This window comes from Proteus sp. fly-1008 (assembly GCF_040140305.1).
In the GTDB taxonomy this organism is placed as follows: Bacteria; Pseudomonadota; Gammaproteobacteria; order Enterobacterales; family Enterobacteriaceae; genus Proteus; species Proteus vulgaris_B.
This window is the reverse complement of record NZ_JBEEWH010000001.1, coordinates 329,227-444,569: the sequence shown is the minus strand read 5'-3', so window position 1 is coordinate 444,569 and position 115,343 is coordinate 329,227. Positions and strand designations below refer to the sequence as shown.

The 115,343-nt window shown below is 35.8% G+C and carries 102 protein-coding genes and 3 pseudogenes (1 of these 105 running past the window's edge); 65 read left to right on the top strand and 40 right to left on the bottom strand.

Annotated elements, in window-relative coordinates; all coding sequences use genetic code 11:
• Positions 1–84 precede the first annotated feature (84 nt).
• Positions 85–1,005 (bottom strand): acyl-CoA thioester hydrolase/BAAT C-terminal domain-containing protein, encoded by a 921-nt coding sequence (locus tag ABN256_RS02055; protein ID WP_197269147.1) that lies wholly within the window; start codon positions 1,003–1,005, stop codon positions 85–87.
• A gap of 191 nt (positions 1,006–1,196) precedes the next feature.
• Positions 1,197–2,111 (bottom strand): helix-turn-helix domain-containing protein, encoded by a 915-nt coding sequence (locus ABN256_RS02050; RefSeq protein ID WP_196554195.1) that lies wholly within the window; start codon positions 2,109–2,111, stop codon positions 1,197–1,199.
• A 90-nt stretch (positions 2,112–2,201) separates the two neighbouring features.
• On the opposite strand from ABN256_RS02050, the gene ABN256_RS02045 reads away from it, so the two are divergent.
• From ABN256_RS02045 to ABN256_RS02035, 3 genes are all read left to right on the top strand, one after another.
• The gene (locus tag ABN256_RS02045) at positions 2,202–2,822 is read left to right on the top strand and encodes a TetR family transcriptional regulator (RefSeq protein WP_115349815.1); all 621 of its coding nucleotides are present in this window, start codon (positions 2,202–2,204) and stop codon (positions 2,820–2,822) included.
• A gap of 65 nt (positions 2,823–2,887) precedes the next feature.
• Positions 2,888–3,376 carry an NUDIX hydrolase gene (locus tag ABN256_RS02040; RefSeq protein ID WP_115349814.1) on the top strand — a complete coding sequence of 163 codons (489 nt, stop codon included), beginning with the start codon at positions 2,888–2,890 and terminating at the stop codon, positions 3,374–3,376.
• A gap of 519 nt (positions 3,377–3,895) precedes the next feature.
• Entirely contained in the window at positions 3,896–5,494 is a 1,599-nt protein-coding gene (locus ABN256_RS02035; RefSeq protein WP_349439042.1) for a methyl-accepting chemotaxis protein, read from the top strand.
• A 93-nt stretch (positions 5,495–5,587) separates the two neighbouring features.
• Here ABN256_RS02035 and ABN256_RS02030 read toward each other — a convergent pair whose 3' ends face one another.
• Complete coding sequence (locus ABN256_RS02030) at positions 5,588–6,586, bottom strand: 2-hydroxyacid dehydrogenase (protein ID WP_196554197.1); 999 nt, start codon at positions 6,584–6,586, stop codon at positions 5,588–5,590.
• Positions 6,587–6,736: 150 nt separating this feature from the next.
• Between ABN256_RS02030 and ABN256_RS02025 the strand changes: the two genes are divergently transcribed.
• The 3 genes from ABN256_RS02025 to ABN256_RS02015 are packed head-to-tail and all read left to right on the top strand — an operon-like array spanning position 6,737 to position 9,919.
• The gene (locus ABN256_RS02025; protein ID WP_197269148.1) at positions 6,737–9,373 is read left to right on the top strand and encodes a YdbH family protein; all 2,637 of its coding nucleotides are present in this window, start codon (positions 6,737–6,739) and stop codon (positions 9,371–9,373) included.
• Entirely contained in the window at positions 9,370–9,576 is a 207-nt protein-coding gene (locus ABN256_RS02020) for a YnbE family lipoprotein (RefSeq protein ID WP_349439040.1), read from the top strand. Before ABN256_RS02025 ends, ABN256_RS02020 begins: the two co-directional genes overlap by 4 nt.
• Before the next feature lie 10 nt (positions 9,577–9,586).
• Positions 9,587–9,919: a YdbL family probable chaperone protein gene (locus ABN256_RS02015; protein ID WP_197269150.1), complete on the top strand. Its 333-nt coding sequence runs from the start codon at positions 9,587–9,589 to the stop codon at positions 9,917–9,919.
• 92 nt (positions 9,920–10,011) lie between these two features.
• Here ABN256_RS02015 and ABN256_RS02010 read toward each other — a convergent pair whose 3' ends face one another.
• The 5 genes from ABN256_RS02010 to ABN256_RS01990 form a co-directional block, all read right to left on the bottom strand.
• Complete coding sequence (locus ABN256_RS02010; protein ID WP_197269151.1) at positions 10,012–10,560, bottom strand: fimbrial protein; 549 nt, start codon at positions 10,558–10,560, stop codon at positions 10,012–10,014.
• Between the two features lie 22 nt (positions 10,561–10,582).
• Positions 10,583–12,952, bottom strand: coding sequence for a fimbria/pilus outer membrane usher protein (locus tag ABN256_RS02005; protein ID WP_349439038.1), 2,370 nt, complete (start codon positions 12,950–12,952; stop codon positions 10,583–10,585).
• Positions 12,942–13,643, bottom strand: coding sequence for a fimbrial biogenesis chaperone (locus tag ABN256_RS02000; RefSeq protein ID WP_196554203.1), 702 nt, complete (start codon positions 13,641–13,643; stop codon positions 12,942–12,944). Before ABN256_RS02000 ends, ABN256_RS02005 begins: the two co-directional genes overlap by 11 nt.
• Before the next feature lie 90 nt (positions 13,644–13,733).
• On the bottom strand, positions 13,734–14,282 hold the full coding sequence (locus ABN256_RS01995; protein WP_196554204.1) for a fimbrial protein: 549 nt from the start codon (positions 14,280–14,282) through the stop codon (positions 13,734–13,736).
• Between the two features lie 351 nt (positions 14,283–14,633).
• On the bottom strand, positions 14,634–15,257 hold the full coding sequence (locus ABN256_RS01990; protein WP_196552960.1) for an FMN-dependent NADH-azoreductase: 624 nt from the start codon (positions 15,255–15,257) through the stop codon (positions 14,634–14,636).
• Between the two features lie 251 nt (positions 15,258–15,508).
• Between ABN256_RS01990 and hrpA the strand changes: the two genes are divergently transcribed.
• A complete protein-coding gene (gene hrpA / locus ABN256_RS01985; protein ID WP_349439201.1) occupies positions 15,509–19,387 on the top strand; it encodes an ATP-dependent RNA helicase HrpA in 3,879 nt (1,292 codons plus the stop codon).
• A gap of 285 nt (positions 19,388–19,672) precedes the next feature.
• Here hrpA and ABN256_RS01980 read toward each other — a convergent pair whose 3' ends face one another.
• On the bottom strand, positions 19,673–21,067 hold the full coding sequence (locus ABN256_RS01980) for a basic amino acid/polyamine antiporter (protein ID WP_196552962.1): 1,395 nt from the start codon (positions 21,065–21,067) through the stop codon (positions 19,673–19,675).
• A 264-nt stretch (positions 21,068–21,331) separates the two neighbouring features.
• The gene (ydgH, locus tag ABN256_RS01975; RefSeq protein ID WP_196552963.1) at positions 21,332–22,285 is read right to left on the bottom strand and encodes a DUF1471 family protein YdgH; all 954 of its coding nucleotides are present in this window, start codon (positions 22,283–22,285) and stop codon (positions 21,332–21,334) included.
• 386 nt (positions 22,286–22,671) lie between these two features.
• Between ydgH and pntA the strand changes: the two genes are divergently transcribed.
• Complete coding sequence (gene pntA / locus ABN256_RS01970; RefSeq protein WP_349439036.1) at positions 22,672–24,201, top strand: Re/Si-specific NAD(P)(+) transhydrogenase subunit alpha; 1,530 nt, start codon at positions 22,672–22,674, stop codon at positions 24,199–24,201.
• Positions 24,202–24,212: 11 nt separating this feature from the next.
• Positions 24,213–25,601 carry a Re/Si-specific NAD(P)(+) transhydrogenase subunit beta gene (pntB, locus tag ABN256_RS01965; RefSeq protein ID WP_349439034.1) on the top strand — a complete coding sequence of 463 codons (1,389 nt, stop codon included), beginning with the start codon at positions 24,213–24,215 and terminating at the stop codon, positions 25,599–25,601.
• A gap of 71 nt (positions 25,602–25,672) precedes the next feature.
• On the opposite strand, the gene uspE is transcribed toward pntB, so the two are convergent.
• Positions 25,673–26,623, bottom strand: coding sequence for a universal stress protein UspE (uspE, locus tag ABN256_RS01960; RefSeq protein WP_109408129.1), 951 nt, complete (start codon positions 26,621–26,623; stop codon positions 25,673–25,675).
• 143 nt (positions 26,624–26,766) lie between these two features.
• Positions 26,767–27,525: a fumarate/nitrate reduction transcriptional regulator Fnr gene (fnr, locus tag ABN256_RS01955; RefSeq protein ID WP_072068170.1), complete on the bottom strand. Its 759-nt coding sequence runs from the start codon at positions 27,523–27,525 to the stop codon at positions 26,767–26,769.
• A gap of 572 nt (positions 27,526–28,097) precedes the next feature.
• Between fnr and ABN256_RS01950 the strand changes: the two genes are divergently transcribed.
• From ABN256_RS01950 to ABN256_RS01910, 9 genes are all read left to right on the top strand, one after another.
• A complete protein-coding gene (locus ABN256_RS01950) occupies positions 28,098–30,488 on the top strand; it encodes a DMSO/selenate family reductase complex A subunit (RefSeq protein ID WP_349439033.1) in 2,391 nt (796 codons plus the stop codon).
• Complete coding sequence (locus ABN256_RS01945) at positions 30,485–31,114, top strand: DMSO/selenate family reductase complex B subunit (protein ID WP_196552967.1); 630 nt, start codon at positions 30,485–30,487, stop codon at positions 31,112–31,114. The genes ABN256_RS01950 and ABN256_RS01945 overlap by 4 nt, the downstream gene beginning before the upstream one ends.
• Positions 31,111–31,983 (top strand): dimethyl sulfoxide reductase anchor subunit family protein, encoded by an 873-nt coding sequence (locus tag ABN256_RS01940; protein ID WP_196552968.1) that lies wholly within the window; start codon positions 31,111–31,113, stop codon positions 31,981–31,983. Before ABN256_RS01945 ends, ABN256_RS01940 begins: the two co-directional genes overlap by 4 nt.
• Positions 31,984–31,997: 14 nt before the next feature.
• Positions 31,998–32,882 carry a 4Fe-4S binding protein gene (locus ABN256_RS01935; RefSeq protein WP_340893042.1) on the top strand — a complete coding sequence of 295 codons (885 nt, stop codon included), beginning with the start codon at positions 31,998–32,000 and terminating at the stop codon, positions 32,880–32,882.
• Between the two features lie 131 nt (positions 32,883–33,013).
• Positions 33,014–34,051, top strand: coding sequence for an NAD(P)H-quinone oxidoreductase (locus tag ABN256_RS01930; protein WP_196552970.1), 1,038 nt, complete (start codon positions 33,014–33,016; stop codon positions 34,049–34,051).
• 499 nt (positions 34,052–34,550) lie between these two features.
• The gene (locus tag ABN256_RS01925; protein WP_340893041.1) at positions 34,551–36,386 is read left to right on the top strand and encodes a tyrosine decarboxylase; all 1,836 of its coding nucleotides are present in this window, start codon (positions 34,551–34,553) and stop codon (positions 36,384–36,386) included.
• Between the two features lie 460 nt (positions 36,387–36,846).
• Positions 36,847–37,746, top strand: a complete 900-nt coding sequence (locus ABN256_RS01920) for a PadR family transcriptional regulator (protein ID WP_349439031.1) — start codon at positions 36,847–36,849, stop codon at positions 37,744–37,746.
• Positions 37,739–37,894 (top strand): hypothetical protein, encoded by a 156-nt coding sequence (locus ABN256_RS01915; protein ID WP_164526352.1) that lies wholly within the window; start codon positions 37,739–37,741, stop codon positions 37,892–37,894. The genes ABN256_RS01920 and ABN256_RS01915 overlap by 8 nt, the downstream gene beginning before the upstream one ends.
• Positions 37,895–38,561: 667 nt before the next feature.
• Complete coding sequence (locus tag ABN256_RS01910) at positions 38,562–40,079, top strand: carbohydrate porin (protein WP_340893038.1); 1,518 nt, start codon at positions 38,562–38,564, stop codon at positions 40,077–40,079.
• 120 nt (positions 40,080–40,199) lie between these two features.
• Here ABN256_RS01910 and ABN256_RS01905 read toward each other — a convergent pair whose 3' ends face one another.
• Positions 40,200–40,985 carry an ATP-grasp domain-containing protein gene (locus ABN256_RS01905; RefSeq protein WP_196552974.1) on the bottom strand — a complete coding sequence of 262 codons (786 nt, stop codon included), beginning with the start codon at positions 40,983–40,985 and terminating at the stop codon, positions 40,200–40,202.
• A gap of 253 nt (positions 40,986–41,238) precedes the next feature.
• Here ABN256_RS01905 and ABN256_RS01900 point away from each other — a divergent pair, with 253 nt between their 5' ends.
• The 3 genes from ABN256_RS01900 (at position 41,239) to ahpF (ending at position 44,373) form a co-directional block, all read left to right on the top strand.
• Positions 41,239–41,889, top strand: a complete 651-nt coding sequence (locus ABN256_RS01900; protein WP_349439030.1) for a hypothetical protein — start codon at positions 41,239–41,241, stop codon at positions 41,887–41,889.
• A 284-nt stretch (positions 41,890–42,173) separates the two neighbouring features.
• Positions 42,174–42,737, top strand: a complete 564-nt coding sequence (ahpC, locus tag ABN256_RS01895) for an alkyl hydroperoxide reductase subunit C (RefSeq protein ID WP_006536680.1) — start codon at positions 42,174–42,176, stop codon at positions 42,735–42,737.
• A gap of 70 nt (positions 42,738–42,807) precedes the next feature.
• Entirely contained in the window at positions 42,808–44,373 is a 1,566-nt protein-coding gene (gene ahpF / locus ABN256_RS01890) for an alkyl hydroperoxide reductase subunit F (protein ID WP_349439028.1), read from the top strand.
• A 131-nt stretch (positions 44,374–44,504) separates the two neighbouring features.
• Here ahpF and ABN256_RS01885 read toward each other — a convergent pair whose 3' ends face one another.
• Both ABN256_RS01885 and ABN256_RS01880 read right to left on the bottom strand, forming a co-directional pair.
• Positions 44,505–45,494, bottom strand: a complete 990-nt coding sequence (locus ABN256_RS01885) for a phage integrase (protein WP_109849561.1) — start codon at positions 45,492–45,494, stop codon at positions 44,505–44,507.
• A 66-nt stretch (positions 45,495–45,560) separates the two neighbouring features.
• Positions 45,561–45,860 carry a helix-turn-helix transcriptional regulator gene (locus tag ABN256_RS01880; protein ID WP_349439200.1) on the bottom strand — a complete coding sequence of 100 codons (300 nt, stop codon included), beginning with the start codon at positions 45,858–45,860 and terminating at the stop codon, positions 45,561–45,563.
• 101 nt (positions 45,861–45,961) lie between these two features.
• On the opposite strand from ABN256_RS01880, the gene ABN256_RS01875 reads away from it, so the two are divergent.
• From ABN256_RS01875 to ABN256_RS01865, 3 genes are read left to right on the top strand one after another with little or no spacing between them, the layout of a single operon-like run.
• Positions 45,962–46,222 carry a Cox family DNA-binding protein gene (locus tag ABN256_RS01875; RefSeq protein WP_349439026.1) on the top strand — a complete coding sequence of 87 codons (261 nt, stop codon included), beginning with the start codon at positions 45,962–45,964 and terminating at the stop codon, positions 46,220–46,222.
• A complete protein-coding gene (locus ABN256_RS01870; RefSeq protein WP_109849559.1) occupies positions 46,219–46,410 on the top strand; it encodes a hypothetical protein in 192 nt (63 codons plus the stop codon). The genes ABN256_RS01875 and ABN256_RS01870 overlap by 4 nt, the downstream gene beginning before the upstream one ends.
• Positions 46,400–46,708 carry a hypothetical protein gene (locus ABN256_RS01865; RefSeq protein WP_349439025.1) on the top strand — a complete coding sequence of 103 codons (309 nt, stop codon included), beginning with the start codon at positions 46,400–46,402 and terminating at the stop codon, positions 46,706–46,708. Before ABN256_RS01870 ends, ABN256_RS01865 begins: the two co-directional genes overlap by 11 nt.
• 4 nt (positions 46,709–46,712) lie before the next feature.
• Here ABN256_RS01865 and ABN256_RS01860 read toward each other — a convergent pair whose 3' ends face one another.
• The gene (locus tag ABN256_RS01860) at positions 46,713–47,162 is read right to left on the bottom strand and encodes a hypothetical protein (protein ID WP_349439023.1); all 450 of its coding nucleotides are present in this window, start codon (positions 47,160–47,162) and stop codon (positions 46,713–46,715) included.
• Positions 47,163–47,361: 199 nt separating this feature from the next.
• Between ABN256_RS01860 and ABN256_RS01855 the strand changes: the two genes are divergently transcribed.
• The 7 genes from ABN256_RS01855 to ABN256_RS01825 all read left to right on the top strand — a co-directional run bounded on the left by ABN256_RS01855 (position 47,362) and on the right by ABN256_RS01825 (position 53,590).
• Positions 47,362–47,583: a DUF2732 family protein gene (locus tag ABN256_RS01855; protein WP_110706638.1), complete on the top strand. Its 222-nt coding sequence runs from the start codon at positions 47,362–47,364 to the stop codon at positions 47,581–47,583.
• Positions 47,576–47,797, top strand: a complete 222-nt coding sequence (locus ABN256_RS01850; protein WP_349439022.1) for a TraR/DksA family transcriptional regulator — start codon at positions 47,576–47,578, stop codon at positions 47,795–47,797. Before ABN256_RS01855 ends, ABN256_RS01850 begins: the two co-directional genes overlap by 8 nt.
• Positions 47,798–47,873: 76 nt before the next feature.
• Positions 47,874–50,534: a toprim domain-containing protein gene (locus ABN256_RS01845; protein WP_349439021.1), complete on the top strand. Its 2,661-nt coding sequence runs from the start codon at positions 47,874–47,876 to the stop codon at positions 50,532–50,534.
• Between the two features lie 622 nt (positions 50,535–51,156).
• On the top strand, positions 51,157–51,621 hold the full coding sequence (locus ABN256_RS01840) for a GNAT family protein (RefSeq protein WP_349439020.1): 465 nt from the start codon (positions 51,157–51,159) through the stop codon (positions 51,619–51,621).
• A 22-nt stretch (positions 51,622–51,643) separates the two neighbouring features.
• A complete protein-coding gene (locus ABN256_RS01835) occupies positions 51,644–52,225 on the top strand; it encodes a hypothetical protein (protein ID WP_349439018.1) in 582 nt (193 codons plus the stop codon).
• Positions 52,203–52,577, top strand: coding sequence for an ASCH domain-containing protein (locus ABN256_RS01830; RefSeq protein WP_349439017.1), 375 nt, complete (start codon positions 52,203–52,205; stop codon positions 52,575–52,577). The genes ABN256_RS01835 and ABN256_RS01830 overlap by 23 nt, the downstream gene beginning before the upstream one ends.
• A gap of 611 nt (positions 52,578–53,188) precedes the next feature.
• On the top strand, positions 53,189–53,590 hold the full coding sequence (locus ABN256_RS01825) for an ASCH domain-containing protein (protein ID WP_349439015.1): 402 nt from the start codon (positions 53,189–53,191) through the stop codon (positions 53,588–53,590).
• A gap of 434 nt (positions 53,591–54,024) precedes the next feature.
• On the opposite strand, the pseudogene ABN256_RS01820 reads toward ABN256_RS01825, so the two are convergent.
• A pseudogene (locus ABN256_RS01820) lies at positions 54,025–54,303 on the bottom strand (phage portal protein); the annotation flags it as partial.
• Between the two features lie 35 nt (positions 54,304–54,338).
• On the opposite strand from ABN256_RS01820, the gene ABN256_RS01815 reads away from it, so the two are divergent.
• From ABN256_RS01815 to ABN256_RS01805, 3 genes are read left to right on the top strand one after another with little or no spacing between them, the layout of a single operon-like run.
• Positions 54,339–54,659, top strand: coding sequence for a phage tail protein (locus ABN256_RS01815; protein WP_502929683.1), 321 nt, complete (start codon positions 54,339–54,341; stop codon positions 54,657–54,659).
• A complete protein-coding gene (locus tag ABN256_RS01810; RefSeq protein WP_349439014.1) occupies positions 54,659–55,756 on the top strand; it encodes a phage late control D family protein in 1,098 nt (365 codons plus the stop codon). The genes ABN256_RS01815 and ABN256_RS01810 overlap by 1 nt, the downstream gene beginning before the upstream one ends.
• Positions 55,757–55,808: 52 nt before the next feature.
• A complete protein-coding gene (locus ABN256_RS01805; protein ID WP_349439012.1) occupies positions 55,809–56,027 on the top strand; it encodes an ogr/Delta-like zinc finger family protein in 219 nt (72 codons plus the stop codon).
• A 117-nt stretch (positions 56,028–56,144) separates the two neighbouring features.
• Here the strand turns inward: ABN256_RS01805 and ABN256_RS01800 are convergent, their stop codons facing one another.
• Complete coding sequence (locus tag ABN256_RS01800; protein WP_349439011.1) at positions 56,145–56,834, bottom strand: DarT1-associated NADAR antitoxin family protein; 690 nt, start codon at positions 56,832–56,834, stop codon at positions 56,145–56,147.
• Between the two features lie 8 nt (positions 56,835–56,842).
• The gene (locus tag ABN256_RS01795) at positions 56,843–57,463 is read right to left on the bottom strand and encodes a DarT ssDNA thymidine ADP-ribosyltransferase family protein (RefSeq protein ID WP_349439009.1); all 621 of its coding nucleotides are present in this window, start codon (positions 57,461–57,463) and stop codon (positions 56,843–56,845) included.
• A gap of 738 nt (positions 57,464–58,201) precedes the next feature.
• Here ABN256_RS01795 and ABN256_RS01790 point away from each other — a divergent pair.
• Both ABN256_RS01790 and ABN256_RS01785 read left to right on the top strand, forming a co-directional pair.
• Positions 58,202–59,713, top strand: a complete 1,512-nt coding sequence (locus tag ABN256_RS01790; RefSeq protein WP_349439007.1) for an ATP-dependent nuclease — start codon at positions 58,202–58,204, stop codon at positions 59,711–59,713.
• Positions 59,714–60,069: 356 nt separating this feature from the next.
• Positions 60,070–60,222: a hypothetical protein gene (locus tag ABN256_RS01785; RefSeq protein ID WP_349439005.1), complete on the top strand. Its 153-nt coding sequence runs from the start codon at positions 60,070–60,072 to the stop codon at positions 60,220–60,222.
• On the opposite strand, the pseudogene ABN256_RS01780 reads toward ABN256_RS01785, so the two are convergent.
• A pseudogene (locus tag ABN256_RS01780) lies at positions 60,172–60,371 on the bottom strand (phage portal protein); the annotation flags it as partial. The gene ABN256_RS01785 and the pseudogene ABN256_RS01780 sit on opposite strands and share 51 nt — an antisense overlap.
• Positions 60,372–60,380: 9 nt before the next feature.
• Here ABN256_RS01780 and ABN256_RS01775 point away from each other — a divergent pair.
• From ABN256_RS01775 to ABN256_RS01760, 4 genes and pseudogenes are all read left to right on the top strand, one after another.
• Positions 60,381–60,599, top strand: a pseudogene (locus ABN256_RS01775) (phage late control D family protein); the annotation flags it as partial.
• A 52-nt stretch (positions 60,600–60,651) separates the two neighbouring features.
• Positions 60,652–60,870, top strand: coding sequence for an ogr/Delta-like zinc finger family protein (locus tag ABN256_RS01770; protein ID WP_109849531.1), 219 nt, complete (start codon positions 60,652–60,654; stop codon positions 60,868–60,870).
• Between the two features lie 155 nt (positions 60,871–61,025).
• On the top strand, positions 61,026–61,508 hold the full coding sequence (locus ABN256_RS01765) for a hypothetical protein (protein ID WP_349439004.1): 483 nt from the start codon (positions 61,026–61,028) through the stop codon (positions 61,506–61,508).
• A gap of 339 nt (positions 61,509–61,847) precedes the next feature.
• On the top strand, positions 61,848–62,840 hold the full coding sequence (locus tag ABN256_RS01760) for an alpha/beta hydrolase family protein (protein WP_340896583.1): 993 nt from the start codon (positions 61,848–61,850) through the stop codon (positions 62,838–62,840).
• Between the two features lie 94 nt (positions 62,841–62,934).
• Here the strand turns inward: ABN256_RS01760 and catA are convergent, their stop codons facing one another.
• Complete coding sequence (gene catA / locus ABN256_RS01755) at positions 62,935–63,576, bottom strand: type A chloramphenicol O-acetyltransferase (RefSeq protein ID WP_349439199.1); 642 nt, start codon at positions 63,574–63,576, stop codon at positions 62,935–62,937.
• Positions 63,577–63,834: 258 nt separating this feature from the next.
• On the opposite strand from catA, the gene ABN256_RS01750 reads away from it, so the two are divergent.
• The gene (locus tag ABN256_RS01750) at positions 63,835–64,317 is read left to right on the top strand and encodes a hypothetical protein (protein WP_340896581.1); all 483 of its coding nucleotides are present in this window, start codon (positions 63,835–63,837) and stop codon (positions 64,315–64,317) included.
• 88 nt (positions 64,318–64,405) lie between these two features.
• Here ABN256_RS01750 and ABN256_RS01745 read toward each other — a convergent pair whose 3' ends face one another.
• The 3 genes from ABN256_RS01745 to ABN256_RS01735 are packed head-to-tail and all read right to left on the bottom strand — an operon-like array spanning position 64,406 to position 68,887.
• Positions 64,406–66,919, bottom strand: coding sequence for a PEP/pyruvate-binding domain-containing protein (locus ABN256_RS01745; protein ID WP_349439002.1), 2,514 nt, complete (start codon positions 66,917–66,919; stop codon positions 64,406–64,408).
• Positions 66,903–67,784, bottom strand: coding sequence for a phosphatase PAP2 family protein (locus ABN256_RS01740; protein WP_349439001.1), 882 nt, complete (start codon positions 67,782–67,784; stop codon positions 66,903–66,905). The genes ABN256_RS01745 and ABN256_RS01740 overlap by 17 nt, the downstream gene beginning before the upstream one ends.
• Positions 67,778–68,887 (bottom strand): lysophospholipid acyltransferase family protein, encoded by a 1,110-nt coding sequence (locus tag ABN256_RS01735; RefSeq protein WP_115349793.1) that lies wholly within the window; start codon positions 68,885–68,887, stop codon positions 67,778–67,780. The genes ABN256_RS01740 and ABN256_RS01735 overlap by 7 nt, the downstream gene beginning before the upstream one ends.
• 145 nt (positions 68,888–69,032) lie before the next feature.
• Here ABN256_RS01735 and ABN256_RS01730 point away from each other — a divergent pair, with 145 nt between their 5' ends.
• The 4 genes from ABN256_RS01730 (at position 69,033) to ABN256_RS01715 (ending at position 73,526) form a co-directional block, all read left to right on the top strand.
• Positions 69,033–69,524: a GNAT family N-acetyltransferase gene (locus ABN256_RS01730; RefSeq protein WP_196553474.1), complete on the top strand. Its 492-nt coding sequence runs from the start codon at positions 69,033–69,035 to the stop codon at positions 69,522–69,524.
• Positions 69,525–69,709: 185 nt separating this feature from the next.
• Positions 69,710–70,618, top strand: coding sequence for an AEC family transporter (locus tag ABN256_RS01725; protein ID WP_197269165.1), 909 nt, complete (start codon positions 69,710–69,712; stop codon positions 70,616–70,618).
• Positions 70,619–70,731: 113 nt separating this feature from the next.
• Positions 70,732–72,000: a hypothetical protein gene (locus ABN256_RS01720; RefSeq protein WP_197269166.1), complete on the top strand. Its 1,269-nt coding sequence runs from the start codon at positions 70,732–70,734 to the stop codon at positions 71,998–72,000.
• Between the two features lie 74 nt (positions 72,001–72,074).
• Positions 72,075–73,526 (top strand): AMP nucleosidase, encoded by a 1,452-nt coding sequence (locus tag ABN256_RS01715; RefSeq protein WP_197269167.1) that lies wholly within the window; start codon positions 72,075–72,077, stop codon positions 73,524–73,526.
• A gap of 93 nt (positions 73,527–73,619) precedes the next feature.
• On the opposite strand, the gene ABN256_RS01710 is transcribed toward ABN256_RS01715, so the two are convergent.
• Both ABN256_RS01710 and ABN256_RS01705 read right to left on the bottom strand, forming a co-directional pair.
• On the bottom strand, positions 73,620–74,612 hold the full coding sequence (locus tag ABN256_RS01710; protein ID WP_072068151.1) for a tyrosine-type recombinase/integrase: 993 nt from the start codon (positions 74,610–74,612) through the stop codon (positions 73,620–73,622).
• A 330-nt stretch (positions 74,613–74,942) separates the two neighbouring features.
• Entirely contained in the window at positions 74,943–75,977 is a 1,035-nt protein-coding gene (locus ABN256_RS01705; protein ID WP_349438999.1) for an isoaspartyl peptidase/L-asparaginase family protein, read from the bottom strand.
• 844 nt (positions 75,978–76,821) lie between these two features.
• On the opposite strand from ABN256_RS01705, the gene ABN256_RS01700 reads away from it, so the two are divergent.
• The 5 genes from ABN256_RS01700 to ABN256_RS01680 all read left to right on the top strand — a co-directional run bounded on the left by ABN256_RS01700 (position 76,822) and on the right by ABN256_RS01680 (position 84,229).
• On the top strand, positions 76,822–77,895 hold the full coding sequence (locus ABN256_RS01700) for an HlyD family secretion protein (protein ID WP_340896575.1): 1,074 nt from the start codon (positions 76,822–76,824) through the stop codon (positions 77,893–77,895).
• Positions 77,892–80,660 carry a ribosome-associated ATPase/putative transporter RbbA gene (rbbA, locus tag ABN256_RS01695; protein ID WP_349438997.1) on the top strand — a complete coding sequence of 923 codons (2,769 nt, stop codon included), beginning with the start codon at positions 77,892–77,894 and terminating at the stop codon, positions 80,658–80,660. The genes ABN256_RS01700 and rbbA overlap by 4 nt, the downstream gene beginning before the upstream one ends.
• Positions 80,661–81,788, top strand: a complete 1,128-nt coding sequence (locus tag ABN256_RS01690; protein ID WP_196552983.1) for an ABC transporter permease — start codon at positions 80,661–80,663, stop codon at positions 81,786–81,788.
• Between the two features lie 819 nt (positions 81,789–82,607).
• Positions 82,608–83,912 carry an insecticidal delta-endotoxin domain-containing protein gene (locus tag ABN256_RS01685; RefSeq protein ID WP_196552984.1) on the top strand — a complete coding sequence of 435 codons (1,305 nt, stop codon included), beginning with the start codon at positions 82,608–82,610 and terminating at the stop codon, positions 83,910–83,912.
• Positions 83,913–83,923: 11 nt separating this feature from the next.
• A complete protein-coding gene (locus tag ABN256_RS01680) occupies positions 83,924–84,229 on the top strand; it encodes a hypothetical protein (RefSeq protein ID WP_072068145.1) in 306 nt (101 codons plus the stop codon).
• 479 nt (positions 84,230–84,708) lie between these two features.
• Here ABN256_RS01680 and kdpE read toward each other — a convergent pair whose 3' ends face one another.
• The 6 genes from kdpE to ABN256_RS19175 are packed head-to-tail and all read right to left on the bottom strand — an operon-like array spanning position 84,709 to position 92,558.
• Entirely contained in the window at positions 84,709–85,392 is a 684-nt protein-coding gene (kdpE, locus tag ABN256_RS01675) for a two-component system response regulator KdpE (RefSeq protein ID WP_349438995.1), read from the bottom strand.
• The gene (kdpD, locus tag ABN256_RS01670; RefSeq protein ID WP_349438993.1) at positions 85,389–88,091 is read right to left on the bottom strand and encodes a two-component system sensor histidine kinase KdpD; all 2,703 of its coding nucleotides are present in this window, start codon (positions 88,089–88,091) and stop codon (positions 85,389–85,391) included. Before kdpD ends, kdpE begins: the two co-directional genes overlap by 4 nt.
• A 1-nt stretch (position 88,092) precedes the next feature.
• Positions 88,093–88,689, bottom strand: coding sequence for a potassium-transporting ATPase subunit KdpC (gene kdpC, locus ABN256_RS01665; RefSeq protein ID WP_340896570.1), 597 nt, complete (start codon positions 88,687–88,689; stop codon positions 88,093–88,095).
• Positions 88,690–88,699: 10 nt separating this feature from the next.
• Positions 88,700–90,757, bottom strand: a complete 2,058-nt coding sequence (gene kdpB, locus ABN256_RS01660) for a potassium-transporting ATPase subunit KdpB (RefSeq protein WP_349438990.1) — start codon at positions 90,755–90,757, stop codon at positions 88,700–88,702.
• A gap of 11 nt (positions 90,758–90,768) precedes the next feature.
• Positions 90,769–92,472 carry a potassium-transporting ATPase subunit KdpA gene (gene kdpA / locus ABN256_RS01655; RefSeq protein ID WP_349438987.1) on the bottom strand — a complete coding sequence of 568 codons (1,704 nt, stop codon included), beginning with the start codon at positions 92,470–92,472 and terminating at the stop codon, positions 90,769–90,771.
• 2 nt (positions 92,473–92,474) lie between these two features.
• Positions 92,475–92,558, bottom strand: coding sequence for a potassium-transporting ATPase subunit F (locus ABN256_RS19175; protein WP_115349781.1), 84 nt, complete (start codon positions 92,556–92,558; stop codon positions 92,475–92,477).
• A gap of 226 nt (positions 92,559–92,784) precedes the next feature.
• Here ABN256_RS19175 and ABN256_RS01650 point away from each other — a divergent pair, with 226 nt between their 5' ends.
• Complete coding sequence (locus ABN256_RS01650; RefSeq protein WP_115349780.1) at positions 92,785–93,471, top strand: ankyrin repeat domain-containing protein; 687 nt, start codon at positions 92,785–92,787, stop codon at positions 93,469–93,471.
• Positions 93,471–93,932 (top strand): nucleoside deaminase, encoded by a 462-nt coding sequence (locus ABN256_RS01645; protein WP_072068138.1) that lies wholly within the window; start codon positions 93,471–93,473, stop codon positions 93,930–93,932. The genes ABN256_RS01650 and ABN256_RS01645 overlap by 1 nt, the downstream gene beginning before the upstream one ends.
• Before the next feature lie 101 nt (positions 93,933–94,033).
• Here ABN256_RS01645 and dmsD read toward each other — a convergent pair whose 3' ends face one another.
• The 4 genes from dmsD to dmsA all read right to left on the bottom strand — a co-directional run bounded on the left by dmsD (position 94,034) and on the right by dmsA (position 98,745).
• On the bottom strand, positions 94,034–94,645 hold the full coding sequence (gene dmsD, locus ABN256_RS01640; RefSeq protein ID WP_340896566.1) for a Tat proofreading chaperone DmsD: 612 nt from the start codon (positions 94,643–94,645) through the stop codon (positions 94,034–94,036).
• Between the two features lie 173 nt (positions 94,646–94,818).
• On the bottom strand, positions 94,819–95,676 hold the full coding sequence (locus ABN256_RS01635; RefSeq protein ID WP_196552992.1) for a DmsC/YnfH family molybdoenzyme membrane anchor subunit: 858 nt from the start codon (positions 95,674–95,676) through the stop codon (positions 94,819–94,821).
• 1 nt (position 95,677) lies between these two features.
• Entirely contained in the window at positions 95,678–96,295 is a 618-nt protein-coding gene (locus tag ABN256_RS01630; protein ID WP_023582154.1) for a DMSO/selenate family reductase complex B subunit, read from the bottom strand.
• A gap of 11 nt (positions 96,296–96,306) precedes the next feature.
• A complete protein-coding gene (gene dmsA / locus ABN256_RS01625) occupies positions 96,307–98,745 on the bottom strand; it encodes a dimethylsulfoxide reductase subunit A (RefSeq protein WP_349438986.1) in 2,439 nt (812 codons plus the stop codon).
• Between the two features lie 676 nt (positions 98,746–99,421).
• On the opposite strand from dmsA, the gene ABN256_RS01620 reads away from it, so the two are divergent.
• The 13 genes from ABN256_RS01620 to ABN256_RS01560 all read left to right on the top strand — a co-directional run bounded on the left by ABN256_RS01620 (position 99,422) and on the right by ABN256_RS01560 (position 112,475).
• Entirely contained in the window at positions 99,422–100,792 is a 1,371-nt protein-coding gene (locus tag ABN256_RS01620; RefSeq protein ID WP_196552994.1) for a sucrose-specific PTS transporter subunit IIBC, read from the top strand.
• Positions 100,793–102,199, top strand: a complete 1,407-nt coding sequence (locus ABN256_RS01615; protein ID WP_349438985.1) for a sucrose-6-phosphate hydrolase — start codon at positions 100,793–100,795, stop codon at positions 102,197–102,199.
• A 44-nt stretch (positions 102,200–102,243) separates the two neighbouring features.
• Positions 102,244–103,254, top strand: coding sequence for a LacI family DNA-binding transcriptional regulator (locus tag ABN256_RS01610; RefSeq protein ID WP_196552996.1), 1,011 nt, complete (start codon positions 102,244–102,246; stop codon positions 103,252–103,254).
• 88 nt (positions 103,255–103,342) lie between these two features.
• Positions 103,343–104,194 (top strand): AraC family transcriptional regulator, encoded by an 852-nt coding sequence (locus ABN256_RS01605; RefSeq protein ID WP_072068132.1) that lies wholly within the window; start codon positions 103,343–103,345, stop codon positions 104,192–104,194.
• A gap of 98 nt (positions 104,195–104,292) precedes the next feature.
• Positions 104,293–105,006, top strand: coding sequence for an AzlC family ABC transporter permease (locus ABN256_RS01600; protein ID WP_072068131.1), 714 nt, complete (start codon positions 104,293–104,295; stop codon positions 105,004–105,006).
• Positions 105,003–105,317, top strand: coding sequence for an AzlD domain-containing protein (locus tag ABN256_RS01595; RefSeq protein ID WP_072068130.1), 315 nt, complete (start codon positions 105,003–105,005; stop codon positions 105,315–105,317). Before ABN256_RS01600 ends, ABN256_RS01595 begins: the two co-directional genes overlap by 4 nt.
• A gap of 314 nt (positions 105,318–105,631) precedes the next feature.
• A complete protein-coding gene (locus tag ABN256_RS01590) occupies positions 105,632–106,876 on the top strand; it encodes a PfkB family carbohydrate kinase (protein ID WP_196552998.1) in 1,245 nt (414 codons plus the stop codon).
• On the top strand, positions 106,876–107,820 hold the full coding sequence (locus tag ABN256_RS01585) for a tripartite tricarboxylate transporter substrate binding protein (RefSeq protein WP_349438984.1): 945 nt from the start codon (positions 106,876–106,878) through the stop codon (positions 107,818–107,820). Before ABN256_RS01590 ends, ABN256_RS01585 begins: the two co-directional genes overlap by 1 nt.
• Before the next feature lie 31 nt (positions 107,821–107,851).
• Positions 107,852–108,289, top strand: a complete 438-nt coding sequence (locus ABN256_RS01580; RefSeq protein ID WP_197269178.1) for a tripartite tricarboxylate transporter TctB family protein — start codon at positions 107,852–107,854, stop codon at positions 108,287–108,289.
• Between the two features lie 15 nt (positions 108,290–108,304).
• Entirely contained in the window at positions 108,305–109,795 is a 1,491-nt protein-coding gene (locus ABN256_RS01575; protein ID WP_196553000.1) for a tripartite tricarboxylate transporter permease, read from the top strand.
• 146 nt (positions 109,796–109,941) lie between these two features.
• Positions 109,942–110,937, top strand: a complete 996-nt coding sequence (locus ABN256_RS01570) for a dihydroxyacetone kinase subunit DhaK (protein ID WP_196553001.1) — start codon at positions 109,942–109,944, stop codon at positions 110,935–110,937.
• Between the two features lie 2 nt (positions 110,938–110,939).
• Positions 110,940–111,545: a dihydroxyacetone kinase subunit L gene (locus ABN256_RS01565; protein ID WP_340896547.1), complete on the top strand. Its 606-nt coding sequence runs from the start codon at positions 110,940–110,942 to the stop codon at positions 111,543–111,545.
• 18 nt (positions 111,546–111,563) lie between these two features.
• Complete coding sequence (locus tag ABN256_RS01560) at positions 111,564–112,475, top strand: dihydrodipicolinate synthase family protein (RefSeq protein WP_196553002.1); 912 nt, start codon at positions 111,564–111,566, stop codon at positions 112,473–112,475.
• Positions 112,476–112,599: 124 nt separating this feature from the next.
• Here ABN256_RS01560 and ABN256_RS01555 read toward each other — a convergent pair whose 3' ends face one another.
• The 4 genes from ABN256_RS01555 to ABN256_RS01540 form a co-directional block, all read right to left on the bottom strand.
• On the bottom strand, positions 112,600–113,568 hold the full coding sequence (locus tag ABN256_RS01555) for a threo-3-hydroxy-L-aspartate ammonia-lyase (RefSeq protein ID WP_115349769.1): 969 nt from the start codon (positions 113,566–113,568) through the stop codon (positions 112,600–112,602).
• A 4-nt stretch (positions 113,569–113,572) separates the two neighbouring features.
• Positions 113,573–113,962, bottom strand: coding sequence for a RidA family protein (locus ABN256_RS01550; RefSeq protein WP_196553003.1), 390 nt, complete (start codon positions 113,960–113,962; stop codon positions 113,573–113,575).
• Between the two features lie 80 nt (positions 113,963–114,042).
• Positions 114,043–114,807 carry a type III secrection system effector, WxxxE family gene (locus tag ABN256_RS01545; protein WP_196553004.1) on the bottom strand — a complete coding sequence of 255 codons (765 nt, stop codon included), beginning with the start codon at positions 114,805–114,807 and terminating at the stop codon, positions 114,043–114,045.
• A 139-nt stretch (positions 114,808–114,946) separates the two neighbouring features.
• Positions 114,947–115,343, bottom strand: partial view of an MFS transporter gene (locus ABN256_RS01540; protein ID WP_340896543.1) — the final stretch only. 1,019 nt of this gene lie beyond the right edge of the window; only the last 397 of its 1,416 coding nucleotides appear in the window; its start codon lies off the right edge, out of view — the gene reads right to left on this strand; its stop codon occupies positions 114,947–114,949.

The window sequence follows — 115,343 nt, the reverse complement described above, 5'->3', positions numbered from 1 at the left end:
GATCCTGCGTTAAATCAGTTATAAGTAATTCTATTACAGGTAAAGTATAGAAGAATAAGAATAAGGCTAATAAAAAAGATCAATTTATTTTACGATCCTCAAATACCACTGTTGGATATCATTGATTATTTCATCTGTTAAACGCTCACCTTGTTCATTATAAAATCCATGATCTAACTTATCGTACTTAATGAAATTTATATTAGGTTGATTAATACTCTGATTCAGTAGGTGGAAAGCCTCGACGTTCACATTAGTATCATTGAGCGTTTGGATAATAAGAACAGGAGTTTGAGTATTATTTTTAATAACATTAAGTAAATCAATTGCAAAAAACTGTTTCCACCATAAAGGACTATGTTCACCAATATTTTGGTCATCATCAATTTGGTTATTTTTTATTGCATCAGCAAATTGTTGAAAGCCTTTTACCGCATCTTCAACGTGTTCTTTTGGTGTGGTATAACGGATGTTATAAAGAACATCATCAAGAAAAAATCGTCCACCGCCATTTAAAGCGACAGCCGCGTTAATATCGTTACGTTTAGCTACCACTAAATGCACCATCGTCGCACCTTCACTTCCGCCGATTAAAACAATATTCGGATAATGAGGGGATAATTCATCTAAAACTGCATCATAATCTTGCATTCTTTGGTTGGGGTTATCATGAAGTGTATACTCTTTAGGGCAATCAGCCCGTTCTTCTCCGCTTTGAAAATAAGATAATTGAGCAGTAATACCATATTTTTCCACCATCAAAACATCGCTATTGGGTAACCATTGCCCAAATATTTCTTGAATAAATGCATTATTTTTGATGCTGTTACAATCAGAACCTTGCATTAATACAAGTAAAGTTTGATTGTTTTCCGCTCGTTTATCTAAATAATAGTTAATTTCACTGTCCTCTGTACGCAAAAGGGTATGGGTAGAGATTTCTGCATAACTGGTAAAAGAAGGTAACAAAAAAGCAGATAATAAAAAGAGAAGTGAAATATGCATGATATATAGATCCACTTGTGTAGAGAGAGCAGAAGGAAAAATAATATTTATTTTTTGAGGGACAACTCATTAATTTAGTCAATTATTTAGTAGAAACAAGAGTTGAAAAAGCCATTACATAGCTCATCACTATAAAATTAATATACTCTTAATAAGAATAGCCTGAACGAGTCAGGCTATTTGAGAATAAATCAGTGAATTGGCACGTAATAATCAATTTCTAAAGTACGGGGTATTTCCATTAAATCAACGTCAGTTTCTATACTGACATATCGTTCAATATCAGCGCCTAACCGGCGACATAAGCCTAATGCGGGTAATGTATAAAAATAAATCTTCATCGCAAATTGCTTATATTCTTCTAACGTTCCTTTAAATTGAAATCGAACATAACGCCCACCTTCAATCACTCTTTTTCTAAATCCACTGGTTTTTGTAAAGTGATCTAAACTATTTAAGCCAATCTCATAGTCAATTTGGATTTTATTTTTACGTAATGTATTGGGCTGATAAGAAATAAGCACTGTACTTTCTGTAAAGTTTTTATCTGTATAAAGTAAAAAATCATTCCAAAATTGATGACGAATATCTTCATGTAATTTACCAATATCTTCTATAGAGCAAAAATATTGATATTGCATGCCATAAACATAGCTATCTGGTAAATCCATAATTTTAGGAATGGGCAGATCAACAACATCAAAATTAATTGGCGGCTGAAAATTATTACCACAAAGATTATCCAGTTTACGGTATTCAGTCGGCGTAACGCCAAATGTAGCTTTAAAGCGGCGAGTAAAAGATTGTTGAGAATCAAACTGATAGCGTAATGCCACAGTAAGGATAGGTAATTTTGTCAACCGCAATTCTGTTGCCGCCTTGGTTAAACGCCGTCCACGAATATAGGAAGCCAGTGTTAAACCCGTTGCTTGTTTAAATACACGCTGCAAGTGCCATTTTGTATAGCCAGATTTAATCGCCACATCATCAAGTAGCAACGGTTTTTCCAGATTTACCTCAATCCAGAGAAGAAGTTCTTTGATAATTTCTATATTAAATGTGGATAAGGTATTCGAGGGGATAAGCCCATTGTACTGAGATGACATGATAATTTCCTGAAAATATTTTGTTCAGTTTACACGAAACTGATACCCATATATTATTACATACTTATGGTATGTTTTAAGGGTTTTATCATGAAAATAAAATCACGGCAACAAGAGAATTCAGAGCAAACACGCACGGCGTTACGTGAAGCGGCACAAGAACTATTTATAAATCAAAACTATTGTGATGTTTCCATTGATGAAATATCACGTCATGCAAGAGTGACGAAAGGGGCGTTTTATCATCATTTTAGTAATAAGAAAGCACTGTTAAAAGAGTGCTATCTTTTTCAAGTTGATAACGTTATGAAGCAACTGGTTAAAATTCCTACTTATGATGATAAATGGCAAGAACTTGAGGCCATTTTTAGTTTTTGTGTTGATCATATCTACCAACATAAAGACAAGCTTATTCCGCTACAAGAGATTATTTCAGTTTTGGGTTGGAAGGAATGGGATGAAATTGATGCACAAATTCTTATTCCTCGAATCAAATTCTGCGTAGAAACACTCTATTCTAAGCAAGAAATTTGCACTTACTCTCCTGATATTGTCGTTAATTTAATCTATGGTTTTCTCACTCATATTGCGATTAACTTAAAAAATGAAGCCACATTACAAGAAAATGCCTGCAAGGATTTTAAGAGGATTTTTTTTGATTTTTTGATGGGAATAAAACAAGCTTCAGCAAATGTGAAAAATAATCAATAGCACAAAAAATATAATGATTTGATGTACATTGGAACAAGATTATAAAACTTAAGGATACGCATGTTATGACAATAGATGTACCTAAAAGCCATTTCACTGCAACAGGTATTGTATTTAATGAACAAGGGCAGTTTCTTTTCCATTTACATCCTAAGATAGGATATTGGCTACCACCAGGAGGCCATATCGAAGAAAATGAAGAACCACAAAATGCTGCATTAAGAGAAATAGAAGAAGAAACGGGCTTATTGTGTGAATGCTTGTGTTACCAGCCGGAATTTAACCTTGGTTTAAATCTTGATTTAAATAATGGTGATGTTATTGAGCTTGTTAAACCCCTCGCTATTTTAAAAGAACCTATTCATGATAAAAAACAAGGATTTCATTATCACATTGATATGATTTATCTTTGTAAACCGCTAAAAAACAGTCAATTGACAAATAAATCTTTCCAATGGCTTTCTTTGGATGAACTAAAAAAAAGAGATGCACCATTGAATGTGATAAGACTTATTGAACTAACAGAAACGTTATTAATAAAAAAGATCATTTAAATTTCTTAATAAAGCGAAATGTAACTCAATAAAGAGACAAATAAGATGGTTTTAGGAAACTATCTTATTTTTATTGGAAATAAACTATTTTTAATATTGGGTTTAAATAAATAATGTAATTAAATAAATTAATGTTAATAGGTAGGAATACCTATAAAGAGACAGTGTAAGAATAAATAAAACAAAGTGCAAAAACTAAAAAATATTTAATAAATTATCTTTTTCTGAGTAAAATCAGCATCATTGCGGGATATTATAGAGTTAATTTATCTCTGGCTGGATAAAACAATCGTTTATTTAGTAAATGAAAAATGCTTTTCACTAGACTCTAAAGTTTTCTCTCATTATTACCGACATTATAAACAAAGGCAGATCTTATGTGCCTTTATATTCTAATGAATAAATTTTAGCCTTACTTTATTACACCAGGGAATATACTCTTTGTCAGAGAAAGGGTGCATTCTGATATCTTACAAATGTACAGGTAAAAAACTCTGTATATTTTGATGGAATATGACCATGTTTAAAAATATCAGTATAGAAAAGACCGTTAAGGTCATGCTGGCCATTTTATTTGCGTTGATTATGAGCATTATTTATTTTAGTTATGATGCTTCCACTCGATCTTATAATAATTTCGTTTCATCAAATAGCCTAAGTCAGCAAATGTTGCTAATGGGTAAAGCTCGATATCAAATGGCTGTGATCAGGGCAAATATTAATGGGTTAGATGGGCAATTAAGAGTTAATGAAAAACCATCTGCAAAATATTTTCATCAAACAGCCGAGTATATTGAAATTACCCGTGAAGAGATCCACCGTTGGGCAGATGCTGAAAAGCTAACGATGGAAGGGCGTGAAATAGCAGACGATATGACAAAACGTTTTGATGAACTGCTCGATATTTTTACGGGGGCGTTAGAGCGATTGCGCCGAGGTGAGCTGACAACACATTCTGCTAGCGTAAAAATGGATGAGCTAAACGATATCACCATGCAATATTATTCTGTAGCTAATGGTATCGAAAATAGCTATATCGATATTGCAAAAGTATCACAAGAACGCTTGATGATAGTATCGATTACAACTGGCGTTATCGTTATTCTATTATTTATCTTTATATTACGTTGGTTCTCTCATACCTTTATTGGCAATATCAAAATACTTATCGATATTTTTAGCAAGATGAGCCAAGGTGATTTAAGTATGCGAGTGGAAAATCATGGGAATAATGAATTTGGTCAATTGTTCAATGAAATGAATAAGATGAAAAATTCACTCAGCCATATGATCTCTTCCGTCAAAAATGCTGTTAACACCATTAGTGTGAGTGCAAGCGAAATTGCGACAGGAAACACGGATTTATCTTCTCGTACTGAAGAGCAAGCAAGTGCATTACAAGAAACGGTTGCAAGTATGGAGCAAATTAAAACAACGGTTGAAAAAAATGCGGATAACTCACGAGAAGCCAGTAAATTAGCTCTTACAGCGACAAGCTCTGCTCAAAATGGCGAGAGTGTTATGGATAGCGTGGTAGAAACCATGTCTTCAATCTCTGAAAGTGCGAAGAAAATAGCAGATATCAATGACATCATTAATAGTATTGCAAACCAAACCAATATTTTATCTTTAAACGCTGCCGTTGAAGCAGCTAGAGCCGGTGAGCAAGGTCGTGGATTTACCGTTGTTGCGTCAGAGGTGCGTAATTTAGCAAGCCGTAGTGCAGAAGCCGCTAAAGAAATTAATGAACTCATCACTCATTCTGTTAATAAAGTTCATGTAGGCTCTCAGCAAGTGGCTCAAGCGGGTCGTTCGATGTCAGAGATCGTGACGACAATTAATCAAGTAAATGATTTTATGCAACAGATTGCCCTTGCTTCTAATGAGCAAAGTATGGGGATCAATCAAATTGCGTTAGCAGTAAGTGAGATGGATACTGTAACGCAGCAAAATGCAGCATTAGTTGAAGAGTCAGCAGCAATTACAGCCAATATGGATGATGAAGCTCATCAATTAGCTAACTTGGTTTCACAATTTAAAGTCGATGAAGATAACGAAAAATTATCTCGCTTTGGTGTTACAAAATCAGCTGAGATTCTCGATGCCCAAGAGAAGTAAACGCGACATTTATCACTGATAAAAAAGCCCCCTTGGCAAAATTATGTCAAGCGGGCTTTTGCTTTTTTATTACTTTAATCTAAATGCTGAGTATTACGCTTTAATTTGGTTTATACAGGTATTGCCTGAAGCAACTTCTTTAATATTATGTAATGTTGTCTCACTAATACTGATCAGTGCTTCTTCAGTTAAGAATGCTTGATGCCCAGTAAATAACACATTATGACAAGAAGAAAGGCGACGGAAAATATCGTCTTGAATAACGTCATTGGATTTATCTTCAAAGAAAAGATCGCGTTCATTCTCATAAACATCCATACCCAAGGCACCAATTTTGCCTTGTTTTAAAGCATTAATCGCTGCAGCAGAGTCAATTAATGCACCACGGCTGGTGTTAATAATCATCACACCGTCTTTCATTTGTGCAAAAGCAGCTTCATTTAATAAATGATGGTTATCTGCGGTTAACGGGCAATGTAATGAAATCACATGAGAGTTTGCGTAAATTGTAGCTAAATCGACATATTCAGCACCCAAATCAAGTACGGCTTGATTTGGGTAAGGATCATAGGCCAGTAATTTCATACCAAAACCTTTTAATATGCGTAATGTTGCTAATCCAATTTTGCCAGTACCAATAATACCCGCAGTGCGGTTATGCATATTAAAACCGGTTAGACCTTCTAATGAGAAGTTTGCATCGCGAGTACGCTGATATGCTCTGTGTATACGGCGATTTAAGGAGAGCATCATACCAACAGCATGTTCTGCAATAGCCTCTGGTGAATAGGCTGGAACACGGACAACCGTGATACCCAATTCAGCAGCTGCTTCTAAGTCAACGTTATTAAAGCCCGCACAGCGTAAAGCAAGTATGCGAATATTAAGGCTAGCTAGTTCCTGCAAAACCGCGCGATTTGCATCGTCATTGACGAAAATACAAACAGCATCTGCGCCAACGGCATTTTTTGCGGTTTGTTCTGTCAAATTAAAATCGAAATATTCAATATCATAATGATATCCATTATGTTGATTGACCCATTCCATGTGCTTACGATCATAATGTTTAGTACTATAGGAAACGATTTTCATCCAGTCTTCTCTACTCTCGATTAAAATTTTTGTTCAGAGGCTGGAAAAACAAGAATTATCCTGCCCCAATATGAAAGAAATTAATACTATCATTATAAACAATTTAGCGAGGTAAGTGGATGATTCAGGTTTGTTTAAAAGGAATATGATGTGTTGTTAAGAAAAACAATCAAATGGACAGGGACGATACTGGTAGGTGTAGGCCTAATCGGCACTGCGTTGTGGGCGTCTATCCCTCGTTGGTTGCCTGTTATTGCTAAATCTTACCTACCTGAAGGTGTCTCACTTTCATTATCCCAGCCTCAATTACAGCGAGCAGGTATTTCTATTGAGAATATCGCATTAACGACAGCCAGTTGTACTTTAGCAAGTATTGACAACTTTGTTTTTTCTTATCGAAAAGAACAGATTGATAAACTGCAATTTAATAGCCAGCAGCTCACTATTGATGAACATTGTTTTTCAACGATGCCACCTAATAAACAGGAAGAAACGGCAACAGTGCCTGTTGAGATAAATTCATTATTAACATCGATACCGTACTTAGCCGTCAATATAGAAAATGTACTTTTAAAAGAAAATACTCGCTATCAAGGTGCGCTACAGCTAAAGACACAACAAGGTGGCCGATTAGTGACGTACCAAGGAGAAAATGCTCAACTTGGTATTTTTATTAGAGACAATAAATGGCTAGATATAAAGCAATTTAAAGTAAATTTACCTGATAACAATAATATTGAACTTGCTGCTGAAATAGCATTACCCCTTGATATTGCCTCATTACCTGAAAAAGGTATGATTGATGCGACTTTATTAACCTCCCATTATGCTTATCCCTTAGTTCTTATTCTTGAATGGGTGGGACAATCAGGCACTATTTCACTTGCGGAACAAGGGGGAGGCCATGCATTAGCTTTATTACCTTGGCATGTTACTCCCGAAAATATAAAGATTGAACAAGGTCGTTGGGAATGGTTTGGACTAGATCAACCATTACGTGGTGGCGTTAATATTAATATTGCCCAATGGCAAAAAGGCCTGTCTGATTTAAGATTAACTGCACGATTAAATGTAATGACAGAAGGTAATGCAGGAAAAGGAAATTTAGTCATTTCGATCCCTGAAACAGCCGTAAATTTGCTAGATGCACATATTCCTATTCAAATTACTGGTGTGGTTAATAAACAATTAATGCAAGCCAGTACGCAATTACCTGTTTATGTAACGGGAACATTAGCTGATCCTACTATTGAATTTCAATCTGGTTCATTACTTCGCTTTAAAGGCCCATTAACTGAAACGCTCACTATAAAAGATGCTCGCTTACCATTAGCAGGAACAACATTTTCATCAAAAGGTTTTAACGGACATTTAAATGCGATTGTTGTCGCACAAGACAGTATTTGGGGCGACTATCGTATTCATTTTCAAGGTAAAGCAATTGATTTTTTACCTGATAATGGAATGTGGCAATGGCGTTATTGGGGGGAAGGAAATTTATTGCCTTTAAAAGCTCGTTGGGATATTGCAGGTACAGGGTATTGGACTGATAAATTGGTCAGTTTTGAAAAACTTCATACAGGGTTTGATGTTTTAAAATACCAAAATACAACGATGACGGCACCTCGATTATCTTTAGAGAGCCCATTCCGTTGGGTAAGAGATGAGAAAAAACCAACATTTGGTGGAAAATTAAAATTAACCAGTCAACGTATAGACTTTCCCGCTGGTGGCTTTCTAGATAGAACCGATTTTATTGCCACAATCAGTGGTAAATCACCCTTCAATTTTAATATGAAAGGTGAATTAAGTGCCAAACCCAATATAGGACCAATTGCAATAAATACACGTTGGGATGGCGCAAGATTAAGAGGGCAAATGCGTTGGCCTTCACAACCTATTAATGTTTTTCAATCGCTCTTACCTGAAGACTTAGGGATCACTCTTGATAAAGGTGAACTCTATACCCAAGCAGACTTTTCTATTGCACCAGAACAAGGATTAATTGCCGGTGGTCATCTTGTTGTTAAGCAAGGGGGAATGTGGCTTAAAGATGGTATTTTAGAAGGTTTAGATTTTATTTTGCCTTGGCGTTTAAATGGCGACGAGTGGCAATTAGGTGTTAAACAGCCTGTCCAGCTACGTATAAAGCGTGTTAATAATCTTTTTGATATGACGGATATTACGGCTGATCTTCAAGGTTTTTACCCTGCAACAGAAAATAAACCGTTAGTTTTATCTAATGTGAATGTAGCCATGCTTGATGGAACCATTTCATTGGAAAAACTCAAAATTCCACAACATGATGCGGCGATTATTTCTCTTGATAACATTCAATTAAGTCATCTTTTTACTTTGTTAAAAGTGACGCAGTTTGCGGCATCAGGTAAAGTTAGTGGTGAATTTCCATTCTTTATTAATAATAATCAATGGATTATTAAAGATGGATGGCTTGCTAATTCATCTTACTTGACGTTAAGACTCGATAAAGATTTTGTTGATTCAATTGACGATAATAATATGTCAGCAGGCATTGCTATGGCATGGTTACGTTATTTAGAAATCAGCCGTTCTTGGACTCGCGTTAATTTAAGTAATTTAGGTGAGTTAATATTAGAGGCTGAAATTCAAGGAACGAATCCTCTAGAAGATAAACGCCGGCAAGTTAATCTCAATTATCGGCACGAAGAAAATGTCTTTCAATTATGGCGAAGTTTACGATTTGGCTCACAATTGGAAGAGTGGTTAGAAAAAAGCTTATCAGATTTAGGGAGTGAGTCAGAGTGAAACCCTTATTTTTAAAAAAACTATTTTTATTAACGGCTTTAATGATAGGAATATCGGTGTTAACAGGATGTATTCGATTAGAAGTCGCTACGCCCGATAAGCCGATTAATATTAATATGAATGTTAAAATTGAACATGAGATTAATGTAAAAATAGACCGGCAAGTTGAAGATCTCTTAAAAAATAACAGCGCCATTTTTTAAAGGATAAATGATGAATTATAAAAAATATCTCCTAAGCTTTGGTCTAATGATAGTTTTAACTAGTGCAAATGCTATAGCATTAACGCTTGATGAAGCAAGATCGCAAGGATTGGTAGGAGAAACCTTTAGTGGTTATATTGAGCTTGTGCAAACTAATAACAAGCAGGCTCAACAACTTGCAGATGAAATAAATCAAGCAAGAAAAGTAAAATATGCTGAAATTGCTAAAACTAACCAAGTAACACCTGATTCTGTTGCTCGACTTGCAGGTGAAAAATTAGTCGCAAGAGCTAATGAAGGTGAGTTTGTAAAGGGTATTAATGGAAAATGGGTAAAAAAATAGTTAAATCTTAAATAGAGACTTAACCTTATTTAATTTTTAAAGCACGATATATTATAAATATCTATCGTGCTTTTTATTGTTAATTTTAATGACTAATCATTAAAATTAACAATATCGTTATTGATCATGACAATGAAATTAATATTTGAGCGTATATAACCGGGGGCAGGAGGCATACTATCTTTTTTAACATAGTTAACTGAAAAGTAGAATTCAGCCTCTCCATCAATCAATTCTTCAGAAAATTCGCTCGTTTTATTAAGATTAATAGGTCTTTCTTCCTCATTGTACAATAATTGAAATGCAATATTATTGCTTGCATCGGGAGCACTAATCATATTTTTCAAGTAACCTGTAGTATTATCAATACTTGTATTTTCAATTTTTAAGCGAATATCCCCATTGCTTTTAGAACAATCATTTATGACAATAATAATAATATGGTTGTCAATATCTGCTAATGTTCCTGCTGCATGTGACGAAAAATCATTTTTATTAACAGAAAGTCTATCGCTAATATTTTCATAGATATAATCAATATTACAACTTGAGGAAATTTCATGATCACCACGTCTAGCTGTTGATGGCAATGAAAAAGATGAAAGTAGTAATATAATAATTAAATAGATAATAGTTTTCATGATTTCTCTTAATAAATTAAATTTAAAGACAGGTAATTTCTTTTTTTATCAGATTTTTTTTCTTTTCATCAAAACTTAAATTATAATTAAACTGACACTGTTTATCTTTACCCCATTTTACTTTTATTAATCCATTATCAGGAATGCCAGAAAGAAAAATAATATTTTTTTCTGTTACAAATCCCTGAGAAATAATATTATCCTCTTTATCTAGTACGGTAACTTTTGAGGCAAAAGGAAGGGGCTTTTTTGATTTAAAAATAATACGGTAGCCTGTTTTCATTGGAAAAGTAACTTTAGATATTGCACCTAATGTAGGAATAATGCTTTTACTATAATATTCTGTTTCAACGGATTGGGGGAGTGTTGCCACATTTAGTTTGATTTTGTTTATTCGATAAGGCGTAATGTTATTCAAAATTAAGTTGCCAAAGTTATCTGTTTCTAAATTAGGTGAGAATGATGTTTTAATACCAGTAATACCTTGTGTATTAACTAATGCAAAGGTTTTTCCTAAACGGGGGGTCAGAGTAATACCTTCTGAATGAAGCACCAATGCACCATTAACTAAAAAGTTAAGATTGTAATTATTCTCTGACTTATTTCCAGAAAAACTATAAGATTGATAATTATTTTGATATCTTGTGTTAGCAGAAAATTGATTATATTTTCTTTTAGGGTGATGTGTATGTTGATAGTTTATCGAATATCCTAAATTATTATTGAGTAATGTACCACCTATATTTGTACTGTTTGTATAACGCTTATTATTAATTTGATAATTTGTTTGATTATTAATCCATTGATAATGTTCGCTGTCCCCTATAGGAATATGAAAATTAAATGAAAAATAATGATCTGGAAAATGCTTTTCTTTTTTGAAATCATACTTTAAATGATAATTCACTCTATTAAATGAGGATGAAAAAGATGCTCCAATTTCAAATTCTTTCGATGAATTATGGTATTTTTTATCGTAATAATACAAAGAGATAAAGCCTAACTCATTAATATTCTGAGATAAAGATAATGAATAATTTTTTTTAATGCGATTTTTTGATAATGAATTATCTAGATATTGATAAAAAGACATCCCAGAAGTAAAGTAAGTTTGTGTAATAGGAATGTTTTTCTGATAACGAAACTGATATTTAATTTTATCATTGTTATTTTTTTCATAACTTATATCTGTCGCCAAGCCACCTAAAAAACCTAAATCTAGAGATAATCCAGATAAATATTTTTGTTGATTATCCTGCTTTTTTATTGCGCTGTAAGAAGTGATTTTTTGACTCAATCCATATGAAAATTCGCTCAAAATAAAAAGAGCACTTTTATTATTAGGATGGTTAGGTAATGTACCTGAGATGATATTATATTGATAACTCCCTTTATTTAATTGATTAGGTAATGATGTAAAATAGTGTGTTGAAACCTTTACTCTTCCATCTGTTTCTTTGATCTCTAAAATAAGTTTTTCACTACCTATAGAAGGTAATGAATTTAGAAGAAAAGGGCCGGGAGGAACTGTCGTTTCATAGATGATCTTATCACCCTGTTTTATGATAACTTGAGCTTGTGTATCAGCAGTTCCTTCAATAATAGGGCTGTTAGCATAAAGATTTCTATTTGAAATTAAATTATTGGATATTAATTGAAAGCCAATAATTTTATCATTTGATAATATTCGTGTTGTAGGTGAAAATTTGCCAGTATAAAAAAGAGAAGAAAAAGAATTAATTTGTCGATAGGTGTAAATTGATGAAAGCTTAGATTGATAGTTATCTTTTGTCCAATTAAACTCATTTTGACTACGTATACGCCAAGCCCCCATGTTAATTCCTGAGTGTAATTTAAGTTTTTGTTCAAATGTTTTTTTTTGATGATATTTAACCCAATAGGAATATTGAGTGAATAATGCGGTAATTCCATTATCCCAATCTTGTTCATTGATGACATAGTCCGTTTTTCTTATTAATGCTTTTTGTGGAATGATTAAGTTTAATTTTTGATTGGAAAATTGATATTTAAAATCAATCGAATAATCGATTAAAGGAATCATTTCCTGATTTTCTTTTTTGATTTTATAAAAGTCAGTATCAATACCAAGAGAGGTTAAATCATTGATAGAAATACAAGGAATTAACTTGTTATCTATATTTTTAAAATAAAGGAGCCTTACCATTTTTTTTCTGTTATTAACATAAATAATAGAGTGATAAAATCCTTCTGGTTTTTTATCTTCAAGAAGGAGTTTAATGGTATCATCACTAATATTAGAAAATGAATTAGAATAAAGAGAGAGGGAATTATTTTGAGCGAAAGTATCTTTGTAATAAATAGACATTAAAATAAAGAAAGTGATCTCTTTTTTTTTAAACTTAATCTTCATTAATTATGGCCTTATCTGTTGCATTTATTTCCACACCAAACTGATCTATTGTTTTCCATTTTATCAATCCATCTTTTTTAATTTTATTTTTTGTGTTCCATTTTTTAAATGGTGGTATTGTTTTACTTTTATTAACCAATAATACATCATTGCAACTGATATTAAGCAAAGTAATAAAGTAGGGTGTGGGGTTGTTTATAATAAGCTCGTTACTTTTGTTTTTTAAAAACTCGATTTTATTATAGGCATCTTTTGCATTTTTTTCTATTGATGTCGGTCTGTATATTAAGTTATAGACAGAGTTCATTGATATATGTAATAAATTTTCATTTTCATTTGAATCAGATAGTACTGGTATTCTTTTAATGTTTATTCTATATAGCGTTTCTCTATCTTTTTTTTCTATTTCATCTATTTTAAAAATTTTCAAGGAGTAGTTTTCATCTTTCTCTATTTTAAATAGTGGGGGAGTGATCATAAAAGGTAGTTCATCATCATTATTCTCATCATAGTATGAAATCCAGCTTTGTATAAAGTAGTCACTATTTGTATTATTTTTTATTTCGATAATTTCTTGATTGTTGCTTTCGATAAAAATAAATTTATCCTTATTTATTTCTATTGACGTGTAACCATAAATAGGAAGAATGCTAAATATAGATAATATAGTCAGTTTTGTTTTTTTAATCATTTTATATTTAAGTATAGTAATTTAATATTATTTTTAAGTTGGAAGTGTTAAAACAAAGCTGGATAACCAGCTTTGTTAATTTTTAAGACATTAATCTACAGCGACATCACTATAAATAACGTCAAATGATAAGCTAGATCTTACTAAGCCGGGTGTTGCATCTAATCCATTTGGTTTCATATAATTGACTTCAAATGAAAAATCAGCGGTTTTAGCATTTTTATCAATATTTAAATTAAATGCTTTAGGTCTTTCATTACTTAATTGAATAATGTTTTTTTCTGAATCAAAAATGGCAAGATCAACATTACTACCATTATCTACTAGGTTTTTTAATAAATTTTTTGTTTGTTTTGGAATTTTCAACTGAATATTAGAAAGACTTTCGCTACAATTAGTAAATTGAATGGAAAGCGGTTGAGCATCCGTTTTTGCTATATGATTATCTCCAAAATTATTTGCTTGAACTGGGGGTAATTGAACAGGTTGTATATCTTGTAATTGGCAAGTGGGATTCGCTGTAACAGAACCATTAATCGTAATTGTACCTACATTTTTTTCTGTATATTCAAGCGCATTTGATTGGGTTGATAAAAAAGTTGTAGATAAAATAAGCATTGAGAGTAAATTTTTTTTCATTTCAAATTCCATTTATTGAATTAATAAAATTATTTAATAATCTTCTTATCTCTAGAAGCCAAAAAATATTATTTATTTATCCTTTAAAAATCAAATTTAATTGAATTAAATGTTTTTATTTTAATGGTGAATAAAAGAATAAACAGTAATTAATTTTTATTAAAAACACGGACATTAAACTATTTGTTTAATAAAATAGTTCGTTTTAGAATTATCTTCTTTTAAGGCTTTTTAGTTATAATTTAGTAAGGTCTTTTTTATAAAAACAATTAAGTGGTATTGATATGTTTTTATATATTTAGATATAAAAAAAGCACCTGGTTAGGTGCTTTTATAAAAAGATAAAATTAATTATTTTGCGGTGATATTTTTTGTACTAATCACAGTATCAATTTCTTTTTGTGCTTGCAGATGAGATTGCTGAGTGTGCTCCTCACCAAAGGCTGTACCTTCAGCCATAATAAATTGTACGTCATTGATACCGATAAAAGCTAAAAACTGTGTAAGGTATGGAACAATCAGATCAGAAGGCTTATCTTTATGAATACCACCACGGCTCGTTAATATAACCGCTTGTTTATTTTCAAGTAAACCAACAGAACCCGCTTCGGTGTATTTAAATGTTTCACCTGCACGAGCGATATAATCAATGTAATGTTTTAACTGCGCCGGAATTGAGAAGTTATACATTGGTGCCGTGATAACAATGATATCATGAGCTTTTAATTCTCTAATTAATTCATCAGATAATGCTCTGGCAACTTTTTGTTCATCAGATAGCATTGCTGTTTCTTTTCCAAAAGCGAATAGAGTAGCTTGGTCTAATGTTGGTACTGTATCTTTAGCGAGATCACGTACAGTAATCAGGTCATCTTTATGGTTATTTTGCCAATTTTCAATCAAGTAATCAGCCATTTTATTGCTGTGTGAGTAGTTATCTAAAATACTTGATTTCAGTACAAGGATCTTTTTCATTATTTTCTCGTGGTCTATAAAGTGTTTTATTTATTTAAATTTATTAGTTAATAGTAGTTTACCCAATCTTTAAAATATCACATCACAATCCTTTGAATATGCTATTCAAAATTATTGATTATATGAAATCATAGGCTAAGAAATTTAACCAAGCCTTTATGTGCCAATAGCCTGTTGTGATATCATAAAGGCATTAGTTTTGATTAGAATAACCTCAAAAAGGATAATAAAAGGTGACATTATCATCTGCCATGCTCTATCAAGAAATAGAGCAATTATCGTTGCGGGAGCAGCAACGGTTAAGAAAACGTCTACGTGGCGTCGCTAAAATTAATAATGAAGAGTCCAAACAGGCGGTATTAAGTGCAATTAAGCAAGATATCACCACAGCACAACAGATGATAATTCGCCGCCAAGCTAATTGTCCTGAAATTACTTACCCAGAAAACCTTCCAGTTAGTCAAAAGAAAGATGCTATTTATAATGCAATAAGAGATAACCAAGTCGTTATTATTGCAGGGGAAACTGGCTCTGGTAAGACAACACAGATCCCTAAAATTTGTCTTGAATTAGGTCGAGGGATCAAGGGATTTATTGGGCATACTCAGCCGCGTCGTTTAGCTGCACGTTCAGTGGCTGAACGTATCGCTCATGAATTAAAAAGTACGTTAGGAGAATCTGTAGGTTATAAGGTTCGTTTTAGCGATCATGTTGGTGACAATACACTTGTTAAATTGATGACTGATGGAATTTTGTTAGCAGAATTACAGCAAGATAAACTGTTACTGCAATATGACACGATCATTATCGATGAAGCCCATGAACGTAGTTTAAATATCGATTTCATTCTTGGCTATTTAAAACAGCTATTACCTAAACGTCCTGATTTAAAAGTCATCATTACATCAGCAACTATTGATCCTGAGCGTTTTTCTAAACACTTTAGTCAAGCTCCAATTATTGAAGTATCAGGTAGAACTTATCCTGTTGAAGTGAGGTATCGCCCAATTGGTGGTGATGAACTGGATAGCGATAAGGATATGACTGATGGGATTATTGATGCTATTGATGAATTAAGCCGAGAAAGTGCGGGTGATATTCTTATTTTTATGAGTGGTGAACGAGAAATTCGCGATACTGCTGATGCTCTGAATAAATTACAACTTCGCCACACTGAAGTATTACCTTTATTTGCCCGTTTATCTAACAGTGAACAAAATCGAATTTTTCATCCCCATAATGGCAGACGTATTATTTTAGCAACTAACGTTGCCGAAACTTCATTAACTGTGCCAGGTATTAAATACGTTATTGATACGGGGTTCGCCCGTGTCAGTCGTTATAGTTATCGTACTAAAGTACAACGACTTCCAATAGAGCCTATTTCTCAAGCATCAGCCAATCAAAGGAAAGGGCGTTGTGGTCGTGTTTCTGATGGTATTTGTATTCGTCTTTATTCAGAAGATGATTTTATTTCTCGTGCTGAGTTTACTGATCCTGAAATATTAAGAACTAATCTTGCATCTGTTATTTTGCAAATGACCTCAATAGGATTAGGTGATATTGGTGCGTTTCCATTTGTACAGCCACCCGATAAACGTAATATTCAAGATGGTGTTCGATTATTAGAAGAGCTAGGTGCATTACAAGAGGGAACCGATAACAATGGCGCTTATCGTTTAACCCCTATGGGAAAACAACTTGCACAACTTCCTATTGATCCTCGTTTAGCAAGAATGGTACTTGAAGCACGTAAATATGGTGCTGTTAAAGAGTTGATGGTTATTACTTCCGCACTTTCAATTCAAGATCCTCGTGAAAGACCGATGGATAAACAACAAGCTTCTGATGAGAAACATCGGCGCTTCCAAGATAAAGATTCTGATTTCTTGTCTTTTTTAAACATGTGGGATTATTTAAAAACTCAACAAAAAGAGTTGAGTCATTCCCAGTTTAGAAAACTGTGTCGCCAAGAATTTTTAAATTTTATGCGCGTTCGAGAGTGGCAAGATGTTTATACGCAATTACGACAAGTTGTGAAAGAATTAGGTTTTCCAGTTAATAGTGAGCCTGCTGATTTTAGAAGTGTTCATGTTGCACTCCTAAGCGGTTTATTATCGCATATTGGACAAAAAGATGCAGATAAACAAGAATTCACAGGTGCAAGAAATGCTCGTTTTTCTATTTATCCTGGCTCAGGTCTATTCAAAAAACCGCCTAAATGGGCAATGGTGGCGGAGCTAGTCGAAACATCTCGTTTATGGGGGAGAATTGCGGCTCGGATTGAACCAGAATGGATTGAACCTATTGCTGAACATTTGGTGAAACATCAATATAGCGAACCTCATTGGTCAAAAGCGCAAGGTGCTGTAATGGCTAATGAAAAAGTAACATTGTATGGTTTACCTATCGTTGCCTCTCGACCTATAAATTATAGTCAAATTGATCCGCTTTTATGCCGTGAACTCTTTATTCGACACGCCTTAGTGGAAGGGGATTGGCAAACTCGTCATGCATTTTTCCGTGACAATTTAAAATTGCGGACAGAAGTTGAAGAGTTGGAACATAAATCCCGTCGTCGTGACATTCTTGTCGATGATGAAACAATGTTTATTTTCTACGATCAACGAATACCTCAGGATGTTGTTTCGTCTCGGCATTTTGATAAATGGTGGAAAGAGGCACAGAAAACATCACCTGATCTGCTTAACTTTGAAAAAAGTATGCTTATCAAAGATGATGCTAAACGAGTTAGTGCATTAGATTATCCGAACTACTGGCAACAAGATAATTTAAAATTACGCTTAACCTATCAATTTGAACCGGGCACTGCGGCTGATGGTGTCACTGTCCATATTCCATTACCTATTTTAAATCAGGTAAAAGACGAAGGTTTTGATTGGCAAATTCCGGGTATTCGTCATGAATTGATTGTGGCCTTAATTAAGTCATTACCAAAACCTATCCGCCGTAATTTTGTACCAGCACCTAACTATGCTTCTGCTTTTTTAGAGCGTGTACCTCAAGTTGAAGGTGATTTACTCGATAGACTTGAAAAAGAATTACGGCGTATGACGGGCGTGACCGTTGATAGAGAGAGTTGGCAACTCGATCAAGTTGCCGAACACTTAAAAATGACATTCCGTGTTGTTGGCGATAAAAATAAAACACTGGCAGAAAGTAAAGATCTCAATAAATTAAAAGAGAATTTAAAGGAAAAAGTGCAAGAAACATTATCGGCTGTGGCTGATGATGGTATCGAGCAGCAAAATCTGCATATTTGGAGTTTTGGTGATTTGCCTCAGCGTTATGAGCAAAAACGCGGTGGTTATTCAGTGAAGGCTTATCCAGCACTTGTTGATGAAAAAAATAGTGTAGGTATTAAGCTTTTTGAAACAGAAACTGAACAGCAAGCTTCAATGTGGGAAGGGGTACGACGGTTATTATTATTAAATATTCCTTCACCGATTAAATACCTGCATGAAAAATTACCAAATAAAGCAAAACTTGGTCTTTATTTTAATCCTTATGGCAAAGTGCTTGATTTAATTGATGACTGTATTGCTTGTGGTGTTGATAAACTTATCGCGTCTTATGGTGGTTTAATTTGGCAAGAAGACGAATATCAAAAGCTACAAGAGTATGTCAGAGCAGAACTAAATGATGCTGTGGTTGATATAGCTAAACAAGTTGAAGCAATTTTAACGCAAGTATTTGCCATCAATAAGCGTTTAAAGGGGCGGGTTGATATTAGTGTTGCTTTTGCATTATCTGATATTAAAGCCCAGCTTGGCCAGTTAGTTTTTCCTGGTTTTGTTACCTCTCACGGTTGGAAACGCCTTGCTGATATTCCTCGTTATTTAAGTGCGATTGAAAAACGAATGGAAAAATTGGCTATCGATCCTAATCGTGATCGTGCACAAATGAGCCGAGTTGAAAATGTTATACAGCAATGGCAACAATGGTTAGGCAAATTGACTGAAAAACAAAAACAGCAAGACGATGTACAAAATATTCGCTGGATGATAGAAGAGTTAAGAGTGAGTCTATTTGCTCAACAGATAGGAACACCTTATCCAATCTCAGATAAACGTATATTGCAGGCAATAGAACAAATAAGTTTTAACTAATTAAATAGTGACATGTTTGAACCCACGGGAACTTATGCTTCTTGTGGGTTTTTTTATTCTCTTGCTAATTAATAGCTACATATATATTAGTTACAACATACTATATGTTTCTTGATTTATACGCATCTAACCATCCGTGTAAAAAATAACAGCTTAGCAGGAAAAATTTTCTGACTTAAGTGAGATTGCTTTTGAAGAGAAGAGAAGAGAAGAGAAGAGAGGTAGAGAGGTAGAGAGGTAGAGAGGTAGAGAGGTACTGTTTTTTCAGTACCCCTCAGATTATCTTTAGTAAATAGTTAAGTAACCCAATGCCGGAATAGCGCCAAATAAGACAAGAGCTAACAGAATTTTCTCACTTGAGAGTAGCGGTTTTTTATCCTTATACTGTTTGCGTGTATATAAAAACATTAGGATACCAGGTGCGTAAAGTACAACAGATAACAATAAATTAATAACACCTGACGCATAAAGTAACCATAAACCATATAAACTTGCGGGTATAGCTATCAGTAATAAAGCACGGCTACTACGTGCAATAGCAACTTTAAATAGAAAAGCACCCACTAAGAAATAAGGAACAAGGATCATCTCTGAGGCGATAGTCAGTAGTGTGTTGTAGTTACTTCCTGTTAGCCAAATTAATACTAAAGAGAATTGAACAGCTAAGTTGGTAAACCATAATGAAGATGATGGTGCATCATTTTTATTTTGCTTACTGAGTTGTTTAGGAAATGAATGATGCAATGCTGCGATATAGGGAACTTCAGCGGCCATAATTGTCCAGCTTAAATATGCACCACAAACAGATAAAATAAGACCTGCGGCAATAATTATTTCACCCATACTACCAATCAGTTGTACAAGCAGAGGAGCCATTGATGGGTTTTTCATTGCGGCTAAATCAGCTTGACTGACTAAACCTTGTGATAAAAGTGTCACAAGAATATAAATAACCAGAGCAATAACAACAGCAAGTACAGTCGCTAAACCAACATCTCGTCGATTTTTAGCTCTTGCAGAAACGACAACGGCACCTTCAATACCAATAAATACCCATAGCGTGATCAGCATTGTATTTTTAACTTGATCCCAAACAGGAACACCCATATTTATTCCTTGAAAATCAAGGGTAAATATATCCATATTGAAAGCTAATAGGGCGACAATAACAAATAATCCTAGCGGAATAAGTTTTGCCATTGTTGCCATTAAATTAATACTGGCGGCTGTTTGTACACCACGTAAGATAAGAAAATGGACAACCCAAAGTAATATGGATTCTCCTATTAAGGCCTGCCAAGTATTCCCATCACCAAAAATGACATTTTCAGGGGAATCTGTAAAAAAACTGAAGGCTGCAAAAACAATAACAAGATAAGAAACGTTAGCGACAACTGCGCAAACCCAATAACCCCATGCAGAGCAAAAACCAATAAACTCACCAAATCCTTCTTTAGCGTAAGTGAAAATACCACCGTCAAGATCAGGCCGCAGGCGAGAGAGAAGCAATAAAGACGTGGCAAGAAAGAGTATCCCAACACCCGTTATTACCCAGCCGATAATCAATGCAGCAGGGCTAGCAACTTCAGCCATATTTTGAGGCAAACTGAATACACCTGCACCAACCATTGAGCTTAACACTAACGCGGTGAGTGATATTAAGCCAAGTTTCTTATTCAAGGATAATTACCTACGTGATTAAAATTGTAAATAAATAGCGTATTTTCTTATTTTTTGGTCAGTAAATAGAATAAATATGAATATCTCAAATTTAAATAAAGATAAAAACACTAAAAAACAGCGAGATTTTACGGAGAGTTAACTTGGTTGTCTATGCATTAAATCATAAAAATTATGCACTTTTACAAAATGTGGTTTGTTTGATTATATTTTGAGTAAAAAAAACCTCGCATAAGCAAGGTTTTTTTAAATTAGGAAGTTTTATTACTTGAATAAGTCAGCAGTAATAGTGACTGTACCACCATCACTTTGCCATTCATTGGTAATATGGTAATACTTGGCACCTTTTGCGGCAGCACGTTTAGCAACCTGATAAGAAATTTCTGGTGAGTTTACAAAGTATCCGCTAAATGTAATGGTATCAAAAGGATCCATTAACGCAGCCGCAGCTTTGTTGACTTCTTGGATTTCAGTGCCATCAGGTAATGTTACAGTGTAACGACCACCTGTACCTGAAGTTTGTGTATCAGCAAATGCACCTACGTTTCTATCAAAATCAGTGTTTGATGCAAGACCTGGTTTCTCAACTTTATTAGCAGCGACTCCGCCTTCTGCAATAAGTGCGCGACCGGCATCAGAATCATAGGGAACAACCGCTTCTGGTGCTTGAATAGCGCGTTTAGGTGCATCTTTTTTGTAGATATAAGCTGTAACTTCTTGGTTACCACCATCATTTGTCGATACATTACGTACAATAAAGAATGATGCAGCACCTTTTTTAGCTGCCGCTTTTGCAATTGCATCGTTAATATCCGGGGTTGTTGGGAAGTAACCACGGATAGAAACAGTATCAAATGGTTGTAACAGAATTGCTTCAGGTTTTGGTAATTCAGTTACGCCATGAAAAACACGATAGCTTTCTTCTTCTGCTTTGGGTGCATCTTTATGGTATAGATCAGCAGTAACACTCATGTTGCCACTATCACTAATATCATCTAGACCTTGAATGTAGAAACTATCAGCACCGACTTTATCCGCACGACGAGATACCGCATCAGCGGCTTCATAAATAGCGTTAAAACGACCGATAACTGTAATTCTTTCAAATGGTTTTAGTTCTGCAGCTTGTTCGGGGGTTAATTCCTGAGCAGCCTGCGCAACAGTGATATTAGTTAAAGATAACATCGCTGCTGCGATGACTGAGGTTTTCAGCTTCATACAAAATCCTTCCGCCTTGCGCAATTAATATTGGTCATGTGCTGAACGTAGTGGTTTATCACATAGGGATTAATTATTACATGTAATAATAGCATTTGTCGCATTATTTTATTTAGCGAATCACCACAGAGTCAAATGACCAGTATATGTTACCAGATATTTACCTGAATATAGTGAATAATTCATAAATATGCCTTTTCGACTAAAATGATCCAATTAAGTTCAATTTTAGCTTTACACAGATATAGATTATTGGTTTTATTTTCAGTAGGTTATTAGAGCTCCGATTAATGGCATGCATATTATTATTTTTAACATTTTTTTTGCATGAATGTGAAGTTAACGGAGAAGTTTTAACAGAACTCTATGGATAAGAAGGGAAAATTATGCGAATTGGTATACCCAAAGAGCGGCTTTCTAATGAAACAAGGGTTGCGGCAACACCTGCCACAGTAACTCAACTCATAAAATTAGGATTTACAGTCGCAATTGAAAATAGTGCTGGTATTGCTTCAAGTTTTGAAGATAAAGCTTATCAAGAAGCTGGCGCTGAGATCCTCGACCTCCAAAATGTTTGGCAATCAGACATTATTTTGAAGGTAAATGCACCGCTTGATAATGAAATAACATTATTACAAGAAGGTGCAACATTAGTGAGTTTTATATGGCCAGCACAAAATGCGTCATTGCTCGAAAAACTAGCTGAAAAGAACATTAACGTCATGGCCATGGATAGTGTGCCACGTATTTCTCGTGCGCAATCTCTTGACGCGTTGAGCTCGATGGCAAACATTGCAGGTTATCGTGCTGTTGTTGAAGCCGCTCATGAATTTGGCCGATTCTTCACGGGGCAAATTACTGCAGCTGGTAAAGTACCACCAGCTAAAGTGATGGTTATTGGTGCCGGTGTTGCAGGTCTTGCTGCGATTGGTGCCGCAGGGAGTCTTGGCGCAATTGTTCGTGCATTTGATACTCGTCCTGAAGTTAAAGAACAAGTCCAAAGTATGGGCGCTGAGTTTCTGGAACTTGATTTTAAGGAAGAAGCAGGCAGTGGTGATGGTTATGCCAAGGTAATGTCAAAAGCCTTTATTGATGCTGAAATGGCGTTATTTGCAGAACAAGCAAAAGATGTTGATATCATCATTACAACCGCATTAATCCCAGGAAAGCCAGCACCTCGTTTAATCACGAAAGAAATGGTTGATTCAATGAAACCAGGGAGTGTGGTTGTTGATCTTGCAGCCCAAAATGGGGGGAACTGTGAATATACCGTACCGAATGAAGTCTTTACGACAGAACATGGTGTGAAAATTATTGGTTATACAGATCTTGCCGCTCGCTTGCCGGCACAATCGTCTCAGCTTTACGGTACTAATTTAGTCAATTTACTGAAATTACTTTGTAAAGAGAAAGACGGCAATATCAATATTGATTTTGATGATGTTGTTATTCGAGGCGTCACTGTTATTCGTGCTGGTGAAGTCACATGGCCTGCACCACCGATTCAAGTTTCAGCACAGCCTAAAGCTACACCTGCTGCGAAACCACAAGAGAAACCCGTTGCTAAACCTGTTTCACCTTGGAAGAAATACGGCTTATTAGCTATTGCTTTCTTATTATTTGCATGGCTTGCCAATGTTGCACCAAAAGAGTTTTTATCTCACTTTACGGTATTCGCGCTTTCTTGTGTGGTGGGATATTACGTTGTTTGGAATGTTAGCCATTCATTGCATACACCATTGATGTCAGTTACAAACGCAATTTCAGGCATTATCGTTGTCGGTGCTGTACTACAAATTGGGAGTGGTGGTTGGGTTAGCCTCTTTTCGTTTGTCGCAATTTTAATTGCGAGTATTAATATTTTTGGTGGATTTACTGTTACTCAACGTATGTTGAAAATGTTCCGTAAAGGATAAGGGAGACAATTATGTCCAGCGGAGTTGTTACAGCGGCATATATTGTCGCCGCGATATTATTTATTTTTAGCCTTGCCGGCTTATCAAAGCATGAAACCTCTAAACAAGGTAACTACTTTGGTATTGCAGGGATGGCGATTGCACTGTTCGCAACCATTTTTGGACCTTATGCTGGCAATGTAGGTTGGATCATTATTGCAATGGTAATCGGTGCTGTTATTGGTATCCGTTTAGCTAAAAAAGTCGAAATGACTCAAATGCCAGAATTAGTTGCAATCTTACACAGCTTTGTAGGTTTCGCAGCTGTTTTAGTGGGTTTTAACAGTTATCTTGACCACAACACGGCAATGGATCCTGTGATGGTGAATATTCATCTAACAGAAGTCTTTTTAGGGATCTTCATTGGTGCTGTTACATTTACAGGTTCAATTGTTGCTTATGGTAAATTAAGTGGAAAAATGTCGTCGAAACCGATGATGTTGCCTAATCGCCATAAATTAAACCTTGCAGCTTTGGTTGTTTCTTTCTTATTGATGGTTTGGTTTGTTAAAACCGACAGTGTTGGCTTACAAGTTTTCTTAATCATAGTAATGACTGTAATTGCATTAGCATTTGGTTGGCATTTAGTTGCATCGATAGGTGGTGCTGATATGCCAGTTGTTGTTTCGATGCTGAACTCTTACTCAGGATGGGCAGCAGCAGCAGCAGGCTTTATGTTGAGCAATGACCTGTTAATTGTAACAGGTGCATTAGTGGGTTCTTCAGGTGCGATCCTTTCTTATATTATGTGTAAAGCGATGAATCGTTCTTTTATTAGCGTAATAGCAGGTGGATTTGGTACAGATGGTTCAGCTCCAACTGAAGAAGGTGAGATGGGCGAGTATCGCGAAACAACGGCTGAAGAAGTCGCTGATATGTTGAAAAATTCAACTTCTGTTATTATCACCCCAGGCTATGGATTAGCGGTTGCACAAGCACAATATCCTGTGCATGACATCACTGAAAAATTACGTCAACGCGGTGTGAAAGTGCGTTTTGGTATTCATCCAGTAGCAGGGCGTTTACCGGGCCATATGAATGTATTGTTAGCGGAAGCTAAAGTGCCTTATGATGTTGTATTAGAAATGGATGAAATCAATGATGATTTCTCTGATACTGATACTGTTTTAGTTATTGGTGCTAACGATACGGTAAACCCAGCAGCACAAGATGATCCAAATAGCCCAATTGCAGGTATGCCAGTGTTAGAAGTGTGGAAAGCTCAAAACGTCATTGTGTTTAAACGCTCAATGAATACAGGTTATGCAGGGGTTCAAAATCCTCTGTTCTTTAAAGAGAATACACAAATGTTATTTGGCGATGCTAAAGCTAGCGTAGATGCAATTTTAAAAGCACTGTAACTGTAATAGATACAGATAGTGAAAAGCCAGTCAATTCTTTGACTGGCTTTTTTAATGGATACTTTTAACAATCAATCGTGATCGCTATCAACTGTAATAGGACAGGTAAAACCATCAGGTTTGATGGCCAACAAATCACATTTAATATGGTCTATCAGTTGTTCTGCGGTATTTCCTAAGAAGGCTGCTGAAAGCCCCGTTCTTCCTAAAATACCTAAAACAACAATACCTGCATTTAACTCTTCACAAACTTGAGGAATAACTTGTTCTGGTAATCCTTCTTTAACATGTGTTTTCTCTTCTGGAATGCAGAATTTCTGACGAAGTTCTTTCATCGCAATAAGATGCTGACCACGAAGTGCATTGTTATAAAGATTAGGATCAAAATCAGGTAACTCAATCGCAATATTAATCGGTGCAACAGGATAAGCACTGAGTAGATGAACATCAGGGTCTTTTTGTATGCGATGAGATAAATCAGTAGTTAATTCGATAAGTTTTAGATTAAGAGCATCATGGTAAGATTCTTCATTTGATAAATTTGCCGCTACGACAATAGTGCCGTATTCAGGCCATTCTTTATCTTTAACCATCCAAACAGGGCAAGGGCATTTTCTAAGTAATTGCCAATCTAGAGGAGTAAAAATAAGAGAACCTAATTTATCGTGTTGATGAGCCATTTTTATGAGTAAGTCATGTTGATGTGCCACAACTTCTTCAATAATGGCTTCATAAGGGCGATTATGCCAAATGACTTTAATGTCAATTTCTATACCGGCTTCAAGGTAATAGCGAGACTGCTGTTTGATCCAAGCTGCTTTTTGACTAATAACACCTTTGCGCATTGCGTTGCGTTCATCGGGAGATAAAAGGGTTGTCATGTCATAGGAGAGATCATAAACAGGTAGAAAAGCTTTTATCCGCCCACCATTACGCTGAACGATATAGACAGCACGGCGAAGTGCTGGTTGGTCATCTTGGTTAGGATCAATGACAACGAGAAGGTTTTGATATTTTTCCATTGTAATATCCTCTTTAGGGCTGGATTTATCCATCTACAATTTAAAGATAACCCAAGAAGATAAAATGCAATAGTACAAAATAGAAAATGGGGCACAAATTTGTGTGCCCCATTATAAAATTAGCGAGTGAAATGTAACACAGATTAAACTTCAGCTGACGAAGGAAGTTTACCTGCTAGTTCACTTAATAACGTACCATCTTCGATGGTAATGTATTTACCTTTAACGCTTAACATGCCACTTTTTTGGAAGCGACCTAATAAACGGCTAATCGTTTCGACGGTTAAACCCAAATAATTACCGATATCACCGCGGGTCATAGTTAAACGGAATTCACGAGGAGAAAAACCACGCTGAGCGAAACGACGAGAGAGGTTATAAATAAAAGCAGCCAAACGTTCTTCTGCATTCTTTTTCGATAGCAGTAAGATCATCTCTTGGTCACCTTTGATTTCACCACTCATCAGGCGCATCATTTGTTGACGTAAGTTAGGCATTTTGCCTGACAGATCATCCAAAGTCTCAAATGGAATTTCGCAAACCATTGATGTTTCTAAGGCTTGAGCGAAACTAGGGTGTTCGGTATTAATAATGGCGTCAAATCCAACCAAATCACCAGCAAGATGAAATCCTGTTATTTGCTCGTCGCCTTCTTCCGTAATGGTATAACTTTTAATTGTACCAGAACGTATGGCATAAAGTGATTTCAGCTCATCACCTGCTTTAAACAAGGTTTGACCTTTTTGGATGGGCTTTTTACGCTCGATAATATTATCGAGTTGATCAAGCTCATGCTCGTTTAAAGTAAACGGGATGCAGAGCTGGCTAATACTGCAATCCTGACAATGGATTGCACAACCGCCAGATTGGATTCGGCGAACGACGCGTTTTTCTGGGATCATAAGCTTGCTCATTACAAATAAAAATATTGATATGCGTCAATTTTAACACATATTGCAGTAATTGGTAAGGGGAATAACGATACGTGTAGAAATAATTCTGAATGTAACAAAACATGTATCTTGATAAAAACGATGTTTTGCTTAAAGGCTTATTTAGAACAATTTGCGCTAACCCTATACTCAATTGGTATATTATTCGATTTTCTAATGAAGTTATAGTGCTATTACTAAATTATCCTCGTCAAAAGCCAAAAATGAAGGTGTGCTTCAATATTTTCTATCTTTATATTGACATTTAGTTTACGGCTTTACCTTAAATTCGTGTTTTTTATACATAACTCTTTCTTTTATTAACATAAATATAGGTAAAGTTAACTAGATGTATTTTTGATGCAACTTAATGCTAACTTGAATTAGCTTTTCCTTATAAAAAGTGGGGGATCTGCAAAGAAGTGCGGAAAATTGAAACATTCTATTACCTATTAAGTGGTATTGATGTACATCAATGAGGGTTTACCACTATATCTTATCATTTTCACTAATGAGAGTTGTTATGTGAGAATGATAAACTAATGAAAAAAATAGAAAAAAGTGAGAAAAACAAAGGGATGATGTCATTGAGCCGTCGCCACTTTGTTCAAACAAGCGCTGCACTAGTCACTGTGCCATTTTTCGCACGAAATGCATACGCTAATGCAGATAAAAGCTTACCAATGGCAAAAATAGACACCACTCCCGCTACTGTCGTAGCAACATGTAGCACTTTTGACTGTGGTGGGAAATGTGATATTCGAGCACATATAAAGGAAGGAATTGTCACTCGAATTACAACGAGACCCGATAATGAATTAGATGAAACCATGCCAATTATGCGAGCGTGTGTGCGTGGCAGAGGTTATCGTAAATTTTCTTATCATGCTGATAGATTAAAATACCCAATGAAAAGGGTCGGCAAACGTGGTGAAGGTAAATTTGAACGCATTTCATGGGATGAAGCAACAACACTAATTGCAGAAAATGTGACACGTTTAACGGAGAAACATGGTGCTGCAAGTCGTTTTTTAACAGTGAGCACAGCGGTAACAGGAGGGATCTTCTCTGGTGATACCATGATGAAGAAACTCTTTAACTTAACAGGAGGGTATCTTCCTTATTACCATTCAGTCAGTTTAGGTAACACCTTAAAGGTAACGCCTTATACTTATGGTATTGCCAAAACAGGTAGCTCTCTAGACACCCTTGAAGATACACCATTAGTGATTTTATGGGGTCATAATCCGAATGAAACCATTTTTGGGCATACTAACCATTATTTTCAAAAAATGAAAAATAATGGGACTAAATTTATTGTGGTTGATCCTCGTTATTCCGATACCGCCCAATCTCTCGCTGATCAATGGATACCGCTTTTACCAACAACAGATAATGCTTTAATGGATGCAATGATGTATGTCATTGTCACCGAAAATCTTCATGACAAACCATTTATTGATAAATATGTAATTGGTTTTGATGAAGAGCATATGCCAGAAGGTGTTCCCGCTAATGAGTCTTTAGTTGCCTATTTAACAGGCATGAAAGATGGTGTCTTGAAAACGCCAGAATGGGCTGAAAATATTACACGAGTCCCTGCTAACACTATTCGTCAGTTAGCTCGTGAATATGCCATGACAAAACCAGCCGCATTAATTCAAGGTTGGGGGCCTCAACGTCATATTTGTGGTGAACGTAGTGCCAGAGGCTCGTCATTACTCGCAGCCATTACAGGAAATGTTGGTAAGAAAGGAGCATGGGCAGCAGGATATGGTGGTATTGGTAATCGTCAATCTATACATGGGCCTAATATTGGTGAAAATCCAGTAAAAGCCAAAATCTCTATTATGAACTGGATGCAGGCTGTTGAAGATGCAAGTTCAGTTCGTGCTGAAGATGGGCTTCTTGATGCAGATAAACTTGATACTAATATTAAGATGATCTTCTCATTAGCAGGCAATTATTTAGTTAACCAAAATCCCGATGTGAATGCAGCAGCAAAATTATTAGCAGATGAATCAAAAGTAGAGTTTATTGTTGTTAGTGATCTCTATTTATCACCTTCAGCAAAATATGCTGATTTAGTGTTGCCAGAGACCAGTTTTTTGGAACGCTGGAACATAGGCAACACATGGGGAACAGGTAATTATTTTCTACTTTCTGAGAAAGTTATTGAGCCCGCTTTTGAACGCCGTTCTGATTATGAATGGATCACGGAAGTTGCTGAAAAAATGGGTGTAAAAGAAGCGTTCACTGAAGGTCGAAGTGAGAAAGAGTGGATTTCCCACCTTGTTGATACTAACAAAACACGTTTTGAAGATAGACCTGACTTTCCTAATTTTGAAGAGTTACAAAAAACACGCCATTACCTTTTTAAAGATGCTCCTTTTGTTGCATTTGAAAAAAATATTAATGACTTTGAAAATAATCCATTCCCGACACCTTCAGGTAAAATTGAGATTTTTTCTAAACGTCTTTATGACATGAATAATCCTGATATTCCAGCTTTGTCTCATTATGTGCCAGCAATTGAAGGCCCAGAAGACAAATTAGCAGAAAAGTATCCATTGCAAATGTTGACCTGGAAAGGAAAAAATCGAGCCAACTCAACACAGTATGCTAATCCTTGGTTAAAAGAAGCTCAACGTCAAGAGGCGTGGATAAATCCAATTGATGCTGAAAATAGAGGTATCAAAGATGGTGACATGGTGCGTATTTATAACGATCGCGGGATCACTGAGATCCCCGCATTAGTAACACAACGCATTATTCCTGGAGTTGTTGGTTTACAAGCTGGTGCTTGGTGGGCTCCCGATGAAAACGGAGTTGATCATGGTGGATGCCCTAATGTTTTAACATCGACACGAATGACACCATTATCACATGGTAACTCGCATTTAACTGTTTTAGTTGAGGTAACCAAAGCATGAGTGACTTTAAAGAATATGCACCGGTAAGCGATGAACAGCTCGGTTTCTTTATTGACTCCTCTCGTTGTTCTGGTTGCAAAGCTTGCCAAGTAGCATGTAAAGATAAAAATAATTTAGAAGTTGGCCGCCGTTTTCGACGTATTTATGAAGTAAAAGGGGGCGGTTTTGTACCAACAGGACAAGGTGGTCTGGTTAATAATGTGTTTGCATACACATTAACTATTTCTTGTAACCACTGTGAATCACCCGTTTGTGTGAAAAACTGCCCAACAACAGCAATGCATAAACGTGAAGGTGATGGCATTGTTCGTGTTGATACCTCTAAATGCGTAGGTTGTGGTTATTGCGCGTGGTCTTGCCCTTATGGTGCACCACAAATGAATGAAGAGACCGGACAAATGTCAAAATGTGATTTTTGTATTGATTTACTATCAGAAGGCAAAAATCCAATTTGCGTTGATACATGCCCGCTAAATGCAATTAAGTTTGGCAAGATTAAAGAGTTAAGAGCGAAATATGGTCATTTAAGCCAAGTTCAAGGATTACCTGACTTTACGATGACTAATCCAAATTTAGTTATCAAGCCTCATACTGGCGCGACGAAAAAGGGAGGAGTTCAAGCATGAATGAATGGCCATTAGTGACATTTACTTTATTCGTCCAGAGTTCTGTTGGCGTGACTCTTTTTTCGGCTCTTTATTTTTGTTGGTTAGAAAAAGAGATTGGTAATCAAAGAGCCACGATTGCTATGCGACCCGTGTTATTAACTGCCACTATTTTAGGATGTTTAGGATTATTAGCATCAACGCTGCATATGGGATATCCATGGAATGCTTTTCATGCATTACGCCATATTTCTTCATCATGGTTGAGTCGTGAAATCATATTTGCTGCTGTTTATCTTGGTGCATTATGCCTTTATACCTTAGTAATTTTGATTAAAGGACGTATGAACAAAACTTTATTAGCAGTTATTGGTTTGTTTGGCATCATCGATATAATTTGTATGGCATCACTTTATTACAACACATCAATGCTGACATGGATGCATGCCAATACTTACGTTATGTTTATCGGAGCATTATTTTCATCAGGTGCCGCGATAGCATTATTGATCACCGCATTGCGCGTTAAAGCATTTGTGAATGGAGAGTTAGCTAAACGAATTGTAATCAGTGCATTAGTCGTTATTTTTCTTGCAGTGACATTACGTATGGTGGAGCAACCCTTTTATTTAGAATGGATGTCATCAGTCATTTCAACTAATGATGTAATAACATTCCCTCATACGCCTATCATTGCGTATAATGAAACATTCGGATTAAGAATATCTGCATGGATTTTGTCAATTCTTGGTATTTTAATGATGGGATACAGTGTATGGAAATATCATAATGCTGTATTTACTTCAGGATTGCGCATGGTAATAGTAAGTAGCGCAACAATACTGATTGCAGAAATTCTCAATCGTTTTGCATTCTTTATTGTAAAGTAGTGGAGTAGTGATGTATGAGGCGTTTTATTAAGGTGGATCTTCCTCCTGAACCAATTATTAATGATAAATGTGTTAGAAAACGCCTCAAACAAAGCCTATGTGATAGTTGCTCTAAAGTTTGTCCTGTAGGTGCTATCACTTTTAGTCACCTAGAGGTAAAAATAGATAATGAACGCTGTTTTCAATGCGGTAATTGCCTATTTACTTGCCCTGTAGATGCAATAGAAAACATTGCACCTCATGAAAGAACACATCAGGATAATTATCTTGTTGTTAATCATGATGAACCACTAGCCAGTACAGAAGAATTGTTAGTGTGGCATCGTCAATATCACATTAGAGGAATGAAAATAGCGCAACCTTTAGTGGATAAATGGCTTCCTGTTTTAGCGAATTTAAATCTTCAACTAAAAACATTACAAGAGCCTATCTGGCAATTAATGATCATGGAACCTACTGATATTGATAGTGGACGTCGTTTTATGCTTTTTCGTCAAAAACTCGATGAAAAACCATTAAATAAAAACCAAGTAAGAACAGGATTAAATGCAAGAAAACAACTATATCCAGAAGATAGTTGGTTCCAAATCCAGTTAGATAACGAAACATGCATTCTTTGTTCCGCATGTGCCAAGGTCTGTGATGAAGGTGCGATTGAACTCGAAAACAATATATTCAAACTGGATGAAAAACGTTGCACTGGTTGTATGAATTGTGAAGTCGTTTGTTTTCCTAAATCTATTCATGTCAAAGAACATGTCGCTAAAAATAGCGAACCCACTCTTTACCACTATTATGATGCACACTGTGAAAAATGTCGGTTAGCTTTCTTATCATGGAAATCCGACGCAATATTGTGCCCGATTTGCATACAACATCAGAAGCAAGGTTGGTTATAATCTTCCTTTAAATACACTTGATCTATTTATTGCTTAATAGGCGAACACTTTTCTTAAAATAAATAAGATAAGTGATAGAAACAGCTTAATTAGCGTTAAACTCTGAGAGTGGACAAATTAAATGGGAGCATATGATGAATACTGTTTTACCTGCAAAAATGTTAGAGATTGCTATTACAGAACCTGGTGATATAGACAAATTACAAGCAAAAATATCATCCATTCCTTCACTTCCTCCTCATTATCTTTTAATTAAAGTTGCCGCCTCAGGTGTTAATCGACCTGATATTTTTCAAAGGCAAGGAAGCTACCCTCCACCAGAAGATGCTTCGCCTATTCCTGGACTTGAAGTTGCTGGAGAAGTAGTGGCTTTAGGTGAAGGCTGTACTAAATGGCAATTGGGTGATCGGGTTTGTGCTTTAGTCGCAGGTGGTGGTTATGCTCAATATTGTATTGCACATGAAGACATCGCATTGCCATCAATGAATTTAACGGATATTGAAGCTGCCGCATTACCTGAAAACTTCTTTACTGTCTGGGCTAATTTATTCCAGTTAGGCAAACTAAAACAGGGTGAGTCTGTCCTTATTCATGGCGGAACATCTGGGATTGGCTCTACTGCGATTATGCTCGCTCATGCTATAGGGGCAACCATTTATACAACCGTAGGTTCTGAAGAAAAAAAGGAAGTAGCTTACAAAATTGGTGCTGATTATGTCATTAATTACAAACAAGCCGATTTCGCTAAAGAAATTCCTATCTTAACTCAAGGCAAAGGGGTAGATGTTGTACTTGATATTATCGGTGGCGATTATGTCGAAAAGAACTATCAAGTTGCGAGCAAATTTGGACGCATAATACAAGTGGGCATGATGAAAGGGATGCCAAAAAATGTAAATATGATGCCGATGATGATTAAACGATTAATTCATACAGGCTCAACAATGCGTTCTCGTTCAGTAGAAGAAAAAGCTTACATTGCACAAGAATTAAAACAACATGTATGGCCATTGATTACTGAAGGTAAAATTAAGCCAATAATTAATGCCATTTTCCCATTAACAGAAGCAGGAAATGCTCATCAGTTAATGGAATCTGGTGATTTAATTGGTAAAGTTATGCTAGAAAATACGACTTATAACGTAAGTGATAGTAATCAAGGGCGTTAAATATTATTTGTTATAAGAAGTGATGGTTATTTTTTGTTTAAAAAAGCGAATATTCCGAAAAACACATGTTCAATTTATCATGTGTTTTTTTATATATTGAAGTAAAAATGAATAACAATTAAATAAATATATTTTTAGTGAAGCATAAAATTTAATATCTATCCCTTTTAATTGATACTGGGCGATAGAAATATTTATTTATTCTAATTAAAGTAGATTTAAGTATTAACCTTAGTAAAAATAATATCACATTAGCTGAAAAGTAACTTAAATCAAAATTGATAATAAAACAAAGAAACTAACAAATAAAACTAAATCATTTATCATTAGATAGAAAAAACTTTAGTTTGAATTGAAAAAATCTTAACTGATATCAATAAAATAAAGAAGATTCTTACTCATCATGTAGTATATCATTTGAATAGAGATTAATTATTTACGATTAATAAACACAATTCTCATTAAAACAAATAACAAAAATTTATATATAGGTGCGATGATGGCAAATCATAAACAAACCTGTCTGAGTGCTACAGAGCGTGTATACCATACCCGAACCGTTGATACCCTAGCATGTTATCATCGAGAGATGGCAAAAATATTAATGAATAGTGAGTATTCTTTTCCTAATGCAAATAAAGCAAAAAAAAATAATAGTGATAATTTAGAGACTAAAATAAAAAATTGTACGATTGAAAAAAAAGCAGTAGATAATGCTTATGACAATATTTTAGAAACACTAAAACAGCAAAGCAATTTTACTCAATCAGATATTGAGCCTTATTTTTCTCATCATCATTCACAGGTGATGCAATTGGCTAAATTCGGCTACCTTTCTGCATTGGCTTACAATTCAGATAATGTTTTTAATCACCACTCCCCCTTACAAAAACAACAAGAAAAGAAAATTATAGATGATCTCTGTAAATTAATTGGCTATTCATCGAAAGATGCATTTGGGCATATCACGACAAGTCATACCCTTGCTTGCTATGAAATATTATGGGCACTTAGAAATTTAAAAACATTACCAATGGCCATTGCCCGCCATCCCAAGTCACGAGATTTGGTTGCTGATAAAAAAGCATTTGAATTATTCAATATGTCTATCTCAGATATTTTAGCTATGGGTGAACAACTTCATAAACGTGAGATTTTTGATGATGTTAGTTATTTGACATGCCGGGGAACGGGTATGACAAAAACGATGCATTTAGGAAAATTGCTTGTCCCTGTTTCGCGTTTTGAATTTTGGAAGAAAGCAATGGATATATTGGGGTTAGGATATGACAACCTTATTGCATTGCCCATTGATGGATCATTTAAAACAGATACTGAAAAAATGCGTAGTATTGTTTTACGCCTTATTGAACAGGGTGAACCTATTTTGGGTATTATTGGCATGCTAGGATCTCCATCTTATGGCAGCATTGATAAATTAAAACCACTTTTTGAATTAAGAAGAGAGTGTGAAAAAAAATACAAAAATTCTTTTTATATTCATATAGATGCTTCACAATTCGGCTATATGAAAAGCTTATTCCTTGATGATAATTACGAACTTATTCCTTATAAGACATTGTGCAAAAAACTAAAAAAAGAAGCGCCTCTACTTGAATTAACCCCAGAAATATATGAAAGCGTCACACAACTTTCTCTTGCAGACTCTGTCTCTTTTGAGCCTTTTCAAGCTGGTTTTTCACCTTATCCCACGGGTGTCGTGTGTATTAAAGATGCACGCATGAGTCATTTTCTAACTAACCCACCAAGATTATGTCCAGAGCAAGCTGATGGAGTTCCCGAAATTGACGGTATTCAATCAGCACCCGCAGTGGCTTCAATGTGGAGTGTACATCAACTTTATCCCTTTACTTTATCGGGATATGGAAAATATGCCCAAATTCAATGGGAAACACGAGTCAAACTTGAACAATTCTTTAATCAAGCTCAAGCCTTTGAGAAAGAAGGGGAGCATTATTTTATTCGAGTTTTATCAGCATCTGATTTTAATAAATTGAATTTTGCAGTTGTGAAAAAAGGGAATAAATGTTTAGAAACACAAAATAAGCTGAATAAAGAAATATATGAGAACTTAGTTGTAAAAAGTCACTACAGGCAAGACTTAAGCTTACTTACACTTTGCGCTCGTAATAGTGATGATGCGCCTGCACAGTTTTGTCATGAGTGTTGTCTAGATAAAAATGAATGGGAAACAATCAAACATTTAAGTCTGTTACAACTTACCATAAAAAGTACACAAATAGGTGATAAACAACAAATTGAGGCAGGGTACCAATATATTAAGAAGGTCGTTTTATCTGCGTTAGAGAGATAGTTATAACAATAATTTTTTATCACTAAAAAATATTCACCCTAAAAAACGAAGATATGAGTGATATCTCATTATCTTCGCTTTTTTGGGGCTCTATCTACATTTAATGGTTCTCCTCACAAAAAAAGGTGACGTCGTCACTTATCGTTTTCTCTTTATTACTTGTAATCATCAGCTCACTAAAACAGAGCGACAACTACTTCCCTAAAATTTATTTTTTATAGCTATTTTGATTTTTTCTTCTTTTATTTCCACTGATAGCACATAAAAGCAAACTCGATAATGAGAATCATTCATAATAACTCTCTGTCTTATATGTATATAATCATAGATAAATCATATTGTTAAAGATAAAGTGGATTTAGATGCATATTTAGATATATCTAAAACTTGATCATTTAGATATATCGGTTTATATTGCATTATATAAATTCGATATATCTAAAACAATGAGGGAATATTTATGATGATTCGAGCATTACATTCACTTTATCAACAACGCGCCGAAAACGGCGAACATGGTAACCATGGTCACGGAAAAGGACGTTGTGGGGGTAAAGGGAAACAAGATCGACACCATGGAAATCACGGCGAGCATTGCTGTCATGGCGAACATGGGCATGAAGGTCACGGTGAATGTCGTCACGGTGAACATGGTCACGGGCATAAAGGTCGCAGTGAATGCTGTCATGGAGAACATGATCACGGACATAAAGGTCGTGGTGAATGTTGTCATGGTGAACATGATCACGGACATGAAGGTCGCGGTGAACGTTGTCATAGCGAACATGGTTTTGAAAAACAAGGTAAACAACGCGGTCGTGGATGTGGTGGGCGAGGTAAAGGCCAAGGTCGTCAATTAAAACGTATGTTTGATCATGGTGATTTACGAGTTTTATTGCTCAGCATGATTGCGAAAAAGCCGAGCCATGGTTATGAAATTATTCGTGAAATAGATGAAGCCTCGTCAGGATTATATGTGCCTAGCCCTGGTGTTATTTATCCAACACTAACATTACTTGAAGAGCAAGATCTACTGGTTGCCACTATTGCTGAAAAAGGTCGTAAAAATTACAGCATCACACCTGAAGGCTCTGCATTTTTAACTGAACATCAGGAAATAGATGCCAATATTCAAAGAAAACTTGCTTATGCGAGAGACTTGTCTCAAAACGCGGGTGGTGTTTCTGAAGAGATTGAGTCTGCTGTTGGAAAATTAAAGGCTGTATTACGCCATAAACTGGTGTTAAAAGAGCTTTCAGTGGAAAAAGCGGAACGTATTGCTTCTATTCTTAATGAAGCAGTTGAGAAAATCGAAGCTATTAATGAGGCATTGATCTCAGAGGAAAGGGAAGATGAATAAAACAGATACTCAACCACAAAATACAAGAAGACATAATGAAATAGAAAAAGAGGATTTAGAAAATAATCCAGCTGTAAAAGAACAAATTTGCCCTAAAATGCCAGTTTCTTACTTTCGTAGAGCATTACGTAAACCTGGCAGAATATGATAATGATGGACGGAGGTTATCATAATATGACCTCTGTCAGTTTTTTTCTATCTGTTGTTTCTCCTCGCCTACTGCTTTATAAAAATGGTTTTTAAATAACAGAAACCAACAATTTCCTTGTAAAACTCGTTTTATTTCCTAATTACTATCTTAGCAATCACTCCTTTATTTATTTTTATAAGTCATCATTTTTTGATGACCATTTGTAGCATTTTCCTTAGGTTATTGTACTGATATCAAAAAAATCACAAATGATTGTGGAAATGTTCCACATTAGCGATTATTTTATTTAGGTTAGTGAGCCATTATAAAAATAGAAAACGTAAACCAGAGATATTCTTGTAATAACAATAAAATAAATACTAGATCAAAATAATAAACGTTCGTAAGCACTTAAACGAGAATAAGTGCATTACTTCAAACGTATACCTTACTTGATAATACGTGCATTTAATGCACATAAATTAGAGAAAGGTAACATAGATAGTGGTTTATTTATTGTTGAGAATAGAAATAGCGATACGAATAAACGGTTGATATCTATAAAAATATTGCCGCATAAAAATAATAATACGCTATATCAAATAGGACAATCGATCGACTAAGTTGATTGTTATGTATTTGCCGTACCTATTTAATCAACATTTGCTAACTTAGGAATATTCGAATGAAAGTGAAAGCATTATCTGTAGTGATAAGTTTGATACTCGCTACACCGTTATGTGCTAATGCACAAACTGATATAAGTGCTATAGAAGCAAGATTAAATGCGTTAGAACAACGTGCTAATGCGGCTGAAGCAAGAGCTGTTGCAGCAGAACAAAAAGCCGCTCGTCTTGAGCAACTTATTAATTTAAATAATGGTTCTAAAGTAAAACCTGTAAATAACGTTACTGCAATAAATATGGAGCAACGCATTGCTGTATTAGAAAAGCAATCAGATGAAGCTCAAGCTAAAGCCAATATCGCTCAGGCTCAGCTAAATGAACTTCAACAAAAACAGTCAGTTCAGCTTACTAATACAGGAAATAAAGAAGGTACAGGTTTTTTCTCTACTAATACAAATTGGGGTGATCTCAAATTGTATGGAGATGTTGAATATAATATTGATGCAGCAAGTAAAAAAGGTCAATTAACATCAATGAGAATGATGCCTGGTAAGCAAAAAGACTTTGAAGATAATGAAAAATGGTCACTTAATGGGCGGATTTTAATCGGTATTGATGGTGAACGAGAATTAAAAAATGGCAATTATGCTGGTTTTCGTGTTCAGCCTATGGCTGACATGACGGGTAAAATGAATCTAGATGATGCTGCTTTTTACTTTGGCCAACGTAATAAATGGGAATATAAAATTGGCCGTTATGAAGCGTTTGATATGTTTCCTTTGAATCAAGATACTTTCGTCGAATATTCAGGTAATACTGCAAATGATTTATATGGTGATGGTTTTGGCTATATTTATATGATGAAAGAAGGGCGTGGCCGTAGTAGTGATGGTGGTAGCATGATGGTTAACACACATTACAACGACTGGTATTTTGAGTTAAATGCGTTAGTTGAAGATGGAACTTCAGTTTTCAAAGATGGTGAGTATCACGGGCGTAAACTTGATAATCGTAAAAATGTTATTTATATGCGACCAGTTGTTGCATGGCAGAAAGATAACCTAACAATTGCAGGTGCGATAGACGCAAACGTAATAAGTAAAGCTTATGGTTATGAGGATGAATATGGAAAATTCCAAGATCAATCACGTCGCACTGGCTATGGGCTAACGTTAAAATGGGATACTTTAGCTGATGATCCTACTAATGGCATTGTTGCAAACTTAAGTGCTGCTTATCTTGATGCTAAAGATGAAAATGATTTTTCAATAGGTAGTAATATATTGTGGCGTAAATTCCAATTAGGTTATATCTATGCACATAATGATATTAAAGCTTATTATCAAACAAGCGGGCATAATGGGCAAAATGAAACCTATCTAACGCTTAATCCTGGTAAGTACAATATCAATACAGTATTTGCTTCTTACGAACTGCCTAATATCTTGGATATGGATAATTTTAAAACCTATTTAGGTGCTTATTATTCGCGGATAGATGGCAAAGACGAGATAAATGTACATAGTAGCGATAAAGATCGCTACGGTGCTCGTGTTCGCTTTAAGTATCTCTTTTAATTTTATTTTTTGATACTTTATGTTAGGTATTAGTCTTACATCTAAAGACTTCAAATTTTAATGTACTGTTATTAATTGAAGTCTTTGCCTTTTTATATATAGCGATAAGTATGTAAAACCTCAAATACCTGATAAAAGAAAGGCTTTAACGAGTTTTTCAACCTGCCACTCTTTAATGTCAGAAACTTGTCCATCACCAACCTCAACTAAGCGTAATTCTCCAGCCGTGTTTTTGACTACATCTATGGAATAAAAAGGCGTATTTATCTGTTTCGCTACTTTTCTTACAAACTCAGGAATTTCATTATCTGCAGAAAATATTTTCTTATTTAAAACAAAATATCTACGTTCACTATTATTAATAAATTCTTCAACCCGGCGAAGGCTGACGCCACCTTCAATATTTCCCCTAAATTGTGTAATCAATTTTAGTATTTCCCTAATATCATCTGCATTTTTAGCGATAGAGCCTCTCGTTGTCGTTAACGATTTTACATAATCTTTCACAAAATAGGCTGGCCATTGAAGCTGCTTAGTTAACTTTTCAAAATCCGTTTCTGCATTAACAATGACGGTTTCTGGTGTGAACTTTTTACAATATTCATACCAACCAGTTATGTGGTGATTACGAATATAATCTTCTGGTGTTTCAAGCATTTTTCCGCCATGAATATCCACGGCATCGTATAACTGTTGATACTCATTTTTATTTAGCATCCAACCTCGCCAAATAACGGGGTGTTCTGATTTAAAAGGGTGTGAAAACTTATATTTACCCAATGGTATATCTTCAGATGAGAGCAACAAGCAATGAATATTGAGTGCTTTGGCACAACGATATTCTTGCTCAAAGGCCTCATCGGGTTTGCCAGTTTTAGAATAGTCATCAGGGTAAATTATTTGCATAAGTAATTTCTTTTAGTTCGATAAATTTAATTGGATGTATTTTAATGCTTTATTTAATGGTTTGAAGCTTTTTACTCTTAATTACATATTCTCTTTTTTAAGTTGTGAGATCTCTCGATTTTTTGATCTTTTCCCTGCTAGATAACGGATTTTACTCGTGTCATAGTTTTATTTCCTGTCATAATCTGTTTAGCAATTACAGACATAAAATAACGTATTTAAATACGATTAATATTAAGTAGGAAATACTTCAATGCCTTTCTATACACAAAACAGTTATCCAAATAATAATAAGACCTATAAGCAAAATAGAATAAAAACACTATTAATAGGTTTGGCCTTAATTCCTTCCTTCGTATTTGCAGATGACCTGTCACAATTACCACAAAAAGAGCGAGTAGCTTATTTTACTCAAGTCCAGCAAGCCGGGATCACAGGAGTTGCTATTAAAACCAAACCTGTATTGGCAAGGCCGGCTAAAGAAGGCGAGATCATCACAACCATTATTAAAGGTGAAGGTGTTGAAACTGTCTCTGAACCTGCAAAAGTAGGGGATTGGGTTGTGCAAAATATCTGTCCAGAGACAGGTAATGAAGAAATATTGGTAAGAAAAGCTAAATTTGTTCAACGCTATAATGTTGCAGAGAAAAACAAAATTAATTTAATTTCTTATCCTAATGATTATCAAGCTTTTATTCCGAAAGGAATTGAAATGAATTATTTTATTGTGCCAGGATCTACACCCGCTTTTGCAATGAAAGCCCCATGGGGAGAATTGCAACGTTTTCAACCAGGTGATGCGGTTGTTCAATCCACGATGGATAGCCAAGATATTTATCGTATTCAAAAGGCGGCATTTGAGTGTACTTATACTATTCTTAAACCTGCCAAATTAGCACAATAGTATTAAGCTAATCTGTGATAGGTTGAATTATTATTTTTATAATTCATAACGTTATAAGTATATCGCTATTTAAGACAAGGATATTAAATAAAGAGACTGGTTGATAGTAAGTAAGGCATACTGCCATGTTGTTTAGTTGCTTTAATAGCTACATTTCGTTAACCTATCTCTATCAATTTCTTCAACTCATTAGGTAAAACCTATTGAACTGATAGCAGGAATGTATTAGCTATTCTCAAATGGAATAGGTACATTAGTTCCCATACCAAACAGGAGGAAATACAATGTCTTTAATTAATACCCCAATCAAACCATTCAAAAACATGGCATTTAAAGACGGTCAATTCGTAGAAGTGACTGAAAAGGACGTCGAAGGCAAATGGAGCGTTTTCTTCTTTTACCCTGCAGACTTCACTTTTGTGTGCCCAACCGAATTAGGTGACTTAGCGGATCATTATGCTGAGTTCCAAAAAATGGGCGTAGAAATTTATTCAGTTTCTACCGATACACATTTTACCCATAAAGCATGGCACAGCAGCTCAGAAACTATCGGTAAAATCAAATATGGTATGATTGGCGACCCAACTGGCGCATTAACTCGTAACTTCGAAAATATGCGTGAGAACGAAGGTCTTGCAGACCGCGGTACTTTCGTTGTTGACCCACAAGGTATCATCCAAGCAATTGAAATCACAGCTGAAGGTATTGGCCGTGATGCATCAGACCTGCTGCGTAAAGTTAAAGCTGCTCAGTATGTAGCTAGCCACCCAGGCGAAGTTTGTCCAGCAAAATGGAAAGAAGGTGATGCAACTTTAGCTCCATCACTGGATTTAGTTGGCAAAATCTAAATAAGAATTAAGCCACTAAAAAAGTTATTTATCGGGTGTTTCGGCACCCGATTTTATTGAGGGTGCAAAAATGTTAGATAATAATTTAAAAGCTCAATTGAAAGCTTATTTAGAACGATTAACTCAGCCAGTTGAGTTAGTAGCAACATTAGACGACAGTAAACATTCAGCTGATATTCAAGCGCTATTAAAAGAAATCGAACCATTATCCGATAAAGTCACTTATCGTGAAGATAATAACGCTGATGTACGTAAACCATCTTTTCTTATTACTAACCCAGGAAAAGAAACGGGTGTTCGTTTTGCCGGTTCACCATTAGGCCATGAATTTACTTCATTAGTTTTAGCATTACTGCAAACTGGTGGTCACCCATCAAAAGAAGCACAAGAATTACTTGAACAAATTCGTCAGTTAGACGGTGAGTTTCATTTCGAAACCTATTATTCGCTCTCTTGTCATAACTGCCCAGATGTTGTTCAGGCATTAAACTTAATGGCGATTTTAAATCCGAAGGTCACACATACAGCGATCGACGGTGGCATGTTCCAAAATGAAATTCAGGAACGCAATATTATGGGCGTTCCAGCTGTATTCTTAAATGGTAACGAATTTGGTCAAGGTCGTATGACTTTAGCTGAAATCGTTAACAAAATAGACAGCAATGCAGAAAAGCGTACTGCGGAATTATTAAACCAAAAAGATGCATTTGATGTATTGATTGTTGGTAGTGGCCCTGCAGGTGCATCAGCTGCAGTTTATTCAGCGCGTAAAGGTTTAAACACAGGTCTTATTGGTGAGCGCTTTGGCGGTCAAGTTCTTGATACTGTTGATATTGAAAACTATATCTCTGTACCAAAAACAGAAGGTGCAAAACTTGCAGGTGCATTAAAAGCCCACGTTGATGATTATCAAGTGGATGTGATTGATAGCCAAACAGTCAGTCGTTTAATCCCAGGCGCATCAGAAGGGGAATTACACCAAATTGAAACAGCATCAGGTGCAATTTTAAAAACCCGTAGCTTAATTATTGCAACAGGTGCTCGCTGGAGAAATATGAATGTTCCTGGTGAAAATGAGTACCGTACTCGTGGTGTAACTTATTGTCCACACTGTGATGGCCCTCTATTTAAAGGCAAAAGAGTCGCCGTGATTGGTGGTGGTAACTCAGGTGTTGAAGCTGCAATTGACTTAGCAGGCTTAGTCGAACATGTCACAGTGTTAGAATTTGCGCCAGAAATGAGAGCCGATGCTGTATTACAGAAAAAACTGCGTAGCTTAAGCAATGTAGAAGTTATCTTAAATGCTCAAACTACAGAAGTGTATGGTGATGGTACTAAATTAACCGGTCTAAAATATAAAGATCGTACCAATGATTCTATGCACGATATTGCGTTAGCAGGTATTTTTGTTCAAATTGGCTTATTACCTAATACGCAGTGGTTAGAAGGTACTGTTGAGCGTAATAAGATGGGCGAAATTATTGTTGATGCTCGTGGTGAAACTAATATTAAAGGTGTTTTTGCCGCAGGTGACTGTACTACAGTACCGTATAAGCAAATTATTATCGCCGCCGGTGAAGGTGCTAAAGCCTCACTTAGCGCATTTGATTACTTGATCCGCACGACTGCAAAATAAGTAAATCAAAGATAATCAATCAGTTATAGAGAAAGGCATCTTTTTTAAGATGCCTTTTTTTGTACATAAAACCATCAAAAAGGGCTGAAAAGTGCCCCTAAGTGTTCAAGTGTGGACAATATGTGGACACTCTAAACCAGTAATTCTGTACTACCTTTCAAGGGGTTATATTGAATGGCATCTTGTAAGAAGTCTGGAGCAAAGTGTGCATAGGTCAACGTTTGTTGCAAATTAGTGTGTCCTAATATGCGTTGTAACGTAATAATACTTCCGCCGTTCATCATAAAATGGGTGGCGAATGTATGGCGTAATGCATGGGTTGCCTGACCTAATGCCATACTGGGCTTCACTTTTTTAATTGCTCTACGAAACATGTGATAAGACGTTTCAGTAAAGAGCAATCCTGATTTCTTTGTACAAATCATGTCTGCAACAGCTTGAGAAATTGGCACAATTCTTGGCTTATTGGTTTTGGTGTACGTAAATCTCACCTTATTTTGGATCACATGTTCACGTTTTAGCTTGAGTGCTTCACCCCAGCGGGCACCAGTGCTTAAACAGAGAACGGCAACTTTTAGGTTGTCACCTTCCAATAATGCTAATAATTGCTGAATTTCATTATCTGTTAGATATGACATTTCAGTCGTTTGCTGTTTTAACCGTGATATTCCTTGAACGGGATGTTTACTTAAAAAGAAATCCGTTTTTTTAAGCGCCGTAAACATACCGCTGAGTGCTGAGATATCCCTATTTATCGTTGAGGCTTTTACGCCAGAAGCGAGTCTAAGCTCACGATAAAGTACCAATTGCTTATCGGTTAATTGGCAAACAGGGGGATTATTCAGTGATTCAGCAATACGCCTCACTCTTAGGTGTGTCATTCTTCCATAAGGTGTATTTTTGCCGAACACTTCCCACCAAATATCAATTAAATCGCTAAGAGGGCGAATATCGGTTGATGTTTCTACCCAATCTTTTGTTTGCTGATTAGCCAGTGAATAACGTTCAAATAAAATAGCTTCTTGCTTCTTTTCAAAGCGTCGTCTGATCCGTTTTCCGTGACGGCCAGCCGGTCTAATGTCCACTTCATATTGACCATTTTCGAGTTTCTTAATTGTCATAAGAAAGCCCTCCAATGGAACAAATGCTTTGCGAATCAATAAATTCGCAAAATGCTTGATGTATTGTTATCCAATTTTCTTGTCTGAGTGGGATGATTGCGTGCTGTCTTGCCCACTGTGTGCGAGTGCCGGTGCGATTTGCCCAGCATCAGGATTAACTTCATCGAACATAAACCAGTCTCGATATTTCCTGAATACTTTGGCGGAAAAGATTTTCACACCTGATTCAAACGTCATTTTCGATTTGTCATTTTCATAACCGTGGTAGGTTGCATAATTTAGCCCAACCAAATCAGCGAGTTCCCTTTTTGTCATCTGTTCGGAGTTACGCATTAATCGTAATTTCTCACCTTGCGATCTTGATATTATGTGGAGTTCTCCATGTTGTATCGAGTATTAGATATTTCCTTGCAATGAAGCAAAGAGTACGAAAGCGCTATAAAGCGCCTGACATAAGAGGGTAGCAGATGAGAGAGAAAATCGTAAGTCTGTCAGATGGCGTGACTGAGGAAAAATTTGCTGAATTAATCGGTAAGCCGGCGAGTGCAGTTGCAGATATGCGCAAAGCAGGAAAGTTACCCATTGTTCAAATGAAAAGACCGGGTTCAAGTAGAGCCGAAAACTATGTTTATCTGCCTGCATGGAATAACGGTTTAAAGATGGCTTATGAATCTTTACCAAAAGAGATGCGTGACGGTTGGTTAGTGTGGTTAGGACTGAAATCATGATACGACAAATAACTGAGCATAGTTTTCTGTATCGTGGCTTTACGATTATTAAGTTGCCACGAAAAGCAATGAACCCAGTTACTCGTTATCACGTTTGGCTAGATGATCAGTCATTCGGTAAGTTTGATGCAATGGCTGAGGCGGTTAAATATATTGATGGGTTAAGGAAAGCTAAAAATGAAAAGTAATTCAATCGTTAAGAATACACAAAATGGGGTATATATTTGTATTGAAGATAAATATTCACCAATAAATAGTATTGTTTTTGAATTATCACAGTTGATACATTTTATTCCAGTTAATAATATTGGTAATACAGTTTTAATTTCTGTAAGTGGAATGGCTGACTTTAGCCCAAGTATTCCGTTTGCAAAATTTTTAAGTTTTTTTCGTTATATCATTGAGCGAAGTCAGAAACTAAATAGCCACTCACATTTATTTACGATAACAATAAATAAAGATTTGTCTTGTGAATGGCAATGTTAGTTAATTAAAAATGTTTACGGCGTGCAGATGGATGTAAATCACCAATATCAAATTTAGAAGAGAATTCTTTTGAAAAATGCATATTGGGAATTAATACGCCAGCAGAATCGACAATAGGGGATGAAATGATTTCATTTTTAAATATTTCAGCTTTTAAGCGAGCTGTCTCATATGAAGGCAGATGCGTTTCTTGCTTTATAACTAAGTTGGTTATGCCGTTGAAATCAGAGAGTGCGATCCAGTGCCAACCATTGGATGTTTCTTCAAATTTAAAATATATCAGGCTCTTATCGTCACAGACATCTAAATCAGCTTGCTCAGTATATAAAATAGTTTCTTCTAAATTATCAATGGATTCCATTCTAGAAGAAAAAGCTGGACTAGCTATTTTTAAATCATTATATACCAGCTCCCAATAAGAGCTTTGTTTAATTACATGAACATAAAATTTCATTGGATTTCCTTTTTTGCAATGGTTTTTATGCCTGTTTCCTGTCAAGAAATTGCAGGCATAAAAAATATACCATACACCATGTTTCCGATCATGGATAAAAAATCGGTTCAAACGATTTAATTAGATTATCAATATTTAGAAATTAAATAATGACCTTTATCGGTCAGGGCTTTTTATTACCTAAAAATGAGGTTTTAAAATGAGAAATATTCCAGAACCTATATTTACGCCTGTAGCTGAAAATATAAAAGCAAATAGAGAAGATGAACGTAAATCATTAATAAATCATTTTGCCGATCGTCAGCGTCAATTAGCCAACAAAGTATTAATAGATAAATTAGATTACGCGCAGGTTCACCAGTTATTAATTGGTGAGGCAGATAAATTGGAGTCAGAAGCAGGAGAACTTAATTATGTCTGATGCAGTTGATCGTGCCAATGAATATGCAGAGCGAGTGCTGGAACAAAATATTCAAGCAACGAGAAAGGCAATAAAGAGTGTATCGGCGTTTAAATGTGAGAATTGTGATCATCCAATACCTCAAGCCCGTCGCCAAGCAGTTATAGGCTGCACATTATGTATTGATTGCCAAATATTGCTTGAGCTAAAAGAAAAACATTATCACAGCATATGAGAATCATTTTTTATAAGTAAATAAAAAGCACACAACCTGCGGGATAGGCAGTTATTGTGTGCTCTAAGGTTATCTCATGAAATCATACCATATTCAGGCGTTATTACCTCGTCTTATACACGATTTTCAATTCAAAGAGCAAAATGGCTATTTGCGTCAAGGTGTTTGCCCAAGCTGTAAGAAAAAAGAGTTATTTACTTCAATTGAAATGCCGTTTGTGTTGCGTTGTGGCCGTGAGAATAAATGTGGTGCTGAATTGATCGTAAAAGAAATTTATCCCGATATATTTGACGATTGGTCAACTCATTACCCTAAGACACAACAAGCACCCAATGCGGCAGCAGATGCCTATTTACAGCACGCTAGAGGGTTGAACATTGAGCCATTAAAGGGGCTCTATTCAGAATCTAGTTATCATGCTAATGGGTTAGGTGCTGCAACAGTTAAATTTGCGTTACCAGAGGGCGCATATTGGGAACGTATTATTGATAGACCATCAAGATTTGATCGTAAAGCTAACTTTTTTGGTTCTTATAAAGGGCATTGGTGGTCATTACCCCAACAAGATTTAACACAAGCTAAAGAGATCTGGCTTACTGAAGGTATTTTTGATGCGCTAAGTCTTATTCAAAATGGTATGACAGCAGTTTCACTGATGACTTGCCATAATTATCCTGAAATTGCTTTAGCCAAGTTAAAAGCAGAAATTGGTAGCAATAAAAAACCGTTATTGATTTGGGCATTAGATAATGGTGCAGCTGGCGAACGGGCTATGAGTAAGTTTGTTGCGCGTAGTCATGAGGAAGGTTGGAAAGCGACTGCCACCAGACCAGCAGAAGTTGATAATGGGAACGATTGGAATGACTTGCACATGAAAGGCAAGTTAACTGAACGAGATATGGCTCGTTATCGTTATTATGGGAAGTTGCTATTAGCTTCCACTGCGTTTGAAAAAGCACGTTTAATGTTTAATTGGACGGAGCGTTCAGAGTTTGATTTTCAGCATGATAACCGTTTGTATTGGTTTAAGTTAGATATCGACAAAATGATGAAGACGATTGAGCGTATTCATGATGCAGAGCCTGATTTAGATGAGGATGAAGCCAGACAAAAAGCCGTTAAAGAGTCTGGCGCCGTAATTGAAATAGCCAACTGTTACCCCACGCCATTATATTTCCAAAAATCGGTAGAGACCGATGAATCATGGTATTACATCCGTGTTGATTTTCCTCGACAGCCACAAGTTAAAGCGACTTTTACCGCCTCACAATTAACGAGTGCCAGTGAATTTAAAAAGCGTTTATTACATGTGGCAAAAGGGGCGGTTTATACAGGTACAACTTTACAATTAGATCGTATTTGCAAACAGGCATTGCCTGATATCAAAGAGGTGATCACTCAAAATTATGTGGGCTACAACAAAGAATATGGTGTGTATGTATTTAATGATGTGGCAATACAAGACGGTAAGTGTTTTACGTTGAATGAGGAAGATTATTTTTCTTTAAATAAACTCGATATTAAGACGTTAAGCCTTAGCCCATCATTATCTATTAATACGGATTTTAGCGAATTTGATACCAATTGGTTAGGCTCTCTTTGGGAGGCTTTTGGTGTGAAGGGCTATGTTGTATTAGCGTTTTGGGTTGGGTCCCTTTTTGCTGAACAAATACGAAGAACACATAAGAGTTATCCTTTTTTAGAGATTTGCGGTGAGCCGGGTTCGGGTAAAAGTACCTTAATTGAGTTTTTATGGCGTTTATGTGGTCGTGCAGATTATGAAGGGTTCGATGCATCAAAATCGAGTGTTGCAGCTCGGGGGCGTAATTTTTCACAAATTAGTAATTTACCAGTGTGCTTAATTGAAAGTGATCGCGTACAAGATAACGCAAAACTAAAAGCGTTTGATTGGGAGGAGTTGAAATCTTTGTATAACGGCCGTGCAACTCGTTCGTTAGGGGTAAAAAACAGTGGTAATGAGACTTATGAGCCATTATTTAAAGGCAGTATTGTGATTGCACAGAATGCCGAGATTAATGCCTCACGAGCTATTTTAGAGAGAATAATTCATCTTTATACTGATAAGGCTGAGCAAAGCGTAGAAACCCGTTATGCAGCCATTGCTCTTGAACGTTATCCCATTGAAAAGTTATCAGGTTTTTTACCTAAGGTATTAATGAAAGAAGCTGCAATATTAAAACAATACAATGAGCGTGTAGATGATTTGCAGGCGCAGTTATTTGCGGATAAGGCGATTAACCATGAGCGGATCGCCAAGAATCATGCACAGTTAATCGCATTATTGGAAACATTAGCATTGGTATTGCCAGTAAAAGATGCGCATATCCGACAGACACGTAACTTTATTATTGAGTTAGCTAAACAACGTGTTCAAGCCATTCAGTTGGATCAACCGCCAGTTATGGAATTTTGGGATATGTTCGATTATCTACAAGATAATGAGCCATTTGGTGTTAATCATAGTATTGAGCAGGGCGTTTATGCAGTGAATTTTAACCATATTGCGCAGGTTGCCAGTGAACACAGACAATCAATGTTATTAAATACTGATATTAAAAACTTACTGAAAGCAGGGCGTATGCGTAAGTTTGTGGGTATTAAGACTGTGAGGAGTGTAGTAAACAGTCAATTTAATAATTCACTGGCGATAGGGAGTGCGCTAAAAAGACCTGAAGTAATTAAGTGCTGGGTATTTCAGGAAAACAGCGAGAGTTAGTTTCTCCCTTCATTCATCTAAAGGCTGCCGATGTGTAGCCTTTCTTTTATCTATAGAAAATCATCAAGTCATTATCATAATTACCAAGAGCAACAAAATAGAGAAGATATAAATATTTGTACAATAAATAATCATTGTTAAGTGTCTTTTATATAAATAGAAAATTAGTGGGAGGGGTTCGGAAAGCGGTTACAATGGTTACAAAATTAAAATAGGCTTATATCTTATTGATTAAACGTAGAAATATAGGAATTAGGAAAGGTTACAAATGAGTTACTTTGTAGTTACGTGTAACCGTTTAAAGAGGTTACAAATAAAAAATATAACTTATTGTTTTATAAGGATGTAACTTTTTAACCCCTGTTTTGTAACCCGTTGTAACCTGTAAAAAGTTACAACAGAGTTTTTTGTAATTAGTGAGTTAGAGGTGGTTTTTGTAGGGTGTAACCATTGTAACCGGTTTCCGAGAGGGGGGATATAAATAATAGTTTCAATTAATTATTGTCTATTTCACTTCGTAAAATCGAGATAATCATGTTCATGAATAAAATTTAAGTATTGTGAGTACGATCATTTACATTCTACTAAATGTGAATAATATGAGCATATTTAAGGGGGGGGTATGGCATTAGTCGAAAAATTATTTTCATCAATAGATTTAAGCGATCCATTTTTTGATTCACTGAAAAGTGATTATCCGGAGTTTGAAAATTGGTTTAATAAAAAAAGAGACCATAATGCTATTGTCTCTATTAATGACTCCGGAAGAATCGATGGTTTTCTATACTTAAAAGAAGAAGATGAATCTTTAGATGATATGGAGCCTAGTTTTCCTAAAGAGCAAAGATTGAAATGTGGAACATTCAAAATTGATGGGCATGGTACAAGGCTCGGAGAGCGTTTTGTTTCAAAGTTAATCAATTATGCTCTTAAAAAAAGAATAAATACCATATATGTGACCATCTTTGATAAGCATGAAGGCTTAATTAGGCTTTTAACATCTGTTGGATTTGAGTTACGTTCAAGAAAGTTAAAGGAAACACCGAGTGGTAGAGAAGGTGTATATTTTAAACAAGTTACTGAATGATATTAGAAAAGGAATTGATAATATGTCTAGTTCGTTTCCTCGAATCAGATTAAATAGTCGAAATTTTTTGCTAAGTATTTATCCTGAGTTTCATACAAAATTATTTCCAGAATCAAAGTTGAATAATGAAGATGAGTCGATTATCCAAGATACTGTTTATGCGAATAGTGTAACTAAAGTATATATAACAGGAATGAGAGGTATTGATAATTTACGTATCGGCGATAACTTATTAATTTATAGAACAACTGATGGCGCGGGACCTGCAAGATTTCGCTCTGTTGCAACGTCAGTTTGTGTAGTTGCTGATATGAAGAATATTAATGAATTTTCAAGCCTTCAAGAGTTTAAAAATTATTGTGGGCAGAATACAATTTTTGAAGAACATCAACTAGATGATTTCTATCAAACAAAAAGATATCCATTTATTATCAAGTTTAGATATCATTTTTCTTTGGAGAAAAGGGTAATACTCAATGACATCGTAGATATTACAGGCTACGATATACAGGGTACGTATTGGGGGTTTGTCCCGTTGAACAATGCTCATTTTAGACAGATTTTAGAAACAGGACAGGTAAATGAAGGTCTTATTATCGATTAAGCCAGAGTATGCAGAATTAATTTTATCTGGTGAAAAAAAATTTGAATTCAGGAAGGTTTTGTTTAAAAATCAGGATGTTAAAATTGTTGTGATTTATGCTAGCCATCCTGTTGGTAGAATTATTGGTGAATTCGAAATTGATGAAATAATATCCTCCTCCCCTGTAGATATATGGAAAAAAACTGAAAAATTTGCAGGAATAAGCAAAGCATTTTTTGAGAAATATTTTCACGAAAAGGTTACGGCTTTTGCAATAAAAGTGAAAAACCCAAAGCGCTATAAAAATCCGATGCTTATAAGTGATTTTTTACCTGGAACTAAGATGCCACCACAGTCATTTAGGTACATCTAAAAAATGAGCACTTAGTGCTCATTTCTTTACTTCAAATAAATATCATTTATAAAGTTATTAAAATGATTTATATCATAAGAGTTAATTATTTCCAACCTAATGTTATCAGTTTTTGATACTTCTATAGCATTTTATCTTTCTTTTTTAATTAGCTCATCTAATGAAAATTAGATTTCAGCATTCCTTCGTTTAAATCTTTCTTTGATTATATCGGCATTATTTTCCAATAAAACTATTGCTGATAGTTCCATTTTTTTGTAAATAGAATGGTCGAGTTTCATTATTTCATTGTTTCATCGTTTTTATTAATTAAATAGAAATGACCATCTAGCAAAATATTTTTTTATGGTTATATTTTTCTAATTCGTGCAAAAGCGCTGATTGATTTTCTTCTGGGGTTAAAGCAATTTTTTTGTTATCGCCAATTTTTTTGGCGAACCTGTGATATTCATTCACTTGAGCTTAAGTGAATGAAATTATTGTTTGATTTTACAAATTTATCACATAAAAAACTTTTCTCTACCCCATGAACGCCTGAAATAAATATTTTCATTAATGTTTATTTCCTTATGTTAGAATATAAAATATTTATTTTATATAGGGGAGGGGTAATGTCAATATATATAAATGCATTATCTATCGTATACCCAGCAGTTACTAATATAATCGAAAAAAAGAAAAACGTAGAAATTAGGTCTTGGTACCCACAAGAATTACCTTTATATAATTTATTGTTGGTAGAGAATAATATATATCTTAATAATGATGATGATATGGATATGAATGCTACTGCTATTGCTATAGTTGATGTGTTTTCAGTGAAAAGATGGACATTACATGACTTTATAAATCAAACTGAAGAGGTAACGCTAAATAGAGTATGGAAAGACAACTATTATATGTGGGATATAGGTAATGTCCGGATTTTAAAAAGATCTTTTAAATGTTATGCGAAGAAAGGTATATATCAATTAGAAATAAATAAGCCTGAGCTATTACAATATAAAATGTAAATAACCTCACAATTTCGCATAAAATTGCACAAATTTAACGTTAACCAATTTGCTACTCTGCACCTTTACTGGCGTGGCTTGCTATCATCGGCACAATTGCACAAAAATATCCCCCTTTAGTGCGCGGGCGTGGCGGGGTCACGATTGCGTTTTGAGGGAGTTAAAAACATTATTTCTCGCAAATTTCCAGCGCGTAGAGCGATTAAAGCAAGAAAAAGTTATCTAGGTGTCAAATAAATTACATGCGCTTAAAATGGATTGTAGGCGAATTTAATACAGGTTTGAGAGGGTGAAAATTAGGCGGATTCGCCTTATCAGGATGTAAACGGTATAATAGAATTGGGTTACTATTATTATTAGTCAGACCGATACTTATATCTTACAGGTAAAAAAATACCGCCAGTGTCGGCGGTATTGTTCTTTATGCGGTGAGGTTACTCATCATCTAGCGTGTACTTATCAAACTTAATCACTTCTTCACCTAGCCAATCATTAATCTGTAATATCTTGCTTTGCAGTGGCGCCAACTCATTACGAAAGAAAACCTTTGCCGCTTTTTCTACGTCACCAAAGCCACCGGTATTCTGTGGAATGATCCCCATCATTTGAGGCGGTACACGGTGTGCCGCTAACATATCGTCACGGCTAACATTCTTGATATTGAGAAATTCATCTTTCGCCGCAATCTCACTGAGTGGAATAACTTGTACGCCGACCGGCACAACAATTTATTGGCCCTGATACTGATGTGATCACTTTATCGGGAGCGCTTTATCCCTCATTAACCGGCGGTAAAGTGTCGTTGTTGGCATTGGAATTAATGGCGGATAGTGGTAAAGCGTGGTCGTTTATTGATGGTACGGGCACCATTCACGGCATGTTTGTGATCACCGATTTACAACGCACTCACACCGAATTTTTCCAAGACGGTGCCGCAAGAAAAATTGATTTCTCTCTGACATTAAAACGGGTGGATGACTCCATCAGTCAGATGTTGGGAGATTTAAGCGACCAATTAGGCATGATGGCCAATGGTGCCGGTGAAGCAATGAAAGGGGTTTTATCATAATGTTGCCAGAAATGATCACCGGTAAAAGTAGCACGCCGGCTTTTGTGTTAATCGCTGGTGATGAAGATATCAGTGCCAAAATTCAAGGGCGATTAATTTCGCTTTCATTAACGGACAATCGGGGCTTTGAAGCTGACCGGCTTGATATTGAGTTAGATGATTCTGACAGCGCGTTAATGATGCCAAAGCGGGGTGAGGTATTAACTTTACATCTTGGTTGGCAAGGTGAAAACCTTATTCATAAAGGCTCGTTTACGGTCGATGAGATAGAGCATTCAGGTGTACCGGATAAAATGACATTACGCGCTCGTAGTGCCGACTTTAGGGCAACGCTGAATGTTCGCCGTGAAATGTCGTACCATCAAAAAATATTAGGCGATATCGTCAGAACCATTGCAGGGCGTAATAATGTCACGGCGGTGGTTGATCCTGGTCTTGATACGGTGAAGATTGAACATATCGACCAGACCAATGAGTCAGACGGCAGTTTTTTAACGCGTTTAGGGCAATTGAACGGTGCCACCGCCTGTGTTAAAAACGGTAATTTGCTGTTTATGGTGCAAGGGAGCAATACCACCGCTAGCGGTCAAGCATTACCGTTAGTACAAATCACCCGTAGTGTGGGGGATGGGCACCGTTTTTCATTGGTAGATAGAGGCGCTTATACCGGTGTCACCGCCAATTATTTAAACACTCGTAAACCGCAAGAGAAAACACAATCACAAATTCGGCGCAGAAAACCAACTACTGATAAACCGAAAAAAGAAGAAGAGAAACAAGGGGAGTATCTTGTTGGTGAAGAAGGTAATGTGATGGTGTTGTCTCACACTTACGCGAGTAAAACCAATGCCGAACGCGCCGCTAAAGCCGCATGGGAAAAAATACAGCGAGGCGTTGCTTCATTTAGTATTACCCTTGCGAAAGGGCGTGCAGATCTCTTTCCTGAATTACCGGTACAAGTCAGCGGTTTTAAACCTGAGATTGATGAAGCCTATTGGACGTTGGTTACGGTGAGTCATTCACTGAACAATAGCGGGTTTACCACCTCGTTAGAATTAGAAGTCAAAAGCAGTGAGATAGATATGGATAAGGAATAGTGCCTGTGTATAATTACAGGTAATTTCCACATCATAAAGAGGTAACCCGTTTATGATGATTTGTCCTGTTTGTGGTCATGCCGCGCATACTCGTAGTAGTCAGCAAATATCTTCCGATACCAAAGAACGTTATAACCAGTGCCAGAATATAAATTGTGGCGCAACGTTCGTCAGCCATGAAACCGTAACACGGTTTATTTCAAAACCTCAATTGATTGAACGGGTAGAGCCGCATATTGATAAGTGTTGTCAGCAGGTGTTGGGGATTTAGCTAGTTATTTTATAATGGAAGGTTGTGATAAATCGGTATAGCAGTTAAAAATATCTTTTTAGTTTTATCTTAATTTTAGAGCCCTTTATGGTGGGCTCGGGTTTAAAAACTGAGTTTTTATATCAGATTGTGTTGGATGGAATAATTTTCTACTCCGTAATGATATGATAAATTAGATAAAAAGCTATTTTGTGATGATAGTACGTCTTTTAATTTGTTCCTCTTGACCAAAGAGACATATAAAGCAGCTGCTCTAGCTTGGCAATTTATCGATTTGGCTGGATTAAATTCAATATCCGTAAATCCATCAAAATTTAATAAATATTCTGCTAACTTTTTGTTTTGGTTGAGTGCACTTAAATACAACCAATCATAAAAAGCTGTTCGTGGAATAAGTGGCCAAATTGTATTATAAAATTTAAAACTTATAAGGTTCCCAGATTCTTTTAATCTTATATCTTTTTTTGACTCTCTGGAGTTTTTATCTAATAGATCGACATAAGGCCCTCCATTTTCGAAAACTTTGCTTGCTTGGAATGCAGACTCTACCGTGAATTCTTTAGCAAGTAATTTTGTTTTGATTTTTAGGTTAAATGCGCTAAGAGCAACCCCTTTTTCATCTTCTGATTTACTCGATATCTCTAATAAGTTAGTTATTCCTTGAGCATTAGCTGCCGTATGTAATGCTCTAATTGACTTCTGCTTTTGTATTTTTGCCATGCCAGGGGCCCAAAGAAAATCAATATCCTTTGTTATAGATAATATATCTCCATGTAATGAAGGTATAAAAATAGGTCTAACAGCCATAACTTATCCTAATTTAAAAAATAGTCTCTATGAGAATATAATGTTTTGCCACTAAGATTAGCATAATATCGATGTTCTATTGTTGGATGCAAATTATCAAAATATAAGGCAGAATCTTGATTTGGGTGATAAACATTTAAAAAATAGGATGTTTCAATTGGATCAAAAACAAGAACTTCTGCTTGAACATCTGTAGGATACTCGCTTGGTAGAATACTATTTCTTTCCTGTGAAAAGGTATCATTAAACATAGCATTGAAGGATTCTGGGTTTTTCATCAAGGATGCATCATTGAATCTAACCATATTAGATGCTGCATTTGTGGGATAAAAAGCACAATCTTTATCCCATAAAATAGCAGGAGATAATGCTAATAATACCCAGTCATTTGGAGATGAACATCTATATCTATAAAACATTCGTGAATTAGGATAACTTACTGATAAACAAATAGCATCTAGATGCCCATCTATTCTAAGATCGTCATTATGTCTATACCCCGTATTCATATTATTCAAAGCTTCTCTGCTCATTAATCCATTATTTATGATTGAAGAAAGATTATTACGGTGGGTAAAGTGGAATAATCTAGTGATATTCCGTTGCTGAACTATTTCTTGTATGGACATCATTACCTTCCTATTATTAAATATAAAAAAAATTAATGTTATTAAGTGTTTTTAACATATATATAAAATATATTAATGTGATGATGATCAAACAAGGTTATGAATAATAAAATATTATTTATATATGAAGGTGAGTTCAAATTTTATAGTAGTTAACTTGATTTAGGCGAAAAATTTATGTATTAGTGAAATTCATAACGACTTTTTGCGTTATGAAAGTTTTTTGATAATTATTCACTAACTTTAACGCTTTTTAAATCAGGTATCCACAATGAGTTATTAATGTGGACTAAATATACTTCTTTGAAAAATAACCAAAACAAAAAGCCTCTCTTTCAAGAGGCTTTCAGAAATGTGGCCAATATGTGGACATTGACGCTGATTAAATTCTTTTATATCCGTGTGTTAAGTTGGTGTAAAAAGTCTCATTAAGCGCCTTTGATTACTTAATTCGCACGACTGCAAAATAAGTAAAGCAAAATCTCTTTAAATATGAAATTGATCTATTGTATTTAAAGCGATAGGTGTTATGTTTTTTAATTTAAAATGGTAAAATTCACAATTAAAAATAATTTCAGATACTTCTTGTTTCTACTTGATAATGGTTTTCCTGCTGAAAATATTAATATGTTAAATAATAACTACTACTCAATGAAAGCTTTAAATACTTATTTATTTATGTATTAATTACTCTGAACATATAAACATAAAACTTCATTGAAATCACGAGAAAAAGATATGGAAAAGTCAATAGTTATTAACAACATTAAAAATATTAAAACGCTAAGTTTTTCTTTACCTCCTACAGGGGTGTATATCTTAACAGGAAAAAATGGCACAGGAAAAACAACTCTTCTTACAGCTCTTCACCGCATAGGCTTTAGTAATGCTTTTGCTAATTCATTTAAAACAACTAATAATTCTAATAAGATAGATAATTACCAAAACGCATCTATTATTTATAATGTCATGGATAAAAGTGTGTCTTACTCATATGGAAATACAAGATGGGCACCAACACCGAGAAAGAATAGCACTATTTTGAGTGAATTCGAATATCCAGAAGTAAGGTTTATCGCAGCTGATTCGAAAAGAATTGAAGCAACCAATGATGAATTAAAAGAAAAAAATATTTTACCTGTAAGCGCAGAAATTAATAAAGAAATGGTTAATATTTTGTTAAATGACAAATTTGATTCATTATGTTACGTGAATACTAAAAGAGGAAAGGGAAGTAGAGCATATCTTATAAAACATAAAACAGCAGCAAGAAAGACCATATATTATAGTGAGAAAAATTTCAGTCTAGGTGAACTATGTATTCTTAGATTGTTAGTTAATTTAAATGAGATAAAGGATAACTCTTTAGTTCTAATTGATGAAGTTGAAATGGCACTACATCCGCAAGCACAGTTAGCATTATATGAGTATTTAAAAAATATAGCTAAAAAAAAGAGTCTAACTATTATATTTTCGACTCATTCAGTAAGCCTTATCAAAACAGCATCAAGAGATAATATATTGTTATTATTAAATGATGGATTAAATAATGTGAGATGTGAGTCAAAAGTTTATCCTGCCCAAGCACTTGGAGAATTAGCGTATCAAGATGAAATTCAACCTGATTTTATTTTCTTTGTAGAGGATAAAATGGCACTTTTGTTATTAACATCAATGATAGAAAAACATAAGATTATTTCTTTTGCTACTAGGCCTGTACCTACCTACAAAATAGTTCCTATAGGGGGGTTTAAACAAGTTATTGAATTTATAAGTGATTCTAATTTTATTCTTAGTTCAAATATAAAAACATATGCATTTTTAGATGAGGATGTAAAGAGTGAGTCGATAGTTGAAGCTCAACAAAATAAGAAATATAAATTTTTAGAATTAGTGGAAAAAAATGAAGAAAAAATAAAGTACTTGCCATGCACTCCTGAACTTGGTTTGATGCAATTTTTATTGAAAGATCCTATTAATCATCAAAAAAAACTTGAAGAAAAAAATTCTGGAATTAAATTTGAGTTAAATAGAATTTTCTCCTTAACGGAATTTAGAAAAATCGAAGGGGATAAACCCAGAGATGTTGCAAAAAATCAACTGGCATTTTTAATTGATGATTTGAAATCAAAAGTAAAGATGCATGATGAAAATATTATTAATATGTTATTTGAACACTATGTTCATTATTTCTATTCTGATAGTGAATTTAAAAACCTTAAAAATTTATTTGGTCCAATATTAAAGTGAATTTAGCATAATATAATGAAAATACTATATTGTTTAATACTACATGTTATTACACAATGTTAGTGTTAATTCATTTACTAAAGCTATACATGTATTGGCGCAGGATTTGCGTCTCTGGAGGCCTACACAAACCTTATCTCTTTTGTGCGCAGGCGTGACGGGCTCACGATTGGCTTGATGGGTTTAAAAGCATTATTGTTTGAAAACTTCCAGCGTGTAGAGCGATTAAAACAAGAAAAAGTTATCTAGATATTAAATAAACTATGTGCGCTTAAAATGGATTGTAGGCGCATTCAATACGGGTTTGAGAGGGTGAAAATTAGGCTAATTCAACTTATCAGAGGGTGAATGGTATAATGGAATTAGTCTCTATTACTATTATTAGTCAGACCGATACTTATACCTTACAGGTAAAAAATACCACCAGTGTCGGTGGTATTGTTCTTTATGTGGTGAAGTTACTCATCATCCAATGTGTACTTATCAAACTTAATCACTTCTTCACCTAACCAATCATTAATCTGTAACATTTTACTTTGTAGCGATGGCAGCTTATTACGAAAGAAAACCTTTGCCACTTTCTCACGTCACCAAAGCCACTGGTATTTTGTGGAATGTTCCTCATCATTTGAGGTGGTACGCGGTGTGTTGCTAAAACCGTGTGGGAAAAATACAGCGGTGTGTTGCCTCTTTTAGTATTACCCTTGCGAAAGGGCGTGCAGATCTCTTTCCTGAATTACCGGTACAAGTCAGCGGTTTTAAACCTGAGATTGATGAAGCCTATTGGACGTTGGTTACGGTGAGTCATTCACTGAACAATAGCGGGTTTACCACCTCGTTAGAATTAGAAGTCAAAAGCAGTGAGATAGATATGGATAAGGAATAGTGCCTGTGTATAATTACAGGTAATTTCCACATCATAAAGAGGTAACCCGTTTATGATGATTTGTCCTGTTTGTGGTCATGCCGCGCATACTCGTAGTAGTCAGCAAATATCTTCCGATACCAAAGAACGTTATAACCAGTGCCAGAATATAAATTGTGGCGCGACGTTCGTCAGCCATGAAACCGTAACGCGGTTTATTTCAAAGCCTCAATTGATTGAACGGGTAGAGCCTCATATTGATAAGTATTGCCAACAGGCATTAGCGATTTGATGAGGATGTATGAAAGATACTAAGTATGACGGTATTTTTTCTTCTCATATTAATTATTGTAATTTTTTCATATTCATCTAATTTTGAGGTATCTATTGAAAAGATTCTTTTAATAAGAACATATTCTATATTTATCTCGGTTTATGGAGTGTTTTATGTACAAAAAACATATTTTAGCGTTATCTGGTACTAGTAACTCAGGGAAAACGACAACGATAAAAGTAATACACAAAAAATTACTTAAACATTTTGAAGGTCATTGCATAGAAACTAATTATCTAAGTAAAAGGGCAACCACTGAAATTTTGCGTATTATTCAAATAGATGAATTTAAGATTGGAATAGTAAGTAAGGGTGATCCTATGGATATATCAGATCCTACATGCCTTAAAAATAGTTTAGCCTTTCTTATGAAAAAAGGATGTCATTTAATTATTTGTGCATGTAGAACTAAAGGAAAAACGGTTGAATACATTCTGGAATGTAAGCCAAAATATGCATCTATATTCTATGATAAAAATAAAGAAGCTACTGAACTAAAGGAAGATAAATGGAAGGAGGTTGCAAATAAAGTATTTGATAAAACGATTTGTTTTTATAAAAAATTTGTTGAAGAGAATAATAAACTTAAGAATTAACTTAATAAATAGTTTTTTATAAAAAGCCAGTCAATTTGAACTGCACCCCAAAATGTGGTCAACATGTGGACATTGACGCTGATTAAATCCTTTTATATCAATCTATTAAAGTAGTATAAAAAGCCTCACTTAGCGCCTTTGATTACTTGATTCGCACGAGTGCAAAATAAGTAAACTAGACTTAAAAATTAACTATCTTGCATTGTCAAAAGCATCTCAATTGAGATGCTTTTTTTCTGCCTTGACTTGTTGATTTATCGAAAAATCTCTATTCATAAACCTCAAACAACCTATGCTATTATCTCATAACTTAAATAATCTATAGGGAAGTTGATTGATATGAATATAAAAATTATGAGTTTTAAACAAATTGTTCCTGCAATTCTTTTTTCTTTAGCGAGTATTAGCTCTTTTTCTGTTAATGCAGATCTCGAAGTTCGTGATGAAACTTTATTTGAAGCACATCAGCGTTTTAAAACCGTAATTATAAATGACAGTTTTGATAATATTGATCCACCTTGGGAAGCGCCACCAGAAATATTTAATGTTATTAAATATCCAGCTAAACCTGGTGATATGTATGCTTATTTAACACCACCCCCTACAGATAAAAAAACGAAATTACCTGCCGTGATCTGGTTAAATGGAGGCTATGGTGGAATAGGGGGAGATGACTATTTTTGGCAACCTAAACCGGTTGATAATGACCAAACGGGGGCTATTTTCCGTGATCCTAATATGGTGCTGATGATCCCATCTTTTCGAGGTGAAAATACCAATCCTGGCCGTTATGAAATGTTCTATGGCGAATTGGAAGATTTAGAATCAGCGATAGAATATTTAGCATCATTACCTTACATTGACGCTAAACGTATCTATGTCGTCGGTCATAGTACTGGGGGAACACGTGCATTATTAGCGAGTGAATATAGTGATAAATTTAGAGCTGTTTTCTCCTTAGGGGGAATACCTGACCTAAAATTACGTGCTGAAGGTGATATGATCGTTGAGCTACCCTTTGATAGTAATAAAGAAGAAGAATTTAATGTTCGCTCAGTATATCGCTATATTAAATCGATAAAAACTCCAACATTTTACTTTGAAGGACGTGGTTATTTTTGGAATGAGTTTAACGAATTACGTGCAGTGGCAATGGTGAATGATATTCCATTAAAAATCTATAGCATCAAAAATGGGGATCATTTCAATATTATAGTACCTGTTAGTAAATTAATTAAAGACAAAATTTTATTAGATACTGATACAAATAAAGAAAGCAATATTCGATTTACTAATGAAGAAATAAAATGGATCAATAAACAAGTTAGATAATAATTTAATTCATATTTGAAAAGGTTTATTTTAATAAATCGCTCTTTTATTAAATTGATAAAAGAGCGAATTTCTTATCTAAATTTCAATATGCTCAAACTGAAAAATCATCACATAACTCTTGAAGTTTATTGACCATTCTTGCTATATGAAAGCCATCGCAAGTAGCATGATGTACTTGAATGGATAATGGTAATAAAAATTTGTCATTTTGTTGAATGAATTTACCCATCGTAAAAATAGGTGGGTAATAGTCTTTCACATTCGCAATATTTAAATTAAAGCCATCAAAACTAATCCATGGGATCATCGAAATACAAAAGTGATTTTCAGGAAAGTTAGGTTTTGCAGATAGGTTAAGATTCTTTTTATATTGTTGAAAATCTTGATTATATCCTTGTAAAAAAGTATCGAAATCATCAAAGTACTCACTCCATAACTCTGAAAAGGTTTCAGTTTCTGGATGAAAAATTGTATATGCAGGGTTGGTATAATCCCAAATAACCAATTCATCATTCTTTATAGCCATTCTAGATTCAGGATAATAATTAACCGTTTTTGCAATCAAATAGACCATTGCAGGATAAAACTTAAGATTGTTTTTAGTTAATATAGCCTTTAAGGCAGTAATATCTATCTTTGTTGTTAAGCTAAAACCACATTGCAAGTTATGACGGTAATGTAAAAAGTGTTCTTTTCTATCCCATTGTTCTAATTCGATTTTTTTATAATTTATTTTTTAAGCCCTTCTTATTAATTTATAAATATGTTTTTTAACGAAGAAGGGCAAAATAGGTTGTCTGTATAGGCTGCATAATAATTCCTTACGTATTTTATTATTATAAAAGATAATATAATGTATTATTACATAAACTATTAAATATTAAAGGTATTTTTATGCTGACACTAAATTATAATAACATTATTTTGGAGAAAGACATTAAGTGTATTATGATAAAAAAGATTACTATTTGAAAAAATGAAGGGATTTATGATGCAAGCTAAACTTGCTTATCAATGGAAACAGCAAAGACGTGGAAGGCTCTCTTTTTTAGGTTTAGAAATTGCTTGGTCAATTTTATTTGCTATTGTCGAAAACTTAGTATATCGCTGGTATATATTATATTATCCTGAAAATGCAGATTTAATAATTGAAAATATCTTTTATTATCAATTTTCTTTTACGTCATATGGCTTAATCGAAATCGTATTTTTAATAATACAGATTTACATATTCACTCTGATTTTATCACAACGAGTGAGAGATATTGGTATAAGTTATCCTGTCATCATTTCACTTATTTTTACAGCTAGTCCTATATTATTAATGCCATATTTACTCTTTAATGCGCCAACCATGTTGATGGTGCTTTTTGTTGTTTTATTAATAGGTGGGTTAGTTGCCTTACTTGCACCTTCTGCTTATAAAGTTGATATCGACATTAATAAAGTGCCAGAAGAAAAAGAAAATAATTAGTCAAAAAATGTGTTGTTTGAAACGAGAAAAGCATCTAAAAAGATGCTTTTTCTGTTCAAGGCGTATGGCTCATGATGTTTTCAAAGAATTAAGATAAAATCTCAATGACGCCTTTTTGTCCATCAACTCTGACTCTTTGTCCATTTTTTATTATATTCAATATATTACGAACGCCCATAATGGCAGGTAATCCTAATTCTCTGGCAGTAACAGCACCATGAGATAATGGGCCACCACTTTCGGTAATAATGCCCGATGCGCGATAAAAAAGCGCTGTCCAAGCCGGATTTGTTGTTCTTGCAACTAAAATGGCATTTTGTGGAAACTCGGCAAAATTTTCAGGGCCATGAACAAGATAAACTTCACCTTCAACAATGCCTGCACTTCCAGCTAATCCTTTTAATAGGTGCTCATTTGTATTAAGTTCATCACTGCCATCTTCGCCATAAACCCACTGCGGAGTAACTGATTTTGCTTTTAAATACTCAGCCTTATTTTGGTATATATGATGGCGTAACTTATTCCAAGTCGTAGGATTATCTGCAAGAATTGCTTCAGCTAAAGGTTTTTCATTAGCAAAATAAATATCCATAGGGCAGTCTAAGACACTACGAATAACCAGTCGTTCTCCTAATGCTTTTAATCCGCGACGCATCGGTAAGGCTAATCGTGTTGTTTGATAATGCTCTAAGTCATCAAGTGCAGTATAAACTCGAGCTAATCGAATGATCTCTTGTAAGAAAAAACGTAACTCTTCAGGGGCATCAGAAATAATTGAAAACTCAGTTTCTGATTGTAGAATTTTTTTACCTAATGGAGAGTCTGCTTGCTTATCATCAGCTAAATCTGCCATAGCCTTAATTTGAGTCAACACAATGTGCGGGGCATCCAGCCAAGTTGGATGATACGCATCAAAGTCTAATTCTCGATGACCGTGGTTTGCTAAAAATAAGGAAAATTGCTGGTGAAAATGGGGATCACATTCTTCAATTTCTTGCATAATGTTTTCGGGAACAATAGATGTTATAAGTTCGAGAAGTTTAGGTTGCTGACGAACATAACGAGAAAGAGTCCAAAGTTCTACGTTCACTTGTCCAGTTTTAGTTTCAGACATTGCAATTAAATTATCGAATGCAATATGTGCATATTTTTCCTCTTTAAAAAAGAGTTTTAGCAAGGCCATAAGTGCGGAATAGAGAGAGCGTTGAGTCAATGATATAGCAATATTAGGTAAGAAGTAGTCAGCACCTAATTTATTAATTCTTTGCACATAATCCCATAGTTGGGACAAGTTTTTTTCTTCTAATGGTTCATTCATTAATGCTCCGATTGAGATTAAGTATTTATCTAAATCGCGCATCCAAGTAATAGGTAATTCTTGTACCCAACTAAATTTTTGTGCTATTTCAGGCAAAGATTTTAGTAGGGTAGGTAAATCATTCATCATTGAGGTGGGAAGCCGATTACTATACAAAGAAACCGCATTTTGGTTGCCATAAATATAATAATCTTGCATTCCGAACCATTTACCATTAAATGAAGGAAGCCCCATAAGATTAAGGCTAAAGTTTAATGATGAATGAAAACCTGCTTCACACATATCCCATGTTAATGGCGTGATAGGATTAGGAAATCTTTCTGCTGATTCTTCTCTTGTCCAAATTGGCGCAATTTGTGTCACATTTCGTGATTGTAAAAGCCATAATTTTCCATCATGAAATGCCCACTCTATATCCTGTGGAAAATCAAAATATTTTTCTGCTGAAATAGCTAGTTTAGCCACTTGTTTACACTGTTCAGGTGTTAAGGAAGGTATAGATTGATTTTGAGGTTCGAGAGGTAAAATTTCAGTACCATTATTCACCATCACAATGGCATTTATTTTCTGAGAAATTGTTGTTTGCTTTAATTCTAAACTTTCTCTATCAACGATAAACTCATCTACAGGATCTTCACCTGCGACTACGGTTTCACCTAAACCGAAGGCTGCATTAATTAATACGGTAGAAAGAGAACCTTGAACGGGATCAACAGAAAAAGCAACACCTGCTGCTTCTTCTTTTTGAACATCAATCATCCTTTGTAGTACAACAGCCATTGATGCTTGAGTATGCGGTAAATTTAAATGTTGACGATAAAGCATGACGTGAGTATGCCATAAAGAGGCATAACATTGGCGAATAGCGTCTAGTAAACGAGGTAAGGTTTTAATTCCTAATAATGTGTCATGCTGGCCAGCAAAAGCTGCTCCGGGCATATCTTCTAATGTTCCGGATGAACGCACGGCCAGAGCGGTATCATTCAGCTGAAGGTTATTTAACATTGTGCTTAGAGAATGAATTAAACTTTCAGGCATAGGTGCTTGTAAAATAAGATGCCGAATATTATTACTAATTGATTCAATTTCTTGCTTTTTATCTGATAATAAAAGATTAATTTTAGGGAGCAAAGGGGTAATAAATAACTGATAAGCTTGGCAAGAAAGAATTAAACCATCAGGAACAGGCAGTGATTGAATCGTTTTCGCTAAACTTGCACCTTTACCTCCGCTAATAGAAACTTCTGAAGCAATAGGCTCGTTAATTTTATAAATGAGTTCCATATTCGACCTTATTATTTTTACCTGTGATGTAAAGTACCCATAATGCAAGCAAAGCACCGACAATAACATCAATGCCATAATGGTAATGCAAATATACAGTCGCCAAAATCAGCCCTATTAAGATAGGAAATAAACAATAAGCTGTTTTTTGATAACCTGATAAATAGAAAAAACCAACAATATAGAGCGTTATTCCAGTGTGCAATGAAGGAAAAACATCCATTTCTGTAATGCCTTTATCAACGAGATCTGTCAGAAATAAAGTCATGGCACCAGAGTAAACGGGATAGTTAAAATCAGAAGGAAATGCAGAGTAAGGGCCTGCGGCTGGAATAGTAAAGTAACCAATAAATCCAAAAAAATACATCAGCATTAAACCGAAAAAATAGTTTTTAGTCAGTGCGTTATTTCGGCTAAAAAAGAAGAACAGGGCACTACCAATAATTAAAAAATAGAAACTAAAATAGCAAAAAGCAAGGAGTTCACTTAGCCATCCTGATTGTAAAAAAATGGACCATTCGGGTAAGCTTTTTCCAAACCACAAGAATTTATCCAAAGCATATAAAATATCATCAAAACTCCATTGGTATAATCCATAGCGGATTGATTTAAACAAAGGAAAAATAGTCCAACATACAATTAGTTGTAACAAACCTAGCCAATAAAATCGCGAATGACGTGTTGAATGTTGATTTTTATATCCAACAAAAACCAATAAAATCCACAAAAACAAACCTAAGAAAATAGGTGTTAGCATTTCTGTAGCATGAATTAACCAACTGCCATAAGTGCCAAGTCCCCAAATAATAAAGAGTTGTACAGAAAATATATGGTTAAAAAGCATCCTAGCTTTAGTCGTTAACATATTTGAGCGCCTTTCTTCCTTATCAATATGAAGCCGAATAATGCACTGACTAAGCTTATACCAATAAATAGAGGTGAAAAGAATAGGAGCATGACTAAGATTGGAAGCCAAACAGCTGAAGCAATAGCGCCACCTAATATTTTAAAGAAGCTAACGGTATTGCGTGCATCAGCAAAATGAGATGCGATAAATGATGAAAGTAATATTGGGAATAAAATATACATAAATAAAAATGAAATATAACGCCAAATTAAAATAGAAGATTGAGAGGTCTTTTCTATAGTCTTATTGCTATTATCTTCTTGAGATAGATTATTTTGATAATCAATAAAGGATTCAGCATAAGAATATCCTTCTTTGTTTTTATTAAAAGCATAGGCTGAAGCTTTTTCAAAAATATCAATAGTTGGGCAATTAACGGAAATTTTATTTAATGCATCAGATACTTCTTTATGAATATTTTGCTCCCATTCTCTGATTGATAAATTATCTTTTTTCGAGTCTATGCATATATTTTCTCCAATATAAACTTCAACTTTTGAACTGAATTTGTCAGGCGCGATATAAAACAATCCCATAGGAATAATATCAAAATTAACTCCCTCACTGATTAATGTTCTAATAATTCTTGCCGCTCCTCGTTGATAAGGTAAAGGCTTGAAACCCCACTCGCTACTACCTTCTGGAAATAAAAGTAGGTCTCCACCTGCTTTTATGTGTGCAATTGCCGCATCTGAAGGGCTTGAAAATATATTTGTATTTATACCTAAACGTTGTCTATCCTTTTTTCTAACGACGGGAATACCCGTAAAAAAAGTTTTCATTATGTAGCTATTTAATAATTGTATTGATGCTAAAGCCTGAGCTCTAGGGAATGCCTTCAAAGCAATGTAACCATCAAAAGCACTGTTCCGATGACTACAAAGAATTAGCTTTGGAAGTGTATTTTCGGTTTGATATCCATTATGGTAAATAAGTGAAATGTTTGAGAAATAGATTTCTCTAATTGAAGTAGATATGAATTGATAATAAAAAGGAAGCTCAGAACCAGCAACAAAAGAGGAGGTTTTTTTTATTTGGGAAGGTAATATTGAATTAGGCATAAGATTTCCTTACATTATTCCTTCTACAAAAACATATCATGCTCTAAAAAAAAGTAACACCAAAAAATTAAAAAATTTAAAATGCACTATTAGAATAGAGTTTTTTACTGATTCAAGGTTTTTAATTCTAATGAATAAGATGGAAATGAGTATGATTCAACTTAGACTTGCTGAACCACAGGAAGCAAAACGATTGTGGTATTTACGAAATCAAGCTTTACGATTTGGTTGTGAGAATGTTTATCCAAAAGATATTTTAGCTGCTTGGACTCCCGATGAAATGCCAGATGGATATCGACAAGCTATAATAGATAATCCATTTTATGTAATTGATTATAAAGAATATAATATTCCCGTTGCTTCTGGATTTTTAGATGTCAAAACAGGTTTTGCTGAAGCCATTTTTACATTACCAGAATATATGGGGAAAGGATTCGCAGGGCTTATTTTAAAACAGTTAAAACATGAAGCAATAAAGAGGGGGCAAAAAAAGCTATTTTTGGATGCAACACCTAACGCAGTAATATTTTATTTAAAACAAGGTTTTAAGGCATTAGAAGAACGTGAGTATTATTCTGATTTAGCGAAAGCAAATTTACATTGTTATCGAATGTACATTGATTTAGATAAGCTTTAGGATTTTATGCTCATAAAAAGAAAGTTTGTACTTAATCATATAAAAATAAAAATGTTATTCTAAAAATGCGATATTAGTATATTTTTATCATATTTTGAGTTGCTTATTGTATTAACAACATAAAATAGCAATCGCTCTGATGTTGCGATATTGTAAAGTATCACGATATCTTTAGGATAAATATTATGCAAAATGTGTTGTTAACGTTATGGCCTTTATTTGCGTTAATTGCGCTAGGTGCAATTTTAAGAAGAAATAAAACGTTCGAGCCCGCTTTTTGGGTTGGGGCTGAAAAATTAAATTATTTTTTACTTTTTCCTGCTTTACTGATCAATAGCCTAGCAAATGCACCTTTATCTGATCCTCAATTACCCCACCTTGCTGGGGCTATTTTTTCTGTGGTCATTATTATCACGCTGTTATGTACTGTATTGAAAAAAATTACGGGTTGGTGTGCAGGGCGTTTTGGTGCAATTGTTCAAGGTAATATTCGGTTTAACACTTATTTAGGTTTAGCGATTGTTGCTGATCTATTTGGTGTTGAAGGATTAGGAATAGCCGCATTAATATTGGCAACGCTAGTTCCATTATCCAATGTCACTTCAGTGCTTTGTTTAACCGCGGGACAAAATGTGACTTTGCGTCAATTAATAGTACCTATCATAAAAAACCCTTTAATCATCTCTTGTGTTATTGGGATCATAATAAATCTATCAGGGATTGGGCTTCCTTTCGGTAGCGATCAGTTTCTCAAGTTGTTAGCTGCAACTAGCTTGCCATTGGGGCTTATTTGTATTGGTGCGGCATTACATTTATCAACACTAAAAGCAGAAAGTAAAATGATTGGTATTAATACTGTTACTCGTTTACTTATTGTGCCAATCATTGCGTATAGTGTTGCTTATTTTTTAGATTTATCTTCATTAGTTATGGTGCTTCTGGTTGTTTTCTTTTCTATTCCAACAGCCCCAACTTCTTATATTTTAACCCGACAGTTAGGGGGGGATTCGGAGCTAATGGCAGGCATCATTACTTCTCAAACTATGCTTGCGGCTATTACCTTACCGATCGTATTAGGTTTTTTAATCCCATAATTTTTAAGGGAATACGACTGATTTAATTTATATTGGATGATTTTTTATAGAATAGTCTCAATAAAAATGTTCTTCTCTTAAATATAAATTTAATTATTTGAGAGGAATTTGCGATGAATGTGAAAATTAATAAAAATGATATTTCCACTTCACAAATATTAAGAATATCACAAGGAAAAGAAATAAAAGATGTTATGTCTTTGTGGGCTAAAATAAAAGATTGGTTTCAATCAAACAAAAGAGAAAAAGCTCTAAAAATAATTGAAAATATTGTATCTAAGGCACAATCTGATGATAAGAACCATTTTAAAATGGCATATCATATTTTAATGTTAAAAGCGATGTCCTCGGATGCATATAAAGAAAGAATAAAAATTTCCATTTATGATAGTTTAGATAATCATAATAATAAAAATATTACTATTTTAATTGATGATTATAATATTTTTATAAAGAATGTAGATAATGAGCAGCTTAGTAAAATATCAAAAATAATTAATATATTTAATCGACATTCATCAGTTTTTTCCAATGAAATCGCATTAAAATGTCTATATGAAAAATTAGATCAAAATGAGAGTGAAAGTAAGGATAATGATCGGATTTTTGCTGAATTATATCTTGAATTAGATAAAAAAATAAGTTCTGGTGAAATAGATTTAGCGCTTAATAAAAGTAATTTTAATCAAGTTGATTTTTATGCAATAAGCGGGCTTGTAAACAAAGCAATCGATAAAAATGATACTAATTTAGATATAAAAAAGGCACTCAGAAAAGATATAAATAGAGATACTTATATTGTCAATGGTGAAAAAATAAAAAGCAAAAATCAAGAAGAGGCAATGCAACAATTTGAATCTTTAATACAAAATTTATCAGAGAAAAATAAAAAAGCAATCTACTATTTACTAAATCAAGAAGGTATCACCTTAATTAAATCATATAATACCGCTCTTGATTACTACACATTGACAACATCTTTTTCAGGCGATGATATTGTTAAGCAAGAAAAAGTTTATAGCATAAAGAGTCTTTCTAATAATCTGATAGAAGTAAAAATAAAATATTTAAAAAAAAGTAGCGATAAAAAAAATCATAATATTATCTTAGCTAAACCATATGAAAGTAAGTTATATAATTTTATATATGATATGGTGGTTACTAATAATAACCTCGAGCCAAATGATGATAAGCGCTTAAATAAAAAGATCCAAGAGATAAAAAAACAACTAAATGAGAAAGAACTCAATCTAGGCGAGAAGTTCCTAGATCTATTGTATCGAGATAAAATAATTAATGAAGATAGTATTGATATTACGCTAAAACTAAATAAAGGAGAGTTAGTCTCTTTAGATGGAGAATGCACATATAGATTTTATTAATCTTATCCTTTGGTCAAAACAGAGCTTCTTGCTATTATGGTTATAAAATCAATAATAAGTAAAAGGCTCTTTTTATGTCACAACTTCATTACCTTGAAATTCAAAAAATTATTATCAAATTAAAACAACAATATCAAAACTCCGTTGACGCTTTACGTAATGCAATTGTTGATTATGCACAAAATGGAACATTACCCGATGTAAAGCAAAGAGCAGAAGGGTTATTTGCTTATCCTCAATTAACGGTATATTGGTCTGGTGAAATAAAAACAGAAGATAAAACGAGAGCTTATGGACGTTTGTCTCGTTCTGGTACTTATTCCACCACTATTACGAATCCTGCTTTATTTGAAAATTATTTGTCAGAACAACTGCAACTTATTGCTGATGCCTATCATGCAACTTTTGAAGTCAGCGCCTCAAAACAAGAGATCCCTTATCCTTTTGTAATTGATGGAACAGGTATTGGTTTTGATAGAAAAATGAGTGCCTCTTTAGCAAAATACTTTCCAACAACTGATCTATCTAAAATTGGTGATGAAATTACTGATGGTTTAATTTGTGATAGGGAAATATTGCCACTTTCTCATTTTGATGCTTTACGTACTGATTTCTCACTGGCACGTTTAAAGCATTACACTGGTACATTGGCTGAAGATATTCAACCCTATATTTTATATACGAATTATAATCGTTATGTTGATGAATTCGTTCGTTGGGCATGTGATCAAGTCGCGGATGAAAATAGTCCATATTGCGCACTTTCCTGTGCTGGATTTCAACGAATTACAGCAGACACTGTTGATCCTGAAAAGTTAATATCAGATTTAACTTGGAAGAAATATCAAATGCCTGCCTATCATTTAATTGCTAAAGAAGGTCCCGGAATAACATTAGTTAATATTGGTGTTGGCCCTTCAAATGCGAAAACAATTTGTGATCACTTAGCGGTTTTACGGCCTCATGTTTGGTTAATGATTGGTCATTGTGGCGGATTACGTGAAAGCCAACAACTTGGCGATTATGTTTTAGCCCATGCTTATTTGCGTGATGATCATATTTTAGATGATGTTTTACCACCTGATATCCCGATCCCAAATATTGCAGAAGTACAACGTGCACTTTATGACGCCACTAAAGCAGTCAGTGGAAAACCAGGGCATGAAATAAAACAAAGATTAAGAACAGGAACCGTTGTTACAACGGATGATCGTAATTGGGAATTACGTTTTTCGGTATCAGCCAGACGATTTAATTTAAGTCGTGCGGTTGCTGTTGATATGGAAAGTGCCACTATTGCGGCACAAGGTTATCGTTTTCGAGTGCCTTATGGCACATTATTATGTGTATCTGATAAACCATTACATGGTGAAATTAAATTACCCGGTCAGGCTAATCATTTCTATGAGGGCGCTGTGTCAGAACATTTGCAAATTGGTATTCAATCTATTGAGTTACTTAAACAAGAAGAAAGTAATTTACACTCTCGAAAATTAAGAACATTTAATGAACCACCTTTCAGATAAACTATAAGTGATAAAACCCCCCAATTATAATCAATTCAATAAGTTGGGGGGTTTATTTGATATCATCAAAAGTAAGTTATTCAAAAATAAAACTTAAAAACGTAAATGGCGAGCTGCTTTTCTTAGTCGATCATCTCCACGTCGGTCATAACGCTGAGTTGTCATAATACTGGCATGACCCATTGCATCTTTTACAGTTACAATATCTTCGCCATTATCAAGCATTGCGGAAGCAAAAGTTCTTCGAAGATCATGGGGAGCAAATTTATCAATGCCACTTTCTTGCTGACGAGTTTCTAAAATATAGTAAATAGCTTGGTCTGTAATTCGTTCAGTTGTTACATCGTCAAAACGACGAATTCGAGTGAAAAGGGGACCATCTTGAGTACCTCTTATTTCATCAATCCATAACTGAACACGATCCCAAGTATCATCGGGCATATAAGACATTCTTTCTTTATTACCTTTACCTCTGACAAGAAAGGCTTGATCACGAAATTGAATATGCTCGTAATTAATAGCGACTATTTCTGAACGGCGTAATCCACAACCCAATAGCACACTTAATATTGCAGCATCTCTTAAACCTTTCGATGTATTGTCTTTTTCACAGCTTTTAAATAAAGAACGAATTTCATGACTTGTTAATGCGCGGCCTTTAGGTAATCGACTTCCTCTGACAGATTTAACTTGGCGGATATGCTGATAACTTTCAGTATCCATCTGTTTCATTGCCCATGCTTCTAAAGCAACACCTTTTAATGCAGCAAGATAAGTATTGATTGTGGCAGGGGCTTTATTGGCATCAGATAACATATCAATAATAGCTTGAATATGATGACGACGAAGAGCACCCCATTGGCAATTTTTAAGAGAAGAAAAACCAATCATTTTGGCAACAATAGTTAAAAACGATCCCATCGTTTGACGACTACGTTTCGATCCTAAACTCATTAAATAAGCCATTGCGGGATTAGTGTGAGATGGAGTGGTGAATGTTGCATTCAGATCCAATAATGCTTGTTTTTCAGACAGCACTAGCGATGTTTCAGGTGTTAAATCCCGATCGTCATGGTGAAATTCCACTGTGATTTCCTTATTAAATCAACATAACCATGGTGAATATTCTAACAGATCCAAAAAAGAAAAAAGCTACTTTTTCAAAGGATCATTTTAATAAGTAGAGTTGATCTTGTTTGTTTTTACATCACTTAGTGCGTTAATTGAACGCAATTGGTGTGAATAGTAATCAAGCTGAGTTGGCGCTAAAATTAAGAATAAATTTCTTTCAGAAAAATGTAGGAAATAAGACGAATAATAGGAGATTGGCTAAGATTTCGTACCCAATTTCTCCCTTATTTTTAAATAGAAAAAATGAAGATCTTGGGTACGAAATAGAAAAATGACTATTTAAATTTACTCTTTATAAATAGCAACAACAGGTTTTCCATCATTACCGATAGTGCCACGGTACATACCTTCAGAATTAAAACTCATCGTATAGTTGCCAGATTTATCTAATACGATAACACCACCACTTCCATTAATAGCTTTAACTTCATCAAGTGCATTTTGTGCCGCTTTCTCTAAAGGTAGATTTTGATATTTAACTTGGGCTGCAATATTAAAGGCGGTTAATGTACGGATAAACATTTCACCAGAACCTGTTGCGGATACAGCAACTGTTTCATTATCGGCATAGTTTCCTGCACCAATAATAGGGGAGTCGCCAACTCGGCCATAGCGTTTATTAGTCATTCCCCCAGTTGAAGTTCCCGCTGCTAAATTACCATGTTGATCCAGTGCAACAGCACCTACTGTGCCATATTTATAATCGTACATCATCGGATCAATAAAAAGTGCAGCTGTTTTTCCATCATGATCTAAAACGACTTGTTCTTTTTCTATCGCTTTTTGAAGTTGTTGCCAGCGATGTTCGGTACGGAAATAAGAAGGGTCTACAATGGCCAGCCCTTGTTCTTTAGCAAAAAGATCTGCACCATTTGACACCATTAAAACATGAGGGCTTTTTTCCATTACCGCAATAGCAGCATTTATAGGATTTTTAACTGTAGTGACACCAGCAACAGCACCGGCATTGCGTGTTTTCCCATCCATAATAGAAGCATCTAGTTCATTGCGTCCGTCATGGGTAAAAACGGCGCCTTTTCCTGCATTAAAGAGAGGAGAATCTTCCATTACATTAATCGATTTTTGAACTGCTTCTATACTAGTGCCTCCGCTATTCAAAACAGCATATCCCGCATTTAATGCTTCAGTCAGTTTTTCTTTATATTCTTTTTCTTGTTCAGGGGTGATCGTGTCTTTAGTAATTGTGCCTGCACCACCATGAATAACAAGGCGAATTGGGGATTGAGTATTAGCAAAAACAGAGGTAGCAAATAGAGTGCAAAGTGTCATTGTGGCGAGTTTATACTTAATATTATTCATATAACCCTTCTTATTTTAGATTAAAATTAATTTGATATTTTCATATGTTTTCTTATCGATTTGTTTCTAAATTTTAATTAATTACGAAATTTGGCTGTAATAACTAACTGCAATAATCACTATATAAAAAGTTTAGGACATGAGTGGTCTGAACACTTGAATTTATTGTTGATTTATCGATCTCTGTCATAGAGTGATTTTACCTTGTGATTTATTTCATAAGTTATTCAATGGGTTATGCTTTTAAAGCTTATTTTTATATCAAAAGAAATATATTAAGTAAGTGATAATAAATTACATTTAAAATTAACAATGATATTTTCAATAGATTACTTCTAGGTATCTAAAAATAGGCCTCAATTAATTTTATATAATAAATTCAACCTGTTGTCATATGGGATCACATTGTAGTTAACTAATAATTAGTTATTTTATAAAAGAAAATAAAAATACAAATGTCATTTTAATATTGATAGGTGGTTGATAACTAATTGTTATTATTTCGTTTGTATTTTAATGCAATAAAAGGGTGTTTTTATATACAATTTGTGTGCTTCTTCGAATAATCAAAAAGGGATAATGGATTCTGTGATAAATGCACTACATTAATTTGAGTTAAGGCTCTATTATTAATGACATAATATTTATAATTCATAAGGTTAGCTTTTAATATTTTATTTTTTTATTAGGCATAAGTTAGCTTTATTAATACAAATGAACTATTTTTAAATATAGATAAAATAAAAAATTAATCAGTTTTAACTATTTAACTATTTTCTGACATACAGCAGATAAACACATTTTGGGTATTATTTTATGGCTAAAGGAAGGTTAAATAATTTATATGAAAAATCAAAAAAATAGTCGTTTTTTTGTTTATGGTATTATTCTTGTCGCGATAATTGTTGCTGGTGTTTTTTGGTGGAAATCTCAAGCACCGGCACTTCCTTCTGGATTTGCTCAAAGTAATGGGAGAATAGAAGCAACCGAAATTGATATATCAACAAAAAGTCCAGGAAGAATAGACTCTATTTTAGTTCAAGAAGGTGATTTTGTTAAAGCGGGTGAAGTTTTAGCCAAGATGGATACTCGTACACTTAAAGAACAACTGCATGAAGTTCAAGCACAATTAAATCAAGCAAAAAGTAGTGTTGTTACTGCTCAATCTGCATTATCACAACGTAATAGTGAACAACTTGCTGCCCAAGCGGTGGTTCGTCAACGTATTGCCGAACTGGATGCAGCACAAAAAAGACTCAATCGTTCTCGTGCACTAGTAAAAACCAATGCTATTTCTATTCAACAATTAGATGATGATATCGCCAGAACTGAAGGAGCAAGAGCAGCCGTTGAAGCTGCCAAAGCGCAAGAAACGGCAACCATAGCTGCTATTGAATCTGCAAAAGCGGGTATTATTCAAGCAAATACAAAAGTAGATGCCGCAACAGCAACAGAAAGACGCATCATGGCTGAATTAGATGACAGTATTTTAAAAGCCCCTCGTAATGGTCGTGTTCAATATCGAGTTGCTGAGCCAGGCGAAGTTTTAGGCGCTGGTGGTCGTGTGTTAAATATGGTTGATCTAAGTGATGTTTATATGACCTTCTTTTTACCAACTGAAGCGGCAGGTCAAGCTGCTTTAGGCAGTGACGTTCATATTATTTTAGATGCAGCCCCTCATATTGTTATTCCTGCAAAAACGACTTATGTCGCTAGTGTTGCCCAATTTACGCCTAAAACGGTTGAAACAGATAATGAAAGGCTGAAATTGATGTTTCGTGTAAGAGCAAGAATTTCACCTGAGTTACTCGAAAAACATCTTGAATATGTAAAAACTGGATTGCCTGGTCGTGCTTATATTCGATTAGATAACAATCAATCTTGGCCAACTGATTTAGAGGTGAAATTACCACAATGAGTCAAACAATGAGAACGCAAAGTCATTCTCATATCATTGAATTGACTCATGTATCCCAACATTATGGTGATACCAAAGCACTTGATGATGTGACATTGACTATTCCAGCAGGAAAAATGGTCGGCCTAATAGGCCCTGACGGTGTAGGTAAATCGAGTTTAATTTCTCTTATTTCAGGAGCAAGAGAAATTCAAACAGGGCAAGTGATTGTTTTAAATGGTGATATGACCGATGTTGAACATCGAAGGGCTGTTTGTCCTCGTATTGCTTATATGCCACAAGGATTAGGTAAAAATCTTTATCACACACTTTCTGTTTTTGAAAACGTTGATTTTTTTGGCCGTCTGTTTGGTCAATCAAAACAAGAACGAGCAGAACGTATAAACGACTTACTTGAAAGCACCGGGTTAGCGCCGTTTCGTGACAGACCTGCAGGCAAACTTTCTGGTGGGATGAAACAGAAATTGGGTTTATGTTGTGCATTAATTCATGATCCTGAATTACTTATTCTAGATGAACCGACAACAGGGGTTGACCCTTTATCACGTGCTCAATTTTGGGATTTAATTAATCGTATTCGTAAACGTCAAACAAACATGAGCGTGTTAGTTGCGACTGCTTACATGGAAGAAGCCGAGCGTTTTGATTGGCTGGTTGCTATGGATGCCGGTAAAGTTTTAGCAACGGGTCATGCCAATGAGTTAAAAGTACAAACTCAGACGAATGAATTAGAAGCCGCTTTTATCGAGTTGTTACCTGAAGAAAAGAAAAAGAATCATCAAAAAGTTATTATTCCTCCTAGAGATAAAAGTGACGATGACGTGATTGCCATTGAAGCTAAAGATCTAACCATGCGTTTTGGTCAATTTGTTGCGGTTGATCATGTGAGCTTTCGCATTCCTAAAGGTGAAATTTTTGGTTTCTTGGGATCAAATGGCTGTGGTAAATCAACCACAATGAAAATGCTGACGGGATTATTAGAAGCCAGTGAAGGGCGAGCTTGGTTATTTGGTCAAGAAGTTGATCCTAAAGATATCGAAACTCGTCGTCGGGTGGGATATATGTCGCAAGCTTTTTCACTTTATAGTGAATTAACAGTACGACAAAATCTAGAATTACATGCCAAACTTTTCCATATTCCTGAAGAAGAAATTCCTCAGCGAGTCAAGGCGATGAGTGAACGTTTTAATTTAACCGATGTTGAAGATGTCCTTCCTGATGGTTTGCCATTAGGTATTCGCCAACGTTTATCCCTTGCAGTTGCAGTTATTCATAAACCCGAAATGCTGATACTGGATGAACCAACTTCAGGTGTTGACCCAATTGCACGAGATATGTTCTGGAACTTGATGGTTGACTTATCAAGACGTGACGGTGTCACTATTTTTATTTCAACCCATTTTATGAATGAAGCCGCACGCTGTGATCGAATGTCACTTATGCATGCGGGTAAAGTTTTAGTCACTGATACCCCAAGTAATTTAGTCAAAAATAGTCAATTTGATACCCTTGAAGAAGTCTTTATTGATTATCTTAAGAAGGCATCAGGTGAACAAGAAAACTCTGAACTTAATGAAAAAACACTACAACTTCCCGCATCTAGCGATGAAAGTGCAGAAAAAGCCTTAAAGCAAAGATTTAGTCTGCGACGTTTATTTAGCTATAGTATTCGTGAAGGCATGGAGTTGCGCCGTGATCCTGTGCGTCTAACATTGGCATTATTAGGAACGGTTATTCTCATGTTTATTATGGGATATGGAATTAGCATGGACGTTGAAAACTTACGCTTTGGTATTATGGATAGAGACCAAACGGGTTTAAGTCAAGCATATAGCCAAAATCTGTCAGGCTCTCGTTATTTTATTGAAAAAGCACCAATCACTGATTATGACCAACTTGAACGTCGGCTACGTAGTGGAGATATCACAGTTGCAATTGAAATTCCGCCTAACTTTGCCCGTGATGTTGCTAAAGGGAATACTGTAAAAATAGGAGTTTGGATAGATGGTGCGATGCCAAATCGTGCTGAAACAGTACGTGGTTATATTCAGGCGATGCACTTAACATGGATGCTTGATATGGCAATGCGTCAACCAACAAATGTAGTTGATAAATTATCACCGATTAATATCGAAACACGTTATCGTTATAATCCTGATGTAAAAAGTTTACCTGCTATTGTGCCTGCTGTTATCCCACTTTTATTAATGATGATCCCTGCGATGTTAAGTGCATTGAGTGTGGTACGTGAAAAGGAGCTGGGTTCTATTATTAACCTTTATGTTACACCTGTTACCAAGGCTGAATTTTTATTAGGTAAACAATTTCCTTATATTTTATTGGGAATGTTTAACTTTTTTATGCTCTGTGCGCTTTCGGTCTTTGTATTTGGTGTCAGTTTTAAAGGCAGTATGCTTACGCTCTCTTTAGGGGCATTGCTCTATATTACGATCGCAACAGGAATGGGGTTATTAATTTCTTGCTTTATGAAAAGTCAGATTGCCGCTATTTTTGGTACTTCAATTATTACCTTAATTCCAGCAACACAATTTTCAGGAATGATTGACCCTGTTTCATCACTAGAGGGTATTGGTAAATGGATAGGGCATATTTATCCTACTTCTCATTTCTTAACTATTGCAAGAGGGACTTTTTCAAAAGGATTAAATCTTTTTGATTTACCTTGGTCTTTTATTCCTTTGCTTATTACCATCCCTATTGTAATTGGGCTAAGTGTCTTTTTCTTGAAAAAGCAGGAGGCTTAAATGTGGCACACAATGCAAAATGTATTTAACTTAGGTATAAAAGAGCTACGAAGCCTCTCACGAGATAAGGCAATGCTGGCATTAATTGTGTTTGCTTTTACCGTATCGATTTACTCATCAGCAACGGTAACTCCGGGTTCATTGCACCATGCACCGATTGCGGTTGCTGATCAGGATAAATCACAATTATCTGCACGTATTGTAAATAGTTTTTATATGCCTTATTTTTTGCCACCTGCAGATATCACTCCTGAGCAAATAGATGGTTTGTTAGATAGAGGCGCTTATACGTTTGCATTAGATATCCCACCTAATTTTCAGCGTGATCTTTTAGCGGGTCGTAAACCGGAAATACAAGTTAATATCGATGCAACACGAATGAGCCAAGCTTTTTTAGGTAATAGTTATATACAAAACATTGTAATGGGAGAGGCGAAAACCTTTTTAGCCAAAAACAGAACCAACGACCCATTACCTGTTGATTTAGAAGTAAGAATGAGCTTTAACCCTAACTTAACACAATCTTGGTTTGGTTCCGTGATGGCAATTATCAACAATATCACTATGTTATCGATAGTATTAACAGGGGCCGCATTAATAAGAGAGCGAGAGCACGGAACCATTGAACATTTACTGGTTATGCCTGTAACTCCCTTTGAAATCATGCTTTCTAAGATATGGTCAATGGGGTTGGTTGTACTATTGGCATCGGTAATGTCATTAGTTTTAGTGGTAAAAACCTTGCTTAATGTACCTATTGAAGGCTCGGTTTTACTGTTTATGTGTGGTGTTGCTTTAAGCTTATTTGCGACAACTTCTATTGGTATTTTCTTAGGTACAATGGCGCGTTCAATGCCACAATTTGGTTTATTGATGATTATGGTTTTACTACCATTAAATATGCTATCTGGCGGTATGACGTCACGAGAAAGTATGCCTCAGTTTGTACAAGATGTAATGCAAACAATGCCAACGACACACTTCGTGAGTTTAGCTCAGGCCATTTTATATCGTGGTGCTGATTTCTCTATTGTATGGCCTCAATTTATTGTCTTAATTATTATTGGTTCTGTATTTTTCTCATTAGCCTTATTACGTTTTAGAAAAACAATTTCAGCTATGGCCTAATAAATTTTAAATATTAATCGATAAATTAACCTATTCTCTTCTATTATTAAATATAGAAGGAATAGGTTTTTTATTGATTCAATATATCTAATGTTGGTGTTTTTAATTAATGATAAGGTTTCAATAAATAATATTCACGAAGGTAAATAATCTATTTAAGGTAAGGCGTTAAATAAAATTCATTAATAAAGGATTTTATTCATTACTTGAATAACATAGTTTATATATTTTTATTGGTTGAGCTAAATTTATTTTTAATAAGGATAATTTTATGAGAATAATGAAGATATTAAAAAAAGTAACAATAGAAAGGAAAATTAATAAAGAATAAAAAATTGGCATGGATATAATGGATATTAAACCAATTAGAGATAAATTATAATTTGTTATTTTGGCATCAACATTCTTTAGATAATAATATTGGTTTAACAATAGATAGAGGTAAACAGCATTTTGTTTTTAATCCTGATGGTGTTTTACCAAATAATAGACATACAGTCGGATATACATGCTTAGAATCATAACCTAATGGTGATGACACCTTAATGCTAAGAGACTGTCTGAACAAAGCATAGACTATTTTTAGGAAAAGTCACTGAAACATAAGAAAATAATAGAAATAACTTGCGAAACCTTGCCTTGCGTTAGATTTATTACATTTCCCTTTGAAAAGTTATATACATCTGCACTATAAAATATAAGATTTTCTTATTGGTTTTTAATTTATTAGTTTCTGGCAAGGACGGAAACTAATCGAGAGAAAACACATTAAGTCACTCATTCTGTTTTTTATCATTGCTATAATTTAAGAGGCTAAATATGTCATCTACACTTAAGCTTAATGATGGTTTATCTGATATCGGAGCGATAATACATTATGGTATCAGTCAGATCCCAGTGGTCGGAGGTGTACTAAGCACCATTTTTGGCCTTTTATGGCCAACAGATAAGGAAGATATATGGAGCACGATTAAACAGGAAGTGCAAAGCCTTATTAATGAAGATATTCAAGAGGACGACTGGAATCGCCTTGTGGCCGCAGTAAGCGAGCTTCAGGATAAAGTATCATTTATCAATGACCAGTTAATTAATGCCCAGTATGATACTGCTGGCCCTGAACTGATGACAGTGGTTGTAGATCTCGTTGGAATTGAAGAAAACTTCAAAATAGAAGGGACTAATTTCAAATATGCATTTGCTCCACTTTTTGTCGCCGCTGTAAATTTAAAAATTGCCTTATATCTTGAAGGGATTAAATACTCTAATGAATTAGGATTAAGTCAGGATCAAGTTAATCAATTAAAGTCATTGCTTCAATCTGATATTCAGAACTCCAAGAGTTATTTATCTCCAATAAATTCGGCAATAGGCAGTACTTATCTTAACAACATACAGACCTACTTTAGTGTGAAGTTATATTATGGAACAAGTGTGTCTTTATTTAATGAACTATGGTCAGGGGATTATGAAGACTATAATGCTCCTGCACCGCTGGAAAATTACTACGTTCCAGTCATGGCAGCGGGATCTTTCTTTAAGCTTATAAGCCTAGATGGGCAAAATTACTCAGTACCTATGGCATTTGCTGAAGTCGCTGAAAACTCAATGATGCCTTCTACAAACATCCTAGGATCTTTATATCAAGAGCCAACATCTTATCCAGATGGCTATATTAATTTTATCGATGTTTATACAGACCTGTCAGTGTCACATCGAACTACTGGGTTAATGTTTACCTGTAGTGGGTCTGATGAACAATATGAAATGGGTATGACGCCAAATAACAATTACTCATTCAATGTTGGACAAAACACCATGAGTATTAATGTTGATGGTGGTGAGTTCATTAATCAGGTGTCCGTGAGAGCAGAATCTTTTGTTTCACAAATTGAGTTCACTACTAATCTTAATAATACAATGGTAGCAGGTCAGCATCCTGATGATGACCCTGTGCAAGAAGTCACTTTAGTCAGCCCATTTTCAATTAACTCCATGTATGTGGTCTCTGATGTTGCAGGATATATACAATCATCTGGCCATCAAATGTGTGGGATAGCGATTTCAGCAATATATAATAATGAACTTGCGATGCAATATGTCAGCAGTCTATATAAAAACAGTTAAGGAGGTGTGTTATGTCGACTACTAATTATGTTATTCAACCCTTGGAAACTGTTACAGTATGGGACGATGCTGAACCTATCATTCCAACAGTTACTAAAAGTGTAATTGTTACTAATAATGGTGAAACGAAATTAGAAGTTGTGAATTACTGGGCACCGCCATCACATGTTTTTTATCCCGATACCACATATTGGGTTGAACCCTATGACACGATTATCGTTCAAGCCCCCCAACGATCATTTTACTACTACAGAGTTAATGTAACTAACTCGGATGATACCAAGGTGGGTGCGGCTATCGTTGAAATTTTAGATTAACATTTACTTGATGGTCAGGAGATTCAATTACCTTTTTTGAATCTCCTGCCATAAGTAGTGGCGAGAGCTGATCTGGCGGCGACAATTCTTTAATGGCTACAATTATCGACTATTGCAAAAAACATCACATTTCCGTCAAAATGTTTGTATCCGTTCGATGAATCCCACCTAGCTTTTAAAATCCCAAGGGAGTAAACGGTCGATGTTGGGTGTGGGGTGACATAATTCATTCAAGCTTTCGAAGCCTTAATAGCTCAGATCTCTCATCAGAATTCAAACTACTACCTGATTGCTCAGAGTCGAACAGTTATAAAGTAATTTATCGGTGGTCCCCAGCAGTCAGAAAAGAAAGCGATAATGGTATGTTTTATGGTTTTTGGCCAGGTGAGATCTTACGAGGATTAGGTATGTATATTTTATATAAACAAGAAAACTGATTAATTAATAGATTAACTTTGCCTATCCTCAAATAGCCACAGTTAAGGCATAAATCGATAACCGATCCCGGTTTCTGTTATTAAGTGTACAGGACATGTGGGATCGACTTCTAATTTTTGGCGCAGATGCCCCATATAAATACGTAAATAATGGCTATGTTCGACAAAATTAGGCCCCCAAACATGTTGCATTAAATGCCGTTGAGTAAGCACTTTACCACTGTTATTAACCAATTCACTTAGTAAGCGAAATTCTGTTGGTGTTAAATGAACCTGTTCATTTTGGCGAGTGACAATGCGATTAACCCAATCAATAGTAATATCACCAAAGGTAAATTGTGTGTTTTCAGTTTCTTGCTTTACAAAACGACGTAGTGAAGCCCTTACTCTGGCAAGTAGTTCACTAATACCAAAAGGTTTCGTTAGATAATCATCAGCTCCCGCATCAAGTGCGTTTACTTTATCTTGTTCACCATCTCTTGCAGAAAGGACGATTACAGGCGTACTACTCCATTGGCGATAATCTTGAATAAAACAGAGTCCATCTTTATCAGGTAAGCCGAGATCAAGAATAACCAAATCGGGTTTTCTTGATGCGGCTTCAATTAACCCTCGTTGACATTCAGAGGCCTCATAAACACGAAAACCTTCGTTCTCTAATGCTAGCCGAACAAATCGTAAGATCTCTTTTTCATCTTCAATAATTAAAATGTTATATGGAGTCACTGTTTTATTTCAATCTCATCAATATCAGGGAGTGATTTTAAAGGTAAAACAAAGTGGAAACTTGCTCCACCTTTTTTATTGTTTTCAGCCCAAATTTCACCTTCATGCAAGCGAATAATCGCATTGCAAATCGCTAAACCTAATCCTACACCAGGAATAGCCGACTCTTTTACTGCGCGTGAAAATTTATTGAAAATATGCTGTAGCTGATCACAAGGGATACCATGACCTTCATCCCAAATTTCAACATGAATTTTTATTTCTTCTGTGTAGGCTTTTATGCCTAACTTTGTGTTTGATGCCGTGTACTTAACCGCATTTTCAAGTAGGTTCGTGATAACCCGTTCAATTAAATTACCATCACAATAAAGCAGTAAATCAGCCGGAATATCAATTTGTAATGGATGTTTATCAAGTAAATAAGAGAGTGACCGAATAGCACTTCCTGTAATTTCTTGCAACGAATTCCATTGTAAATTCACTTGAATACCACCTGATTGTATCCGTGCCATATCCAGTAAGTTATTGACTAAACGTGAAGTTGTGAGAATTTGTTGTCGAATTTGGTTCACTTGCTCAGTATGTGAAGAACCTTCGGCACTTAAATTCAGAAGTAATATCTCAGATTGACCAAAAAGCACAGTAAGAGGGGTTTTTAAATCATGAGAAAGAGCCGCTAAGAGTGCATTGCGTAATTGTTCTCGTTCTATATTAATTCGTGATTGTTCGGCCATTTCTGCCTGTTGTAATCGCTCAAGCGCATTGGCAATCAGACCATTAAACGTTTGTAATAATTGTTGTTGTTCAGGAATAAGTAATTGGCGAAGATTATTGGGTTCAATGGCTAAAATAGCCAAAACTTGTTGAGATGCACTAATAGGGTGTAATTGATAAGGCACACTTGGAAGCGTATCAGTGCCCGCGCCTGCAATTTGGTCTTTGTCATAACACCAACGTGCAATTGCATTATCAAGAGGTAAATGTCCCATTCCTTGAGCATGAAAAGGAGTTAACTTCTCTTGTTTATTGGGGATAAGCAAACAAACTTTGGCATCAAATGCACTTGATAGAAAATGATAACTTGTTTGAGCAATCTCTTGTAAATTTACCGCTCGACTAAGTTCTCGGGTCATCTCAAATAAATGGCGAGTACGTTGCTCTCGATAACGTGCAACCCGTGTTTGATAACGCATGCCTGCGGTTAAATTCCCTACTACTAGCCCAACAATAAGCATTACAGTAAATGTAATTAAATACTGCATATCTAAGACAGCGAGAGAAAAGTGAGGCTGTACAAAAAATAGATCAAAGCTAATAACATTAATTAATGCGGCAAAAATGGAAGGGCGACGGCCAAAAAAGAGAGCGATTAATACAACCCCCAATAAATAGAGTGTGACTAAATTGGCCTTATCAAGTGCTAATAGGAATGTACGAGAAAATAAGGTTATTGCTAAACATAATCCAATGGCTGTGAGATAACCTTTTATATTTTGTCGCCATTTATCATTTTGCAGTTGCGGTACTTTGGTTTTATAACGAAACTCCTCATCATTCAGAGCAACACTGATAACATGGAGATCAGGTGCATATCGCGCTAGTTTTTCAGCAAAACGCATACGTATCCAACGTTTTAGCCACTGCCACTTTTGATAAGTGCGCTGTCCAATAATCACTTTTCCTAAATTATGCTCTCTGGCATAACGGATCACTGCTTTTTCTGCATAATTGTCGGAGAGGATCGCAGTTCTAGCACCAAGATGTTTGGCCAGCTTTAATGAATGTAAAATTGCTCGGCGTTTATGTTCTCCAATTTGGTGAAGTTTAGGTGTTTCAACATAAATAGCATGCCATTGGCAACCAAAAGCAGCAGCATAACGCGCTGCTGTACGAACTAATTTATCGTTGCCACCATGAGCACCAAGGCAAACCATCAAGCTATCTGTTGTGTGCCAAACTGGGGCTGTTCCTTGACTATCGCGGAACTCTTTAACTTGTGTATCAACACGATCGGCCATACGACGTAAAGCTAATTCACGCAAGGCAATTAAATTACCTTTACGAAAAAAGTGTTCTATTGCACGCTCGGCTTGTCCTGCAATATACACTTTGCCTTCGTGTAATCGCTGTTGTAAATCGTCAGGTGGCAAATCCACCATAACTACTTCATCAGCACTATCAAAAATATAATCTGGAATTGTTTCTTGAACTCGAACACCTGTAATACTACCGACAATATCATTAAGACTTTCAATATGTTGTACATTTATCGTAGCAAGAACATCAATACCCGCATCCAATAGCTCTTCAATATCTTGCCAGCGTTTAGGATGTCGGCATTTATGGGGATTACTAAATGCCAATTCATCCATTAAGATCACCGCAGGGTGCCTTGCTAAAGCAGCATCTAAATCAAATGCTGTTAATTTTCTACCGTGATAATGAATACGTTGTGGTGGCAATACTGGCAATCCACTTAATAATGCCGCCGTTTCTTGGCGTTGATGTGTTTCAACCACGCCCACAAGAATGTCGATACCTTGCTGGTGGAGACGTTGAGCTTCTTGCAACATGGCGTAGGTTTTCCCTACGCCAGCACAAGCACCAAAAAATATTTTTAAACGCCCTCGAGTTGTTATTCGCGTTGAAGCGAGTAAATCATCAGGAGAAGGGCGTTGCCATTGTTGATCATGTTCCATTCTATTGAATACTCGCTTTCTGTTGTATTTCAGCACTTAATTTATCAAGTGCTTGATTCAGCATAAATACATTCACCACAGGCTCTCCCATAAATGACATTAATGGAGATATCGTGTTATTTTTTATTAATTGTTCTATTTCATTTTTTGGAAGCTGGCGTAACTGTGCAATATTTTCAACTTGGTAATAGGCTGCTTGTAATGAAATATGAGGATCAAGCCCACTTCCTGATGCAGTGACCAAATCCACAGGTACTATATGATGATTACCAACATTTTTTTGCCATGTTTGAACTCGTTTTACAACTTCATTTAGTAACAATGGATTAGAAGTCGCCAATTGGCTAGCACCTGAAGCCATACTGTTATAAGGCATTTCAGTCGTCATCGAAGGCCGACTTTTAAAATAATCGGCTCGATTAAATTGTTGGCCAATTAATTCAGAACCAATGAGCGTGTTATCTTGATAAATAAGAGAACCTTTCGCTTGCCATGGGAATATTAAGTTAGCTAATCCTGTTACTAAAAGAGGATAGGCTAGCCCAGTTATTAGTGTAAGTAATAATAACATTACTAATGATGAACGAAATAGAGGCATATATAACTCCTTAAAACCCAATAAGCGCTAAAATCATATCGATAACTTTAATGCCAATAAATGGTATTAATAGCCCGCTGATCCCATATAACGAAAGATTACGACGAAGTAATACATGTGCTGATACAGGGCGATAATTCACACCTTTAAGTGCAAGTGGGATCAAGAAAACAATAATTAAGGCATTAAAAATAACTGCAGATAGCATGGCCGATGCTGGTGAATGTAAGTCCATTACATTAAGCATATTGAGTTGAGGATAAGTGACGGCAAAGGCGGCTGGAATAATGGCAAAATATTTAGCAATATCATTGGAAATACTAAAAGTAGTTAACGCACCACGTGTCATTAGCATTTGTTTACCGATGTGTACAACTTCGATTAACTTTGTTGGATTAGAGTCTAAATCAACCATATTACCGGCTTCTTTGGCAGCTTGAGTACCTGAATTCATCGCAACAGCAACATCGGCTTGTGCTAATGCAGGAGCATCATTAGTGCCATCACCCGTCATTGCGACTAATCGACCTTCTGATTGATATTGACGAATTAATGCTAATTTTGCCTCAGGTGTTGCTTCTGCAAGGAAGTCATCAACACCAGACTCTGCTGCGATAGCTGCCGCCGTAAGATGATTATCACCGGTGATCATGACGGTTTTTATCCCCATTTGGCGAAGTTGAGCAAAACGTTCTTTAATACCGCCTTTCACAATATCTTTAAGTTCAACAACCCCTAAAATTTTCTGATTTTCAACGACCACCAGCGGTGTTCCACCTGCTCTTGCTACTTGCTCAACTATAGCGGTGACTTCATCAGGAAAATGACCGTGACTGACTTCAATATGACGACGAATAGCATCAACAGATCCTTTGCGGATCAATCGCTCTCCAATATTGACCCCACTCATTCGAGTCATTGCAGAAAAAGGAATAAAAGAAGCCCCCATTGATGCTAAATCACGCTCACGCAAATTAAAGCGTTGTTTAGCAAGGATCACAATGCTTCTGCCTTCGGGTGTTTCATCTGCAAGAGAACTTAACTGTGCGGCATCAGCAAGTTGTTTTTCGCTGATCCCTGAAAGGGGTATAAAACGTGATGCTTGGCGATTGCCTAATGTAATGGTACCTGTTTTATCAAGCAGTAAAACATCAACATCACCAGCGGCTTCAACTGCACGACCACTAGTTGCGATAACATTCGCATCTAACATTCGGCTCATACCTGCAACACCAATTGATGAAAGCAACCCACCGATCGTGGTAGGGATCAGACATACTAACAAAGCAATTAAGGTTACGACTGAAATAACGTCGCCATGGCCTTGAAACTCGACAGCAAAAACACTGAACGGGTAAAGGGTGATGCAGGCTAATAAGAAAATAAGTGTGAGCGCTGTTAATAAGATAGTTAATGCCACTTCATTTGGTGTTTTTCTGCGTTTAGCTCCTTCAACCATTCCAATCATACGATCGAGAAATGAATTACCCGCTTCAGCAGTACAACGAATAATCAACCAATCAGATAACACACGAGTACCACCAGTGACAGAAGAAAAATCACCACCTGATTCACGGATCACGGGTGCGGATTCACCCGTAATAGCACTTTCATCAACTGAAGCACCACCTTCAATAACTTCACCATCACAAGGAATAACTTCACCCGCGTTGACTAAAACGATATCACCTTTATGTAATGAGAAAGAGTCAACGGTTTCTTTTGGTGCATTGATGTCAGCGTGATGTAAACGTACTGCTTTGGATTGTTGTTTAGCACCACGTAAACTAGCTGCTTGTGCTTTGCTTCGGCTTTCTGCTAATGACTCAGCAAAATTGGCAAATAACAATGTCACCCATAACCAAAACATCACTTGTGAAGTAAAGTGATTATCATTAGGGAGATACCCTAATAGCGAAGCAATCCAAATACCGGTAGTTAAAAGCGCACCAACATAAACAATAAACATAACGGGGTTACGCCATTGTGCCTGAGGTGTACATTTTCTTATCGCATCAAAGAAAGCCGACATTATTGTTTTGCTGTCAAAAAGTTGGGTTGTTTTCATGATAGGTTTCCTTATTTAGCCCAAAACAGCTGTAAGTGTTCTGCAATAGGGCCAAGTGCTAATGCCGGAACAAAAGTCAAAGCACCGATCAATAATACCGTGAGGATCAATAAAAAAATAAACAGTGGTGAAATGGTAGAGAGTGTCGCTAAGCTTTCTGGTTGACGTTTTTTCACCGCTAAACTACCGGCAATAGCGAAAACAGGTAACATGACACCAAAGCGGCCAATGAGCATTGCGATACCCAATAACAGATTATAAAAAGGTGAATTGACATTGAGTCCAGCAAAGGCACTACCGTTATTATTCGCAGCAGAAGTAAATGCATATAACACTTCGCTAAAACCATGAGGGCCAGGGTTTAAAATGGCTTCACGACCAACATCAGTAAATAAAGCGAGGGTTGTACCTAATAAAACAATGGTTGGAGAGACTAAAATAGCAACGGCTACCCATTTCATCTCAGCAACACCTATCTTTTTACCGAGATATTCCGGCGCACGACCAACCATTAATCCAGCGATAAATACAGCTAATAACACATAGAGGATCATGCCATAAAATCCTGAACCTACACCGCCAAAAACCACTTCACCTGTTTGCATTAACCACATTGGTACCATGCCACCTAATGCCGTTAATGAATCGTGCATTGCATTAACGGCACCACAAGATGCTGCCGTTGTGACAGCAACAAAAATGGCGCTACCAATTATTCCAAACCGTGTTTCTTTGCCTTCGAAATTCAGTGAGCTATTGGTACCTGCGAGCATAAATTCTGGATTTCCGTGCCATTCAGCCCAAGTAATAACACCTACGGCAACAATAAAAATCAGCGTCATTGCCCAAAGTAAAGTGTAGCCTTGGCGCTGAGTTCCACTTAAACGACCAAAGGCAAAACACAAGGCAGTAGGGATAAGAAAAATAGCGAGTATTTGTAAGAAGTTGCTTAATGAAGTTGGATTTTCATAAGGATGTGCAGAGTTTGCTGCAAAATAACCACCGCCATTTGTACCTAATAACTTAATTGCTTCTTGAGAAGCAACTGGCCCCATTGGCAGCCATTGGTGTTGACCATCAAGACCTTGGCTCAATAGCGCAGGATGAAAGTTTTGTATCACTCCTTCGCTGACAAATAATAACGACCAGATAATAGCTAAAGGGAGTAAGACATATATTGTAATACGGCCAATATCGACCCAAGCATTTCCTAAAGAAGTACAAGAAGATTGTGTTAATGCCCTAATTAAAACAAAAGCTACCGCAATTCCAGTTGTGGCAGATAAAAAGTTTTGTACTGCAAGCCCCATCATTTGACTCAAATAACTGACGGCAGTTTCACCGCTATAAGCTTGCCAGTTAGTATTTGTAATAAAGCTAATAGTTGTATTTAGCGCTAAATCCCAATTCATATTAGGGGCAAATTGGGGATTTAAAGGTAAATAGCCTTGGTTAAGCAGTATGACAAATAATAAAATTGCCCCCATTAAATTAAAAATAAGCAGAGCGAACATATACTGATATCCGCGCATAGGCTGAATGGACTTACCTGCGGGTTTAAAACCACAGCAACGCCAAATGACATGTTCAGTTTGAGTAACCCAATGAGGTAAATCGCCTTCAATCAGGCGAGCCAAATAATGTCCAAGCATTTTTCCTATTACAAAGAGTGTAATAAGAAAAACAGCAATATATATCAACGCTGTTGTTGCCATTTTTAAAATGCCTCTGCGTGAAATAACACATAAATAAGATAAGCAGTGAGCAAAACAACTAATGCCACAGCACCGAATATCACCATCAGAACAATCCTTTTACTATTTAGATTAAGAAAGCGTACTTAAAGGACTGTAAAGATGTTGATAAAAGAGATAGGTGAAGTGTAAAAAAAGTATAAAAATGGCTAATAGGTGTGCATAGACTCCTTGATTGGTTGAAATAAGGTCATGCCTTTGTTAGATCTAAGTTAGGTTAAAATAATATGCTAATTAAGTGGATAGAAATTAGCACTCTCTAGAGGATATTGAATGAATACTCGCTATCTAAAGGCCAAATGGTTTTTATACTTCTTAAGCTTATTAATAATTTCATCTATATTCATGGTCAAAGCGATGGCAAATTCTGATAAAGCATATTTAGTTACACTGGCACAAGAGGGGAATTTATCTGAATTAAAACGTCAGATAGAACAAGGTGCAAATATTGAACAACGTGATCTAAAATTACGCACACCGCTAATGGCGGCTACACATGCCAACCAAATTGAGGTTGCAAAATACCTGATTGAGCATGGTGCAGATGTTAATGCCCGTGATGCTATTCATGATTCACCCTATCTTTATTCGGGCGCTAGAGGTTTACAGGAGATCTTAGAATTAACGTTATCCCATGGTGCCTCACTTAAAAGCGTTAATCGTTATGGTGGAACAGCATTAATTCCTGCTTCAGAGCGGGGTCATGTAAAAACAGTAAAAACATTGATTGATGCTGGTGTGGATGTTGATCATATTAATCGTTTAGGTTGGACTGCTTTAATTGAAGCTATTATTTTAGGTGATGGTAGCCAAAAATATGAAGAGATTGTGACTTTACTTATTGAAGGTGGAGCTAACGTTAACCTCGCCGATGGCTCTGGCCACACACCATTAACCTTAGCTAAAGATAAAGGCTATACAAACATCGTTAATATACTTGAACAAGCGGGGGCGAAATAATGTCAGATAATCAGTTTATACAACAAGCTATATCGCTTGCCATAGATAATGTAAAAGTAGGGGGAAGGCCTTTTGGCGCGGTCATTGTGAATAATGGTCAAGTGATTGCAAGTGCTGTTAATCAAATAATAACGACAAATGATCCCACTGCCCACGCTGAATTATTAGCATTACGGGAAGCCGGAAAAGTATTAGGGCGAACAAAATTAGATGATTGTATAGTTTATGCCAGTGGACAACCTTGTCCAATGTGCCTTGCCGCAATGCGTATGGCGGGGATCTCTAAAATTTTTTATGCCTATTCTAATGAGGATGCAGAGCCTTACGGACTATCGACAGCCAGTATTGCTAAAGCATTAAGAAAGGTACCAGAGCAACAAGAAGGCCTCCAATTTGTACAGCTAAAAACGGAGGGGGAAATACAACCCAAGCTTTACCAGTATTGGTCACAGCAACCTTAGGTGTTCATTTTTCTATAAATAAAAGTCCTAAAAGCGAGATTAAAATAACAGCATAAGATCAGATACTTTTAGGACTTTTTATTTTTACTATTGATGATTAATCAACAAAACAATTGTTTTTCAGCAGGGGTCACATTTAACTGCGATTGCCAACTTTTGAGCGTTAATGTCGCCAACATGGCTAAACCTTCGTAATAAGGGAATGCCCCTTGCAAAGATAACTTCTCTAAATAGCGATAAGCCCATGGCAGAAGATGTTCTGCTAATAGCTCATTGAGCTTTTCAGGGCGAGTTTCTGCAATCCATGCCACCATCATTACCATTAATCCAAAGTGATCTTCAGGTTCATTTTGGGTTAATGCAATATCAATGCCATTTTCTAGCATCCATTCACGTAAATCTAATGTTGAATTACCAAATAATACATTTTCATGATCAAGATAGACCGAGCCCCAAGGCGGTGCTGGAAGTGCGTAAGGTCCGACAAATAGGCGCTGATAAGCTTGTGCTAAAGTTTCTTCATTTAATGAGGTTTGTGAAAGCAGACTTGCAATACGTTGCTTTTCTTCTTCGCTGCCATACGGCCATTCTTCAATCCACTTTTGACTCGACAGCAGTTCGACAATGTCACTTTTTTCAGTGGGTGAATAATAAAACGCCGCACCTAAAATACGGGCAGTAAGAGAAATATCAGTAATAAGTTGTTGTTCCATAATATTTTTATAATCCGCTTAGATTTATTGTCTTTACTATATGCGATTTTCTATCTAAACATAATGACTAAGATTAAAAAAGAGTGATACCGCATTATAAAAGGAAAACCGCCATAACAGATAAAAGAGTGGACTTTTTAACTATTACAGCGGTTTAAAGGCTGAGTATTTAATTAACCAACTACCGCCATACCGACAGTCATATGTAAACCATAGAACACACCACGTCCAATAAATTCACCGGTAAACACTAAAATAAAGCCCAATGCTAATAAAGCAACAGAAGGGTTATTTTTACGTAGAAGTGGTGTAATCCAGCAACTTAATCCTAAAACTAAAGCTACTAATTTAATTCCCATCAAAGCACCATAGTTAGGGACTAAATCTACCGCTTTTTGTACAGAGGTTTGAATAGAACCTAATTCAAAGCCTTGAGATGTTGCCACAATAGCATTCACAATAATTGCGATAACACTCAATAATGGCAATGTACTGGCGCAATTGAGGTTAAAACCTGCAATACGCAGTAAAAGTGCCGCTAAAATAGGGCCACCGATAAAGGCAGTTAGCACAAAATTAAATGTGGTGTAGCTGTTATACCATGTTGGAACGGTATCAATTTGGTATACGCGAGATATTGCCGTAATAAATAATGCGGCTAATACTATAACCAGTGCGACCCATAATTTGCCTAATGCAGCCGGCATTTTATTAAGTACAGCCAATAGCCAATAAATCCCCCCTAGGGCAAAGAAAATTGAACCACTGGCAATTTCATTACTTAATGATGAGTGACCCAGACGAAGTAATGAGTTAAATGCACGTAATGGGGTTCCCATATGCATCATAGATAATAAGAAACCAATTCCCATTAATGCCCAAAGACCAAACATGCTGTAATGTACTTTTCTGTTCATTTCAGGAGAAAGCTTACCCGAAAGAATAGCGCATCCCATGATAATAAAAGCGCCAGCAACACTTTGACCGATAACAGTAAAGAACATCAGTGGCCATTCATGCAATCCCACCATCTTACACCTCCTCTGGGTTTGCCAGATGACCGGTGGTATCACCCACAGGACGGCTATTGGCATTTAATTTAAGGACAATATTTGGCTTGGTGTATTTTGCTGAAGGAAGTGGGGCGATTTCAGCTAAATCACCGTATTTTGCGCGTAATTCTTCAATAGGTGCCATATCTAATGCGCGTAGTGGACAAGACTCAACACAAATTGGTTTTTTGCCTTCAGCTACACGCTCATAGCAACCGTCACACTTGGTCATATGACCTTTGACTTCATCAAATTGCGGTGCACCATAAGGGCATGCCATATGGCAATAGCGACAACCGATACAAATATCTTCATTAACAACAACAAAGCCATCTTCACGTTTATGCATTGCACCGCTTGGGCAAACTTTTGCACAAGCAGGATCGTCACAGTGGTTACACGAAATAGATAAGTAATAGGCAAAAACATTTTGTGTATAAACGCCATCTTGTTCTGTCCAATCGCCACCTGCATATTCATAGATACGGCGGAAATTGACTTCAGGGGATAAATTTTTAAAATCCTTGCACGCCAGTTCACAGGTTTTGCAGCCGGTGCAACGACTTGAATCAATGTAAAAACCATATTGCGTTGACATAACCAGACTCCTTACGCCTTGACGACTTCAACAAGATTACTGTGAGAAGGATTACCCTTGGCAAGTGGCGAAGGGCGTTGTGTCGTTAACACGTTAATGCTACCTGCGTGATCAATGCGGTTACTATCTGGGTTATACCAAGCACCTTCACTTAAACCGACTACACCAGGTAAGATACGAGGTGTCACTTTTGCGTTGATCCTAACTTCACCACGATCGTTATAAATACGCACTAAATCACCGTGTTTAATGCCTCGTTTTGATGCATCAACAGGGTTTATCCATATTTCTTGTGGGCATGCGGCTTTTAAAACATCTACGTTGCCATAAGTTGAGTGAGTACGTGATTTATAATGGAAACCCGTCATTTGTAATGGATATTTTTCCATTGCCGGATCACCATAGCTTTCAAAACCAGCAGAATAAATCGGCAGTGGATCAATAACATCGTCAGATGCAAGCTCCCATGTCGCTTTAATGTCAGCAAGTTGAGAAGAATAAATCTCAATTTTTCCTGATGGTGTCGTTAATGGGTTATTTTCAGGATCTTCACGGAATTTGCGATAAGCAACATGATGACCCTCAGGGTCGCGTTTTTTGAAGATCCCTTGAGCACGGAACTCTTCAAAAGTTGGAAGTTCAGGTAAGTTGTGGCGAGATTGTTCGTAAAGATGACGTAACCATTCTTCTTGAGTTCGGTTCTCAGTGAATTTTTCACCCACCCCCATGCGTTTTGCAATTTCGCTGGTCATTTCATAGATATTACGGCTTTCAAAGCGAGGTTTAATTGCTTGATCTGCAAAAATTACATACGCCATATTACCCGCAGATGCATCCATACAGAAATCCATCTGTTCTGATGCAGTGCAATCAGGAAGTAGAATATCGGCATATTTTGCGGATGATGTCATATGATTATCGATCACCACAATCATTTCGCATTTTTTATCGTCTTGCAAAATGTCGTGAGTACGATTGATTTCAGAATGCTGGTTGACTAAACAGTTACCTGCGTAGTTCCAAACCATTTTAATAGGCACATCCAATTTGTCTTTACCACGAACACCATCACGTGTTGCCGTCATTTCTGGACCACGTAAGATTGCATCCGTCCACATAAACATGGAAATACTGGTGGTTACAGGGTTAGTGAACGTAGGCATACGAACAAAAGGAATGCTGTAAGAGCCTTCGCGAGCACCAGTATTGCCGCCGTTAATTCCCACATTACCGGTTAAAATAGAGAGCATTGCAATCGCACGAGAGGCTAATTCACCATTAGAGCGACGTTGAGGTCCCCAACCTTGAGTGATATACGCCGGTTTTGCCGTCGCAATTTCCCGTGCTAATTTCACAATTCGTGAAGCGGGAATACCTGTAATTTGTGCTGCCCATTCTGGCGTTTTAGGCTGACCGTCTGCGCCATCACCTAAAATATAGGCCTTATAGTGACCATTTTTTGGCGCACCTTCTGGCAGGGTGGTTTCATCATAACCTACACAATATTTATCAAGGAAAGGCTTATCAACTAAGTCTTCTTTGATCATGACATATGCTAATGCATTGACTAATGCGGCATCAGTTCCTGGACGAATAGGTATCCACTCATCTTCACGGCCTGCACCTGTATCGGTATAGCGTGGATCGATAATAATCATTCGAGCATCAGATTTCTCACGGGCTTGCTCAACGTAATAAGTGACACCACCACCACTCATCCGTGTTTCACCAGGGTTATTACCAAACATCACAACAAGTTTTGTATTTTCAATGTCTGAAGGGCTATTACCATCCGCCCAATCACCATAGGTGTAGTTTAAGCCAGCTGCAATTTGTGCCGTACTGTAATCACCGTAGTGATTGAGATAACCACCACAACAATTCATTAAACGAGCAATCAATGTTGCACCCGGTGGCCATGATTTCGTCATCGTGCCACCTAAAGTACCTGTACCGTAGTTCAAATAAATAGATTCATTACCATAATCTTTAATCAAACGTTTCATGGTATCTGAAATCGTATCAAAGGCTTCATCCCATGAAATACGTTCAAATTTGCCTTCACCACGTTTACCCACACGTTTCATTGGATAGCGCAAACGATCAGGGTTGTAAACACGACGACGCATTGAGCGACCACGTAAACAGGCACGAACTTGGTGTAATTCTTCGTAGACATCATTACCTGTGTTGTCAGTTTCTACATATTTAATTTCACCATCAACAACATGCATACGTAATGGGCACCGACTACCACAGTTTACTGTACAGGCACTCCACACCACTTTTTCGCTATTTGTTGTCGGTTTTGTTTCTGTGGCGATGGCTTGATTAAAGGGGAGAGATAATCCCCCAGCAGTTATTGCTAAACCACCCGCTGCACCTGTTTTTACAAAACGACGGCGAGATAAGGGAGTGGAAAGTAACGCCATCTCTTTGATGTTTTTCATACATTACTCACTTGATTATTTATATTTTTAAGAAAAAAGAAGCCAACAAGCTTATAGAGAAATAATTATTGTTATTGTTGTTAAAAAATAAGCACTTTAACGTAGGCAATAAAACCCAACTGTTAATGTGGATACTACGTATTTTCTAAAAGTTGTAGTTGCTTTACATCAAAGAAAAGTGATTTATTACAAGCGTTACCAGTTTTTAAGGTTAATCTAAGTTTTTGTATTTGTTAAATTTAATCAGATGATTAATATTATTGTATAATAAAATATATAACGATTGATGAAGTATTATAATATTACTGATAACAAGGAGTGGGTGAAATAATAATATGCTATCTGTCAGATTTAACTGGATAATTTGCCAATAAAATTAATGTATGGAATATTTTTTTCTAAAATAAAATTATTTAACATTATATTAATTTATTTAGCTAAATAAAAAATAATTTGTTTAGCTTTTGGGTTGTTTTGTCTTCATTTTAATTATCTAAAAAAGACTAATGATATGTCTTTTTTGTCGTTTAGATCACAAATAAAGCGCTTTTATCCGCATATTCATTGCCATTTAAGATAGGTTTTTATTTAATCATGTTATTAGCTAAACCGTTTTAGTTTTTATGATTACTATTAATGATCGCTTATAAACGAAGTAAGACTTACCGAGGCTATGATGAATATTGAGAATATTGCTCGCCAACTAGTGCCTTTATTGGGAGGTGCTGAAAATATTGCCAGTGCGGCGCATTGCGCTACTCGTTTAAGACTTGTATTAGTCGATGACACTAAGGCTGATAAAGAGGCAATCAATAAATTAGAAGGTGTAAAAGGGTGTTTTAGTAATGCGGGACAAATTCAGGTAATTTTTGGTACTGGCTTAGTCAACAAAGTGCATGCGGCCTTTATTGCTGCGGCGGGTATTGGCGAATCAAGTAAATCTGAAGCGGCAAATATCGCGGCCAAAAAGCTCAACCCATTTCAGCGAATAGCTAGACTGCTTTCTAATATCTTTGTGCCTATTATTCCTGCCATTGTGGCGTCAGGTTTATTAATGGGGCTACTTGGGTTAATGAAAACTAACCAGTGGGTGAGTCCTGATAATGCACTCTATATCATGTTAGATATGTGTAGCTCTGCGGCATTTATTATTTTACCTATTTTGATTGGTTTTACGGCGGCCAAGGAGTTTGGCGGAAATCCTTATCTTGGTGCTACATTAGGTGGAATTTTAACGCATCCTGCATTAACTAACGCATGGGGCGTTGCTGCTGGTTTTAACACCATGAATTTCTTTGGGTTAGAAGTGGCAATGATTGGTTATCAAGGTACTGTCTTTCCCGTCTTGCTTGCTGTTTGGTTTATGAGTGTGTTGGAAAAACAATTACGCAAAGTTGTTCCTAATGCTCTTGATTTAATTATCACGCCATTTTTAACCGTTATTATTTCGGGCTTTGTCGCGTTATTAGTCATAGGGCCAGTCGGTCGTCTTTTAGGTGATGGTATTTCATTACTATTAAGCACCTTAATTACACAAGCGGGTTGGATAGCAGGGCTAATTTTTGGTGGGCTTTATTCTGTAATTGTTATTACGGGTATTCACCACAGTTTTCATGCTGTCGAAGCAGGTCTATTAGGCAACCCTAATATTGGGGTTAACTTTTTATTGCCGATTTGGGCAATGGCGAATATAGCTCAAGGTGGTGCTTGTATTGCTGTTTGGTTTAAAACCAAGGATGCAAAAATTAAAGCAATCACAATCCCATCGGGTTTCTCTGCTATGTTAGGAATTACTGAAGCGGCCATTTTCGGGATTAATTTACGTTATGGAAAACCATTTATTGCGGCTTTAATTGGTGGTGCTGCTGGTGGTGCTTGGGTTGTAGGCTCACATGTTTATATGACGGCCGTAGGGCTGACTGCTATTCCTGGTATTGCAATCGTGCAAGCAGGTTCAATTATGAATTATATTATTGGCCTTGTGATTGCCTTTGTGACTGCGTTTGTTATCTCTCTTTTGCTGAAATACAAAGTGGAGTCTGCATAAATGAACAAAAACGAAGGGTTATCTGCGATTTTACAATCGGTCATGCGTAATAGCGCTAACACCATAAAAGATAAATATTATCCACATTGGCATTTAGCGCCAGTAACTGGGTTATTAAATGATCCTAATGGATTTTGTTTTGATGGCGAATATTATCATCTGTTTTATCAATGGAATCCTTTGTCTTGTGAGCATAAACATAAATGTTGGGGTCATTGGCGCTCAAAGGATTTGATTACTTGGCAGCATCAACCTATTGCTTTACTGCCTAATGAATTTTATGACAAAGATGGCTGTTATTCTGGTAGTGCAGTGTTCTACCAAGGAAAATTAACCCTTTGTTATACTGGTAATGTCAAATTTGAGGATGGCTCTCGTACGGCATGGCAATGTTTAGCCGTTGAAAATCAACAGGGAGGTTTTGATAAGTTAGGGCCTGTCTTGGGGCTTCCTGAAGGTTATAGTGGCCATGTCCGTGATCCAAAGATTTGGCAATATAATGATGTGTGGTACATGGTATTAGGCGCACAAAATTTAGATAAACAGGGTAAAGTTTTACTCTATCGTGCATCTCACTTATATCAATGGCAATTAGTCGGCGAATTAGCTGGAAGCTATTTAGGCGGGTTGGCTGATGCGGGTTATATGTGGGAATGCCCAGATCTCTTTGAACTAGATGAACGCTTTATTTTATTAATATGTCCTCAAGGTATAAAAAGAGAACAACAACGATTTTTAAATTCACATTCTAGTGCCTACTTAATAGGGAATTTTGATTATTCAACATTGCAATTTCAGCATGGTGATTTAATCGAACTAGATGCAGGTTTTGAGTTTTACGCACCTCAAACAACATTGGCGAATGGCAGACGTTTATTATTTGGTTGGATGGGAGTTCCTGATGGTGAAGAAATGTATCAACCGACCATTGCTAATGGCTGGATACACCAAATGACTTGCCCTCGCGAATTACATATAAAAGAAGGGAAGCTTTATCAACAACCCGTAAAAGAATTACAGCAACTCAGGCAAAATCCAGCATATTGGCAGGGAATTGCAGATGATGCTCCTACAATTAATGAATTCTCAATTGAGCTAGAATTGCAACTATTTGGCTCTCTTGCCATTCATTTTTCTGATACTCTTTCGTTAATTATTGAAAATGACCAAGCACTATTAAAACGCCGTAGCGCTAAGAATGGAGAGTGGCAATCACGTTTCTGGTCTGGTGATATAAAACATCTTCAAATATTATGTGATAGTTCTAGTGTAGAGATTTTCTTTAATCACGGCATGGGTGTGATGAGCAGTCGTTTTTTTCCTTTAGAAAAACAAATAATCACATTTTCAGGAAAAGATGTAATAAAACTAACAACTTGGCAATTAACAGATGCATTACCAAGTTGAATAAGATTATATAAATAATTTAAGCTTAGCAAATTAGAATAACAGTGAAAAAACAAAAACGTCTTACCATTACAGATATTGCAAAAATAGCGGGTGTGTCCAAAACAACGGCAAGTTTGGTGTTAAATGGCCGTGGTAAAGAGATGCGTGTTTCTGATGATACTATTGCGCGTATTACGGCTATTGCTGAACAATATCAGTATCAGCCTAATATTCATGCCCGATCTTTACGTGATAACCGTAGTTATGCATTAGGGTTGGTTATTCCTGATATTACTAACTACGGTTTTGCTTCTGTGGCGTACGAACTAGAAATATTATGCAGGGAAGCAGGTATTCAATTACTTATTTCCTGTACTGATGAAAATGCGGCTCAAGAAACACTGGCAATAGAACATCTATTATCACGTCAAATCGATGGTTTGATTGTGGCTTCTTGTTTACAAAGTGATTTTGAATATCAACGTTTAAGTAAACAAATACCTGTTGTGTTATTTGACCGGTATTTTGAAGGAACAACATTACCTTTTGTGGTCACCGATTCAATAACGGCAACACAACAACTAATTGCAAAAATTGCTTCGACAAAAGGTATTGATGAATTTTACTTCTTAGGTGGACAGTCAACACTTTCACCGACTAAAGATCGTCTTTTAGGTTTTACGCAAGGGCTTTCACAAGCACAAATCAATTTAAAATCAGAATGGATCATACATGGGCATTATCACCCAAGTTCAGGTTATGAAATGTTCGGCTCGTTATGTGCATCTTTAGGGCGCCCGCCAAAATTTGTTTTTACTTCTGCTTGTGGCTTATTGGATGGCGTATTGCGCTATCTAAGTCAAAATAAAATTATGCAAAATGAAGTTTATTTAGCGGGTTTTGATGATCACTATTTGTATGATTCATTATCAATACCAATAGATACTGTCGCACAAAATAATCCTGAATTAGCATCACACTGTTTTCGACTGGTTATGGGATTAATTAATCAGACGAACTTAGAAACTCATCAAATTTTTATTCCAGCAAAAATTCATCAACGACATGAGTAAAGTTAAGGTTGAGCAATTTCATACAATCATCAGTATCGTGTTTATGATAAAAGCTGATGATTTTTACCGTTGATGGAGTCAATCTTTGATGCGACAAGAGCAGGCTAAACTTATTCACCTTCCTGAGCTTAATAGTCTTGCTTATCTGCAAGCCGAATATTTACATCAAACTTTTTCACGTCATACCCACGAAGGCTTCTGTATTGGTGTGATTGATGATGGCGCACAACAGTTTTATCGCACAGGAAGCGAACACATCGCTCCTAAAGGAGACATCATTATTGTTAATGCTGATGAAGTCCACACTGGCTCCTCTGCGGTTGAATCTGGTTGGGCTTATCAAGCTATTTATCCCACACCAGAATATCTGCAAACATTAACGCGTGATCTACAACAAGAGCAGGGTGCAACGCCTTGGTTTCCTGATGCTGTTATTCGCGATCCTGGTTTAAGTCAGCAACTTTTATTACTTTTTTCATTACTAGAGCAGCCCAATAATTACCTTTTAAAAGAGTCGCTATTGCTTTCAACAATGGCAATGTTGATTTTGCGCTATAGCAAAACAAGAACCCAAGAAAAACCATTAAGTGCTATAGGGCAACGGTTACAGTGGGTGAGCGAATTAATGAATGACACACCTGAAAATGATTTTTCACTCAACATGTTAGCTGAAATGGTGAATTTAAGCCCATGGCATTTTTTACGTCAGTTTAAGAAAGAAATAGGCATGACACCTCATGCTTGGCTTATTCAAGCCCGAATTCGTAAAGCAAGGCAGTTACTCTCTTTAGGCCATACACTTACTGATGTAACACAACGTTGTGGTTTTTCAGATCAAAGCCATTTCCATCGCCATTTTAAAAATGCCATTGGTGTTACACCAGGAAACTATTTAAAAGGGCTTCGATTATCTTCTTCTCTAACTTCTCCTTTGTTGTAATAAAAAATTAAAAGAGCAATTTTATACAATCCCATTTATCTTTACTGACTGATAATCATTCTCTATAGAATTAATGTATTAAAAGTGAAGACAGGTAAATGGAAAAAAACACAAATAATAATGAAGATAGGCAAGTAATGCGTGCTTTTGGCCTTGGTGCTCTGCATGTTTTGCCTTTATGTCTTGCGGTTATTCCTTGGGGAATATTAGCGGGATCAATGGCCGTTGATGCAGGGCTAACCTTTGCACAAAGTGTCGGAATGTCTGCGATTATTTTTGCAGGTGCGGCGCAATTAGTGACATTAGGGTTAGTTGTTTCTGGTGCAGGAATGCTGACCATTATTGTTTCTGTCTTTTTTATTACCGCCCAACATCTTTTATATGGTTTAACCTTACGCCCCCATGTTGCTCATTTAAAATGGTATCAACGTATTACAATAGGCTTTTTATTAACAGATGAGCTTTTTGCCGTTTCAGCACAACCTAAAGTAAAACTCACCCCCGCTTATATGATAGGTGCAGGATTATGTTTTTATTTAGCGTGGGTGGCGGTCAGTATTGTTGGTATTATTATGGCGAGCCAAGTTTCTGATTTATCTCGTTATCATCTTGATTTTTCTATTGTTGCTACGTTATTAGCTATTGTTATTCCATTGATAAAAACGTTTAGTACGTTAGTGGGCGTTATTGTCTCTTTTTGTCTCTCTATTCTTTTTAGTTGGTTAAATATAGAAGGTGGTGTAGTTATTGGTGGGCTAACAGGCATGTTTATCGCGGTTTGTGTTGCAAGAATAAGAGGAGAACAAAAATGACATGGTCGTTATTATTAATTTTGGCACTCGTCATTTTTATGTTGCGTTATTTCTTTCTTGAGCCGGCGATCCCCGTTAAATTACCATCAGTGATCAGACAAGCCCTAGGATATTCTGCACCCTGTTTATTAACTGCGATCTGTGCACCAATCGTACTGTTAGAAAAAAGCGAATTTAAAGGTATTTTAGATAATCCTTATCTTTGGGGAACCTTATTATGTGTAGGATTAGCGCTTAAAATACGCAATACATTAATGGTGGTTTTACTGACCTTGGTTGGTTTTTATCTGCTTAATGCCTTGTTAAACTAAATACCAAGGGTAATTTTATTTAACGTAATATTTACATTTAAAAATAATCATTTTTGTATTAATGTAGCTCGTTATTTTATCAGCCGTCTTTGAACGGCTGATCCTACCTCTCTTTTCTGTATTGTCATTCATTATCCGACTCGTTTCACCTCTCATTTTTAACGTATGTCAATTGATGTTGTGTTAAAAAAATGTGATCTAAATTGCTTCGATTTGGTTTTGCTTCTGCTTTTGGTTTTTTGTTTTGAATACCATCGCAGAATCACAGGCCTGATCTCCTTATTCTCGTTATCAATGATACGGAGGCACTTTATATGTTTTCAGAAGAACGGCGACAGGAAATTTACACCATCATCAGGGAACAAAAAAAAGTTAAAGTGGCTCAGCTTGCGGAAAAATTCAGTGTCACATTGGAGACTATTCGCAGTGATTTGAAATACCTTGAAGGAGAAGGGTTGATCAAACGTTGTCATGGTGGCGCCATACTAGGGAAACAAGAAATTAAAAAAATAAGTAAATTCAGTGATAGTTTTGATATTTCATGTTTATTGCACGACTTATTAATTGTTAGAGAACGTAAAGATAGAAAACCGGAAGGTAAAGTCTGTGTTTTAGGATCGTTTGTAGTGGATATTATCGCCAATGTCGAATCTTTTCCGAAAGTCGGTGAATTAGTTAATTCAAAAAGCAATTCGATAGGCCCTGGTGGTAAAGGGACAAATCAGGCAATGGCAGCAAGCTTTTCTGATGCCAAAGTCCATTTAATAACGAAAGTCGGTGAAGATCATTTTAGTAAATACGCTTATAAATATTTACAAGAAAGTGGCATTGACTCTTTCACTATTTTTCAAACAGAAACCGAGCCAACAGGCAGTTCGATTAGTTATTTAGCTGACAAAACACAAAATAATATTACAGCCACTTATTTAGGTGCAAATAACACCTTTTCTGAACAAGAAATTGATATTTCATTGCCTTATGTAAGTGAAGCCGATGTGTTATTGCTCCAAGGCGAAATTAATATAGAAGCTAATATTAAAGTCGCTTTATTTGCTAAGTCGGTTAATAAGATCATCATACTGAATGTTGCTCCTTATAACGAAAACCTAAAACAACTTTATTTATATCTTGATTTTATTACTTTAAATGCGAATCAAGCATCTCATTGGGCTGACTTTGAAATAAACGATATTAATGATGCAAAGCAGGCGATCAGTATTATTTCCGGTAACGAAAGTAAGAAAGTGATTATTTATATGGATGAGCTTGGTGTGGTTTATTTTGATGGTCGAGCCACATTTCATATTCCACCTATGCCATCGTTACGTGTGGATACGATGGCAGCAACAGATGCGTTTAATGGCGCATTTGCATCAAAGATAGCAGCAGGAGGCACGATGCATGAGAGTGTATTATTTGCCAGTGCTTTCCTCTCTGCATTTATAGAACAAAAAGGCGTAACAGCAATGCCCGTCCTTTCCCAAGTTCAGGCTCGCCTTAAATCAAGGCTTGAAGATATTCGGCCACAAATAATCTGCAATGAGAAAAGGTGCATATAATGAAAAAAACACTTCTGGCATTTACCCTATGCAGTTCCATTTTTACACTTCCGGCTTTTGCTCAATACCCTGAAAAGCCGATTACTATTGTTGTTCCTTGGGCAGCTGGCGGTAACACTGATACTGTTGCACGTCTAGCCGCAAAAGGACTACAAGAAGAGTTGGGCGTTACAGTTAATGTGGTCAACAAAACAGGCGGTAGTGGTGTTGTAGGTCATGATGCCATTAAAAATGCAAAACCTGATGGTTACACATTAGGGATTGCAACGGTTGAAATTACCATGATGCATCATCAAGGGATGACGAATTTAACATATCAAGATTACACCCCAATCACGCGTCTTGCCGTTATTTATGGTGGATTACAAGTTGGAAAATCTTCACCATTTAAAAATGCACAGGAAATTATTGATTACGCGAAAGCAAATCCGGGCAAGTTAAAAGCATCGGGCAGTGGCTTAAATTCAATCTGGCATCTCAATACTATTGGTATGTTGCGTGCCGCAGGATTACCAGATAATGCTATTCGTTTTATCCCATCTCAAGGTGCAAGTGCAGCATTACAAGAGCTTGCTTCTGGTGGTGTTGATATTGTGACATCTTCATTAGGTGAAGCTGACAGCATGGTAAAAGCGGGTTTAGTAAAACATATGGCTATTATGTCCAATGAGAAATCTGCTTTTTATCCTGATGTACCGTTATTCAAAGAAGCCACACCTTATAACTGGGATTTGCAAGCGTGGAATATGCTAGTTGCGCCAAAAGGGCTAGACAAAGAAGTACAAAATAAACTCACCGCAGCCATGAAAAAAGTATATGCCTCTGGTGAATTAGCCGAATTTGCAAATAAACAAGGCTTTGAAGTTATCGAATTATATGGCGATGATGCCACACAATTTATGGCCAATGAAGATAAAAAATTTGGTGAAATTATAAAGAAATAACTGAGGAAACGGCTGAACAACAGCCGTTTTTATGCCTATGCTAAATCGTCATATTCTATCGCTCATATTTTGTTGCTTTGGTTTATTCCTTATTGTTTATAGCGCGTATTCATTAGGCGATTTTAGTGAATATGGTGCCGCGTTTATGCCTTCTATTATTGGCGGTGGCATGATTATATTTTCATTAATAGATATATTTTCACGTAAACAAGAAAGTGATATTCCATTAGTGACATGGCATGAAATAAAATTTGTCTTATTAGTTATCAGCATTATTCTTTTTTATGTGCTTGCCTCTGATTATTTAGGATTTATTTTAACCGGATTAATTATTACTGCACCATTAATGATGAAATATGCAACAACAAAACCTATATATAGTTTTATTATTTCAACTGGAGTGGTGTTAGGTGTGTATTACTTATTTACCGCTGTACTGTTAGTACCGCTACCTCAGCTATTTTCATAAATAGAGAAAAACAGTATGGATATATTAATTAGCGCACTTGCATATATTGATTACACAACAATTCTTGTCGTTATTGGTGCTTGTTTATTTGGCTTATTTGTTGGTGCAATTCCCGGGTTAACATCAACAATGGCTATTGCATTAATGGTGCCGTTTACTTTTTTTCTTGATCCTATTCCTGCTTTAGCCTTAATGATCTCCGTCGGAGCATCATCTATATTTGCAGGGGATATTCCCGGAGCCTTATTAAATATACCAGGGACACCTGCATCCGCAGCTTATACTAATGATGCACACTCTTTAGTAAAAGAAGGCAAAACAAATCGTGTATTGGGTATGTCATTAACGAGCTCTGTGATTGGTGGCGTAATTGGTACGATTATATTAGCCTCAACCGCACCAATATTAGCTGAGTTTGCTTTAAAATTTAGCTCTTATGAATATATGTGGTTGTCTTTAATTGGTTTAAGTTGTGCAACTATTGTTTCAGGCACTCATATTAGAAAAAGCTTATTAGCACTGTTCTTTGGTATTGCATTAGCCACCATTGGTTATGATGAGTTTACAGGTCAAGCCCGCTTTACTTTTGGTGAAGTTTCTTTAATGCAAGGAGTTAGCTTTATTCCGGCAATGATAGGACTATTTGCTATTTCTGGTGCTATTAAATATTACGTTGAACGTTGGAAAGAAAAGCAAATTACATTAACAGAAATGAATGTGGAAAATAATTCTTACAACATCTTTAAAGGTGTGGGGAGTGTTGTTCGCCAACGTAAGGGCGGTATTTTCCGTAGCGGAATAATAGGGACATTAATTGGTGCTTTACCCGGTGCAGGAGCCGATATTGCAGCATGGATCTCTTATGCAGTTTCAAAGAAACTATCTAAAAAACCAGAGAAATATGGTCATGGTTCTGAGGAAGGTATTGTTGATGCTTCAGCGAGTAATAATGCAAGCTTAGCCGGAAGTTGGATCCCATCTCTAGTTTTTGGTATCCCAGGTGATTCTGCTGCGGCAATTATTATTGGTGTACTGTATATGAAAGATATGCAACCGGGGCCAACGCTGTTCTTATTTAATCCCGATAAATTATATGCTGTCTTTATTATCTTTTTTATTGCTAATCTTATTTTACTGCCGATTGCTTTTATTGTTGTCAATTTATTGAAAAAGATTGTTGCTATTGACAATGCGATTATTTACCCAGCAATCATTCTATTTAGTATCGTTGGTTCATATGCAATTACAAATACGATGTCCTCTATTGTGGTTATGTTAGTTATGGGCGTTATCGGCTATTTTCTTCAAGAACGAAAGTTCCCGATATCACCGATTATTTTGGGCATGATATTAGGCCCTATGTTAGAAAAGAATTTACTTTCATCATTAATGAAATCTGATGGTGATTTAATTAGTTTTGTTAACAGACCTATTTCGATGGTATTAGCAAGTGTATTTCTACTTATTGTAGTAATGCAAATTAGAGGTGCATTTAAAGCTAGATAAATAACCCATTTATTACTCATTATTTATTACTAAAAATTCAATCATAGAGAGATACTTTTTTAGTATCAGGGAAAAAAAACCTTAAATAAATTAGTTTATTTAAGGTGTCAAAAATCAGCAGATAAATAAAAATATCGGGTGATCACATGAAAAAAATATTAAATAAGCCAGAAAATTATGTCGATGAAACATTAGCAGGTTTATGCCTTGCGCATAGCCATATTTATCGTCAGCCACAGCCAAGATTGATTGCTCGTTCAAAAAAAACAGATAAGCCGAAAGTTGGCATTGTAACCGGCGGAGGCTCTGGTCATTTACCTGTATTTACCGGATATGTCGGTGAGGGGCTACTCGATGCCGCCGCTGTAGGTGATGTTTTTGCTTCACCTTCAGCAGATTTAATGGCAGATGCTATTCGTGAGGCCAACAACGGGTTAGGCGTATTGCTACTTTATGGCAACTACGGTGGCGATATTATGAATTTTGATATGGCGACTGAAACAGTTGATTTTGAAGACGATATTCGTTGCACAACGGTATTAGCTGCGGATGATGTCGCTTCAGCAAAACCAGAGGAAGCGCATAAACGCCGTGGTGTAGCTGGGATGATTTATGGTTTTAAAATGGCGGGCGCCAAAGCAGAAGAAGGTGCATCACTTGATGAAGTGACACGTATTGCTCAAAAAACTATGGAAAATACCCGAACAATTGGTTGTGCGTTAACATCTTGTACCTTACCTGCGGTAGGACATCCTACCTTTGAAATTGGTGAAGATGAGATGGAAATGGGGATGGGAATTCACGGTGAACCGGGAATTTGGCGCGATAAATTACGCAGTGCTGATGAAATTGCCCAAGAAATGTTTGAACGTCTACAAGCAGAATTATCATTAAAAACAGGGGATAAAGTCTCTGTATTAGTTAACTCTTTAGGCGCAACGCCATTAGAAGAGCTTTATATTCTGTATAACAAAATTGCACAACTGATTAATAAAACAGGTGCGACTATTGTGCATCCATTGGTCGGACGTTATGCCACATCTATGGAAATGACAGGAGCAAGCTTAACATTGTGCAAGTTAGATGATGAGCTAGAAGCCTTGATGAATGCACCTGCTCACTGTGCATTCTGGAGAGTATAACGATGAATATTACACTTGAAATGCTCAAGCAAGCGGTTGTGCGTATCGCCATCGCTTGTGAGCAATCTCAATCTATGCTTTGTGAAGCAGATAGCCGCCTAGGTGATGGAGATTTAGGGATCACCATGCAAAAAGGATGGCGTCAAATTTCAGATGATGCACAAGATTGGCCTGATGATTTAAGTAAATCACTTTTTCAATGCAGTAAATCATTACAAAAAGCCTGCGCTTCTTCTTTTGGTACATTGCAAGCAACCGCTTTTATGGCAATGGCGAAATATTGCAAAGAAAATCAACTGCAAGAAATAGCCCCCGCCGATATTTCACCACTTTTAACTGTTGCATATCAAAGCATGATGGCAAGAGGAAAAGGGGAGTTAGGGCAAAAATCGGTGCTTGATATCATTTACCAATTATCTGAAGCGCTAAAACCCGTTTTATCTCGATCGGAATTAAAAGCGGTAGCTTTACAGAGTATTGATAATACGCTTAATGAATTTCGTCAAAAACCTAATTTATTAGGTCGAGCGCGTATGTTCCCAGAAAAATCTATTGGTTTAGATGATCCTGGCATGTTGGCAATTAAAGTTATTGTTAAAGCAATCTGATTTAATAAAGGTCTTAATATGAAAAAATTATTTGGCGTTACAGTGGCAATGGTTACTCCGTTTGATTCGAACGATCAAGTGGATACTAATGCGTTATCTACATTAACTGATATGTTAGTCACTCAAGGTGTTGATTGCCTCTATCCTTGTGGCACTACGGGAGAGATGCTACGTTTATCAGCATCAGAGCGTAAAAATGTTGCAAAAACCGTTGTCGAAACAGCCAATAAACGCTTACCTGTTTTTATTCATGTCGGCGCAATGACATTAACCGAAACCATTGAATTAGCGAAACATGCCGTTGAAATTGGAGCTGATGGTATTGGTGTGGTGACACCACAATTTTTTGGTGCGACAGACAGAGAATTAGAAAACTATTTTGTAACAGTGGCAAACAGTGTGCCGGATAATTTCCCTGTTTATTTGTATAATATTCCACAATGTGCGGCAAATAATATCAAGCCTGAATTAGCGGCAAAAGTACAACAACAGTGTAAAAATGTAATTGGGATTAAATACAGTTTTGCTGATAACAATACAACATTAAGTTACCTTGCTGTAGCCGATAATTTTTCAGTGCTTCATGGCTACGATAAATTATTCCTAGGTCTATTAGATGCAGGTTGTGATGGTACCGTTTCAGGTTGTGCTTGTGTATTCCCTGAGCCATTTGTGAATATGTATAAAGCCTATATTGCAGGTAATCATCAAGAAGCAAAACATTGGCAACAATTTTGTGTAAAATTTAGTGATGCACTTAAATCAGGTGCAAATATGGCAATATTTAAATCAGCATTAACTATGCGTGGTTTAGACGGCGGTCATATGCGTTTGCCACAACTCGATTTATTACCTGAAGAAAATCAACAATTAAAAGATAATTTAACGAAGTTGTGTAAAGAAGCAGGGATCACTTTTTCACTTAATTAAAAAAGACTAAGTAAAAAACACCTTCGTTATTTTAATTGAGTAGCAATATATTTATGATTTTAAGCAGTATGAAAAACAATCCATACTGCTTTTTTAATGATTAATCACATCTTTTTATTGATTTTTATTGTGCTAAAAAATGACCATATTGCGCGATATCGACATTACCACCGCTGATTATAATACCGATTTTCTTACCTTTTAATTTATCACCAAATTGACGAGCGGCCGCCAAACTTAAGCAGCCAGTAGGCTCTACAATAATCTTCATTCGCTGGGCATAAAACTGTAAGGTGGAAATTAATTCTTCATCTGTTGCAGTTAAAATATCGTCCACATTGTTACGAATAATCTCAAAGGTATAATTGCCTAGATGCTGTGTTTGTGCGCCATCTGCAATTGTTTTTGGGGTATCAATATGGGTGATTTCGCCTTTACGTAATGATTGTTGTCCATCATTACCCGCTAAAGGCTCAACACCGTATATTTTACATTGCGGTGAAAGGGCTTTGGTTGATAATAAAGAGCCAGAAAGTAAACCACCACCACCTAATGGAACAAATAGCATATCTAATTCACCAACTTCATCGAACAACTCTTTTGCAGCAGTACCTTGGCCCGCAATAATATGAGGATGATCGTAAGGTGGAATTAACGTTAATCCTTCTTTTTGTGCCAGTTGTTGGCCAATTTTTTCACGATCTTCTGTATAACGGTTATAGGTGATCACACGGCCACCATAGCCTTTTGTCGCGTCCATTTTAGCCTTTGGAGCATCGTCAGGCATGATAATTGTTGCAGGAATACCTAATAGTTTTGCTGATAAAGCAATAGCTTGTGCATGATTACCTGATGAGAAAGTTACGACACCCATTTTACGTTGTTCTGTGGTAAATTGTGATAACGCATTTATTGCACCTCGAAATTTAAATGCTCCCATACGCTGAAAGTTCTCACATTTAAAATAAAACTGCGCCCCTGTTAGCTCATTAATCGTACGAGAGGTTAAAACAGGTGTTTTATTAAGATAAGGCAGAATGCGTTGATGAGCTTCAGTAACATCTTTATAAGTAGGAGTAGGTAACTTATTCATAAGATTATTCCTTGATAACAACAGCTTCAATTTCAATTTTGCTTCCAAAATGTAATTCTTTTACGCCAGCAACTAATCTTGCTGGTTTATGTTCACCAATCCATTTTGCATATAGCTCATTAACGATAGGCCATTCATTAATATCTGTCACATAGACTTTGACTTGAGCAATATCTGTTTTCTTTGCGTTTATTCCGAGAAGACAAGCATTTAAGTTTTCAAGTACTTGTGTGATTTGAACTTCAATGGGTTTGTCTGCTAATGGGTTGCCTTGTTTATCTAAGGGTAATAACCCAGAAACAAACGACATATTATTTGCAGTAACAACATGAGAGTAATGCCCTCCTGGGGATGAGAGGGCATCAATATTTTGTAATGTAAGATGTGAGGTCATTGCGGTTTCCTATTTCACTTAAGTTAGACAAAATGTATACTCAGTTATACACAACGTCTAACTCAAGATCAATAGTTTACTTAATCAAAAAATGCTAGAGTATATTTCGAATAAAGCGGAGGATGAGTTAATTTATTTTCAGAAGTACCAAATTTTCTTTGTGCTACTTCTTTAATCGCATCTTTTATTTTAGAAAAATCAACTTTGTTTTCATTACCGGATAAAAAATTGTAGATATTTTCAGCCAATAAACAATAAACTTCGTATTTTAAATGTGAATTATCAGAAATTCCCAAGTCATCTATTGCTTTTACGACTTCAGGGATATCTTGCAAATTCTGGATCATTGTACTTTGAGCTGCATTCTTATTTAAACCTAACTTAAATTTATTAGAGATTAAAAAAAATAAAGTTTGTTTATCATTCGGTTTCAGGGAAATTTCTTCATCAATATATAAATTGTCAATTGTCCGATGAATTATTGAAGAAGGGAGAACTTCCTTTTCATCTTCCCACCACTCTAAAATAGCACTATCTATTACTTTATAAGCATTATTTAAAAACTCCATTGATTTTTCTTTATTCTTTATATCAACCCTATAAGAAGATATTTTTTTTGATGTATAAAGCTCTCGTATTTTTGATATTAACTCTTTACTGAGTTTTGCAACATCAACGGTAATCTCTTTCCTTTTATCACAATTACCTATGGAGATATCTAAATAGGTATTTTTAATATTTTTGATATTATTTAAAAAAATCCCATAAGTGTTTAATGGTTCTTTATTAACAACTGTATTCTGATCATTATTTACAATTGAAATTTTCGATAAAATGCTTTTCATAAGAATTCCTTTTGTCATTAAAAGGAATTTTGACAGAATAAAAAATAAGTTCTTTCATAAATGAAACCGATAACTTTACTAAAAAAGAGGTGAAAACATATCACCTCTTTTGTTTCTTATATGACCTTAAAAATAAGGTTTAATAAGAACAACGTGTTATTCTCCACGCTGTATAAATCGCTATTAATGGTGCGAATGCTAAAAATAAGAATAGGGCAGATGCAGAAGAAGAGAGCCCTTCAGGGGTACCACTATTAAAGCCATTTAAATTAACTATCATACCTGCAAATGCAGAGCCTAGTGCGGTTGCAAATAATTGTACGGTTGTAATAGAGGCACCTGCAATATCTTTATCTTGTTCTGATGCGGCTTGCAATATACGTGTTAATAGGTGTGGCCAACCAAAACCAATGCCATATCCCACTAAGAACAAAGCGAATAATATAATAGAAAGACTAACCGCATTTTCTGATTGCAGTAGTGGGTTTGGAATAACAAAAGCCAACACAAGCAAGCCAATAAAAACGATAATAGGG

Bases quoted from the DNA above. Each gene is read 5' to 3' on its own strand.
- pntA (WP_349439036.1), top strand. From the start codon at position 22,672: ATGCGAATTGGTATACCCAAAGAGCGGCTTTCTAATGAAACAAGGGTT.
- ABN256_RS02030 (WP_196554197.1), bottom strand. From the start codon at position 6,586: ATGAAAATCGTTTCCTATAGTACTAAACATTATGATCGTAAGCACATG.
- ABN256_RS01785 (WP_349439005.1), top strand. From the start codon at position 60,070: ATGGAATTAGTCTCTATTACTATTATTAGTCAGACCGATACTTATACC.
- kdpD (WP_349438993.1), bottom strand. From the start codon at position 88,091: ATGGAACATGATCAACAATGGCAACGCCCTTCTCCTGATGATTTACTC.
- ABN256_RS01950 (WP_349439033.1), top strand. From the start codon at position 28,098: ATGAAAAAAATAGAAAAAAGTGAGAAAAACAAAGGGATGATGTCATTG.
- ABN256_RS02005 (WP_349439038.1), bottom strand. From the start codon at position 12,952: ATGAAGATTAAGTTTAAAAAAAAAGAGATCACTTTCTTTATTTTAATG.
- ABN256_RS01680 (WP_072068145.1), top strand. From the start codon at position 83,924: ATGTCGACTACTAATTATGTTATTCAACCCTTGGAAACTGTTACAGTA.
- ABN256_RS01805 (WP_349439012.1), top strand. From the start codon at position 55,809: ATGATGATTTGTCCTGTTTGTGGTCATGCCGCGCATACTCGTAGTAGT.
- ABN256_RS01620 (WP_196552994.1), top strand. From the start codon at position 99,422: ATGAATATTGAGAATATTGCTCGCCAACTAGTGCCTTTATTGGGAGGT.
- hrpA (WP_349439201.1), top strand. From the start codon at position 15,509: ATGCTCTATCAAGAAATAGAGCAATTATCGTTGCGGGAGCAGCAACGG.
- ABN256_RS01790 (WP_349439007.1), top strand. From the start codon at position 58,202: ATGGAAAAGTCAATAGTTATTAACAACATTAAAAATATTAAAACGCTA.
- ABN256_RS01825 (WP_349439015.1), top strand. From the start codon at position 53,189: ATGTCAATATATATAAATGCATTATCTATCGTATACCCAGCAGTTACT.
- ABN256_RS01690 (WP_196552983.1), top strand. From the start codon at position 80,661: ATGTGGCACACAATGCAAAATGTATTTAACTTAGGTATAAAAGAGCTA.
- ABN256_RS19175 (WP_115349781.1), bottom strand. From the start codon at position 92,558: ATGGTGATATTCGGTGCTGTGGCATTAGTTGTTTTGCTCACTGCTTAT.
- ABN256_RS01900 (WP_349439030.1), top strand. From the start codon at position 41,239: ATGCCTTTCTATACACAAAACAGTTATCCAAATAATAATAAGACCTAT.
- ABN256_RS01750 (WP_340896581.1), top strand. From the start codon at position 63,835: ATGCAAGCTAAACTTGCTTATCAATGGAAACAGCAAAGACGTGGAAGG.
- ABN256_RS01570 (WP_196553001.1), top strand. From the start codon at position 109,942: ATGAAAAAAATATTAAATAAGCCAGAAAATTATGTCGATGAAACATTA.
- uspE (WP_109408129.1), bottom strand. From the start codon at position 26,623: ATGGAAAAATATCAAAACCTTCTCGTTGTCATTGATCCTAACCAAGAT.
- ABN256_RS01875 (WP_349439026.1), top strand. From the start codon at position 45,962: ATGAGAGAGAAAATCGTAAGTCTGTCAGATGGCGTGACTGAGGAAAAA.
- ABN256_RS01930 (WP_196552970.1), top strand. From the start codon at position 33,014: ATGATGAATACTGTTTTACCTGCAAAAATGTTAGAGATTGCTATTACA.
- ABN256_RS01855 (WP_110706638.1), top strand. From the start codon at position 47,362: ATGAGAAATATTCCAGAACCTATATTTACGCCTGTAGCTGAAAATATA.
- ABN256_RS01840 (WP_349439020.1), top strand. From the start codon at position 51,157: ATGGCATTAGTCGAAAAATTATTTTCATCAATAGATTTAAGCGATCCA.
- ABN256_RS02050 (WP_196554195.1), bottom strand. From the start codon at position 2,111: ATGTCATCTCAGTACAATGGGCTTATCCCCTCGAATACCTTATCCACA.
- kdpC (WP_340896570.1), bottom strand. From the start codon at position 88,689: ATGCCTCTATTTCGTTCATCATTAGTAATGTTATTATTACTTACACTA.
- ABN256_RS02000 (WP_196554203.1), bottom strand. From the start codon at position 13,643: ATGATTAAAAAAACAAAACTGACTATATTATCTATATTTAGCATTCTT.
- ABN256_RS02015 (WP_197269150.1), top strand. From the start codon at position 9,587: ATGAATTATAAAAAATATCTCCTAAGCTTTGGTCTAATGATAGTTTTA.
- ABN256_RS01905 (WP_196552974.1), bottom strand. From the start codon at position 40,985: ATGCAAATAATTTACCCTGATGACTATTCTAAAACTGGCAAACCCGAT.
- ABN256_RS01565 (WP_340896547.1), top strand. From the start codon at position 110,940: ATGAATATTACACTTGAAATGCTCAAGCAAGCGGTTGTGCGTATCGCC.
- ABN256_RS01615 (WP_349438985.1), top strand. From the start codon at position 100,793: ATGAACAAAAACGAAGGGTTATCTGCGATTTTACAATCGGTCATGCGT.
- ABN256_RS01545 (WP_196553004.1), bottom strand. From the start codon at position 114,807: ATGAAAAGCATTTTATCGAAAATTTCAATTGTAAATAATGATCAGAAT.
- ABN256_RS01700 (WP_340896575.1), top strand. From the start codon at position 76,822: ATGAAAAATCAAAAAAATAGTCGTTTTTTTGTTTATGGTATTATTCTT.
- ABN256_RS01685 (WP_196552984.1), top strand. From the start codon at position 82,608: ATGTCATCTACACTTAAGCTTAATGATGGTTTATCTGATATCGGAGCG.
- ABN256_RS02045 (WP_115349815.1), top strand. From the start codon at position 2,202: ATGAAAATAAAATCACGGCAACAAGAGAATTCAGAGCAAACACGCACG.
- ABN256_RS01705 (WP_349438999.1), bottom strand. From the start codon at position 75,977: ATGAATAATATTAAGTATAAACTCGCCACAATGACACTTTGCACTCTA.
- ABN256_RS01600 (WP_072068131.1), top strand. From the start codon at position 104,293: ATGGAAAAAAACACAAATAATAATGAAGATAGGCAAGTAATGCGTGCT.
- ABN256_RS01740 (WP_349439001.1), bottom strand. From the start codon at position 67,784: ATGTTAACGACTAAAGCTAGGATGCTTTTTAACCATATATTTTCTGTA.
- ABN256_RS01585 (WP_349438984.1), top strand. From the start codon at position 106,876: ATGAAAAAAACACTTCTGGCATTTACCCTATGCAGTTCCATTTTTACA.
- ABN256_RS01725 (WP_197269165.1), top strand. From the start codon at position 69,710: ATGCAAAATGTGTTGTTAACGTTATGGCCTTTATTTGCGTTAATTGCG.
- ABN256_RS01715 (WP_197269167.1), top strand. From the start codon at position 72,075: ATGTCACAACTTCATTACCTTGAAATTCAAAAAATTATTATCAAATTA.
- dmsA (WP_349438986.1), bottom strand. From the start codon at position 98,745: ATGAAAAACATCAAAGAGATGGCGTTACTTTCCACTCCCTTATCTCGC.
- ABN256_RS02010 (WP_197269151.1), bottom strand. From the start codon at position 10,560: ATGAAAACTATTATCTATTTAATTATTATATTACTACTTTCATCTTTT.
- ABN256_RS01765 (WP_349439004.1), top strand. From the start codon at position 61,026: ATGTACAAAAAACATATTTTAGCGTTATCTGGTACTAGTAACTCAGGG.
- ABN256_RS01590 (WP_196552998.1), top strand. From the start codon at position 105,632: ATGTTTTCAGAAGAACGGCGACAGGAAATTTACACCATCATCAGGGAA.
- ABN256_RS01550 (WP_196553003.1), bottom strand. From the start codon at position 113,962: ATGACCTCACATCTTACATTACAAAATATTGATGCCCTCTCATCCCCA.
- ABN256_RS01885 (WP_109849561.1), bottom strand. From the start codon at position 45,494: ATGACAATTAAGAAACTCGAAAATGGTCAATATGAAGTGGACATTAGA.
- ABN256_RS01945 (WP_196552967.1), top strand. From the start codon at position 30,485: ATGAGTGACTTTAAAGAATATGCACCGGTAAGCGATGAACAGCTCGGT.
- ydgH (WP_196552963.1), bottom strand. From the start codon at position 22,285: ATGAAGCTGAAAACCTCAGTCATCGCAGCAGCGATGTTATCTTTAACT.
- ABN256_RS01995 (WP_196554204.1), bottom strand. From the start codon at position 14,282: ATGAAAAAAAATTTACTCTCAATGCTTATTTTATCTACAACTTTTTTA.
- ABN256_RS01555 (WP_115349769.1), bottom strand. From the start codon at position 113,568: ATGAATAAGTTACCTACTCCTACTTATAAAGATGTTACTGAAGCTCAT.
- ABN256_RS01770 (WP_109849531.1), top strand. From the start codon at position 60,652: ATGATGATTTGTCCTGTTTGTGGTCATGCCGCGCATACTCGTAGTAGT.
- ABN256_RS02035 (WP_349439042.1), top strand. From the start codon at position 3,896: ATGTTTAAAAATATCAGTATAGAAAAGACCGTTAAGGTCATGCTGGCC.
- ABN256_RS02055 (WP_197269147.1), bottom strand. From the start codon at position 1,005: ATGCATATTTCACTTCTCTTTTTATTATCTGCTTTTTTGTTACCTTCT.
- ABN256_RS01845 (WP_349439021.1), top strand. From the start codon at position 47,874: ATGAAATCATACCATATTCAGGCGTTATTACCTCGTCTTATACACGAT.
- ABN256_RS01575 (WP_196553000.1), top strand. From the start codon at position 108,305: ATGGATATATTAATTAGCGCACTTGCATATATTGATTACACAACAATT.
- ABN256_RS01560 (WP_196553002.1), top strand. From the start codon at position 111,564: ATGAAAAAATTATTTGGCGTTACAGTGGCAATGGTTACTCCGTTTGAT.
- ABN256_RS01810 (WP_349439014.1), top strand. From the start codon at position 54,659: ATGTTGCCAGAAATGATCACCGGTAAAAGTAGCACGCCGGCTTTTGTG.
- ABN256_RS01595 (WP_072068130.1), top strand. From the start codon at position 105,003: ATGACATGGTCGTTATTATTAATTTTGGCACTCGTCATTTTTATGTTG.
- ABN256_RS01650 (WP_115349780.1), top strand. From the start codon at position 92,785: ATGAATACTCGCTATCTAAAGGCCAAATGGTTTTTATACTTCTTAAGC.
- ABN256_RS01935 (WP_340893042.1), top strand. From the start codon at position 31,998: ATGAGGCGTTTTATTAAGGTGGATCTTCCTCCTGAACCAATTATTAAT.
- ABN256_RS01800 (WP_349439011.1), bottom strand. From the start codon at position 56,834: ATGGCTGTTAGACCTATTTTTATACCTTCATTACATGGAGATATATTA.
- ABN256_RS01645 (WP_072068138.1), top strand. From the start codon at position 93,471: ATGTCAGATAATCAGTTTATACAACAAGCTATATCGCTTGCCATAGAT.
- ABN256_RS01735 (WP_115349793.1), bottom strand. From the start codon at position 68,887: ATGCCTAATTCAATATTACCTTCCCAAATAAAAAAAACCTCCTCTTTT.
- ABN256_RS01635 (WP_196552992.1), bottom strand. From the start codon at position 95,676: ATGGTGGGATTGCATGAATGGCCACTGATGTTCTTTACTGTTATCGGT.
- ABN256_RS01915 (WP_164526352.1), top strand. From the start codon at position 37,739: ATGAATAAAACAGATACTCAACCACAAAATACAAGAAGACATAATGAA.
- ahpF (WP_349439028.1), top strand. From the start codon at position 42,808: ATGTTAGATAATAATTTAAAAGCTCAATTGAAAGCTTATTTAGAACGA.
- ABN256_RS01865 (WP_349439025.1), top strand. From the start codon at position 46,400: ATGAAAAGTAATTCAATCGTTAAGAATACACAAAATGGGGTATATATT.
- ABN256_RS01720 (WP_197269166.1), top strand. From the start codon at position 70,732: ATGAATGTGAAAATTAATAAAAATGATATTTCCACTTCACAAATATTA.
- ABN256_RS01745 (WP_349439002.1), bottom strand. From the start codon at position 66,919: ATGGAACTCATTTATAAAATTAACGAGCCTATTGCTTCAGAAGTTTCT.
- ABN256_RS01830 (WP_349439017.1), top strand. From the start codon at position 52,203: ATGAAGGTCTTATTATCGATTAAGCCAGAGTATGCAGAATTAATTTTA.
- ABN256_RS01760 (WP_340896583.1), top strand. From the start codon at position 61,848: ATGAATATAAAAATTATGAGTTTTAAACAAATTGTTCCTGCAATTCTT.
- rbbA (WP_349438997.1), top strand. From the start codon at position 77,892: ATGAGTCAAACAATGAGAACGCAAAGTCATTCTCATATCATTGAATTG.
- ABN256_RS01795 (WP_349439009.1), bottom strand. From the start codon at position 57,463: ATGTCCATACAAGAAATAGTTCAGCAACGGAATATCACTAGATTATTC.
- ABN256_RS02040 (WP_115349814.1), top strand. From the start codon at position 2,888: ATGACAATAGATGTACCTAAAAGCCATTTCACTGCAACAGGTATTGTA.
- ABN256_RS01940 (WP_196552968.1), top strand. From the start codon at position 31,111: ATGAATGAATGGCCATTAGTGACATTTACTTTATTCGTCCAGAGTTCT.
- ABN256_RS01870 (WP_109849559.1), top strand. From the start codon at position 46,219: ATGATACGACAAATAACTGAGCATAGTTTTCTGTATCGTGGCTTTACG.
- ABN256_RS01835 (WP_349439018.1), top strand. From the start codon at position 51,644: ATGTCTAGTTCGTTTCCTCGAATCAGATTAAATAGTCGAAATTTTTTG.
- ABN256_RS01580 (WP_197269178.1), top strand. From the start codon at position 107,852: ATGCCTATGCTAAATCGTCATATTCTATCGCTCATATTTTGTTGCTTT.
- fnr (WP_072068170.1), bottom strand. From the start codon at position 27,525: ATGATCCCAGAAAAACGCGTCGTTCGCCGAATCCAATCTGGCGGTTGT.
- ABN256_RS01605 (WP_072068132.1), top strand. From the start codon at position 103,343: ATGCGACAAGAGCAGGCTAAACTTATTCACCTTCCTGAGCTTAATAGT.
- ABN256_RS01850 (WP_349439022.1), top strand. From the start codon at position 47,576: ATGTCTGATGCAGTTGATCGTGCCAATGAATATGCAGAGCGAGTGCTG.
- pntB (WP_349439034.1), top strand. From the start codon at position 24,213: ATGTCCAGCGGAGTTGTTACAGCGGCATATATTGTCGCCGCGATATTA.
- ABN256_RS01920 (WP_349439031.1), top strand. From the start codon at position 36,847: ATGATGATTCGAGCATTACATTCACTTTATCAACAACGCGCCGAAAAC.
- ABN256_RS01910 (WP_340893038.1), top strand. From the start codon at position 38,562: ATGAAAGTGAAAGCATTATCTGTAGTGATAAGTTTGATACTCGCTACA.
- ABN256_RS01925 (WP_340893041.1), top strand. From the start codon at position 34,551: ATGGCAAATCATAAACAAACCTGTCTGAGTGCTACAGAGCGTGTATAC.
- kdpA (WP_349438987.1), bottom strand. From the start codon at position 92,472: ATGGCAACAACAGCGTTGATATATATTGCTGTTTTTCTTATTACACTC.
- kdpB (WP_349438990.1), bottom strand. From the start codon at position 90,757: ATGAAAACAACCCAACTTTTTGACAGCAAAACAATAATGTCGGCTTTC.
- ABN256_RS01860 (WP_349439023.1), bottom strand. From the start codon at position 47,162: ATGAAATTTTATGTTCATGTAATTAAACAAAGCTCTTATTGGGAGCTG.
- ahpC (WP_006536680.1), top strand. From the start codon at position 42,174: ATGTCTTTAATTAATACCCCAATCAAACCATTCAAAAACATGGCATTT.
- ABN256_RS01630 (WP_023582154.1), bottom strand. From the start codon at position 96,295: ATGTCAACGCAATATGGTTTTTACATTGATTCAAGTCGTTGCACCGGC.
- dmsD (WP_340896566.1), bottom strand. From the start codon at position 94,645: ATGGAACAACAACTTATTACTGATATTTCTCTTACTGCCCGTATTTTA.
- ABN256_RS01990 (WP_196552960.1), bottom strand. From the start codon at position 15,257: ATGAAAAAGATCCTTGTACTGAAATCAAGTATTTTAGATAACTACTCA.
- ABN256_RS01730 (WP_196553474.1), top strand. From the start codon at position 69,033: ATGAGTATGATTCAACTTAGACTTGCTGAACCACAGGAAGCAAAACGA.